Source organism: Baia soyae (assembly GCF_004341445.1).
Classification (GTDB): Bacteria; Bacillota; Bacilli; order Thermoactinomycetales; family Thermoactinomycetaceae; genus Baia; species Baia soyae.
Map to the genome: position 1 here is coordinate 1 of NZ_SLXV01000004.1, position 111,402 is coordinate 111,402.

A 111,402-nucleotide genomic window follows, 5' to 3' on the forward strand; every position below is an offset into this window, starting at 1 on the left:
CACAAACGCTTGAAGATAAAACTAAAGGGCATGAGCCCGGTTCAATACCGAACGCATACCCTGCGGGTTGCTTAAAACTTCGTGTCTAACTTTTTAGGTTCACTTCAAAGATGAAAAAACCTTTGATCCTTGGCTTTTTAATTAGGGACTAATGACGTTCCCATTGCTTATGGTGAATTACTTTCTTCTTTACCCGATCCGTTTGAAATTGCTTGGGGTCTGTTACCACATTTACTTGAATCTCATCCAGAATTCCATTTCGAATCATGATTCCGATCTCGGGAATTTGATCTTGTATATCAACTTGAATTTGTTTCCGAATAAAGTCCGTGATATATGGACTATCAATCCAAACCAACAGTTTATTATGATCTACCTGGATCCAAATAGTAGCCTTGTCCAGATATCGAAATGCGGCCTCCTCTATATCGTAGAAACTGATTTTCTCACCGTGCTTCCATTCTGTACCAACTCTCTTTACAAGCGATTTAAAACTAGGAACCATTTTCCCTGCTACATGGATCGGTTTAAAACCACGAACCACATCATAGGTAACAAAACGAACAGCAGGGAATGTTTTTCTGGAAAAGGATGTAAGCGCTAGAATCCGCTCATCTTCCCTCAGTAAGTCCTCATCCAATCCCAATTCCTCTGCTCTTATCCCTTCAGGTACTAAGCCTTCTACAAAAAGATAACACCCATGCTCATGCGAATAATAGGCAATAGTTCCTATTTCGATAGACCCATATGTATCCATAATCTCTTTTCGATCTATACGTAAACGAGATGCCACTTTATTCTGCCACTGAGCACTGGCCACTTCCCCAACTAATATCACCTTTTGTATCCCAAATTGCTCCGGATGATCTGTAGCCGACAGAACACTTTCTAAAATAGACGGCATTGTGTAGAGACAATCTGGCCGAAATTGCTTTAGTAGTTTTACATGATCTTGCACAGGTAAGTGATACGGAATATCCTCACAGATTAATCCTACACTCTTAAAAACCTCCATTGCCGTATTCGCCGCATGCCCTGTGCCCATATCGGACATAGCTGTTCGAATGGGTTTGTCTTGGAGAAACCGAGCGTATATATGTACTTTTTTATCCAAATACTCTTGATCATCTTCCTTTGAATAGACAATTTTCTTCCTTTTTCTCGAACTGGTCCCAGAAGTTTGATAGATCTTCCAAGCTGGATTAAAGTCTTGATGATAATAATGTTTTTCGAGTATTTCTCTCGTAATCAAAGGCAATCTCAATAAATCATCAGGTTCCATTGAGGATAGGTAATCCCTATACCATGGAAAATAAGTAATCATTTCATTTATTTTTGTCTGTAATCTCTCTTTTTCGATCATCATAACCACTCGCTTTCTATGAAATTTCGTTTAAATCATTATATGAATTTGTGTCAGGGCGAATTCCTTCTGCCGTGAACAATTCTGAACTTGTACATATATTGGAGCAAAGGAGTGAGGTTCATTGAAAAGATATTCATTTCGTTTGTCTAGCAAATGGACTAAGACACTAGCTTTATCAAAAAGCACCCATCTTAAAGCTAATATTCCGACAACCGGAATGTGGAGTAAAGAGAATCTCCAAGACTTTTTAACAACATATCAAATGGTTTATATAAAACCTGACTTAGGCTCACAAGGAAGAGGAATTTTTCGAGCTAGCATCAAAGAAGGGAAATATGAAGTACGCTATGAGAAGAGTACTAGAATTTTTGCAAATTTCAATCCATTATATAAGTTTATAAACAAGTATACAGGTAAGGAAAAATATTTAATTCAACAAGGGATTAACATGCTAACCCATAAAAAATCTTCTTTTGATTTTCGAATTATGGTTCAACATAATCCCAGCAAGCAATGGGAAGTAACTGGTATAGCCGGACGAGTAGGGAATAAAAAATTGGTCGTAACCAATGGAAGTAAAGGAGCTACTATTAAGCCGATCGAAACCCTTCTAGCACCTTATGTTCCTGCTGCCAAATTACCAACATATATTCGTCAATTAGAAACATTTAGTGTATCTATCGGAACACATCTACAAAAAGTGTACCCTAGTATTCGAGAAATCGGACTTGATATCGCACTCGACTCCGATCTCAAACCATGGATCTTGGAATTTAACACAAGCCCCGGCCTCCATCCTTTTGCAAGATTACCTGATAAACGAGCGCTTTATAAAATGATCCGCTATGGAAAAACCTACGGTCGTAACAAGTATCTATATTAAAAAGGCCACCTCTTTTCAAAGGTGGCACAATCGTTTGTTTCAAGTCTAATGGGGAGGCGATACCTCAGGCGGCCTGCCCATTTACTTATTTTGTGCTAAAAGTGCGTCCAAGATAAGGGAAACATCCTTCTTAGCATCTTTATTGATCCAATCCGGATTTTTAGATACCAACTCTACTATTTTACCAACCGAAACAAGCCCATTTGCTTTATAGAGAGTTCCTAAAATCCAATTCCCTTTTGTAAATTCCTCATGTGCGAGGGTGAAATATTTTTTCGCTTGATCCGCATGTTGTAAAATAGGTTTTTCCAGCTTAGGGTTGATCCACTTGCTGTTTTTTACATAATCACATAGAAAATCTACATCCACTTTTGCCACTGGAATCGTAACAACTTGAGCTTTCTCCATATTTCCTACTGAGTCAATGGAGCGAAATGACAATGGTTGTGATTGCTCACCGTTCAAAGATATGGGAGCTGAATACTCCTCCCAGTTTTCCTTTCCTTCAAAACGGTACTCTACTTTCTTCACTGCCGTATCGTCCGTTGCTTGTAAGGTAAGAGTCGCTTTATTCAAATATGTCCCTGTTGATAGCTTCGTTCCCTCTACGGAATAAGTCGTAACAGGAGGCTTTACGTCAGAAGGCTCGCCTGGTAGCGGTTCTACAGGTACTCGATTAATCGTAACAGTCTTTGAGGTTACAGCCGCTTTATCGAGACGAAGACGTAGAGTAGCCGATCCTGTTGTAGCTGGCTTTATTTTCATCGTAAGATCGATTTTCGCTTTTCCTGTTGCATCCGCCTTTATATCAAATGGAGCACTATACCCATAAGAATCTGGCCACGTACCATCTACTTTTTTCAACATCGCTACTTGGGAACCACCTGCTTGATAAATCCCTAGATCTAAACCAGATAACGTCTGACCAGGTGTTAAGTGATCTACCGTAACTCTCAGCCCAAATTCTTCACCATCAGGGAGAACGGATTGATGAGTAAGGGTATAAACCGGCTGAACTGGAGCTGCTTCTGAGGAACCATACGATCCTGGTTTAAAAGTACTAGGATCCCACCATTTATAACCTGCCTCAGGTGCTGCCCAAGGTTCTGCTTGAGGTTCAGTCGAAGCCGCTGGTTCTTCCATTGGCAAGGTTGGAGTTGGCTGATCTAACTGAAGCCCCTCAACCTGATCGAAACTAGTATATTTTTCTTTTTTAGCTAACCAATTAACCGTGTTCACTAATAATTTCGCATCATCTTGTTCTTTAAAACCATCATAAGTGGTCTTCTTTTTTCCTGTTTCCTCACGAAGATATTTAGGAGTAATATCCTCAACTGGGGAAGAATCACCGATGAAAGCGGCTTTTCCTTGTCCTTTTTTCGCCACCGCCATATAAGGGCCTTCTGCTACTCCACCACCCATATAGACTCCCTGGTCAACTGCGGGCGCCCATTTAACATTCGTAGTTGGTAGATATACAAGACCTTTCGCTTTTTTAGGGTCGGTAATCATTAACGTAGATCCAGCATGCATCGCTACATTTGAAACACCTGATGTAATCCCAAAGCTCTGCTCAGGAGCTACAACATGGTTTGCGGTTACATCTCCAATTGCATTATATCGGAAGCGGATACCAAACTGCTCGTTAAGCCAGTCAGTACTTGTCACATCCTTCATCGCTTCCGAATTTTTCTCCTCGTCACTCATCCCCTTTGTTGGATTTCCATATGCTCCACGTCGATAGCCGTTCATTACCTCAGAACCATCCCAGCGGTTTTTATTACGGTCTGCATTGTAGTGATCCCCAATGAAGAAAATACTGCCACCTTGCTCTACATATTGTTTCATAGCAGCTTGTTCAGTTTGTTTATATGGGATATTTGCTTCACCAATAACCAGCACATCATATCCCTTTAGATCGTTAAGTGTAATCGGAGTTTTCTTTCGCAGTTCTTTTACATAGAAGCCATCATTAGCAAGTCCATTTGCAAAATCAGAAAAACCACCATCCATTACCCAGTCAGCCGCACCAGCAGTTTGTCCATGGGTATTATCAAACAATACCTTTTTTCCAGCATTCCCATTTACAACCTTTGGATTGATAAATGGAGCTGGATCCGTTGGTCCCTCTGCGTAAACAGATGTTTCATTCCAAAAATAGAGCGGGACAGATACTGTCACGATTGCAAACGAAAGAACAAGCTTTGACGATTTCCGCAACAAGCTTAGCATAGTACTCCTCCTAAAATTAAAAAAATTATGATTACACATTCCCCTTAGATCGAAACAAACAATCCCATCATAACATGAAATCATCTATATAACACGCAATTGTCAATAATTTTATACTTTGTATATCTAAAATTTACACTTTATAAACTAACTAGTACACTCATAGCAAAAACCCCTCTATCGTCATGAGCCAACGGAGGGGTTTTTGCATTTCATTAAAGTGCTTCTGTAGCATATTTGATTTCTTGTTCAAGATTCTTCATATGGTATTCCGTGGTCTGCTCATCCCAATTTAATTGTTCTTTCATGTATTGTAAGACAAGCTCTTTCCATTCTCTAACCCATGCGATATCAAATAATAAACTACCTGTTCGACGAATAAAGAAGTCAACTGGAGTCGCTACCATTTCGTATGCCATTCCGTACGCAAGCGCCCCATATACTTCTGAAGAAAGATTATATTTCTTTGCCTCTTGATCGCCTTTAGTTATCATTTCATAAACTTGATCGATATTACTACCATAGCGGTTAGCTAGACGTGATGCTGCATCTCTAGACAAACCTAATTGAACGCCTAGCTCTATTTTTCCTTCGATAAATGCTTTATAGCCGTTAGAACCTCCTAGATCCCCACCAGAAAGAACCATTTTCTCTGTATGACAACCTTTAAAGCTTCTTCCTTCTTCTTGTTCAAGCTCAGAACCAACTAAATCAACCACTCGTTCAGCCATTTTACGATATCCAGTCAGCTTCCCACCCGCAATCGTAATCAATCCTGATTCGGAATGGAAGATCTCATCTTTTCGAGAAATTTCAGATGGAGATTTCCCTTCTTCATGAATGAGAGGTCTGACTCCCGCCCAACTTGATTCCACATCTTCTGCTGTCAAATCAACGGAAGGGAACATATGATTCGTTGCAGCAATAATGTAGTCACGGTCTTCTTTCGTCATCCTAGGATGCGTAAGATCTGCATGGAAATCAGTGTCTGTTGTTCCGATATAGGTTTTACCATCACGTGGAATCGCAAAAACCATACGTTTATCATGAGTATCAAAATAAACTGCTTGGCCGAGTGGGAATCTCTTTTGATCTACCACAATGTGTACACCTTTGGTCCAATGTAGATATTTTCCTTTTTTAGAACCATCTTGTTCACGCAGTTCATCCACCCATGGACCTGTAGCGTTTACAATCTTTTTAGCATAGATATCAAACTTCTTATTCGTGAGTAGGTCAATCGCTTTTACACCGACTAACTTTCCATTGTCATAAATAAGACCTTCTGCTTTGACATAGTTAAATGCTCTTGCACCATATTCAGATGCTTTTTTCATTACTTCTAACGTAAGCCTTGAATCATCCGTGCGATATTCTACATAATATCCAGAACCCTTTAGATTTCCCTCACGAAGAAGCGGTTCTTTCTCGCGAGTTTGATCTAGATTTAACATCTTACGACGTTCATTTCTCTTTACACCCGCTAATAAATCGTAAATCCAAATCCCAATCGAACTGGCTAACTTACCGTAGGTTCCACCTTTTACGATCGGTAAAAGCATCCATTCAGGCTTCGTAACATGGGGTGCGTTTTCATATACAATCGCACGTTCTGTACCTGTCTCTGCAACAATTCCAAATTCCAATTGTTTCAGATAACGTAGTCCCCCATGAACCAACTTTGTGGAACGGCTTGATGTTCCTGCAGCAAAATCTTGCATTTCAATTAAAACGGTGTTTAATCCACGTGATTGAGCATCCAGCGCAATCCCGGCACCTGTAATTCCACCACCAATTACTAATAAATCGACCTTCTCTGAGGATACCTCTTGTAACTCTTTTGCACGCTCATTAACAGAAAAAACGGTATTCATCCTCATTGCCTCCCTTTTTCTCAAAGGAAAAACCACATTACCCTAACACAATGTGTCAGGGTGATGTGGTTGATCTCCTCGTCTCATCCATTTATTAACTTGTTCAATTCGTTACGAAATTATTTAAATGTACGGGTAGAACTTACTGCTTTTACCCAACCATTATACAGCGTCTCGCGAGTTTTGTCATCCATATCGGACTCATAATCACGATCAACATTCCAGTTTTCAGCGATTTCTTGCTTGTCTTTCCAGAATCCAACCGCAATCCCAGCAAGATAAGCAGCACCTAGTGCAGTTGTTTCTAGAACAACAGGTCGCTCAACTGGTACACCTAGGATATCACTTTGGAACTGCATCAAGAAGTTATTAGCTGTTGCTCCACCATCTACACGTAGTTTTTTGAGCTCAATAGAAGAATCTGCTTCCATGGATGCTAATACATCTTTGGTTTGATAAGCAAGTGATTCGAGAGTTGCTCTTACTAAATGAGATTGATTGGTGCCTCTTGTTAGACCGAAGATCGCACCTCTTGCATCACTATCCCAGTACGGAGTTCCGAGACCTACGAAAGCTGGTACCACGTATACACCATCTGTAGAATCTACACGTGAGGCAAGCTCTTCTGTGTCACCTGCTGATTTGATCAATTGTAGTCCATCGCGAAGCCATTGGATCGCAGAACCTGCCACGAAGATACTACCTTCTAATGCATATTCTACTTTGCCATCAATGCCCCATGCGATGGTTGTCAATAGGCCATGTTGAGAGCGAACTGCTTGCTCCCCTGTGTTCATTAACATGAAACATCCAGTTCCGTAAGTGTTTTTCGCCATTCCTGGTTCAAAACAAGCTTGTCCGAATAGAGCGGCCTGCTGATCCCCAGCAATCCCTGCAATCGCGATCTCTTCGCCAAAGAACAAGGATTTCTCAGTCACTGTATATACTTCAGATGAAGAACGAACTTCTGGGAGCATGGACTTCGGAACGGTTAGGATTTCAAGTAATTCATCATCCCACTGTAAATCATAGATATTGTACATAAGTGTACGTGAAGCGTTTGTATAGTCTGTTACATGTGCCTTGCGACCTGATAATTTCCATACCAACCAAGTATCAATTGTTCCAAATAATAAGTCGCCGTTTTCTGCTTTTTCTCTCGCACCTTCTACATTGTCCAGAATCCATTTTACCTTGGTTCCAGAGAAGTAAGCGTCGATTAGCAAACCTGTTTTATTGCGGAATAACTCATCATGACCTTGTGCTTTTAATTCTTCGCAGATACCAGCAGTTTGTCTCGATTGCCATACAATCGCGTTATAAACTGGCTCTCCAGTATTCTTATCCCAAACAACTGCGGTTTCTCTTTGGTTTGTAATCCCAATTGCAGCCACTTCATGTGCGGAAACAGGATGCTTCGCTAGGACTTCGGAGATAACGCTTTGTACAGATCCCCAGATCTCCATCGCGTCGTGCTCAACCCAACCTGCCTGTGGAAAGATTTGTGTAAACTCCTTTTGTGCGCTACCTAAAATCTTACCTTGTTTATCAAATAAGATCGCTCTAGAGCTTGTAGTTCCTTGGTCAATGGATAACACATATTTCTTTTCCAATACAAACACCTCATTTATCTGTATGTTTAAGGGATGATTAGGCGTACTTTATCTATTACAGAATTGCACCATATACAACAGCTGCCAAGATTGCTCCGACAATCGGTCCAAGAACTGGGATCCATGCATATCCCCAATCGGAAGATCCTTTACCTGCGATGGGTAGAATTGCGTGAGCAATACGAGGTCCTAAATCACGCGCTGGATTGATTGCATATCCAGTTGTTCCACCGAGTGACATACCGATCGAAACGATTAAAAATGCTACTGCCATCGTTTGTAGTCCATCAGCAAATACTAGACCTTTTGCTCCAAATGCTAACAAGACGAAAACAAGAACGAATGTACCAATTGCTTCACTGATAAAGTTGGAAAACGGACTTCTAATAGCTGGGCCTGTAGAGAATACTGCTAATTTATCTGCAGGGCTTTGTGTTTCCTTCCAATGTGGAAGATAGTGCAACCATACAAGAGCGGCTCCTAAGAAAGCTCCGATCATTTGAGCAGCAATCATTGGGCCCACTTGTGCCCATGCTAGCTTTCCAGCTACGGCAAATCCAATTGTTAAAGCAGGATTTAGATAAGCTCCACTATAGTGACCTACCATATAAGCTGCCAGCATTACGGCAAATCCCCAACCAAACGTAATAACGATCCAGCCCGAGTTTTGGGCTTTTGATTTGTTCAGTACTACTCCCGCTACTACTCCGTTTCCTAAAAGGACTAGAAGCATGGTACCGATTAATTCTGCTACAAAAATAGACATATGAGATGCCTCCCTAGTATTTTGGTAGTGATGGGATGAATAAAAAAACAAATTATTTAAACATCAGAGCGAAAGAAAAAAGACCCACTAAAAAACCCTTCTCCCTTCTTCATTCAGAAGCAGAAGACTTTCCGTGACTCTCCTCATCTCATCACTACTACTATTAACTTGTGAAAACGATTTCATGGATTTATGATAAATGATTATGGTGCCTATGACAAGCCTTTATTTAGAATTTTATTTTCCAAAGTTTCTCACTTGACGTTGTCGCCGCCACAGCACCTGCTTGAATGGCTTGCTTCACTTCCTCTTCTGTCCGAATCAGTCCCCCTGCTAGTGCGGGTATACCTGTATGTTCCACAACTTCACGGATAATATGCGGCATAATTCCAGGTAAAACTTCCACAAAGTCAGGTTTAAATGATTCGAGTAATCGATAGCTTGTATTTAAAGCATGCGCATCTAACAGAAAAACTCGCTGAATCGCGATCAGTGATTTCTTTTTGGCCACACTTACAACAGGGGTTCGAGTTGAAATCAATCCCGCGGGTCGAACCGTTTGACAAAGAAATTCAGCAGCGTACTCATCACTACGCAACCCCTGTACTAGATCCACATGTAACAATACTTTTTTCTGATGTTGATTCGCTAAATTCATTAATGCCTGCAATTGAGCTACATGGCTATCCAGGAGAATAATATATTCAAAATTCGTCTTCATTAACCTCTCGAACTGCTTAATATTCTTGGCAGCAGGAAGGATTTTTTGGTTTTTAAAGTGGTGATTCATCATTTCCTCCGAAATTTATAGGTATATTACCAATTTCGCCTAGGTAATAGGATAAAATACCTCATTTCCATGCGAAATTGATTTTTCTTTTGTGTTTGCTCAGCAAACTAGTTTTAATATAATTTGTATAAAATGACCATTCATTTTCATGTTATCATATTTACATATAGGTAAAATTAGGTGATCATATAATGATCACTTTTCTAGGGAATAGAAAAGTGATTTGTACCTATTCATTATCCGATAAATAGGTTTCCTGAGAGGAATAGATATATAGATGGAAATAGGTCATAAATTAGACAACCGATATGAGCTGGTAGAACAGATTGGTGGCGGTGGAATGGCCACTGTATACAAAGCGATTGATTTAGTATTAGAGCGTTTTGTTGCCGTAAAAATCTTAAATCACTCGTTGTTAGATGATCAAGCATTTGTCAATCGCTTTGTTTTCGAAGCACGTGCCACCGCCAAACTCTCACATCCACATGTGGTTAAGGTGTTTGATGCTGGAGTAGACTATCAAAATTACTATATAGTAATGGAACTTGTGGAAGGGCAAACATTAAAACAATACATCACTCAGCATGGTCCTCTAGACGAAATGGAAGCTGTACATATTATGAGACAAATTTGCCTTGGACTTGCCCATGCCCATAATCAAGGAATCATCCATAGAGATATGAAACCCCAAAACATTATCTACTCTACTGAGGATGCTACCTATAAAGTGGCAGACTTCGGAATATCTCGTGTTATGCAAGAGACAAACTCCTTTACACAAACAGGAAAAGTAGTTGGCTCTGTTCATTATATGTCACCGGAGCAAATTACTGAGCAACCAGTCAGCTTTGCCACTGATCTATACTCATTAGGAGTTGTATTTTTCGAACTCCTAGCAGGGCGACCTCCTTACCGTGCTAAAGAAATGGTTATGGTTGCTCTCCAACATATTAATGACCCGGTCCCAGATCTCAAAAAATACAATGCTGTCATTTCTGATAGAAGCATCCAAGTTATCGAGAAATTACTTGATAAAAATCCAGACAACCGATATCAAAGCATAGGGGATCTACTAAATGAATTAGATGGCATATTGCCTACTGAGCATCGAAAACTACAAACTAAGAACCTTCGGTCTCAAAAAAAACAGAAGAAATACGATCGTAAGTGGTTTACATTTCTTCTTTTTCTGTTAGGAATCATCATGATTGGCATTATCGTGATAATTGGATACCCATCGTTCTCAAATCAAGCATCAACGCCAAACAAAACAGAACAACCATCCACTAATCATCCTGTGAACACAGGAGATCAAAAAATACCTAGGTGGAAAAAAGAAGAACCTAAGTATTTTATAAATGATGTATTCCTTAAGCACTCTGTAATAGGATCGAATGGGAATTATATTGTAAAATTAAAGATATCACAAAAACTTGTACAGCCAGCCATCCACTACAATGTATATGTAGTTGGAAAAACCACCTCCGAGATAATCATTACTCGGAAAAAAGTTCCTATTCAATTGAAACCAAACGAAAAGAGTACAGACATCGAATTTTCCGTCAATATACCCAAGTCTCAAATTCCTTCAGAGGGCATTTTTAAAATTGAGATTTTCTGGTTAGATGATAAAGGTGATTACCGTCGAGATCGAATCGAAAACTTGTTAGAAAAGTTTTAGAACCAAAAGCCAATTCATCGGAATTGGCTTTTGGTTCTACTAGTCTATAAAAGGAATAGACCAGTCAATTGGATTTATTTTGTTTTTTTGTAAAAATTGGTTGATATGAGAAAATGGCTTAGATCCAAAAAAGCCACCTCTCGCCGATAATGGACTTGGATGAACAGACTCTAAAATCAGATGGTGTTGCCCGGTAATAAGCTTTTTCTTCGTCTGAGCAGGCTTTCCCCATAATACAAACACAACGGGTTGTTCCCGCTCATTACATTTTTGGATAACAGCATCCGTAAATCGTTCCCAGCCCATCTTTTTATGTGCGAGTGGCGTGCTTTCTCTCACTGTCAAAATCGTATTCAATAACAGTACACCTTGCTGCGCCCACGACTGCAAGTACCCATGATTGGGGGCGGGAATGCCTAGATCTGATTCGAGTTCCTTATAAATATTTTTTAAAGAAGGAGGTGTTTTGATCCCTGGTTGAACCGAAAAGCTTAGACCATGAGCTTGTCCCGCACCGTGATATGGATCTTGACCTAGAATGACGACTTTGGTGTCAGCATATGAAGTAAGCCGGAAAGCGGAAAATAAATCTTCCTGCTTGGGGTATACGGTATGCGTTTTCCTTTCTTCCTCTACTTTCGAGAGTAATCCTGTAAATTCATCATTATGTACAATGCTTGTTAATACTTGATCCCAATCATTTTCGAAATACGCTTTCATTATGATCTCTCTCTTCTATATGTTGTCATATATTTAATAATAAATCGAACAAGTGTTTCTGTAAATAGAGAAGCTACATCCCATAAAAAAGATACAGCTTCTCGCATGTTATTATTTAGATGGACATGATTTTCCAATCACAGAATAAGGACAAGCAGCTTTATCTGCTAGGTATAGCACAGCAGCTTTATTACGAGTTGTTTCTTTAGCAATTGCCTCATCAGGAGGATAAAATCCTGGGAAAGAGCTTTTTGGGTACATTTCAAACGTAAAGGCAAATATCTTATGAGCCCCATAAGCCCAGTCTGTCATCTCACCATCTGCTATATACAGCTCGCTCGATTGTTGCGGAGTATAACCGTTTGTACCTGCCATTGCTTTTGCCATGGTTTCAAAAACATTGTGATCATCTTGCGTCATATCGCTTGGAACCTCATCGTACGTATAGCCGTATGGATACAGAATAAGCTCGCTATACGTATGGAACGTGATTAATGCCTTGATTTGTTGCTTCCCCCCGACTACTCTGCTATTGATAAAGTCGCGCATGGCCGCAGTCTCAGGAGCAGAAAATGCCGATGGCCCGCGATAAGTCTCACTTGACTTGGAGCTACTTGATCCCCCACAACAGCCCCATTTGTAACCATAGTTCCGATTTAAATCGGTTCCTACATAAGAACTACCTGAATTGGGTTGACGGTTTTTACGCCAGTAATTATATCTACCTGTGGCAATGTCATACTCTCCACCATCTGGATTGACGTTAAAGACAATGTAAATTTCGCGCCCATTTACAAGGTCGGTAATTTGCTTATTGCTTCCATATTCCTTCGTAAATAGGTCAAGTGTATACAATGCCATTTCAACTGTTAGATGTTCTCTTGCATGATGCAGGGAAGTATAAAGCACTTCTGGTTCATTCTCATCTGCTCTCACATTGTCGCTAATTTTTACCGCCCATAATTCTCTGCCTTGGTAGGAACGACCGATGCTAAACTTCTGAACGATATTTGGATAGGCGAGTACTGCAGCATCGATTTTGGCAACCATTTCATTATAATTATGGTAGCCTGAATCAGATGAAGGGAAATCCTCTGGATAGAAGTTTACTTCTTCTTTCACAGAAAATCCTTTTTGTTTGATGCTTTTTATCTCTTGAGGGGTTGCCACTACTTTTACAAAATCAGCACCCACCTCTTCAATCGCAACACCTGTAGAAGATATAGCTGTTCGTTGCTCCTTCGTTTTCACATTCATTACCTTATAAAACTTTGTCCCTAACTCATACGTAGTAGGGCTTTTACTTTGACTAAACCCAAGTACTGGAAAACAAGCAACGATCAACACAACAATGGAAACCAGAGAAAGCCATTTTTTGTTCATGCTATACACCCTCCTCATCATTTTGAGTAAAGCTGTTCATAACAGAAGACTTCTCCCTTCTTACCATATTCGACATAAAACAATAACAACCTTCTCAAAAATAAAAATAATCTGACAATTAGTGAAATTATTATTCTATATGGACAATAAAAAGAACAGCTCGATATAAAAGTGATCGGCTGTTCGTAGACAAGCTTTACGTTTAAGCAGAAAACTGCTCTTCCTCTGTTGAACCTGATAAAGCAGTAGTCGACGAGGTGCCTCCCGAAATAACCATGGAAACCTCATCAAAATAACCTGTTCCTACTTCACGTTGATGACGAGTTGCGGTGTAACCTAGTGGTTCTGCTGCAAATTCCTCTTCTTGTAATTCGGAGTAAGCCGCCATCCCCTGTTCGCTATATCCTTTTGCTAATTGGAACATGCTATGATTCAAGCTATGGAAGCCTGCAAGCGTAACAAACTGGAACTTATACCCTATCTTGCCAAGCTCCTCTTGGAATTTCGCAATCGTGGCATTATCTAATTTTTTCTTCCAGTTGAAGGAAGGAGAGCAATTGTAGGCTAGGAATTTCCCAGGGAATTTCGCGTGAATCGCCTCTGCAAACTGTCTAGCTTCTTCTATATTTGGCTCTGAAGTCTCACACCAGATCAGATCCGCATAAGGTGCATAGGCAAGCCCCCGGGCAATAGCCGTTTGTAAACCTGGACGAATTCGGAAGAATCCTTCAGAAGTACGTTCTCCCGTTAAGAAATCAGCATCACGCGGATCAATATCGCTGGTTAATAACTCTGCCGCATTTGCATCTGTACGTGCGATGATGAGAGTCGGTACACCCATAACATCTGCGGCTAAACGTGCAGATACTAAATTACGAACTGCATGTGCTGTTGGGATCAATACTTTGCCACCTAGATGACCACATTTCTTTTCAGATGCCAATTGATCTTCGAAATGAACACCTGCCGCACCCGCTTCGATCATGCCTTTCATTAACTCAAATACATTTAGCGGCCCACCAAAACCTGCTTCTGCATCCGCCACAATCGGTGCAAACCAATACCGCTCACTTTTTCCCTCTACATGCTCTACTTGATCAGCGCGTTGCAATGCTTGGTTGATGCGTTTGACAACGGACGGAACCGAGTTAGCTGGATACAAGCTTTGATCTGGATACATATGGCCAGATAAGTTTGCATCCGCCGCTACTTGCCATCCACTTAAATAGATCGCCTTTAAACCTGCTTTCACTTGTTGAACAGCCTGATTTCCAGTTAGCGCACCCAGTGCACGCACAAATGGATCTTGATGCATCAGATCCCATAAACGTTCAGCTCCCTTCTTCGCAAGCGTATGCTCGATTACTAGCGATCCACGAAGTTTCAGTACCTCTTCTGCTTGATATGGGCGCACAATTCCATTCCAACGAGGATTTAATTCCCACTCTTGTTTGAGTAATGTAAGTTGATCTTGAATCATGATCATCCACTCCCTTTTTATCATTAAGTTAAAATGTCATAAGCCGGTATCGTTAAGAACTCTTCAAACTCATCTTTAAGACTAAGCTTCGAAAACAACTTAGTTGCCTCTTGAAATCGCCCATTCATATATTTCTCTTCGCCTATTTCCGTTTTTAGCTTCAACAACTCTTCTTCGAGTAACATTTGAAATAAATCGGCCGTTATGTTGCGACCGTCTTCTAGTACTCCTTTGTTATGATGAATCCACTGCCAAACTTGTGCTCTCGAAATTTCAGCAGTTGCTACATCTTCCATCAAATGATTAAGCGCTACAGCTCCAAAGCCGCAGAGCCACGCCTCCAGATATTGAACACCCACTCGAATGTTCATGCGTAGTCCTTCTTCGGTGATTGTACCTTCAGGCACAGCAAGTAAATCACTAGCGGAAACCTCTACATCTGGTCGCTGTTTGGAGTATTGATTTGCAGCTGGCATCATTCGATCAAATACTTCCATCGCGATCGCAACTAAAGCTGGATGAGCTACCCATGTTCCATCATGTCCGTCAGATGCTTCCCTTTCTTTATCTGCTTTTACCTTATCCATCGCTTCTTGGTGTAACACTGGATCCCCCTTGACAGGTATCTGTGCCGCCATCCCGCCAATTGCAGGAGCATTTCTTCGATGACATGTTTTCACAGTTAATAAGGTATAAGCTCTCATAAAAGGAACCGTCATCGTAACTTGGGACCGGTCTGGTAAGATGACATGGGGTTGCTTGGATAACTTCTTAATGTAGCTAAAAATATAATCCCAACGGCCACAATTCAATCCAGCGGAATGCTCACGTAATTCATATAGAATTTCATCCATTTCAAATGCAGCTAAAATGGTTTCAATGAGCACTGTCGCTTTAATCGTACCTCGCGGAATTTCCATATAATCTTGAGCGAATAGAAAAACATCATTCCATAGCCTAGCTTCCAGATGGCTTTCTAGCTTGGGCAAGTAAAAATAAGAACCCTTACCACGTGCAAGCAATTCATGAGCGTTATGATAAAAATAAAGTCCAAAATCAAACAAGCTAGCAGGAATTGGCTTTCCATCCACAAGGAAATGCCTCTCATTAAGATGCCATCCTCGCGGCCGCACGAGTAAAACAGCAGGTTTTTCCTTCAATTTATACTCTCTGCCAACCTCATTTACAAAGTCAATCTGATGACGAATAGCATCTCGCAGGTTGATTTGTCCCTGTATGCAGTTCTCCCAATTAGGGGAATTCGAGTCTTCTAAATCAGCCATAAAGACCTTAGCTCCAGAATTAAGAGCATTGATCACCATCTTCCGATCACTAGCGGGCCCTGTAATCTCGACACGGCGATCTAATAGATCCTCAGGTAACGAAGCGATGGTCCAGTCACTTTCCCGAATTCGTTTGGTTTCAGATAGAAAATCAGGTAACTCTCCTTGATCCATTCTTTTCTGACGGTCGATTCTGTTATATATCAGTTCATCCCTACGTTTTGTGAAACACTGTGCTAACTCCACCAAAAATGAAATAGCATCTGGAGTTAAAATTTGATGTTCCATTTCACTACAATGTCCTAAAATCACTACTTCCTCTGGAATTACGAACTTTTGATCCAACAAATCCCCTCCTCTATCTAATAAATAAATTTACTGTTGTATAACAATATCTCACTTTTCATAATCTATACTAACACAGGTTTCTGTTATATAACAATATGTATTTTGAAAATTATTTGTTACCTTATTTTTGTAAAAATGTGCGATGACATAATGAAGGACAAGTCTTACAAAATAGTAAGATTTGATTAAGGTAAATCCATAGTACCCAGTTCTTTCTTTATTTACATTTATACATAGATGAAAGCAAGGAGAGGTTTCACATGAAAAAATGGACAAATATTGCAATAGCAGGATCGATTTTATCGAGTATCACACTTTCCACCATCCCATTGCATGCGGACGCAATGGAAAAGCCAAATCAAATAGACAGGCCCCAGTATCAGATTGACGCTAAGCTAGATCAGAAACAACATAGGATCCAAGCAAGTGAAACGGTGTCATTTAAAAATAAATACGGTCAAAATCTGAATGACTTGGTCTTCCATCTATACCCAGACTCCTATAACAAACTGGAAACCATGAGCAATATGCAAGCTAAGCCTAACACTCCAGAAATGCTTGCAGAGATAAAGAAGAAATACCCCAATGTTACAGAAAAGGATTTCTTAGGGGATATTGAAGTCAAAAGTGTTACCATTCAAGGGAAAAAAGTCTCATATACTCAAGAGAAACAAGCACTTAAGATCCAACTTGCTACCCCCCTACAGCCGCATCAACAAATCGATGTGAAAATTGATTTCACAGTTACGATTCCGTTTGGTTTTCAACGAATGAACCATAGAGATGGCTTCTACGCTCTTACCAAATGGTATCCGATTCTCTCTATGTATGATCCAAAAGTAAAGAAATGGGACGAAAATCCGTACCATCCAGATGGGGAATCTGATTACAGTGATTTCTCCGATTATAAAATGAAGCTTACGGTTCCGAAAGAGATGACCGTCGCAGCTACAGGAATCGAAAAGGAGACCATCCAGCAGAACGAAAAGATCGTTCAAGTAGACGCTCCCAATGTGAGAGAATTTGTTTTCTTTGCGAGCCCCCACTATACCAAGGAAACTCGAAAAATAGCAGGTACTACGGTAAATAGCTACTATGATAAACGAAATCCCCAGAGTAAAGAGATCTCATTAACTGGGCTCAAAAGTGTAGAAAAAGCAATTCCATTTTTCAATCAAAAGTTTGGACAGTACGACTATCCGGAATTTGACATTATGGAGACTCGTGTTATGGGGGCCGATATGGAGTACCCAACGATTATCCAAATGGGGGAGTATTCAAACGAAGGTGCAAACATGTCACTGGTTCATGAACTTGCTCATCAATGGTTTTATGGAATGATTGGAAATAATCCTTACCGCGATCCAGCCTTAGACGAGAGCTTTACTACATTTGCCGATATGTATTTTCATGAATATGATACGAAAGGAAAGTATGGATTTAAAACACATCTATCTTATAGTGAGAAGGCAATCAAAGGAATGTCTGGAGCTATCAATCGACCACTAGACCAATATCCTTCTAGCAGTGACTATAACGAATACGTGTATGGAAAAGGATATATTGCTTTAATCGATCTATACTATAAAGTCGGAGAGAAAAAGTTTGATCAAATCATGAAAACATACTTTGCTCAAAACAAATTTACCAACGCTACCTTTGCTAATTTCTTTGAGGCAGTCCATAAAATAGCAGGTAAAGAGGTCAAAGATTATATGGAAAAAGCATTTACGAAGCCTGGTTATCATCCTACACACCTAATCCAACCGAAAAAAGAGACGAAGAAGTAATGCAGGCTCCATGAGATATTGTATAAATAAAAGCCCATCCAAAAGTGATTCACCTACTTTTGGATGGGCTTATCAAATTTCCATACCATCAATCCTGCTCTATTTCCTCCAAAATGCAGAGTAGTCTGCCTTATCTACTATGTTAAACTCGATGATCTTCTCAATTAAGGCGTAGTCAATTGGGTCATCCCAACGAATTCGTACTAATTGCTTGGTGTGTTCATAGCCAGCACGTTTAATTTCATCGGAAAAACGATCGATTACTACCTTTTCCGGCGAAAAGGAAAAATGATGTTTAGCCACACTAAAACCAATAATAAATGTACCATGATCGGTAAACATAGGCTGTTTCCACGCAACTCTACGTACTAGATGGGGAAATGTTTCAGATACCCAAGTAAGCACTTCTTCTAATCGGGCCCGATTTTGTTGATTCTCAATTGTAGCTAGGTAATCTGCAAAAGTTTCCATTGTTTCCTCCTAAGTAGAACTATGTTGTTTAAGAAACATCTGGTTCTCTATCTTCTAATTTCTATCATAATGTTCGAAAATATGTATTATCAGGTCAAAAACCGAATTAATCCTGATTATCCAGTCGGATTATGATATGATTCTGTAGAATGTCTATAAAATAGGACAAAGCGAGGTGAGAACTTGCAAGCTGTCTATGAATCAACCAAACTTCCCATGGTAGAAGTATTTCAAACCGTGGAAGGAGAAGGGATGCGAGCGGGCTTTCCTACTGTTTTCGTCCGTGTATTCAACTGTAATTTGCGGTGCACTTGGTGTGATACACCCTATAGCTATGCACCTAGTACACCCGAATATCTTGCTACGATTTCAGAAATCCTAACACAAGTAAAGCAATATCCAGCGAAACACATTTGTCTGACCGGCGGAGAACCGCTTATGCATGGACAAAAGTCATTATTGCTTCTTCAAGCGCTAGCAGAGTTGGATCATATTGTTGACGTCCACATCGAGACCAATGGTGCGATCGATCTTACCCCTTTTCAAGAATGGCGGCAAATCCATCCACAAGGCCATAAGGTTCGATTCGTCATGGATTACAAATTACCTGCTAGTGGCGAATCTGAAAAAATGAATCTTCTTAATTTTGATCTCCTCCAAGCTGACGACGAAATCAAGTTTGTCATTGGGAATGAGGTGGATTTCCATTCAGCCCTGATCATCGCGAAGCAATATGTAAAGCAAGGCATCCCGATGTTTAGCCCTGTATGGGAATCAATGCCTCCACATCGTCTAGTTGAATTAATGCTAGAGCATCAACTAACTGACATCAAACTAAACCTACAAATTCATAAAGTCATCTGGGATCCAAACCAGCGTGGCGTATAACGTGGAGGCCTCTTATGAAGAAAAAAGCAGTAGTTGTGTTAAGCGGTGGTCTAGACAGTACCACTTGTATGGGGATTGCCGAGCATCGAGGATATGAATTATATCCGATTACCTTCTTCTACAATCAACTTCATCAACGTGAAGTGGAGCAAGCAAAATGTGTCGCCGCTCACTACGGAGTGAGTCAAAGCCATAAGATAGTTGATCTCTCTTATCTGGGGCAACTCGGGGGCAGTGCTTTAACTGACTCAACCATTCAAGTTCCCACAACAGGCGTTAATGAAGACGAAATTCCAGCCACTTATGTTCCCGCACGAAACTTGATTTTTTTGTCGATGGCTACTGCTTATGCGGAAGTAATCAGCGCTAAAAAAATATTCGTTGGAGTTAGTGCTGTAGACTATAGTGGATACCCCGACTGTAGACCTGAATTTATTCAATCGATGTCAGAGACAATCAATTTAGCTACTAAGATGGGCGTAACCTCTGGTTCGGAAGACCGTCTCTCCATAGAAGCCCCGCTTATTCATTTGAATAAAGGAGAAACCGTAAAATGGGGATTGGAATTAGAAGTTCCTTATCATCTTACTACCTCTTGTTATCAGGGTTCTGAAGAGGCTTGTGGGGTTTGTGATAGTTGTCTCCTTCGTTTAAAAGGCTTTACTGAAAACGATGCTACGGATCCGATTCCCTATGCACAGAAGTCTTGAGGTGAACGTATGCAAGGTAAATACACATTAACCAAACACTTTTGGATCTCTTGCGCACATAGTGTACCTGGCGCCGGCAAATGTGAAAGAATTCACGGTCATAACTACAAAGTTACTTTTTGTGTAGATGGAACCAAACTAGACGAAAGCCAAATGCTAATCGATTTTCGTCTAGTTAAACATGTAATCGAAAAAAAGTACGACCATCACCTACTAAATGACTTTCCAGAGTTTAATACCGAATTAGGTGGTGCTGCGCCTTCAACCGAAAAAGTTGCGGAAATCTTTTTCTATGCGATTGACCAGCTTTGTGAGCAAAAATCCAACCAACCAACCCTTCGCTGGGTAGAAGTACAAGAAACCAATGAAGCTTTTGTTCGCTTCGAACGAGCTTAAACTAACGCACTGAGATGAGGATAATATAATGGCTCAACATGATCTAGACTTACAATTACTTGGGCAAAAAACAAACTACCACTTTGAATACAACCCAGATGTATTGGAGTCATTTGATAATCGACACCCTGACACGGACTACTTTGTAAAATTCAATACTCCTGAGTTTACCAGCTTGTGTCCAATTACCAACCAACCTGACTTTGCCACACTCTACATTAGCTATGTACCAGATCAGAAACTGGTTGAAAGTAAATCACTGAAGCTCTATCTTTTTAGCTTCCGAAATCATGGTGACTTTCATGAAAACTGCATTGTGGTCATCATGAAAGATCTGATCAAGCTACTGGATCCAAAGTACATCGAGGTTTGGGGCAAGTTTCTACCTCGTGGTGGAGTCAGCATTGACCCATATGCAAACTACGGAAAGTCTGGTACTCGCTGGGAAGCAATTGCCGAGCAACGCCTTGCACAACATGACCTCTATCCTGAGACCATTACCAATCGGTAAAAACAAAAAAACCTAGTGATCTATGTGATCACTAGGTTTTTTTCAAGCTTGGATAATTCATCGTATTTGATCTCTTTCACTCTGTAAAATGGTTCTGCTTCCTGCTTTGAACTTAGTGCAATCGATATCATGCAATCTGGCTTGGGATGAAACGTATAAAAGTGATATTCACCATCAAACTCCCTATGATGAAGAAGAGGTACGGTAAATGATAACGGCTTCATGGAAAAGCCTTTACCCGCTGCCTTCATAACTGCCTCTTTCCGAGTCCAAAGCCAGTAAAAATGTTGAAGCCTAGTTTCAAGATCATTTGGCTTTTTAACAAATGCTTGTTCTTCTTCTTGAAACACGAGAGGCATTACTTCCAAGTGATCTTTGACTGTGTTTTCAACATCAATCCCAACTTCACCCGTTCGCGTAACAGCACATGCCACGAGACCGTCTGTATGGGTTAGGTTAAAATAGATCTGTTTCTTCTCTTGTAAGTTCGGAGTTAGATACAGCTTCCCATATTCGTTTTCTTGAAACCTTATATCAGCCGATTCTAACCCCAAATATTGACCTAGTACCCCTTTTAACAACATTCTTCCCAACAGGAACTCTTTCTTCTTATGGTCAACTAGATAAGAATAGAGTTTTTCTGCTTCTTTTTGATCTAAGATAGCTGTATACGGGCTCAACTCATCAGAATGCATAGCTGAAGGAATCTTAATCCAATAAATTTCTACGGTGTTTTTATTCATTCATTTTAATCCTTTGATTTTTGTATTCATTATATCAGCATCCGCCCTACATTCTCAAAGGATTGTTGAACCCTAGTTAAATAGCCTCTGGTTTGATCCCCATGAATTCCCGTAACTTACTCATATCCGTTAAATCCTGATTGCACTCCTGACTATCCAGACACATATAATTTCCGGATACCAATTCTTGACTTCGTTTCGTCGTTACCAGTCCAATCTGGCTTCCCATTCGACTCTGGTTACATAAACAGCAGAAGCTACTTTTATTTCCGGAAAGGGGCGTGTATCGACACGCAAGGCCATATAGTTCTCCCTCTTCATAGTAAACAAGGTAAAGAGACTGTGTTCCTACGTCCCGCCAACCTAAATAACCGAGAGTAGAATCATCCATGTTTTCAAAATCGGGTATATTCATCTTTTTTACTTTCGGAAACAGCTTTCGAACTTGGCTCGATGTAACCTTTGGAAACTTCTCTACGTAAGGGGATAGTAGCTTCATAAATTCATTTACTTCATCCTGTCCACGAAATCTGCTTACATTTCGAAATAAATCCTTAACCTCAGGATCCAAACGATGAATCACTTCCCCGATCTTTATTTCCACTGCCTCTTCAATCGCTCGCAATGTCCGAAAATCACCCACAAAGTAAACCGTTTGAATGAGATGATGTAACTGCTGACGAATGAAATTGCGTTCATAAGGTTTGAGTAATTCCATTTATGTATTCTCCCTCTCATTTATGAACTTCTAATTTTTAAAGATCTATACCTGAGCTTCTTCCTCCATGAGTTGCCCACCTATTGATAGAACCAGCAAACGTAATCCCTCACAATCACTGGTAGCCCGATGACTTGGAATGTATTCAATTTCTTTCTGCCCTAACGCCCTTGTTAAGGAAACAAAGCGTTCATCTCGGTGTAACTGCTTATACATTTTCATCACACACCGCGGATCGTAACTAATCAGTGGCAATTGATACTTCTTACAGGTTCTACGAATCATCATGATATCTGCATCAGAGGCATACATTAAAACGGTCTTCCCTTGAATAATGCTACCTACTTCCGGCCAAATTTCAGACCATCCAGGGGCATCTTGTACCATTTCATCTGTAATACCATGGATATCCGTCGTCCGCTTTGGAATCGGCTGAGAAGGTTTGACAAGTGATTCGAATAAAATCGTTCCCTCCGCGTCTGTGATACCGATCTCAATAATTTCGTCCTCCCGTCCACCCCCTGTAGACTCCGTATCCAGCACTAACCAATCTCGTTTTAGATACCATTTCCGAAATAATTGTTTGCTCTGTTCAAATTCCTTCTCCACTTCTTTACATTTTTTCTCATAACATAGTGGACAAAGATTTACTTCTTCCATCCGTGCACGTTTCTTACAGCGTTTACATCGTTGAATTTTTGGTTCGTTTTGTGTTTGATTTTGTTTCATATGAGTAAATTTCCCCTTGTGCACAATCCCAAACGAAATGTTTATCAGTTTATATGTATACTCTCTTACTACTATATCCTAACTGGCCTCATTCACACTATCAAATAATGAGACAAAAGGACTAATCTGTTAACTAAAAACTAGAATCATGACGAATCATAGAAGGATATGACTCTAGTGAACAGCCCTCATCTTAAAATGTCCACCCTTTACCTCATGAATATTACCAACGGCCAAAAAAGCTTGTGGGTCTATATCTTCTACAATTTCCTTTAGCTTTACTTCTTCGAGGCGCGTCACAACACAGAAGATTACCTTTTTGTACTCTCCCGTGTATCCACCTTCCCCGCTCAAGTAGGTAACCCCTCTTCCAAGGTGTTTCAAGATGCAATTGCCTAGCTTTTCCGGTTCTTCACTCATAATCCAAACGAGCTTGGTTTCATCAAATCCTGCGATTACAACGTCGAGGAGCTTAAATACGATGAAATAAGCAATAAAAGAATACATAGCACGCTCCCAACCAAATAAAAAGCCCGCACTTCCCAAGATAAACAAGTTAAAGAACAAAACAATTTGACCGACAGAGAAGGGAGACCTCTTATTAAAAAGGATGGCAAGAATCTCAGTTCCATCAAGAGATCCGCCATATCGAATGACTAACCCAACTCCAATCCCTACCATGATTCCACCAAATATAGATGCCAGTAGAGGGTCATTTGTGAGAGGAGGCAGCGAGTGAAGAGAATAGGTGCCGATCGACATAACTGCCACACCAAACATGGTGGAAAGCGCAAACGTTTTACCAATTTGCTTATACCCCAAGAAAAAGAATGGGAGATTTAGTACAAACAAAAGAATACCTAACTTCAGACCTGTTAAATAAGAGAGAATCATAGAAATACCAACAATCCCTCCATCAATTACCTGGTTGGGGAGTAAAAAAATTTCTAATCCGACGGCAACTAACATAGCTCCCAGTAAAATGACCAAAATACGTTTTAACAGATTTCTCTTTGTCAACTTATGATGACTTGTTTTTTCCAACTTAGGGGGTACTATTTCCAACTGATTTAACTCCTTTAAACATGTATCACTTATAAGATCTTTGGATAGTATCCCCTGTTATCTATTAGTTATGTTGTAAAAACAAATGAAACTTAAGAAAGCACACAACAGAGTAGTTGTCTCATATATGTAACTCTATGAATCTACAACAATAAAAGGCAGTAGACCTACATGTAGATCTACTGCCTTCTCTATTCTCACTATTTTATTAGGAAATGACACCTAACTCTTTTCCAACCTTTTCAAAAGCAGCCAGTGCTTGTTGAAGATCTTCTTTGGTCTGGCTAGCTGTTACAATCGTCCGTACACGGGCTTTCCCTTTTTGAACAGTCGGGAAAGCAATTCCTTGGGCATATACACCCTCTTCAAATAAGGCATCAGAAAACTTCATCGTGAGGGCATCATCACCAATAATAACGGGTGTAACAGGGGTTTCACTATGACCTGTATTAAAGCCTAGTCTAGAAAGTCCCTCTTTAAAGAAGCGGGCATTATCCCAAAGGCGTTCCATAATCTCAGGCTCTTCTAGCAACACATTAACTGCTTCCAAACAGGCAGCCGTTACTGCTGGTGGATGCGAAGTGCTAAATAAGAACGGGCGAGCACGTTGAATCAAATATTCACGTAATACTTTAGGCCCTGCTACATAACCTCCCAAGACACCGATCGCCTTCGATAAGGTACCAATTTGAATATGCACACGACCATTTAGATCAAAATGATCAACCGTACCACGACCATTACGGCCCAAGACACCACTCGCATGAGCATCATCTACCATGACAATCGCATTGTATTTCTCTGCAAGCTCCACGATTTGCGGGAGCGGGGCAATGTTGCCATCCATACTAAATACGCCATCCGTTACAATTAAGCGCATCCGTGCAGATTGCGTTTCTTGTAGCGCCTTCTCCAAATCTTCCATATCCACATGCTTATAAATTCGGCGTCCTGCTTTCGTAAGACGAATGCCATCGATAATGCTGGCATGGTTTAGCTCATCACTAATCACTACATCTTCAGCAGATAAAATCGTTGCCACAACCCCGACATTGGCGGTAAATCCAGATTGGAATACTAGAGCTGCTTCTGTATGTTTGAACTCAGCCAATTTACGCTCAAATTCCTCATGAAGAGAAAATGTCCCCGCAATGGTACGAACAGAACCTGTACCAGCACCAAATTTTTCAACCGCCTCAATCGCTGCCTTACGCAAACGCGGATGGGTCGTTAGACCTAAGTAGTTATTCGATGAAAGCTGAATGGCTTCTTTTCCACGAATCACAACCCGAGCACCTTGCTCTGATTCGATTTCCGTAAGCTGACGATACATGCCTGCATCTTTCCAGCTTTGAATTTCCTCTTCCAGATGTGCAAATGGGTTCATGCTTACACCTCTTCTGTTATCGTTTTATCTATTTCATTATAGAGAAAAAACAACTTTCCCACTACGTCCACTTTTCATTAGTTCAAATCCTTCTTCAAAATCATCTAAGGATAGGCGGTGTGTAACGAGTGGATTCAAGTCTACAGCTCCTGACTCTAAGAAAGAAGCAGTTTGTTGCCATGTCTCATACATGCGGCGTCCTGTGATCCCTTTGACTGTAATTCCTTTAAACACAATGTCATTGGTTATATCTAATTCAATCGGACGAGTCGGTAGGCTTAGGATGGAGATTCTCCCTCCTGGAGTTAGCATCTCAAATGCCTGTTTCATCGCAATCGGATGTCCAGACATCTCCAAAGCTACTTCTACACCCTCTCCTCGCGTAATGGCTTGGATCGCTTTTACTGGGTCTTCTTTATGAGAGCGAATGATATGTGTAGCTCCCATCTGTTCAGCAAGGTTCAAACGATATTCATTTACATCTAGCGCAATTACTTTAGAGGCACCAGCTGCTTTAGCAACCGCCGCCGCCATAATACCAATCGGACCACATCCTACTACAGCGACACTACGTCCAGCTACCTCTCCTGATAAGACCGTATGAACAGCATTTCCCATCGGTTCCATTAAGGATGCGATTTCAAATGGCAAGCTTGGATCATTCACCCATAAATTAGATGCCGGAAGGGCAACATATTTGGTAAAGCATCCATCTCTATCTACCCCGATGATTTGAGTGTTAAGGCAAACATGGTAATCATTCCGTCGACACGCTACACAATGACCACATACGATATGGGTTTCGGCAGAGACATGATCACCTACTTGCAAATTGGAAACGTTTTCACCAACCGCTACTACAACTCCACCCAATTCATGACCAAATACATAAGGTGGTTTAACCCGGCTCTGTGCCCATTCATCCCATGTATAAATATGAACATCTGTTCCACAGATACTGGAAGCTTTTACCTCAATTAATGCTTCATCTGGCCCAATGGTTGGGATTGGTACTTCACGTAATTGTGCCCCTTCATCTTGATGATGTTTAACCAGAGCGCGCATAGTTCCCTCCATGACGGACACTCCTTTCCTTTTCCTCGTTCGGTTATATATAAGATCATGAATCATTATAAATGATTTAAGGCCATAAGGGTAGTAGCAACATGTCCTTTTAGAGCGGACAAAACTCATTGATTGACCCAATCGGGGCCAGATTGATATAATGAATTTCGTTATTCGAAAGACGTTAATAGCTTCCTATATAACAAAACAAAAATACGTTGGAGGAATTACCTTGCAAGGGAAAAATAAACTGGTTCTTCTAGCCATGGCACTTGGTATCTTAATGGCGTCGCTAGATAACACGATCACCTCTGCTGCAATTAATGCCGTCATTGAGGATATTGGCGGTTTTGACCGAGTAAGCTGGGTGTTTACCGCTTATGTGCTCGCTTCCACCAGTACGATGTTAGTTTTTGGCAAAATGTCTGATATCTTTGGTCGGAAATTACTATACTTAATTGGAATTGGGCTGTTTCTCACTGGGTCTGTCCTATGTGGATTCTCCCAAAATATTGATCAGTTGATCTGGTCACGTGTCCTTCAAGGGATTGGTGCCGGGTCACTCATGCCCATTAGTTTTACCATTATCTTTTCATTGTTCACTGATCCAAAAGAAGCATCTAAGCTCACTGGTGTATTTGCTGGGATCTTCGGATTATCTTCTGTAGCAGGGCCACAGCTCGGAACATGGATCTCCTCTTCTTTGGATTGGCGTTGGTGTTTCTTTGTAAACGTGCCCGTTGGCATCCTAGCCTTTGTCATTCTACTGTTTGCTCTACAAGAATCTCGTTCTCAAGTACGACCTAAGATTGATTACTTCGGAACCGTCTTTATTATTATTACAACCGTTTCGTTTATGCTCGCAGTCGAGTGGGGTGGAAAAGAGTATGCATGGGGGTCTTGGCAGATTATTGGTTTATTTGCCCTCTCCATGATATTTGGAGTCGCCTTTATCATGACCGAGAAGAGGGTTGCCGAACCTATCTTGCCACTGCACCTCTTTAAAAACAAAGTAGTACGTGGAACCAGTCTCATGTGTCTGTGCCAAGGTGCCATTCTGTTTGCTGCAATTACGTATCTACCTATCTTTGCCGTGGCTGTACTCGGAAAAACAAACTCTAACAGCCTACTTACTCCTATGATGTTTTCCTTGATGGTTGGGGCGAGTGTAGCAGGTATCCTGCAAAGTAAGATCTCCTTCCGTACTTTAGCGACGATTTCGATGCTATCTGCTATTGGAATTAGCATTGCACTAACCATGCTATCCCATACTGCATCCTGGACCACTATCACCATTCTGATGATCATATTGGGTGCCTTTGCACTAGGACCATTGATGAGTACTGCTCAAAATGCTATCGCGGCCAATGTAGAGCCTCGCTATCTAGGTATCACGAGTTCTATTATCGGTTTCTGGCGTAATATCGGTGGGGTATTAGGTGCTTCCATCATGGCAACGATCGTAAATAATCAACTCCAACATAAAATACAAGATGGTGCAACTAAATTAGGCATCCCAGCAGATAAAGTGGATCAATTAGCAAATCCCGAAATTCTTATGCACGCTGGTGGGCAAGTCCCTCCACAAATTAAACAGTTTCTACGTGATGCGCTCGAACTTGCTATCAACCACGGCTTTTATCTCGCTGTCGTCTTCTCCGTCATCGGGTTAATAGCGGCAATTAGTGTTGGCAAAGGCAATTTCTTAGAAGCTCGCTTTAAAAACCAAAAGGAAGCGTCCATGGCTACGGCAACAAATAAGGACGAATAGTTTTATCATAACAAAAAGGTATTCTTTCCTCTTTCACAACTTAAGGAGGGTGAGAATACCTTTTTTATTTTATGTTCTTATTGATTGTAAGAGGATTTTTCATTTTTGTTTGTGTAGAAAACTAGTCTGATAATATAAAAATAATTTATAGACATTTATTTATGAAAATCCGATAAAAACAAGGATCCCGAAAAATTCGAGATCCTTGTTCGTCTATATAAGGAAGAAAAATGAGGACATAAGATCTTATGCGAATTCAGCCATGAGACGGTCAAATTGCTCTTCCGAGATGTTAAGATCTTGTTTTGCCAAACCTTCTTCTTTAAAGCCTTTAATCATTGCTTCATAAGGTAGACGTTCTTTGTTTTGATAAAGAATACCCGTTACCAAGCCATCATGCTCCATCAATGTTTGCATCGCTTGTCCTCGGTTAGCATTATCGTATCCTTCTAAGGTATCTAGGTTTACGATGTTCTGCTTAAACCATTCGTAGGTATTAATCTTGTTGTATGTTACACAAGGGCTGTACACGTTGATTAAGCTAAAGCCTTTATGCTTCAATCCTTCTTCAATCACGTGAGTAAGTTGCTTCAAGTCACTGGAGAATGATTGTGCTACAAAGCCAGCATTTAATGATAGTGCTAATTCCAATGGAGAAATCGCTTGTTCAATCGATCCTTGAGGCGTACTTTTCGTCTGGAATCCTTGTGCACTACGTGGAGAAGTTTGTCCTTTTGTCAAACCGTAGATTTGGTTATCCATTACGATATAAGTAACGTCTACATTACGACGGATCGCATGTACCGTATGACCCATACCGATGGCAAAACCATCACCATCTCCACCTGATGCTACGACTGTTAAGTCACGATTCGCCAATTTTAGACCTTGGGCAATTGGCAACGCACGACCATGTACTCCGTGTAAGCCGTACGCATTTACATAACCAGAGATTCGACCCGAACAGCCGATTCCGGAAACAATTGCTACCTCTTCTGGCTCCAGGCCTACATTAGCAAACGCGCGTTGCATAGCTGCGAGTACTGAGAAGTCCCCGCAACCTGGGCACCAGTTGGGTTTCACTTTGTTGCGGAAATCTTTAAATGTTGCCATGAACTAACAGCTCCTTACATGCGTTTGTAATTTCAGCTGGGTAAAATGGATTTCCATCATACTTACCATAGAATTCGATTTTCTCAGCCATTCCTACATTCATCTTAATTAAGGAGGTCAACTGACCTGTTGCATTGTTTTCAACGACAAGAACTTTTTTCGCGTTCTTCATTTGCTCTGCCAATAAATCAGTTGGGAAAGGCATTAACTGACGTACATGTGCTTGGTTTACTTTTAAACCATCTAATTCAAGACGTTCTCTCGCCTCAGCAATGCTACCTTTGGTTGAGTTAAAACCAATTACGAGAAGATCTGCTTCTTCGTGAGGTGCATCAACCGCTACTGGATTGGTGTAACCGATATCCTGGCTAAGTTTTCCTAAACGTTTATCCATCATGTTAATCCGGTTTTCAGCACTTTCAGAAGGACGACCTGTCTCGCTATGCTCAACACCTGTAACATGGTGAATACCATTTTTAGTACCTGGAAGCGTACGACGAGAAATTCCATCTTCTGTAAGCTCATAGCGCGGGAACAATTCTGAGTCGCCCAATTGCGGAAGATCTCCATCAAATGGAAGCAGTTTTCCACGGTCAATACTTACTCGATCGTAAGATAATGGATCAACTGTCTGCTTCCCTAGAGATACCGCTAGGTCCGTTAAGATAATAACCGGACATTGATACTTCTCAGCCATGTTAAATGCTTCAATCGTATCGTAGAAACACTCTTCAGCAGAGCTTGGAGCGATTACGATTTTAGGGATCTCTCCGTGAGTGCTATATAGCATAGAAAGCACATCGGATTGCTCTTGTTTCGTTGGTAGACCCGTACTTGGACCACCACGTTGGGTATCCACGATCACACATGGGGTTTCTGTCATACCAGCAAGTCCGATTGCTTCTGTCATCAAAGAAAGTCCAGGACCAGCAGAAGCTGTTAGCGCACGCACACCACCATAGTTAGCACCGATAGTCATGGTAATCGCTGCTAATTCATCTTCTGTCTGAACAACTGTTCCACCAAACTCAGGAAGTTTCCGAATCAGGTATTCCATAATTTCAGATGATGGAGTAATTGGGTATGCAGCCATCAAACGAGCACCAGCCGCAACAGCTCCAAATGCAATCGCATCGTTACCGATCATGTAAAGACGCTTTTGACCATCAGAAGTAGCTAATTCAAAATCAGGAAGGTCATCGATTGCAAGTTCTTTCACATAGTCACGGCCGCGTTCAATTGCTTCCATGTTTTTATCAACGACTTTTTGCCCTTTTTTCAAGAAGCGTCCTTCGATTACTTCACGGAACGCAGCAAGTGGCAATCCGAGTAGAGCTGTCGAAGCACCTACCGCCACCATATTTTTCATCTGAGCCATGCCAACTTCTTCAGCGATTTTCGTGAATGGTACCGCTAATAAGTGAGCTGTAATACCTTCAGGCAATGTAGGATCAAACTTTTCATCTGCCAAGATGACGCCGTTTTTGATTAACTCATGTGCATTAAGATCGATCGTTTCTTGGTCAAATGCAACCAAAATATCGAGGTCATCGGCGATCGAACCGATTGGATCGGTACTCATACGAAGCTTAGTATTCGAATGTCCACCTTTAATCCGAGAGGAAAAGTGGCGATACGCGTATAGATGATAACCTTGTCGGTTTAATGCAGTCGAAAGAATCTCACCGGCACTGTCAATCCCTTCACCTTGCTGTCCGCCCACTTTCCACGAAAGCTGCTTAATCATGAACTCATCTCCTTTAAACTCCCAAACAAAACGATTACAATATAATGTATATGTTAGATTCTAGATCGGCTCTTCACAAACGAAAAGATACAGTCCATTTTTTGTGGTGAGTCGTCTAACGCATTTTCATTTATCATTCTAGACCTGCCCACCTGAAAAAGCAACCGTTTCCCCTCTAAAATTGTTCACATTTTGTTTCATTGCACCAATAAACCACTAAAATTAATTCATATGCATGTATATTTATACAATATGTTATGAAAACGCTTTACTATAGAATACATAACTGCTTTTCCATGCCCATTTTTCTACTAAATCAGATGGATAATATTGCAGTAGCATGTGGATGAATGAAGTGTACTGCTTTGCCGTTTCCAAACCAGTCACTTTTTCCTCAATTCCATCAAAGTCAGAACCAAACATGATAGAATCCGCTCCTCCCAGCTCACAAATATGTTCAATATGTCGTATGACATGACTTATATTAGACTCGTTTGATGGTTGATGCACAAAGCATGGAACAAATGTCACACCAATCATACCGTCTTTCTGAATCAAGGCTCGAATTTGATCATCCTCTAAATTTCGGACATGCGGACATAAGGCGCGTGTATTGGAGTGACTAGCCATCACCGCCAAATCAGTATACTCCATCACATCCCAGAAACTTCGGATGGAGAGATGGGATACATCGCAAATCATCTTTAGCTTCCTCATTTCTTCCAAAACTTGGTGTCCAAATCGAGTAATCCCCCCGTTGCGTAATTCTTGCACTCCATCTGCCACTTCGTTTGCATAGTTCCACGTTAGACCCATGGAGCGCACTCCTAGACGATGAAATAAACGCAAATAAGCAATCTCCCCTTGAAGAGCGTCTGCACCTTCTAGAGATAAGATTGCCCCAATTGGAGCATGGTCGTCCTTTTCACGAGCCACTCGTAGACCATCCAACTCATTGCGATTGGTAATCAAAGCCATCTTCGATTGATCCTGGAGCACCTTATGATAAAAAATATCAATTTGCTGGGCCGCCGCTAAAAATTGCTGTCCTACAGGAATTCGCGGTGGGACAAAGACAGCAAAGTTTTGTATGAAACTGTTAGCGGAGCATAGGCCATGATACGAAACATCTAGTGTGGATTCTTCTTCATAGAAGTGATGTTCGTCTGGAGAATTCCACAATTTTAACAGCACGTCACAATGTCCATCTATCACCCACATATATGTTCCCCCGTAAAATCAATCTCAAATAAAAAATAAACCTGTCTATTATGATAAACAGGTTTTACCTAAAAGTTATATACAAAGTCTAGGTTTTAGCGAGGTTCTACAATTAATTTGATCGCCGTACGCTCTTCTCCATCGATTACAATGTCTGTAAATGCTGGAACGCATATGAGATCAATCCCACTAGGCGCCACAAATCCTCGTGCAATCGCAACAGCTTTCACTGCTTGATTAAGTGCACCCGCTCCAATAGCTTGCATTTCCGCTTGACCGCGTTCACGCAAAACCCCAGCGAGTGCGCCTGCTACAGAATTCGGGTTGGATTTTGCTGAAACTTTTAATACTTCCATGACTGTACCTCCTCGATGGTTATGAGTGAGTCCACTCCTAATATATTCGACTAAGTTTTAAAAATTCCTTCTTAAAAATGTAGATAGAAATGAAAAATCAGAAAGAATTTTATTCGAAAACTACCGAAGTCATTAATGAAACCACGGTGAGTCTTCGTCAATTCGAATCCTTTGAATTCGTCTAGCTTTTTTAGTCGAAGAGTCAAAATCAAGAAGAACAGCATTTAACTGAAACCTACCTCCAGCTACTTCGAAACGGACGGGCAACTGAGTGAGATAACGACGAATGACTAGCTCCCGATCCATTCCAATTATTCCATCATAAGGACCCACCATTCCCACATCTGTTAGATAAGCTGTGCCTTTAGGAAGGATTCGTTCATCTGCTGTTTGTACATGTGTATGCGTGCCAATCACCGCAGATGCCTTTCCATCTACAAACCAAGCAAAAGATTGTTTCTCAGAGGTAGTTTCAGCATGAAAATCAACCAAAATATAGTGTCCTGCCGATATTTGTTTGTACATTTTTTCAAAACTTTTCATCGGGCAATCCAAAGTAAGAGGAGACATAAAACTACGCCCCATCAGATTCATAACCGTCACTTTCCCTTTCGGAGTCGAAAGAGTAGTAAATCCTTTACCAGGTGTTCCTTCAGGGTAGTTGGCAGGTCGTACTAGGTGTTCTTCTTCTTCAATAAAATCAAAGATCTCAGACTGTCCCCACGTATGATTGCCTAGTGTTAAACAATGCACCCCTAATGATCGGAACTCTCGAACAATCTCTTTCGTAACCCCTCGCCCGTTATTCGCGGAATTCTCCGCATTTACAACGATCACATCCGGTTGATAAGCACTTTTTAACTTTGGTACGTACGTTTGGAGAGTTTGTCGACCAAGCCGGCCCACGATATCACCTATCATTAAAATTCTCATAAATTTAATATTTCCTCCAACCTCATCATAAAAATGAACTTAATAAAAAAAATAAAGCGGCGTTCCAGCCACTTTATTTTGCATACTCTACCGATCTTGTTTCGCGGATTACCGTCACCTTGATTTGTCCTGGATAGTCCAGTTGACTCTCAATCTGTTTCGTAATCTCACGTGCAAGACGACTTGCCTCTACATCATCCACTTCTTCTGGGCGAACAATAATACGGCATTCACGTCCTGCTTGAATAGCATACGATTTCTCGACACCTTCAAACGACTCACAGATCTCTTCTAGTTTCTCCAGTCGCTTGATATACGCTTCTAACGTCTCACGTCGTGCTCCTGGGCGAGCTGCCGATAGTGCATCAGCCGCACGTACTAACACAGCAATGACACTTTCTGCCTCACAATCACCATGATGGGAAGCAATACTATTGATTACGACTGGATGTTCACTGTACTTCTTGGCCAATTCTACACCAATTTCTACATGAGAACCTTCCACTTCGTGGTCAATTGCTTTCCCGATATCATGCAAAAGACCTGCACGTTTCGCCAAATGAATATCTTCACCTAGTTCGGCTGCTAGCAATCCACAGAGATGTGCCACTTCCATCGAATGTTTTAAGACATTTTGTCCATAACTTGTACGGAATTTCAATCGACCTACAATCTTGATCAAATCCGGGTGGATTCCATGAACACCTGTCTCAAAAGTAGCTTGCTCTCCGTATTCTCGAATGCGTTCATCCACATCACGGCGTGATTTCTCCACCATCTCTTCAATGCGAGCTGGATGGATTCGACCATCTGCTACGAGTTTTTCGAGTGCGACTCGAGCTACTTCACGACGAATTGGATCAAAGCCAGACAGAATAACCGCTTCTGGCGTATCATCAATAATGAGGTCAATACCAGTCAATGTTTCTAAAGTACGGATATTACGCCCTTCACGCCCAATGATTCGTCCCTTCATCTCATCGTTCGGTAGGGTAACCACAGAGACTGTTGTTTCCGCTACATGATCTGCGGCACAACGTTGGATACAGAGAGACAAGATATTACGCGCACGCTTATCTCCTTCTTCTAAAGCTTGTTGCTCCATATCCTTCACGATTTGAGCCGTTTCATGACGCATCTCGTTTTCTACTCTGGTTAGGATCAACTGTCTTGCTTCGTCTGTAGTCAAGTTCGAAATCCGTTCCATCTCACGAACTTGCTTTTGATACAGATCTTCGATTTGCTCCACTCGCGCTTCTAGTTGGCGTTCCTTATTCGCTTGAGCTTCCTCGCGACGTTCTACACCATGTTGCTTTCGTTCGAGCGTTTCTTCTTTTTGTTCAAGACGCCGTTCAAAACGTTGTAATTCGTTTCGCTGTTCACGAATTTCTTTTTCTACATCCATCCGAAGCTGATGGGCTTCATCACGTGCCTCAAAAATCTTTTCTTTTTTGGCTGCTTCCGCATTTTGATGTGCCTTTTCAATTATGGCCTGCGCTTCTTTCTCAGCACTTCCAATGCGAGCTTCCGCACTCACTTTCCGAATCCAGTAACCTACCCCAAATCCTGCCAATAGTGAGGCTAAAAGCAGAATGATGGTTTCCAATTGCATCCGCTTTCACCTCCTCTTTTCTTTTATTAAAAAACAAGACCGATTCATTTCGGTCCATTAAGCTTGTCCCTCTGTTGTTTGCTCTTTACCAAGTTAGGCTGAATATCCAGCAAATTGATCATTTCATATGCATCATCATAGGAACTTCTCAAACCAAGCACATCTCTTTCAAAGTCATCCCTCTGAAAAAAGATATAACTTGATTTTATTATTTATAAATTACCATTGTCAAGGAGAGGTAAGAAGGACTACCTCCGACTTCCCACCATTTAGGCGCACTTCATAGACTTGATCCGCAGATTCGGTCAAATCACTATTATGTGTAACAAGGATGATTTGTCTTCCGTATGTTTGCGAAATGAGCTGGAGAAATTGAACCATCGGGACAACATAGTCCTTACTTACATGTTTGCCAGGTTCGTCTAAAATTAACGGCCCCTCTACACGAGGTTGAATCGTTGTAATGAGTGCAATTCGCAAAGCAAGAGAAATTATATCAACAATTCCTCCCCCGCGTGAGTCTTGAGGTTTGTTTTTTACCTGCATTCCGTCCCAGTCGGTGACAACAAAAAACTCCGCGCTTGGATTTTTTCCAGCTTCCGACAATTCAATGATAAAAGAAAAGGCGGGACCAAATACCATTTGCAACGCCCTTGTTACCAGTAACTCTAGTTGTGCTTTTGCTTGTTGTCTCGCATAGTCAGAGGCTTTTTGAAATAGAATGCGAACTTGATCGAGTAATTCTTTTTCCTCTTGATAAAGTTGCCAATGTTTTTCCACTTCATGAAGCTGTTCTAAAAGAAGGTCCTGTTTCCCTTTCCTTTCAGACCACTCTGTTTCATATTGCCTTACTCTTTTCTCTAGAGCTTCTAGAGAGAGATCTATCTCCATCTAAGTCAGCCCCTTAGGCAGGAGATCGTTTACTTCCTGGATTCCTCTTTGAATCTCTCTCTCCAGACGGCCGATCTCTTCTTCAAGCTCTTCCGGTTTTACCCCTAACTGCTCTAACTCGTTTAACAACTCCGCCTCTTGCTTCTCTAGATTCTCTAATTTTCCCTCTGCCCGTGTTCTTTGCTCTCTAGCCGTTTCAATTCGGACCTTTAACTCTTTCATCTTATCTTCTAATTGTAGCATATACATCGCCTCCTAATTCGCCCATTAGATGTTCCAATACATCCCCATGAATCTGGGAACCACATGTTGGACACTTCTTATTTACTTGAAGCAACCTTACGTATTCTTCGGTTAAATGTTTAATCTCTTCTTCTTGGTCTGTACAATACTTTCGACCTTTCATCACCCGTTGATGGAGGTAAACGTATTTTGATCGTTGTTCACGATATAATTCCATTTGTTTTTTATGTGTTTCCAATTTAGGTAGTAAAATCCGACAAACTTGATCAATCGCCTCTGTTTTGGCTAAAACGGCTAGTTGCTGTTGTTTTTGAGAGTAAATAGATTGATAGATTTTCCATCTGTGGCCCAACTGAGCCTTTTTCTCACTTTCATGAATCATCTGCTGAAAACGCTCTGCGGCTTCTCTAAGGTTCTGATTCCTCTCTAAAACCTGTATCGTTTGTGCTTGCTCTGACTTTACATTCTCATAGCTATGGTATAGGCGGAAAAGTAGTTTGAATCGAATAGACAAATCCATAAGCTGGGCCAAACGTGTTTCCGCCTCTGGGGATTTCTCAAGATGAACCAGTTGTTGCTGGCACTGACGTTTTCCACTTTGATGATTCTTCCATCTGGTTAGTCTTTGTTGTAGTTGTATTTGCTGAAAAGCCATCATCTCTAACTCTGCTTTTTTCATCTCGGCTTGAGGGAGTTGTGATAACGATTCTAGCACTCCAGTCCAATACACTTGCTCCTGTTTCACTTCTATATAGAGGTGAGCTGTCTTTCGAAGTTGCCAGAGCCTATGCTTCAACTCTTTGATTCTAGCAATCTTCTGCTTACTCTCATCTAGTTGGCGACGTACATTACCTAAATCCTCATAGGGCTTCAACTGTTCCAGTAGGGATTCTTTGTTTCGCTCTGTTCTTCTTCCTTCCTCTAAAATCGCCTTTCGATCACTGTTAGCCTGTTTTAAAGCTACATCAATGATCTGCGCACCACTGATAAAGCCTAACATTTTTGCCTTAGTCCCAGGAGATTCAGATAGTAGGAAAGGCCCTTCTAATTGACTACCAAACTGAAGAAGAATCTCTTGCGCGGCATCTAATTTCACAGGTGTCATCTGATGAATTTCTGTGATTTCATGTGGAACTTCTGAACCAAACCCTTCAAAAATCATCTCTTGTTCATCCGGCTTGCGCAAGATATAGCGATTAATCGAGCCTGTACTGCGGATCCGTTCAATCTCTGTCCCGTCGTCCATCGTAAGGGTTACTTGACACTTGGTTGTTCCTGTACGAATATAATCAGCCCCACGAGGAACATTAAACAACACCCAACGCAGAGCCCGTAAAATAGCGCTCTTCCCATTATCAGATGCACCTACAAATACGTTTAAACCAGGAGAGAGTTGTACGACCGTATGCTCATGAGATTGAAAGTTATGGATCTCCAGCTTCCGAAATTGCTTCACGCGCCCTCTCCTCCCCGCATCTCTTTTGCCTTGCTAATTCTTCGTAAGGCATCTAATCTTACCTGTTCTTGAATTTGATCGTTCTCCGCAATCGTTTCAATAATCGTATCCACATTTAATGTCTTTAACTCCAACGCAGCGTCTACTTGTCTCGTGAATTCCGCCCAACGCTCTTCCTGATAACGTGCCTTTTCAATGTGACTCCGATCCAAGATCTCCTCGCCTAATTGCGCAGAAGTTAGCGGGATCACGGTAACATCCACACAGTCTGTTAGGGTAAGCAATACCACTTGAGGTGTTCGCCTCATCTCAGATAGATGATTATTTACCCGTGCAATCGCTCCTGGATTGAGCACATATCTTCCTTCCCGATGCTGGACCGGAAATCCTGCATGATAGTGCCCTGTCAAAACGACATCCACATCGCTGTCTAACTCCCATAATTGAGAAATCAAAGTATGACCCACGCTATCAGGCAACGGACGATCAACCAACATACTATGTACCATATGAATACAAAAATGAGCTTCCATCTCATTCTTAACAGCATAATCAAGGGCAATGTCGCGCTTATCTAAATCATAGTGGAAAGGCTGACCACTAAGTTGTACCACGATGCCATCTTTCTCTAGCTTGATACGATTTCCTTCGTGTACCAGTTGCAATGTACCAAACGCATCCAGCAATCCTAGCATCGTACGCGGGAGAGTAATCGGATTATGGGCATATACATCATGATTCCCTGCAATCGCATAGACCGGCACTCCAAAGCCACGAAACAAACTCGCAAAATCCCCTACCACTGCTGGCGATAGATTAGGATGATCAAATACATCCCCACCATGTAACACATAATCTACTTGATGCACATTGGCAAGTTCGATAATCTCTTCCATTTTTCTACGGATCGTGGATGGAAAATCATCCTTCCGACTTCGTGGTGAATTCCCACGAATGTGGGTATCCGTAAAATAGAGTATCTTCACAAACGATCCCCCTTTTCGTGCCGATGAATGGACCGAAAATGTTTTAAAATTGGGTAGACAATATCCGCTGAAAAACCACGTCTCATTAAGTATTGTCCGAGTTTCCGTTCTACTTTTGACCAAAGGTCGTCTTGAATACGAGAATAGCGCCTCTCGGCAAGGGTCATTGCCAGTTGGCGCTCTTCATCTTGTTCAATGTAGGATAATGCCTTGTCAATCCAATGATCCGCCACGCCTTTTTGCTTTAATTCTTGACGTAATCGAGTCGATCCTAGGCCCTTCAGCCTCTGCCGTTCCTCAACCCACGCCATAGCGTATTGCCCGTCATTGAGATAACCTTGCTGCACCAATTCCTCTGTGGTTACTTGGATATGCTCAAGAGAAAATCCTTTTTCTAAGAGGTGCTGGTGAACCTGGTAAACCGTACGTGGACGATAGCCTATATACTTAAAGGCGATTTGACGAGCACGATTCTGTTCCTCAGCAAGCAACCAGTGCTGGCAATCAGCCTCACCTACATCCATCCCTTTATGTAGTCGGAATTTGACTAACACATCCTCATGGATAGAGAGCGCAAACTCTCCATCCACATAAATGTGGTAACGTCTGCCCAATGCTGATTCCTTTTCGATCCGGGTGATATTCGAACTCACTTTCTTCACCCGCCCTTTTTTAATCTTCTTGGTCAAGACCTGCTGCTAAAGCTGCCGTAATAATCGGGTCAGAATCTGCTTGTTCTTTTGCTTTACGACCGCGAGGCTCACTTTTTTCCTCTACAGCTGGAGCTGGGACTTGTGCAAGTGGTAACTCATAATGGGTACGAATTCGATTTTCGATCTCAATAAACAATGCAGGATTCTCTTTCAAGAATAACTTTGCATTTTCACGACCTTGACCCAAACGCTCCCCTTCAAAGGAGTACCAAGCACCACTCTTATTCACAATATCCAATTCGGTAGCAATATCCAGTGCACTACCTTCACGAGAGATTCCTTCTCCGAACATAATATCTACTTCAGCTGTTTTAAATGGAGGAGCTACTTTGTTTTTTACTACTTTAATCTTCGTGCGATTCCCTACCATGTCCGTACCTTGCTTAATCGTTTCAGCACGACGAACTTCAAGCCGAACACTCGAGTAAAACTTTAACGCACGGCCACCTGGCGTTACCTCAGGGTTACCAAACATAACCCCTACTTTTTCACGAATCTGGTTAATAAAGATCGCGATGGTCTTTGATTTATTAATAGCTCCAGAAAGCTTCCGCAGTGCTTGTGACATCAAGCGAGCTTGAAGACCTACATGAGAGTCTCCCATCTCCCCTTCAATCTCTGCCTTAGGAACCAGTGCTGCTACAGAGTCGATTACGATCACATCGACAGCGCCACTACGAACGAGTGCTTCCGCAATTTCCAAAGCTTGTTCCCCTGTATCTGGTTGAGATAAAAGCATCTCAGAGATATTTACACCTAACTTTTGAGCGTAAACTGGATCTAGTGCATGTTCCGCATCAATAAATGCAGCTTGTCCACCCATTTTCTGTACTTCTGCAATCGCGTGCAAAGCAACCGTCGTCTTACCTGAAGATTCTGGTCCGTATACCTCAATAATTCTTCCGCGAGGGAATCCACCAATTCCCAGTGCAATATCTAATGCGAGAGCACCAGTAGAGGCCGTCTCCACTTGGAGAGTCGATTCCTCACCCATGCGCATAACGGAACCTTTTCCGAATTGTTTTTCAATTTGTCTAAGTGCGATTTCTAAAGCCTGACGACGATCTGACAATGCACCCACTCCTCTAGTCCATTTATGTACTAGTATTATCATACCTTGTTTTTCATTTACTGCCAATACCATTTTACGAACATCCATTCGTTTTTTGTTTTTGATTTGGCTATGGTACATTGTAAGAAGGAGAGAAACCGAACATCGTATGGGAGGCTATTACCTTGAATCAGGACGTAATGAAAGAAGCCATTTTAGATGAATTAGAAAATGTGCTCGACCCAGAGCTTCATATCGATATCGTAAATCTTGGGCTTATCTACAATCTGGAAATTGATGACAAGCAAAAAGTTACCGTCACGATGACACTAACCGCAATGGGATGCCCTCTCTCTGGCACTATCCACGGCATGGTCACCGAAGCAGTTATGAAAGTAAACAATGTCCAAGATGTGGAAGTAAATATCGTCTATGATCCTCCTTGGGACAAGAGTCGCATGTCCCGCTATGCCAAGATTGCTCTTGGAATTGCAGACTAGGCATTACGATTCATCGAAATTCCATATTCACCCATAAAAAAGAACCATCCTGTTGGATGGTTCTTTTTTATGCTTATCCTCTAGGTGGCGCTGTACGTGCTGTACGTTCAGAAGGAGGTGTACTCGTACGCGGACGAGCAGGTTCCATATTCACACGCGCACCGTTGATTTTAGATTGACGAAGTGCTTCATAGACAAATGGAGCTACATCTTCTGGCACTTCTACAAATGAGAAACGGTCATAGATATTAATTCGTCCAACCTGGCGCAAGGCAATTCCTGCATGATCAGCAATCGCTTGTGCCAACTCTTGTGGGCGCATATTTACATTACGTCCGACATTGATAAAGAACCGAACCATACCTGGCGACGCACCTGTTTCTCCAAAGTTATATCCTGCATCAGGGCCTTTAGAAAATCTTTCTGAGAAGGACAGATAAAGCGCAGCTGCAGCTACCTTTTCTGCGGAGTACTTCTCACTCAATTGTCCTAACATCTCTTCGAATAGGCTAAGATCTGTCTCAGCTTGGATTACTTCTCCGATTTGAGTCATCCATGTCTGCTGTTGCTTGGTAGCAATCTCTTCTAAAGTAGGAAGCTCTTTTGATTTCAAACGGTTACCTGTTTCCTCTTCAATCGTACGCAATTGCTTCATCTCGCGTGGAGTTACGAGAGTTAAAGCAACACCCGCACGACCAGCACGGCCCGTACGGCCAATTCGGTGTACATAACTCTCTACATCTTGCGGAATATCAAAGTTAATCACGTGTGTTACACTGCCCACGTCAATTCCACGTGCAGCTACATCGGTCGCAACAAGCAATTCAATCTCACTATTACGGAAAGCACTCATCACGCGATCCCGTTGGTATTGCTGGAGATCTCCATGTAGCCCGCCAGATAAATAGCCACGTGCCTGAAGTGCTTCTGCTAGCTCATCTACCCCTTTTTTCGTACGACAGAAGACAATTCCTAAATTTACTTCCTCACTATCTAAAATTCGACAAAGCGCGTCTATTTTATGATTCTCAAGTACCCGGTAGTATACTTGCTTGATCATAGGTACACTCACATCGCCTCGATTAATCGTAATATACCGTGGCTTGCGCATATACTTATTCGCTAACTGACGAATAGCTGGAGGCATCGTAGCTGAGAAAAGAAGAAGCTGGCGGTCTGTTGGTACAAAACGTAACACAGATTCAATGTCCTCGATGAAACCCATATCTAGCATTTCATCTGCTTCATCTAGTACGATCACCTCAATTGCGTCCACCTTTAGTGTTCCACGACGCAAATGATCTAGTAACCTTCCTGGAGTACCAATAACGACATGAACGCCTTGCTCCAATGCTTTTACTTGGCGTCCGATAGATTGTCCACCATAGATTGGGAGTGTTTTAATCCGACCTGGCCGACCAAGGCGCCGTAACTCTTCTGACACCTGAATCGCTAACTCCCGAGTAGGCGTGATAATAATGCTTTGCACTTGATTCACTTGGGTTTGAATTCGATCTAATATCGGAATCCCAAAAGCCGCAGTCTTACCTGTTCCTGTCTGTGCCTGACCAATCACATCTTCCCCGCGTAATACTGCTGGGATACATTCGATCTGAATCGGAGAAGGCTCTTCAAAACCAATATCATAAATTCCTTTTAAAATATCTGGCTGTAATCCAAATTCATCAAAACTCTTCGTCATGTTGTAAAATCACCCTTTTTTTAATCTCTGCCATAGATGGAATAGAGCATATTTTGCTGCTAGTAGCTGGACTCGTTTGCGTTGCCCTCTGATCATATGATGATGGACCTCAGTCTTGCCATTTTTCGCGGCAATCGCAATCCAAACCTCTCCAACAGGTTTTCCTTCCGCAGGCGTTGGCCCCGCAAGTCCTGTCACACTGATGGCAAGATCACTCTGGAATTGATCCCTGGTGTGCTCTGCCATCTCAGTCGCGGTTTCTCCACTAATCGCACCGTACTTTTGAAGCGTATCTACTGAAACGTTTGTCATACGCTCTTTAATTTTATTGGTATACGTAACGACACCACCAAGCACAGCTTGACTGGAGCCTGGTATGGTGGTTAGTAGATAAGTAAGGAAGCCGCCCGTACAACTCTCTGCTATCGATACGGTCTGCTTCCGTTCCTGCATAATAGATAGAACAACTTCTTCCAACGCCTCTTTTTTCTCACTAAAACAAAAATCTCCTACACGATGAAGGATTTCTTGTCGAATCAGTTCGATTCTTGCCTTCGCCTCTTTCGCTGAATCGGCTTCTACCGTAATTCGCAAAACAACTCCCGCTTCTTCAGCATATGTCGCGATAGATGGAGATGTTTCTGATTGGATCAAATCCTTCAGTTGATCTTCTAATAAAGATTCTCCAATTCCAAAAAATGAAAGAGGATGAGATACAATTATCCTTCGATTTGGGATAAGGGAAAGAATAAATTCACGAATCTGATCCTCAAACATGGGGCGCATTTCACCCGGAGGACCTGGCAAAAGGATATACGTAACTCCTTCAGACGTAACAGCAAGACCTGGAGCAGTACCTCTGGAGTTTAAAAAAGTAGTTCCATTCGGAAATGCATATGTTTGTTTCAAATTGTTCTGTGTCATGGGGATAGAGCGTCCAGCAAAAGCGGATTGCAATGCTTCAAGGGCCGCTGGATCTTGGATCAACTCAACATTCAAAAAATCTGCCAATGTTTCTTTTGTCAAATCGTCTAGTGTCGGACCCAGTCCACCACAAACGATTACTAACTCAGAACGAGACTGGGCAAGCTGAAATGTCTGGTAAAGTCGATCACGATCATCATCTACAGAAGTATGGAAATGAACCGGTATCCCCAACATGGCACATTCCTGTGATAGAAAGCCAGAGTGAGTATCTAAGGTATATCCCATTAACAACTCTGTTCCAACGGTAATGACTTCCGCCTTCATAAGCGAGTCTCCTCTTTACTGTTTCGAGTTCGAAGTGGTAAGTGAAACAAATTTCCTATTTTTATAGAAATAATCGACTCCTGATACAACCGTAATCATCACCGCCAGCCATTTGGCGATCAAGGCAAACGGAATAGCATACTCAGCAAACGGAATATTGTTTAACATCAGCGCCACGATTGCCACGATCTGAATGATGGTTTTCGCTTTCCCCAATGCGCTAGCAGCGATAACTTTCCCTTCCACTGCTCCAATCAAACGCAATCCTGTAACAGCAAACTCTCGACTAATAATGATAATAGCCATCCATGCCTCTAATCGATTCATCTCTACGAGTGAAATGAGTGCGGCTGTAATTAATAGCTTATCTGCTAGAGGATCAAGAAATTTCCCGAGATTGGTTACTATTTTATTCTTTCGAGCTATATAGCCGTCCAAACCATCTGTAACAGCCGCTAGAACAAATACCAATGTCGCAATCAATTCACTCACTGTTATCGTGACTTGACCAAATTGTATCGATCCAAGATCAAAACGAACAAGTAAAAAGATCATGACCACGGGAACAAGAAAAATACGTGCCATTGTTATCTTGTTGGCTACGTTCACTGTGATCTACCTCCTGGACAATCCATTAATTTGGTTCTTGGAGGAAATCCTCTCAATGATCCCTTGTGTGGAAGAAACGAACAGGATTGCGACTGAATTATACGCAGGTATGTATTTCATGTGTGATCAATTCTTCCAAATATGTAGTAGATAGCAGATAATCCTTCCGTAAGTATAAACTATGCAAAAGTAAGGTGTCAAAAGCTTACCAACAAAAAGCTCTTCTTTTACCGAATCTTTAATCAACTAAGAAAAATCGATATGATTGAGCGCTTTTCGTATTGGATGTATCAATTTGAATTCCATTTACTTTTAATTGAACTTGATCAGGATTTTCGATAGTTACATACAACTCTTTTTTATCTTCTATCTTTTCTACATTATTTGCTGAAAGTTTCCCCTCTTTTAGCGGTGTTCCTTTCGATGAACCGCGATACACCTTAAAAGAAGCACTACTCTTACTTGAAAGAGAAACCTCTACTTTGCCTACATTACCTAAGCGATATTGCTCACCAGAGTCTTTCCCTTCGGAATGAGGTTGCAATTCTATTTCCGGTCGACTCGGATTACTTTTACCGATTTCCATTTCAGTGGGGACAGGTGGAGACTTAGTCACTTGATTCGGTGAACCTCCTTTGAAGGCATAAAAACCAACTGGAATAGCCAAAGCCACAAGCGCTACACCCAACCATCCGAACCAAGGGACTGGCTTCTTTTTTATCTTTTGAGCATGTTTTTTTCTTCTACTTACGAACTGACTTGAGATTTGTTGTGATGATGACTTTTGCTCCATGTCTACCATAGCTCTGAAGATGTCCTCCCATCTACTCTCCATTCTGATGTCAGTATATCCTAGGAAAAACAAAAGAAAAAGCCTGTTAAAAGGCTTTTTCAGGAACATTTTTTAACCATCTTATTATTTTTTCACTAAAAATGTAAGGTCTTTAACTGGATTCACTTTATTAATGGATATATTTCCATTTGCCATAATCTCTACGTCATCTGGCTTGGTGATGGAAATGGTTAACTTATTCGCATCTCCAGAAAACGTATATAAAATCTCTGGGGCTTTCGGATATTTGGTACTCAAAACAAACCCAGGTTTAATATCTTTACCCCCTGCATCTTTTAGTACAATTTGTCCACTAGTAGAAGCGCCTTGTTTTAATTTGAAAGAGAGCTTCAGTTCATTCCCCTTCGAGACATGATACGTTCCAGCACCTGATTTTTCGATCTCAACAGGACCCGTTTCAGTTGAAGGCGGTGTATCAGGGGTCGATTCCTTTGCTTCACTTCCTGGTTTCGTTGTTTGTTCAGTAGTGGCTGGCTTAGAAGTATTTGTTTTCTTAGCATCATCTCCACCAGAAAAAGTATATATCAATACTCCAACAACTAGCACCAAGAGTCCAGCAGCTCCCGCAATCCAGTACCATTTCACAGGAAAATCAACTTTCCACTTAGACTTAGAACTACGACTCGTTTTCATCGCACTACGGCTCAATGTTTTGAGCGATTCTACATCTTGTGAGTAGCGTGAGTCTAGTTTTTCATCACGTGAAGAGCCAAATTTCTCACGACGTGTCATGATAGTATCGGAGAGCGGAACCAAACCTGTCTCCAACTCACGACCTACGTCCAATTTAGGATCGGTTTGATTTCTTGTGTCGAATCGAGCAGTACGTTCAAACCGAGGATCACGTTTCGTTTCTAGGCGAGAGCTCGATTCCATCTTTTTCGATCCAGATCCAGGCATGGTAGACGATAAATTCGTTGTCCCAAGCTTTTGATCTAATCCTTGGTCCTTTATCATCTCGAACGGTACCGTTTCCTGTCCTACTAGGCCTATCTTGGTAGTAGACGCAGAAGGAACCACTGTTGATGACGTTTGGGTGGTTTCCTCGGAACGAACCTTGTGATTCTTAGCGATCGTCATAGATTGTTCGCGTAAAGTACGACTAGGACGATTAACTCCTGAACTCTCTAGTGCCTTCATCCTTTGTGTTTGTGCTGGATTAAATGGTGGCATCGTCTGAGTTTTTCCAGGCTCGAACGATGGATTCGTAGCAGATAGACTCTGAGTTTGATCGATTGCACGCAGTTTCTGTGTTTGTGCAGTCCGATCTATTACCGGCTTGGTCTGTATTTGCGTGTTAGCACTAGGCTTCGCAATCGTAAGTGCTGTTTGAACTTTAATACGATTTGAACTTGCAGGCTTCTGGATTGTCGTCTGACTCAAGGAAAAATGACCCGTTTGCTGTCCTACAGCAGGCATAACAGCCGTATTTTGTTGAACTCCATACCGCACAGCCTGCTCTTCTTTTCGATAGTGACGCAAAATATGATGAGGTTCTACCTTGACTTGATTGGCATAAGAACGCAGATAGGTCCTCACATAAAAAGGGCTCGGTAGTTTATCAAAGTCACCATTTTCAATCGCTATAAGAAAAGGTTTTTGGATCTTTGTTTTTTCTTGTAATTGGTCGAGGGACAGTCCTATCGACTCCCGGGCCTGCCGAAGATAATGTCCAATCTCTTCAGACATCCCAGTCACCTCCCAAAAGGTTTACAAACAAATGCTATATACAAGAAGCTATTTTGTTCTTCAACCTGACTGTTTGTTATTTCAAAAAATACGCATAAATTTGATACAAGCATATCAAAATACGTATACTCTGTCAAAAAAGCTCTCTTGGCAAGAGCTTGAACGGTTTTAAGTCTTATGTATCTAAGAGCTCACTCGCAAATAAAGAACATAGAGAGCTGCAACCGCAAGAACAGCTGCCCAAAACAGTAAAAATTTCGTGTAAAACGTGAATTTCTTTTCTGATTTCCCTTTTCGCTCTCTCGAACGGGGTTCTAAACTCGGTACAAGCTCTTTTTCTTCTGTTGAGCGTTTTTGGCGATCGCTACGTGATAAGCTTTTCAAATTTTGTAAAGCCTGTAGCTCCTTAGAACGAGGACTTTGTTTCGTTGCAGGTTGCATAGAACGCTCTGATGGTACGACTGTCGGTAATTTACTCGATTGACTTAATCGCTCCGCTCTCTCTGGATCTCGGCGTCTCATCGGGCGATTAGGTGAAGTAGTAGTAACAGCCTGTTCTTGCTCCACCTCTTGCAAATGATTTTCAATACGTTTTACATCCCAGCGAACCGTATTCCCAAATGAACGAGTAGTAGCAAGCTCTTTCTCTGGTTGCCAGCGATTTTCGGCTACTGCTGTACTTTGCTCCGACATGCTAGATAAACGTTGATTACGGGGCCTTTCAGAAGCAACTGAGACACTTTGTCTTGCATTTTCTTTAGCAGATTGTGCCTGCCCCTGCCGCACTTGATGTAATATTTTATGTGGATCCAGACCTAGCGATAGCGCATATGTCCGAATATAAGACCTTACATATATGGAACCTGGCAACAGGTGGAATTGACCATTTTCAATTGCTGATAGATATTGCTTTTGAATTTTAGTATGGGCTTCTAATTCTTCTAAACTAATGCCAAGAGATTCACGAGTGCTTCTAAGCTGTTGTCCTACTCCCATTATGGTCACCTCCCTGAGCTAATTATTGGTTTCTCTTTAGGAAGCTTCTTTCCCTTCAGAACATCACTAAAACATGGAATGACGTTCGTCCATCAGATCGTATACAATCTCTTCATCAGGATGATTTCTAAGCTCAATCATATAGTTGAAATCTTCTAGTCGATACTCCGAGTTTCTAACAAAGATATCAGGGTGTTCAATCACCTTTGTCGTCTCCATCCGCATCACTTCTCGAAGCAAACAAACATGATCTTCTGAAAAACGGCGTGTAGAGACGATACCATCTATTATGTAAACATGGTCAGTCGAAAGTTCATTCGCGGCTAATTGTGTGCGAATCGTTTGTCGTAAGAGTGTTGAGGATAGAAAAGACCACCGTTTATTAGCACATACGCTAGATGCCACAATGGATTCTGTCTTTCCAACACGCGGCATTCCTCGAATTCCAATTAGCTGATGTCCTTTTTTCTTCATTTGTTCTGCGAGAAGATCTACTAAAATACCGATCTCATCTCGAATAAATCGGTATGTCTTAATATCGTCACTAGAGAGTTCAACATACTTTCCATGCCTCACTGCAAGACGATCGGTCACATTAGGCTTGCGTAAAGCAGTTACATGGATATGATCCATCCGATGTAAGATTTGGCTTAAAGCCTCTATTTTTTCAGGTTTACTTGTGCGCAGGATCAGACCACGACGATCATTGGTTACCCCGTTAATCGTCACAATATTAATCTTTAACATCCCGAGTAGTGACGCCAAATCCCCCAACAAACCAGGACGGTTTTTATTCTTGTGAATTTGATATTCAAGATACCATTCGTGATCTTCCATTTCACACCTCATTCTCTCATTCAGACACAAGTGTAAACGAATGTTTTTTACAGTATAGCACATACATCTTTCGGAACGAAGAAAGATTCGTGACTAATTCCTTACATAAAAGGCGTTGTCCGTTAAAAAATAAAATAAAACAAACCTCAATCGCAAGGCTTGTTTTATTAGTTAAGTATACAATTATTGTTTACCGTCACTTACCATTTTCACCATAAGCTCTGCTATCATTTTTTGTTCTTCTGGTCCCGCTACTTTCCATAAATCACGTAACAATAACTCTTGTTCGTTTTGAGGTTGAACATCCTTTGCTAGATAATCTCCTAACTCATAGGCGATATCTTGAATCGAATTTTCATCCATTCCTAAGCTTTTCGCTTGGCCTACACGTTCGGATAAAAATCCTTTCCACTCTTGAAAATCGTCTAGAACCGACATGTTAGATCACCTCCTACGGGAGTAATATAACCTAACATCTAAAAATTATGTATACCAACCGCCATTTATATGAATAACCTGACCTGTTATATATCTACTCTCAGGTTCACATAAATGACTAATAAGTCTGGCGACCTCTTCTGGCTTTCCTAACCGACCCATTGGGATTTCCTCTGCCAACTCCACTTGCTCCTCATCTACTAGTTGCGCGGATAATAATGGCGTCTCAATGGCTCCAGGAGCCACTGCATTCACCGTAATGTGGGAACGGGCTAGTTCTTTCGCGAGAGCCTTCGTTAGCCCTTGAATGGCTCCTTTGGCGGCTGAGTAGATAACCTCTCCAGCACCTCCCGCTTCTCCCCAAATCGAAGATAATAAAATGATACGTCCCTTCTTTTGTTGAATCATGTTTGGAACCGCAGATTGAATCATCTGCACCGCTCCTCGGACATGCGTATCCATCAACTCATCATACTGTTCCATGGTCACATCTTGCAGTAGCCCAACCTGAGTACCACCTGCAGCGTGGATTACGATAGTCGGTGCTCCCAATGCCCAACAAACTTGTTGATAGCAATTTCGCACCGATTCTGCTTGTTTTACATCCAATTGAAACCCTTCAGCCATACTTCCTGCTTCTCGGCACTTTCTTACAATTCCTTCTGCCCGCCCAAGTGAATGCTGATAACAAACCGCGACTTTAGCACCTAACTCAGCTGCACGAATCGCGATCGCACCGCCAATACCCCCACTAGCTCCTGATATCCAGATTACTTCTCCTTGTAATGTCTTCACACAACGCCACTCCTACTCCTACTCGTATAAAAAGCCGTGCCTGAAGAAGGCACGACCCCATTTTTTTAAACAGTAGGTTTCGTCGATTGCTCTAATGGACGTACAGTAGAGACCGCAAATCTCGCAAAATCAATATGCTCTCTCATTCGATTGTTTACATCCTTTAACGTAATCGATTCCAACGTTGGAATCATCTCGAATAGATCAGAGTCGTGAAAACGATAACTCGTAAATTGATTCGCAATCCACTCAACTGAGTTAAGTGAACGCAAAACACTTCCGATTTTCTTTTTCTTTACTAGCTCAAACTCCTCAGCAGAGATTCCCTTTGCTACTTTCTGAGGAAATAATTGTTCGATACGGGCTACAAGTTCATCTGGCTTCCTTGTATCTCCGCCCATCATCGTAAATCCATAACCCTGTTCAATCGAATAATCATGTCCAAATGAGTCATCAATCAACCCTTCCTCATACAGGCTTTGATATAGCTCGGAAGACGACCCTATTAAGGACTCCATAAACAACTGCGTGCATAGCTCCATCTTCAACATATTGTTTCCAGAGTTCGCTATAATAGCTGGTGCTTCTTTAAATCCAAAATAGCACTTAGAAGCATTTACACTTAGGCGCATTTCCTTTCTCTTCTCCGCAACTGCATTTGGTTCCTTATCAAAAAAGCGCTCGATCTCACCTTGTGGCTCAAATTTTTTCTGGGCTTGATTTTCTTTTACCAACTGAAAAATACGTTGTGGATCCACAGCTCCAATCACAAACAACAACATGTTGCTCGGATGATAGAAGGTGTTATAACAGGTGTAAAGTGTCTCTTTGGTAATTTTGGCGATGGATTCGACTGTACCCGCAATATCAATCTTTACAGGATGATTTTGATACATTGCCTCGATCAAACCAAAGTAGACTCTCCAATCCGCATTGTCATCATACATACGAATCTCTTGGCCAATAATCCCCTTTTCCTTCTCTACATTCTCATCTGTAAAATAAGGGCTTTGTACATAATTTAATAAAGTGGTGAGATTGTTTTCCACTTGATCCGTACAAGAGAATAGATACGAGGTACGCGTAAAACTGGTAAATGCATTTGCCGATGCACCTTGTCTGGAAAACGACTGAAATACATCCTCGCCAGATTCCTGTTCAAACATCTTATGTTCTAAGAAATGTGCAATTCCATCCGGGACATGTACCTTTTCTTTTCCGGGAACCTGAAACGTATTGTCAATGGAACCGTACTTGGTAGTAAAGGTAGCATACGTTTTAGCAAACCCCTGCTTAGGTAGTACATACACATCTAATCCATTGGGCAGTGTCTCATGATAAAGCGTCTCTTTTAGCTGTTTATATTCAATTTTTTTCATCAGCTTCTCCTCCTTGATCCCGTAAGAAGTAGATTGTGTCAAGCTGAATTTTTTGCGCTACTTTCTGCACATCCTCCTTCGATACTTGTGCAATCTCTTTTAGAATCTGTTCTAATGGGCGGTTCGTTCCACTTAGAACAGAGTGATAGTGTGACTGAACGATCTCATAGGCACGATCCTGTTGCTCACGGAATTGATTGGAAAGGGTCGCTTTTGTTTGCGCTAATTCTTGATCGCTAATTTGACCCTGACGCATTACTTCCATCTGTTCTTTAATGATGGTTACAGCCTTCTCAAAGTTTTGGATCTCGATTCCTGATTGAATATGCATAACTCCTTTATGACTTTCAAGCCGCGAAGAAGCATAGTAAGCTAGGCTCGCTTTTTCACGCACATTCATAAACAACTTAGAATGTGGAAAACCGCCGAGAATCCCATTATACATAAGCAAAGAAGGGTAATCGGAATCTTGCACTGTTATATGGGTTCGGCATCCCATATTTAGTTTTCCTTGATTTACAGGTAAATGCTCAATCACAGTGTTCACTTGTTGTACAGATACAGGTGCAGTTTGTGAGAGGCCCAATTGTTTTCGTTCGGAAGTAAACATCTCAGAAGGAAGATACTTCTGGAACAAGGAGATCACTCTTTGAATATCCACATCTCCTACACAATAAAGATCTAGTGGGCAATGGTACAGCAGTTCTTGATAGTATGTATAAAGATTATCTGCTTGAATTGCAGGAATATCCTCCACTCGTCCATTTATAAAAATGGCGTATGGCTCGTTCTTACACATCGCTTCAATGCTACGTTGTGCTGCATACTGGGCCTTCTCATCCACCAAGCCTTCAATTTGTTGCTTTAGGTTTCGTTTCTCCGCCTCTACATAGCTTTTCACAAATATATCTTGCTCTAAGGCTGGCTTCGTAATCACTTCACACAGCAGGCCCACTGCTTCTTCGAGCAACGGAGAGGCATCATGAAGATATTGTTCATTTGCGATATCTACTCCAAAGTGGAGGATTTGCCTTTCGCCACGCTTAAAAACATCTCCAAAGAGACCCGCGCCATATAGATCGTTTTGCTTCTTTTTTAGATCGAGCATCGTAGGATATTGCTCTGTTCCCCGAAGCAATACGTTTGAAAGGAGAGCTGTTTGAGTTACATACTTCGTTGATAGCTCTTGCTGAAACATCGCCACCAGCATCGTGGTTTTAAACTTTGTACTCGGACAGACATGTAGACGTACATTGCCTATTTGCCTCGTCTGAAATTGTCCAGATGACATGCTCCGCTCACCTCGTTTATTAGAAAATATTACCTAGTCTCCATTATAGACTAAAAAAAAAGAACATGGAATTGTAAGAGCTTACAACAAGGAAAATTCTCCTATGCTTAGTAAGTTTCCTACTTCCATGTTCTTTAGTCATATATTCACGATATGACAAGGTTCAAAAATTATTTAGAAGGAACGGTGATTTCACCTTTGATGATTTTTTGCTTAAACTCTTCTACTTGTTTCATTACCTCTGGAGAGATTTTTGAGTTTTTAGAAAGACCTACACCTTCATCCTTCAATCCAAAGTTCACTTCTGTACCTAGTTTTAAAGTACCTTCTTTGGCTTGCTTCGTGATCTCAAATACCGCTACGTCAACACGTTTGATCATCGAAGTAAGTGTATGTTCTGGTGCCAAACGGCTTTGGTCCATGTCTACACCAATCGCCCAATATTTGCCTGCTTCGCGGGATTTTACTTCGTCAAAAAGACCTTTCCCTACACCACCTGCTGCATGGTACACAATGTCTGCTCCGCCATCATACAAAGATTTTGCCAGAGAGCGACCCTTCGTTGCATCGGAAAATGATTCGGCATAAACAACTTTTACAGTTGCCTTCGGATTTGCTTGCTTCACGCCTGCAGTAAAACCTGCTTCAAACTTTTTAATCAGTGGAGACGACATTCCACCGATGAAACCAACTTGATTTGTCTTGGTAGTCTTCCCTGCTGCCACCCCTGCTAAGAAAGAACCTTCTTCATCTTTAAATGTTACCGCTACAACATTTGACGGGATTTTCCCACCTAAGTTGCTATCCACAATCGCAAATTTGCTATCTTTAAATTCCCCTGCTACATCTGGAATTGCTTTATCAAATTTGAAGCCTACACCCCAGATAAGATTTCGTTTGTCCTTGGCAAAACGAGTTAAGTTAGGAACATAATCATCATCTTTTTTAGATTCTTGTGCTTTCACATCCACTTTTATATCGTTCTTCGCTTTTTGAAGACCCATATTAGCAGATTGGTTAAAGGATTCATCATTTAAACCACCTGTATCCGTAACAAGACCAACAGAAAAGTCTCCTTTTGCTGTCTCCTTACTTTTATTACCTCCACAACCAACAGCTAACGTTGCTACTAGAGAAACAGCTACGAGTGAGCCTAACAAACGCTTCATTTGCATACAAATACCCCTTTACTAAAAGTGTTTGATTTTGTACTGCAGGGAGAATGGTGTTAGTAGTATGAACCAGAGACGAGCGGATATTTGTGATTTCGCTAGGAAATTAAATCCATTTTTTCCTCTGTGTTATGAACTAGACTAATGATTCCAATTAACCCCAAAGCTTATCACACGAGAACGCTTTCAACTCCAACTCTTATTTTTATACATAAATTACTTTATATCAACAAAAACTTTTGTTTCTGTGAAAAAATTTAATCACTAAACCTTAACGGCTTCCTCTTTCATACAATTTCCCAATCGCCGCTGGAGCATTGGCACGCCCTACAAATCCTGCTAACGCTAAGATGGTCAATACATATGGGAGCATAGTCAAGATTTCGGAAGGCACATATTCCGTTAATCCCCAAACTTGACCTGTTAAAGATAAAGCTACGGAAAAGCCGAAGAAAGCAGCGGCCCCTAGAACACCAAACGGCTTCCATTTACCAAAGATTAACGCTGCGATCGCGATAAAGCCTTGACCCGCAACGGTAGTTGCACTAAACTCACTCCCGATCGAAGTGGAAAGTGTCGCGCCACCAATAGCCGCTAATGCTCCGCTAATTAAGACAGCAACATAGCGCATTTTGACAACCGATACACCCGCTGTCTCAGTAGCATGTGGATGCTCCCCCACAGCACGTAGGCGCATACCAAATGGCGTACGGTATAACACGAAGTAACTAACAAAAACTAAGATTAACGCTATATAGGTAATCGGTGAAGTATTAAAAAGGGGATCACCTATGAGAGGGATATCTTTTAAAACCGGGATCGCCAAATCTGTAAATTTACTTTCTACAACAGGCGTTTGTCCCGCACCATCATAGAGGGCTTTTACTAGATATACGGCTAATCCTGCTGCTAAGAAGTTAATCGCAACTCCACTTACTGTTTGATCTGCATTAAATGTAACGGTAGCAACTGCATGAATCAGCGCCAGAAGAATACCCGCTACAATTCCTGCCAAGAGGCCGATCCACGGACTTCCTGTATTGATCGCAACGACTGCTGAGGTAAACGCACCGATTGTCATAAGGCCTTCTAAACCAATGTTAATAACACCCGAACGTTCTGAGAACAAACCACCTAACGCCGCTAAGATTAGGGGAGTTGAGTAAAGAATAGTGGTCTCTAAAAGGTTGGTCATTGTACTAAGCACTAGCTTTCTCCCCTTTCTTCTTACGGTTCTTTCTATTTCCTAATTGTTTTACAAAATTAGCTGCTACGAAGAGAATAATAGCTGCAAATACAATTCGAATCACTTCAAAAGGTACTTCTGCTACATACTGCATGTTGCTCCCACCATTAAATAATCCTCCAAACAACATGGATGAAAGCACCACACCAATTGGGGTATTGGCTCCTAAAAGTGCTACCGCAATCCCATCAAAACCAGTTCCTGGAAGAGATGGATTAATGGCTAGATACTCACTCGTCCCAAGTAGCTCAACCGCACCTGCAAGACCAGCGATTCCACCTGATATCATCATGGAAAGAATAATATTTCGCTTTACACTCATCCCCGCGTACTCGGAAGCATCCGGGTTCAAACCAACCGCACGTAACTCATACCCTAACTTGGTTCTGAAAAGCAATACATAGACAAAGATAGTCGTCAAAATAGCTAGAATAAGGCCTAGATGCACACGTGCTCCATCAAACATATCCGTTAAGAAATCAACACGAATGGATGCACTTGGATGAATTTTCTCGGTGGAATCACTATTATTGGAAAGAACTTTTCCGACCATGTAGTTACTTAAGAATAAAGCAATCCAGTTCATCATGATGCAGACAATCACTTCATGTACACCACGAATTGCTTTCAACAAACCTGGGATCAGCGCCCATATCGCACCAGCTAGTGCTCCTACTACTAATGCCACGATCGCATGCAACACAGGCGGCAACTCTAACTTCAATCCAACAAAAGCGGCTGCTAAACTACCAATGACTAACTGACCCTCTACGCCGATATTGAACATCCCTGTACGGAACGCTAGTGCTACAGCCAAACCGGCAAAGATGAGTGGAGTAATCGTACGCAGTGTTTCACCCATATCAGATGCAGAACCAAATACACTGCTAAATAATGCACCGTAAGCTGAAATCGGATCATATCCGGATAATAGCATCGCGATTGCCCCGACTAACATCCCCAAAATAATTGAAATGATGGATGAAAGAAGAGTCGAATTCCGATTTAATTTACCAATCATTGTGAAGCCCCTCCTTTCGCTTTGCTTCCTGCCATTAAGAGTCCAAGCTCTTCTTCTGTTGCCGTTCTTGGATCAACCCAACCCTGAATTTTTCCTTCATAGATCACGGCCACTCGGTCACTTACTTTAAGAACCTCTTCCAACTCGAGGGAAACAAGTAATACGGCATTGCCTGTATCGCGGTGTTGGATGAGACGTTTATGAATAAATTCGATAGCGCCCACATCCAACCCACGAGTAGGTTGTGCTGCAATCAGAAGGGACGGATTTCGGTCCACTTCACGTGCAATGATCGCTTTCTGTTGGTTACCACCTGAAAGCGCACGTGCTGGTGTATCTTTATCTGGGGTTCGCACATCAAACTCTTGAATCAGTTTATTCGCATAATCCCCTACTGCTTTGTAATTGATTCCAAAGCCATTTGAAAACGGTTTCTTATAATAGGACTGTAAAATTATATTTTCACTAACAGAAAAGTCTAGAACCAAACCGCGTTTATGTCGGTCCTCTGGAATATGGCCAAGGCCTGTCTCGGTAATTTTTCGAGGGGCCAATCCTGTGACATCTTTATTATTTAAAATGATTCTGCCTGATTTTGGTTTCATAAGACCACAAATCGCTTCAATCAGCTCGGATTGACCATTTCCGTCAACTCCAGCAATCCCTACAATTTCACCCGCCTTAATCTCCAGATCTAAACCGCGAACAGCGGGATTATTACGGTTATCATCCACTGCTAAGCTTTGAACCTTAAGAACAGGTTCCTGTGGGTTAGATGGTTGTTTATCCAGTTCAAATGAAACCTCACGACCTACCATGAGCGATGCTAACTCGTTTTCATTGGTTTCCGAAATATTAACTGTGTCAATCATCTTCCCGCGACGAATAACGGTACAACGATCACACGTACTCATAATTTCTTTTAGCTTATGAGTAATAAAGATGATCGTCTTACCTTCTTTTACGAGTTTCCGCATGATCTCAGTTAATTCTTCAATCTCTTGAGGAGTTAATACAGCTGTTGGTTCATCAAAAATAAGAATATCTGCTCCACGATACAGAGTCTTTAAAATTTCAACACGTTGCTGCATTCCTACACCAATATCTGCAACAACAGCTCGTGGGTCGACTTGAAGCCCATATTGATCTGATAAAGCTTGTACTTCACGTTCAGCCTTTTTGTAATCAATTCTCCCACCAGAAGCTCTTTCGTCACCAAGAATAATATTTTCGGTTACGGTAAACGGTTGCACTAACATAAAATGTTGATGGACCATACCAATCCCTAGTTTGTTTGCCATTGTTGGACCCGTGATCGCAACTTCTTTTTCTTTAATGAAAACCTTACCTTGCTCTGGTTGATAGAGACCAAATAGGATATTCATTAACGTTGACTTACCTGCACCGTTTTCACCTAGTAGAGCATGAATCTCACCCTTTTTTACAACTAGGTTTATGTTATCGTTTGCAGTAAACGAACCAAAGCATTTGGTAATGCCTCGCATTTCTACAACGTTCATCCGTGTCCCTCCCTTGCATTAGGATAAAAAAAGCCAGCGGCGTGGCGCTAGCTCACTTTTTTTAGTTTGCGTAATCGCTACCAAAAAATCAAGAGATTTTTTTATAGCTTATGAAAAAATAAGAGATTTTTTATATAATTTACGTATTGGAAATTTCTTGCATGCGTTCTTCTGTCACCAAAACCTCTCTCGGTTTACTACCTTCATAAGGACCTACAATTCCACGAGATTCCATCAAATCAATCAACCGTGCCGCCCGAGTATATCCTACTCGAAGCCGTCTCTGGAGCAATGACACCGAGGCTGTTTTCGCTTCAAGCACTAGTTGAACCGCTTGCGGATACATATCATCATCAATTAGTTCTCCACTCGAATTCTCTGGTACATCCGGAATCATCTCTTCGTTATAATGTGCTTCTTGTTGATTTTTAACAAAATTTACAACAGACTCTACTTCTTCATCTGTCACAAATGTGCCTTGGACACGGATCGGTTTAGGGGCTCCGATCGGCATGTACAACATATCTCCACGACCTAATAATTTTTCTGCGCCCCCCATGTCTAAAATAGTACGGGAATCGGCTTGTGAAGAAACGGTAAAAGCGATTCGAGAAGGAATATTGGCTTTAATAACGCCTGTAATTACATCCACAGAAGGACGCTGTGTAGCTAAAATCATATGGATTCCCGCCGCACGTGCCATCTGAGCAAGCCGACAAATGGCATCTTCGACATCTCCAGGCGCAACCATCATTAAATCTGCGAGCTCATCTACAATCACAACTATATACGGTAAAATAGGCATAACAGCCTCGTCACTTCGATCTCTTGCCAATTGATTATAACGCTCTAGATCGCGGGCACCATTTTTAGCGAACAATTCGTATCGCTTCTCCATCTCAGAAACCACTTTCTTCAGAGCAATGGCTGCCTTTCTCGGGTCTGTCACAACAGGTACAAGCAGATGAGGGATCCCATTGTATATATTGAGCTCCACCATCTTAGGATCAATCATCATCAGTTTTACTTCGTCCGGTCTTGCTTTGTACAAAAGACTTATAATAATTCCGTTTACACAGACACTCTTTCCCGCACCTGTTGCACCCGCAACTAACAAATGCGGCATCTGAGCTAGGTTCGCAATCACCGCTTCTCCTGATATATCCTTTCCAAGTCCAATTGATAGCTTACTTGGATTTTTTTGGAACCCAGGAGAATCGATTACATCTCGCAAGCCAACCATGGCTGTCTCTGAATTAGGTACCTCAATTCCAATCGCTGCTTTCCCGGGAATAGGAGCCTCGATTCGGATCGATTTTGCAGCCAATGCTAGTGCAATATCGTTGGACAAGCGGACGATTTGACTTACCTTCACCCCTACTTTGGGTTGAATCTCATATCGCGTTACCGCAGGCCCATGCTGAACATGGTTTACCTTTGCCTTTACTCCGAAATTTTCGAGCGTCTCCTCCAATTTGGATGCTTTTGATTTTAAGTAGTCTTCATCTAGCTTATCTCTTTTCTTTAAGGCTCTAAGGATGGTAAATGGCGGAATTTTATAATGATCCAAACGCTCTGTAGTATGAAATTTTACTACTACATCTTCTCCATCGGTTGAGCTTCTTTGCGGTTCAGGCTTCATCTCAGAAGTTGATTTTAAAGAAAGCGTCAATTGCTTTGGCTTTTTTACGAGTTCCCTCTCAGGTACCGGATCTGGTTCATAATAATAAGCAATAGTAGGTTCAGAGGAAGATGATGACGATGATTCCAATTCATCCTCAAACTCAGGATGGAGCTCTCTTTCAATCTCACGATTATGCGATTGCTTTTTTTGTTGGTTCGCTTTCCCATGTTTCACCAACATAGAGTTGACATTTTTTTTAATGCTGGCTCTGTGGCTTTGAAAAAGCATATACAGTTTCTGTAAAAATTGAATGTATGAGATTCCAAATACAAGAAGAATTCCTGCTAATAAAAATGCAGATAAAGCAATGACTGTGCCTACATCATCGAATAAAAAATGGAACATGCCATAAATAAGTCCACCGATCATCCCACCTCCTATGTCAGTAGGGAGTCTGGACGAGTATTCATTTATCAAGAGATTCCATGTAGTGTCCATAACAGAACCCGTTTTGCCTGTAGCTTGTATGTACTGAAACGTATTAAAATGCACAAAGCCCAGTGTACACAAAACAATCGTTAGGACCCCTGTCATCTTAGGTGTCCAACTTTGTGGCCATCTTCGTTTTATCATGATGTATAAAGCAAGTCCAATTGTTACGATCGGAATTAGAAAATCCCATGTTCCGACTAAGAAACGGGATAAATATGTTAGATTTCGTCCAATTGCTCCCAAAGTAGCTAAACTAATTACTGCAAGTGCGATCATGGCAATTCCATAGATTTCAAATAGCAGGTCATGTTTCACACGACTAGCTCGTTTCACGTCTTTTCGTTTTTTCTTCTTGGACATCTTATCCCCTTCTCCCGAATTCAAAGCAGTCTTCTGAACATTATACATTTATTTGCCATATTTTTGTAGATGTAAGTAAGGTAAAATCTTCAGTTTCCCAATGTACTGGCAGACAAAATAAGTTCAGAAGAACAGAGATGTGTTAGCATGTCCCAGGTCAATGTATCCTCGCAAGCTCAAATAGTGAGCTTGCGAGGATGTGGAAAGCAAGTCCACTTTTCTAGTTGATTGCTTTCACTTTACTCTAATAGTGGTTGTAATGTAAGCTCCGCGCCGGGTTGAAACTTGGGATTTAGATAATCTTGTGGATTCGGGCTTAGTAGGCGATTGATTTGGGCTTTTCCAGTGGGGAGGATTTCGATTACCATTTGAATCCCATCGATGGTACATTCTTGGAAGTGTGGCTGGTAAACTTGCTCGGCCTGATCGTTCCAATCGGATGGCAATATAGACCAGTGTGTCATTGGAGATATTCTCCTTTTTTCTCTTGGATCAAACGATCTAGCTCTTGCAAAGCACTCGAAATTCCACCTAATCGGTCGATAAGTCCCATCTCCACTGCATCTTTTGCGACTACATTGGTTCCGATATCACGTGCCAGTTCTCCTGTTCGAAACATTAAATCTCGCAACTTCTCTTCCGTAACTTTTGAATGGCTAGAAATAAAATGAATGACTCGATCTTGCATTCTTTCTAGATACTCAAATGTTTGCGGTACACCGATCACTAAGCCTGTCAATCGAACCGGATGAATCGTCATCGTGGCTGTCTCCGCGATAAAGGAGGTACAGGTGGAAACAGCTATAGGGACCCCAATGCTATGCCCTCCACCTAAGACAATCGAGACAGTTGGTTTACTCATCGTAGCAATCATCTCCGCAATGGCTAGGCCTGCTTCCACATCTCCCCCTACAGTATTTAAGATCAAAACAACCCCTTCGATCTTGGGATTCTGTTCAGCAGCTACAATTTGAGGAATTACATGTTCGTATTTCGTTGTCTTATTTTGCGGTGACATCACCATATGTCCTTCAATCTGTCCAATAATCTGAAGGCAAAATATATTAGACTCCAACTGAGGAACATTTGTTTGACCTAAAGATTGGAGTGTTTGAAGCATATTTTTCTTCTTTAGTTCATCGGCGATTGCTCGATCGGGCGCTGTTTCTGGTGATTCGGCATTTGGATTTAACTCTTCATTCATCTGATACATTTTCATTCTCCTTCTATCTGCGTCCTCACGGATCTTATCTTTATTCTCTAAGCTAATTTGCTTCTAATTTGCTATCTTATACCATCATGATTGTAAAAAATTACTATTTTATATATACTAATGAGTGAAAGATATATAGGAGAGGATGTCAGTTGGAATCTTTTGTTTATACCATTTTGGCGATCTTAGCGAGGGATAGTGGATCCAGCTTTGAGATTGCCAAGAAAATGGATTTGTGCTGGCAAACAAAGCATAATCAGATTTATCCGATTTTAGTGGAGCTAGAAGAGCGTGATTTGATATTTTGTACCACGATACCCCAATCTGGAAAACCTGATAAAAAGGTATTTTCGATTACGGAACAAGGAAAAGAAGCGCTTGCTAAGTGGGTACCCAATGTGTTTCAAGAGCCGATTATTCGTGACGGATTTCTCGCAAAAATCTATGCACAATGGTTATTAGATCCCGATACAATGGTGCAGTTATTAGAAGAACGGATGCAGTTTTTTCAACACAAAATCGGGGAGCATGAATCGGAAATTGCACAATTGGAAGCTGATGCAGGTGCTTCTCTCAAGGACCCTAGTAGCCCTCACTTCGGACGCTATATTCTCCTCATGCGCAAATTACAAATGGAACAAGATGAATCAGACTGGTGCGCCTGGGCACTCGCTTTCTATCAAAAAGAACCGATTATCCAATATGAATAATAAACAAAGCCCTACAGGCCTGTTCCAAGACAGTCTCTGTAGGGCTTTGTTTGTTATTCATATTACTTTACTTCGTAACTTGTTCGCCAGTCACTTTTTTATTAAACTCTTCCCAAGACTTGTTGAACTGTTCTGTACCTGCTGTTGCCTGGCTTGAAGAATTATTATACTTCTCTACTACATCATTTACAGATTTGTCGTCTTTACCTAATGACTTTAAATACTTACCGTTTGCCTCAATATATTGCTCTTGTAATGCACCCCTTTGAATATCTAGTTTAATAGATTTCTCAAAATCAGCAACAAATTGGTCTGCTAATTTCTTGATTTCAGTATCAGTAAATTTAGCAGCTAGCCCTTTTAACTTTGGAATGTCACTTTCAACTTTTTTAGTCGCTTCACTATATGCTTTTGCTTCCTTTAAAGCATTATCCAAATGTGGCTGAGCTTTTTTGATTACATCGGAAGTAATTTTACCTTTAATCATTTTCTCAAACTCAGATAATTGCTCATCAGATTTCGTGGATAGATCCTCGTTTTTGTTTGCTTTCTCAACAATCTTATGCATGTCATCGGCGATTGCCGTTGCATTCACCTGGTCTTTTACAAAAGAGCAACCTGTCGCAGCGGTTAGCAGAAATAGCGACGCAGTGAGTGCTAAAATCGGTTTTTTCAACATTACCATTCCTCTTTGTTATATGTAATATGGCGTCTATAATCATAATACATGGCTGTGAACTATGTAAATACCTTTTAGCCATGTATTATGAATTTTATTATAAAATATAACTACTAGATCATTTATCCACAATTATGCCTCCACTAACTATTTAGTAAGCTGGAGTCTCTGCTACTTTTGAGCAACAGACAAGCTACATAAATCATCCGAAAAAGTAGGACAAAATCCGGGATTCTGCTCACACATCTTCAGCGCAAAGTCAGGAACCTGCATACGAACGGCATTAAAGTAGTTTTTCAAGGCATGATTTCTACCTAGTGGGATCTCTAATGGAGTCGATTCTTTATTGCATTGAAACGAAATAGGAAATAGATGATGGACATGGGAATAAGAGATCGTCTCTTCTGTAAAGGGTGGGGGAATTTCAGAAACCGGGTTAAGAGGAATGTAATCATGAAGATTGGTGATGCGAATACTTTGAGGGACTAACGAATTATACGCGTCCGCGAACCTGGGATCACCGACTTTAGGAGAACCGCTATGAGAAACGCAGATTCGTGAATAAGGGCCATTTACTGTTAAATCTGGGGCAGCTAGAGTGGCTAAGGCAGCGCCTAAACTGTGACCTGTGAGAAAAATTGTCTTTTCACTGGTAGTAGTGACTAGGTTTGAAAGGGTAGAAAAAATCTGCTTCCTCAAAAGACCATAGAGATAGGTAAATCCTCTATGCGTTTTCCCTGCTCCCATAATCCAAGGAAAACGGGTTTGATATATGTCCATATCGATACTTAAATCAAATGGTTTAAGCGAAGTAGCTTTGAAAGCAATGACGATGCTATCATGATTCTCCATGATAAAACCAAAGCCCTCAGCTCCTAGAGAAGGAGGAGTGGCTAGCTTCTCCACCAGCTGATATCCATAACCACTAGGGATGACAAATTGTTCAGGACGATCCACATACTGTGTCTGATAACTACAAGCGATTAAAAACAGAGCGCGTTGGAGCATTGAGATCCTCCTCTACTGGGCGTTTATCTACCTATTTTATGCCCACTGGCCTAAAAAAGTTAATTTGAATTATGCAGACATAACAAAAAGCTGAGTCCTTGATTAATCAAAGGACCCAGCTTAAGTAAGTGTAGAGGTTTATACCTCCATGATAATTGGCAGGATCATCGGACGACGACGAGTACGTTCGAATAAAAATTTGCTTAGAGAATCTCGAATGTTGGTTTTCAAAGATGCCCATTCGCTTACTTGATCTTTCATACAGCGTTCCATCGTATTACGAACCACATGATTTGCTTCATCAAGAAGCTTCTCAGATTCCCGAACATAAACAAAACCACGTGAAATAATATCAGGTCCAGCAAGGATAGTACCGTGTTCTTTACTTAGGGTGACCACAACTACAAGAATACCATCCTGGGATAAAAGCTTCCGATCTCGTAACACAATGTTTCCAACATCACCAACGCCAAGTCCATCAATTAGAACTTTACCAGTTGGAATCTTCGGACCGTAACGGGCTCTCCCGTTTGCGATCTCGACTGTGTCTCCATTATCACAAATAAATACATTTTCAGGTCGTACGCCTACCGCTTCGGCAAGTTGGGCGTGAGCACGTAACATACGATACTCACCATGAATCGGAATAAAATATTTTGGTTTTAGTAGACTGAGCATTAGCTTCAAATCTTCTTGAGAACCGTGACCAGACACGTGTACGTGGGCAACTGCACTATATACTACATCAGCACCAATTCGGAACAACTGATCTATCGTTTTACCGATTGCGCGTTCGTTACCTGGGATTGGGGTAGCTGCAATCACTACTGTATCTCCAGGTAGGATCTCCACCTTACGATGAGATGAATTTGCCATACGCGTAAGTGCTGACATCGTTTCTCCTTGGCTTCCAGTAGAGATAACCGCTACTTTATGTCCAGGAAGTCGATTAATATCATCGGTATCAATAATTAGATCTTCTGGCATTTGAAGATATCCAAGCTCAGTAGCAATATTGATTACATTAATCATACTACGCCCTACAACGGCTAATTTTCTTCCGTAAAGTACACATGCATCCACTACTTGTTGAATACGATGAATGTTGGAAGCAAAAGTAGCAACAATCACGCGTTGTTTCGCATGTCGGAACGTTTCTTTTAAGCTTTCACCTACGGATTGCTCAGAACCTGTAAAACCAGGGCGTTCTGCATTTGTACTATCCGATAGAAGGCAAAGCACACCCTTCTTCCCAAGTTCAGCCATCCGGTGCAAGTCTGCATACTGGTCATTCACTGGAGTCATGTCAAACTTAAAGTCGCCTGTATGAACAACCGCTCCTTCTGGTGTATCAACACAAACCCCTACCGAATCTGGAATACTATGGTTTGTTTGGAAGAAAGTTGCTTTTAGTTGTCCAAGCGTCAGTTCCGAATTCACATGAATCACAGTGCGCTTAATATCATGAACATGAGCTTCACGTAGCTTGTGCTCAATTAACCCCATTGTTAATTGAGTAGCGTAAAGTGGTACTTTTAATTGCTTTAAGATATAAGGCAAGCCACCAATGTGATCTTCGTGTCCATGCGTAATAATAATTCCCCGTACTTTATCTTGGTTCTCAACAAGATAACTCACGTCTGGGATCACTACATCGATCCCCAGCATTTCTTCATCTGGGAACATAAGTCCAGCGTCGATTACGACAATATCATTCCCATATTGAATTGCGTACATATTTTTTCCGATTTCATCCATCCCACCGAGAGCAAAAATTAATAACTTATTGCCTCGTTGGTTCTTACTCAATTTTGTTACCTCCTAATAAACTTTCGTATCACCCTAAACCGCACAAATCACACTTGCTCTTATTATATACGATTCAAATTTAATGTTGCAAGTGAGAACCAAAAAAAGATACCTCTTGTATAGTCGTAAGAGGTATCTCCATTCTTAACTATGAAATGATTTTATCCAAACATCTGCCGCTCTTTTTTCCTCAGAGGTTAACGTTACAAGGGGTAAACGAACATCTTCACCCATAAGTTCCATACGTGATAAAGCATATTTTAAAGGTCCAGGGCTAGTCGCCGCGAAGAGTCCGTGGAATACGGGAGTTAATGTATGATGAATGGTTTGTGCTTTTTGATGGTTATCCGACAAAAATGCATCGATCATTTCTTTCATCTCGACGCCTACTACATGACTCGCGACACTAACCACTCCCACTCCTCCTATTGCTAAAACAGGGAGAGTTAAGGCATCATCACCACTATAAACGGCTACATCCTTCGGAACAAGACGAATCACGTCAGAAATCTGCGTGATGCTTCCACTCGCTTCCTTGATCGCCACTACATTCGGCAATGCTGCCAAACGTACGAGTATCTCTGTAGAAATATTTACGCTCGTGCGACCGGGAACGTTATAAATCATCAGAGGAAGTTTCGTCTCATCATGAATAGATGCAAAATGCTGATAGAGCCCTTCTTGAGAAGGACGGTTATAGTAAGGAGCTACCAACATCACTCCATCTACACCCATTTCCTCTGCTTGCTTCGTTAGAGCAATAGTATCTGCTGTGGAGTTACTTCCTGTTCCAGCGATCACTTTTACCCGCTTATTTACTTTTTCTAGCGTAAAGGAAAATAATCTGCATTTTTCTTCTTTTGTAAGAGTCGGAGATTCTGCTGTCGTACCCGAAACCACGATGGTATCTGTACCAGTCGCAATCAGATGCTCAATAAGTGCTTCTTGCTTATTCCAATTGATTTGTAAATTGGAATCGAAAGGGGTGCACATCGCCGTAATCATTCGTCCAAAATTCATACAATCTCCTCCTGCTTAATCATTAACACGATGCAATTCAAATTTACGATGCAGAGCTCGAACAGCACGGATCATATCTTCTCCTTGAACTAACACCCAAATCGTAGTATGGGAGTCTGCTGACTGCAGTACTTGAATATCTTCTTCCGTTAGCGCTTCTAAAATTTTTGCCATTACGCCAGGGACTCCTGTGATACCAGCCCCTACAGTAGAGACTTTTGCACAGTTTGGGCTTAGTTCTGGTTCTAGATCTAATTCACGTAAGATCTGTTCTGCTTTCCCTGCTAAAGCGTCGTGTACGGTGTATGCGACTCCACTCGGATTTACACTAATAAAATCGACACTAATCCCATGATCTGCCATCTCTTTAAATACTTTTAGTTGTAAGTCAAATTGCCCCTGCTTCGCCGCAATTTTGATTTGAGTCACATTGGCCATCTGTGTAATCCCTGTTATTAAGCGATCACTTAATTCACCCGCTAGACGATCCGCCTCAGGGCGACTCATCACCAACGTACCTGGATGGTCAGACATAGTTGAACGAACACGAATCGGAACATTGGTCTGCATAGCAATTTCAACTGCCCGTGGATGGACGACTTTCGCTCCCTGAAAAGCTAAGTTACACATTTCAGTATACGTTACCGTATGAAGTGGGATCGCATCCTCCACAATTCGTGGATCTGCCGTCAAAACACCTTCTACATCTGTGAAAATATCTATACAATCCGCATTAAGAGCCACTCCAAGCGCAGTTGCCGAAGTATCGCTTCCCCCACGCCCTAAGGTTGTGATCTCTCCCTCTTCGGTGATTCCTTGGAAACCAGCAACGATGACCACTTTTCCTCTTTGCAATTCTTGTGTGATTCGCTTTGGCTTTAAATCCACAATTTGTGCATTGGTAAAGTTGTCATTGGTGATAATTCCCGCTTGTCCACCAGTTAGTACAACATGATCAATTCCATTGAGATGTAGCATACTTGAAAAAACAGAAGAAGAAATCAATTCTCCGCAGTGAAGTAGCAAATCTAATTCTCTTGGTGCTAAACCAGCTCCATTATGATGGATCAACTCTAAAAATGTATCGGTTGCATATGGTTCACCTTTTCGTCCCATCGCAGAAAGCACAACGACAAGACTATATCCATCAGCAAGAGCGCTTTTGATATGATGCAATACTCGACCCCGCGTTTCAGACGTAGCAACGGAGGTACCCCCAAATTTTTGTACTAGAATTTTCATGATGATTAACCCCTTCTTACCAGCCCATCTTCCACAAGTGCTTCAGCGATTTGAATGGCATTGGTAGCTGCGCCTTTAAGTAAATTATCCGAGACGATCCACATATTAAGTCCTCTTTCATGTGTCAAGTCACGACGAATACGACCTACAAATGTTCGGGTATCCTCTGCACTCTGAAGTGGCATCGGGTACTCTTTCTCAGACAGATTATCTTGAACCACAATTCCATCCGCATTAGCTAACAACTCACGTACTTCTGTTAGATCAAAATCCTGTTGTAATTCAACATATACGGATTCACTATGCCCACGGAATACAGGAACTCGTACGCAAGTAGCGGTTACGCCAATGCGATCATCTGCAAAGATCTTTTTCGTTTCATTTACCATCTTCATCTCTTCATTGGTAAATCCGTTATCGAGGCCCACATCAATCTGTGGAATAACGTTAAAAGCGATTGGATAATGTAAGCTACCTTGAGGGAGAGCATTACATTCCATCACTTCACCTGACAGTACCGACTTTGATTGTTGTTGTAATTCTTCAATCGCTTCCCAACCAGCCCCAGATACGGATTGATAGGTAGATACGATGACTCGATCCATTCCATAGCGATCATAGAGCGGCTTTAACGCCACAACCATTTGAATGGTAGAACAGTTTGGATTCGCAATTAAACCATTATGTTTTTGTAAGGCATGGCGATTTACCTCTGGAACAACAAGAGGTACATCTGATGCCATGCGGAATGCACTTGTATTATCAATCACCACTGCTCCACGCTTTACAGCTTCTGGAGCCAAACGCTCACTAATACCTCCACCTGCACTGAAAAGCGCGATGTCGACTCCTTCAAACGCTTCGGGAGTTGCCTCTTGAATGGCAATTTCTTGCCCACGGAATGTGATAGTCTGTCCAGCAGAGCGTTTTGATGCTAGTGGACGTAGTTCTCCAACCGGAAAGTCTCTTTTTTCTAGAAACGCAATCATCTGAGTCCCTACTGCTCCCGTAGCTCCTACAACTGCAACTGTATAGGTTTGCTTTGACATGAATGTCCTCTCCATTCCTGCAAACAGTCAAATTAATTGCTGTTTGATCTCTATTTTGATAAAAAGGCTAGCCTCTCGAAAGTGCCAGCCCGCACACCAACCATCTATTTTATTTAACCAGTTACAAACTCCATAAACATCCTCTTCTATTATGACGGGAAATAGCGGTATTTTTCAACTATCAAAGGTTGCAATTGTCTTCCTTCTATCGCTTCTAGGACTGTATCAGGTATGAGTTCCATACGTGCTACCATCGATTTTGGCTTTTTCTCAGGTGCATCTTGACCAAATGGAACAAAGTAAATATCTTTTGCTACCAGAAGACGAGCTAGATTTTGTGCATTCAGCCCAAGAGCGTCATTGGTAGAGATCGCTAATACCACTGGACGGTGATTTCTCATCTGTGCTTTAGCAGCCATTAAAACAGGTCCATCAGTTAAAGCGTTAGCTAATCGGGCTAACGTATTTCCTGTACATGGTGCTACTACTAAACAGTCTAACATTTTCGAAGGCCCAATGGGTTCTGTTTCTTGAACGGTACTAAAAGGACGTTTTCCCGTAATCTCTTCAATCTTTGCTTTCCAATCTTCTGCTGTGCCAAAACGCGAATCTACGGTCGCAACTGTATGGGAAATAATCGGGACAACGTTGGCACCTAGCTCCGTAAGCCTTCTCATCTGTGGTAAAACTTCATCATGAGTACAATGGGAACCTGACAATGCGAATCCAACGGTTAATCCACTAAAGTTCATTGTAGATTCCCCTCCTCAGCTACATTCTCCACCATCAATTTCATCATCGTACGAGCGATGATTTTACCAGCTGTTTTAGGTGCAACAATCCCTGGTAAGCTAGGTGCTAGAATCGCTTTAATTCCGCGCTTTTTAGCATATTCAAAATCCACTCCACCCGGCTTTGAGGCCAAATCGATAATCACAACATCATAAGGAGAACGGCTTAAGACAGCAGCATCTAAAATCATAGCAGGTACCGTATTAAAGATAAAATCCGCATTCTCCACTTGTTCACCTAACTGTGATGTATAAAAAGGATTTAATCCCATCTCAAAGGCGCGGGCATAATCATCTGATTTACGTACCCCCACTTTCACATGGGCTCCAATTGCTTGAAGAACTCTGGCTAAAGATAATCCCACTCTCCCTAGTCCGATTACAATGGTTTGTGAATCATGAAGGGTAATATCGGCATTTTGAATGGCCATCATAAGAGCACCTTCCACCGTCGGAATCGAATTGTAGATCGCAACATCATCTCGCATCATTAATTCAAAATAGGTGACTTGATTGCTTTCACATAAGTTTTTTAAATATTTTTTTGCAAGTCCTGTAAAGAGAAGACAGTGACTTGGGAGCGACCCCATATGTTCTTCTGTTAAATAGAGCTCTTCCGAGGTAAATACACTACTGATTTTCCCTTGATCATCTGTTCCGATGATAGGAAGAACGAGAATATCCGCTTGGGCTAAGACATTTTTCGTTAGTCGGCGTTGGGTGGCTCCACTAAGTGGACTTTGCAAGTTATCAAAGCCAATTAGGCTCACTTTTGCATTCATTTGGATGCAGCTTTTGATGACTTCCAGTTGCCTGGCATCGCCACCGAGGAAGACGACATGCTTGCCAATCAGCATCGCTTCTAACTCCTTTCCCCAGGTAGGCTTTGGATCCTCCCTTTTTGGGCTATCTATTAGCATCATATGTATACACGCCCAACACGGTTACCTCTTTTTTAGGATCTTCTACCCGAATCGATAATGACCATCTCAGGCCCTACTTTTCGGATCATTCCCCATGCCACACGTACCTCATGACTTCGCTTTTTAAAGACCGAAGTGCCCCCCATTGGAATTAAAATACTTTCAATCTGTCCACTATTCGGGTCAATCACTAAATCAGCATGGGAAAACGAACCTAAACGCTCCCCACTTGTCAGATCGACACACTCTTTATTCGCCATCTCACTCCAGCGCATTTTCGACTCCCCTTTGCATTCGCTATCCATCACTTTTTTAGTTTATAAGATATATTGGTTTATCTTATGTGAGCAGACATAGGACAATGATCAATTTTTGAAAGATATAAATCCATTAAAAATACCCTCAACCAATGGTAAGGGTATTTGAACTAAGCTAGAGTATTCATTTGACCAGCTTCATTTTCTCACGTTGAATCTCATTAATAAGGAGATCTAACTTTTGGCTAACACTTAAAACTCGCGAGTCTTTCAGGTGAGCAGGGTTTCCATTGACCATTCGATGTAATTTGGAGCGAAGGATTTCAATCTCCGCTTCTAAACGTTTCATTCGCAGTGTACCCGTCAAGTGGACACCCTCTTTCTATTTCCCTGTATGTCCAAATCCACCTGTTCCTCTAGCTGTTTCTTCTAGTTGTTCTACCTCTATCAAATTTACAGATGCAACCTGTTGAAATACCAACTGCGCAACTCGATCCCCACGGTGAATTTCAAATGGCCCTTCACCTAAGTTGATGAGGATTACACCAATCTCGCCACGGTAATCTGCATCAATCGTCCCTGGCGTATTGAGAACCGTAATCCCATGCTTTAAAGCAAGTCCGCTCCTAGGGCGAACCTGCGCTTCTAAACCAATTGGCATCGCCATAGCGAGACCCGTCGGGATCAACTTTCGTTTTCCTGGTTCTAGGATAATGGTCTCCGAAAGAGCGGCCCGTAAATCGAAACCACTTGCGCCTTGAGACATCTGCTCCATTTTAGGAAGATCTTCATTTCCTGGTAAAATCATAATTTGTATGCGTTCCATATCCTTCTCCTAGCCTCGAAACGAATTAGGTACCTTGCCATCCGGTGAAATCATCGCCAATGACATAGGTGATGAGAGGGTGGTACGTGCCATCTCATTTAATTCATCGAGTGTTATACGTGTAACGAACTCCATAATTTCATCTAATGTGTAATGTCGTCCTAATAAAATTTCATTCCGACCCAGTCGACTCATACGATTACTGGTGCTTTCTAAGCCCAATACGATGCTACTCTTTAATTGGTCTTTTGCTTTTTTGAGCTCTGAATCGGTTATTCCATGTGCAACCACTTGATCCAAAGTATGGTGAACTACGTCCATAACTTCTTCTTCCTGACCCGGTGCAGTCCCTGCATATACAGCAAATAGCCCTGTTTCCTTATGTGCAGAATGATACGAGAAGACTGAGTAAGCAAGACCCCGCTCCTCACGAATCTCTTGAAATAACCGCGAGCTCATATTACCGCCTAAAATATTGTTTAATAAAATAAGCTGATATAAACGAGAATCCCCGATTGCAAGACCTGGTAAACCAATACAGAGATGTGTTTGCTCTGTTACTTTTTGCTTGATTTTTTGTTGCGCAGTAAAAACAGGTTGCTCCATAACAGACTGAGCCTGACTTCCCGAGTGATTTGCAAATTTCTCTTCGATCTGCTTTAAGAAATCCTCTGGCAAGTTCCCTGCAATGGAGACAATCAAATTATGTGGATGATAATGATCATTCATATAAGATAAAAGTTGATCTCGTGTATAAGATTGGATGTTTTCAACTGTACCAATAACAGGGAGACTGAGTGAATGATTACCCAGGGAAGCCTCTGCTAATAGGTCATGTACGAGATCATCTGGAGTATCTTCGACCATGCGAACCTCTTCGATAATCACTTTCTTCTCTTTTTCAATCTCTTCCGAACGAAACTGAGAATGAAAAAGCATATCGGTTAAGATGTCTAAAGCGGTTGGAAAATGCTCATCTAATACTTTTGCATAATAGCAAGTCATCTCTTTGGCTGTAAAAGCATTTACTTGTCCGCCAATTTCATCAAAGCTTTCCGCTAACTGGCGTGCAGTTCGAGTGGCCGTTCCTTTAAATAACATATGTTCGATAAAATGTGAGATCCCATTATTTTGGGGTGTTTCTCTTTCAGAACCCGCTCCCGTCCAAATCCCCAAAGCAATAGAGCGAACATGCGGAATAGACTCCGCCACAATCCTCACTCCATTGGGGAGAGTATGTTTTATGATCACTTTCATCCCCCTACTCTATCTATAAAGCGAGCCAGAAAACCTTGCCAACATCCCCACTATAGCAGAATTGGAAAGATCGCTCAATTAGTCGATTCGTTCTGGTGATAGAACTTTTCCGACGCTTGTCAGAACAAGCCCTTTTTTCTTTACTTCTTGAATAATACTAGGCAATGCAACCACCGTACGATCCGTTGGATGAGTTAATAGAAGCATTCCTGATTCCACTTTCTGCGTACGACTTACGATCTTCTCGGGCGATGAACTCTTTTTCCAATCGACCGTATCACACGTCCAGAGAATGGTTTTCATGTTAAACTTCTCTGCTGTCTCCACTACTTGTTGGTTAAAGTCACCTGCTGGTGGAGCGAACCATTTACTATGTATGTGTAAGGTTTGGTAGATTAAATCCTCTGTTCGGGTGATTTCTCTTTCCACGCGCTCTTTCGAAACTTGGCCCATTAATGGATGAGTATAGCCATGATTTCCTATCTCATGCCCCTTTTTCACTAATTCTTTTGCTACTTCTTGATTTTTATTTAACCAAGATCCATCTAAAAAAAAGGTGGCTTTAATCCCTTCTTTATCCAGAATGGCTAACATCTCTTTTAAATGCTCCGTACCCCAAGCCACATTAATCATTAGACCCACTGCTTTTTGCTCTGGATTCCCTCTATAAACAGGTACATTACCCAAATCAGACAAGCGCTTCTTAGGAGTCAGCTTTTTATATTTCCAGACAATCTCGCCATTATTCTTTTGTATAGAAGCTTTTAGTGAGGCCTGGATGTCTACCTCTTGTCCATCCAATTCAGGAATCGCTTTCCACACGGAGTCCACTTTGGCATCGATGGGTGCTTTGTAGTGTTTGGATACATCTTGCTTAATCTTTTGTAGGTAACGTTTTTCCTCATCTGTATATTGGGCGACGGAGAAAACGGAGTTACTTTTCACTTGCATAACGAACTGTTGGATTGATTCTGTTTGAACGATGGATATCGCGATAATAAAGGAAATAAAGATGGCTATTATTCGTTTGGAATCATTCACTTTAGGACACCTCCTATGCTTACACGGTATGCAGGAGTTGTCCATTTCAGCACGTTTTCCATATAAAAAAGAGACAGATCGCTCTGACTCTTTTACGAGTTTCCTATGAAGGAGTATCCGCTTTTTTCTTTTCTTCTTCTACCTTTAATAATACTTTTCGTGAGAGGTTTACACGTCCTTGATCGTCGATCTCTGTCACTTTCACTTCAATTTTATCGCCCACATTCGCGACATCTTGAACTTTCGCAACACGATTCACATCAAGTTGGCTAATGTGTACTAATCCTTCTTTTCCTTGGAATAGTTCCACAAAGGCTCCGTATTTCTCAACACGTTTGACAGTTCCTAGGTAAACCTGTCCTACTTCCACCGTACGTACTAGATCTTCAATGATTTGCTTCGCACGGTCGTTTGCTTTCGCATCTGGGGAAGCAATATAGATTCGCCCATCTTGCTCGATATCGATCTTAACACCTGTTTCTTCAATAATCTTATTGATTACTCTTCCACTAGGTCCGATCACATCGCGAATCTTATCAGGATGAATTCGCATCGTCATAATTTTAGGCGCGTATTGTGATAACTCTTCGCTTGGCTCTGAGATAGTTGCCTCCATGTTATCTAATAGAAGGAGACGTGCTGCCTTAGCTTGCTCAAGCGCGCGTTCTAAAATCTCCCGATTGATCCCTGAGATTTTGATATCCATTTGTAGGGCGGTCACACCATTGCGAGTACCAGCCACTTTAAAGTCCATATCACCCAGATGATCTTCCATACCTTGAATATCGGTTAAAACCGCTACTTTGTCCTCATCTTTAATCAAGCCCATCGCGATTCCTGCAACAGGAGCTTGAATCGGTACACCTGCATGCATCAGTGCCAAGGTAGAGGCACAAATACTCGCCTGGGAGCTAGAACCGTTGGACTCTAATACTTCCGACACACAGCGGATCGTGTAAGGGAAATCCTCTTCAGATGGGATAACAGGTTCTAGAGCGCGTGCACCTAATGCACCATGACCAATTTCACGACGTCCCGGAGCGCGGAGAGGACGTGCATCCCCTACACTATACGGTGGGAAATTGTAATGATGCATGAAGCGTTTAGACTCTTCTAAGTCTAGTCCATCTAAGATCTGAACATCACCCAGTGCACCGAGTGTACAGATGCTCAGTACCTGCGTCTGACCACGACGGAACAGACCCGATCCATGCGTACGAGGAAGAATTCCCGTCTCACTTACTAATGGGCGAATTTGCTCAGTCGTACGTCCATCAGGGCGTTTTCCTTCTTCCAAGATCAAACGACGTACTTCTTTTTTAACAAGTGAATCTAGAACGATATGGATGTCCTTACTAACAGCAACAAATTCTTCTTCCGAAAGCTCTGCTTGGAAAGCTTGAATCACTTCGCTTTTCACTGTATCGATCGCCTCTTGGCGGGCTTGCTTCTCGATCACTTGAACAGCAAGAGTCGTTTTAGAGAGAGCCATTTCTCTAATCCGGGCTTGTAATTCGGAATCCACCTCATATAAAGTGGCCTCCATTTTACTTTGGCCTACTTGAGCCACAACCTCTTCTTGGAACGCTACCAAGCGACTGATTTCTTCATGGCCAAACAGGATTGCTTCTAAGATCGTCTCTTCTGGGATCTGCTTGGATCCTGCTTCGACCATATTAATTCCATCTTTGGTACCTGCGACTACGAGGTGTAAGTCTGAGTTGTCCATCTGTTCAACAGTCGGATTTAGTACAAGTTCACCCTCTACTCGTCCTACAATCACACCCGCAATGGGACCTTCAAACGGAATATTTGAGATCGACAATGCTAAAGATGTACCAATCATCGCTGCAACTTCAGTGGAACAATCTTGATCTACTGACATCACCGTATTTACGATTTGGACATCGTGGCGAAAACCGTCTGGAAATAACGGACGGACAGGGCGGTCAATCAGACGACTAGCCAATACAGCTTTCTCGCTTGGGCGCCCTTCTCGCTTAATAAAGCCACCTGGGATTTTTCCCACTGCGTATAAGCGCTCTTCATAATTCACGGTCAAAGGAAAGAAATCTAAGTCCTTTGGCTCCTTGGATGCCACAACTGCGGTCATGACAACCGATTCTCCGTAACGAACAAGCACAGATGCATTCGCTAAGGTTGCATATTTGCCAATCTCAAAGGAAAGCTTCCTACCGGCAAGCTCCGTTTCAAAAACAACAGGTTGATGTTGCATATGCCTGTTAAATCCTCCTCTCGTCAACGAGACAACATTCCAATATTCTTCATTTAAACAGTATTTCCTTCTCGTACGTCATTTAATATAAATAACAAAAAGCGGGGTGAAAAACCCCGCTAATCGAAACTATCGACGTAAACCAAGTCTGCCGATCAACTCGCGGTAGCGAGCGACATCCTTGTTTTTAAGGTAAGTAAGCAAGTTACGACGATGACCTACCATTTTTAAAAGTCCACGACGGCTGTGGTGGTCTTTTTTATGGTCTTTTAAGTGACCGTTCAATTCATTGATGCGATAGGTCAACATAGCGATTTGCACTTCTGGAGATCCAGTATCGCTTTCGTGAGTTTTATACTCACTGATGATTTCACGTTTTTTATCCAAAGACAAGCTCATTAGCATGTCACCTCCTGTTTTATTACCGAAAACCCCTGTAACCCAGATTGTCGTCGAGGCAATCGAGCGATCCGAGCTAAGGTTGCATCAGTATACCTGAAGCATTATATCATAGAGAACCTTTGTTATACAAGGGAAGTCGAAGTATGTGTAGATAGCCACCCTACAGCCTGTTGCCTATCTAGTCGAATCTGATCCACTAATGCATCCATAGATGGGAACTTCTGCTCAGGACGAATATAGTGAAGGTATTCAATATCTAATACTTGATCATACAAGTCTCCTTGAAAATCAAGAAGATGGACTTCATATCGCTCTCTTGGTACTGGATCTGTAAAAGTTGGGCGAATCCCGATATTCATAATCCCATAACTTTGACTTTGCCCATGAAAAACACGAACAACATACACGCCACGATTCGGAGGAAAATAGGAATATAATTCTTGTAAATTAGCTGTTGGGAAGCCCATTAATCTCCCCCGCTTATCTCCGTGTATGACCGTACCTCTCGTTCGATATGGACGACCTAACATTTGATTAGCTAGCTCGACCTGTCCAGTGGTTAAAGCTTCTCGGATTCGCGTACTGCTGACTGGAACCTGATCAATTAGCACAGGCCCCACCTGCCTTGTCACAAACCGACCTTGCCCAAGTCGTTCTAAATCTTGAGGTGTTCCTGCTGCAAAACGGCCAAATCGGTAATTAAAGCCCGTTACAACCCCAACTACTCCCAGTGGAAGCAAAATCTCTTCCACAAATTGATCGGCAGAAAGCTTTGCAAACTCCTCATCAAATTTCATAATATAAGCGTGCTGAAGTCCGTGTTCCTCAAAGAGTTGCATTTTCTCGGGAAGAGGGGTCATAAAGCGCAAATTAGCTTCATTCCCTAGCACTTCACGAGGATGGGGGGAAAATGTCATCACAGCTGGCTTTGCTTGTAGCTCTTCTGCTAATCGGCTCGCTTCCGCTAATACAGCCTGATGTCCCAAATGAATTCCATCAAAGTAACCTAATGCCATCACAACTCGCCCGTTAATCACTTGTCGTATAGGGTACGTAATATGATTCCTTTGCATACTATTCCACATCCCGAAATACTTTTTCCGGCTTTGCTATGCCATCCTCCACCAACCGATAAATGGCACAAAATCGCCCTGCTTCTGTATACACTCTTATGAGTTCCGCATCACGTGTCACTAACTGGTCCACTCGAATCGGCTTGCCGTCTAGCACATCGCGTCCTTCTTGCTCGGATATCACTAAACTAGGAAAATGGGAGATCGCCTCTCCAATGGGAACCAGCGCATCATCCAGACGGCCCTTTGCTTGTAAATCTGCCACTTCTTCCAAAGTAAAGCAAGACTCCAAATGAAAAGAACCGCTCTCTATACGTGTTAAAGAGGTCATATGAGCGGGTGTATCCCAAGCTTTTCCGATATCTACGCACAAAGTTCGTACATATGTGCCTTTGGAACACAATACATCAAACTCGATTTCAGGATACTCTCCATTTTGAAAATCGATACAGGTTAACTCATAAATGGTCGCTTTACGTGGTTTACGTTCCACGACCTTCCCCTCACGCGCTAAATCATACAGACGCTTCCCTTGAACCCTTACAGCCGAGTACATAGGGGGAATCTGCTCAATCTCTCCTAAAAAAGAAGAAAATATTTGCTTGATTTCTTCTTTCACAAGAGAGCGATTGAAAGGCTTATCTTCGATAACCGTACCTGTCTGATCTTCTGTATCAGTCGCGATCCCCAACTTTAGTCTACCACGATAACGCTTTGGCAAATCCTGAATATATTCAACCACCCGTGTACCTTGGCCCAAACAAATAGGAAGCACGCCCTCCACTTCTGGATCGAGCGTGCCCGTATGTCCTACTCGTTTCTGACCAGCAATGCGACGGATGCGTCCCACCACATCATGAGAAGTCATCCCACGGGGTTTATAGATGGGAAGAACACCGTGCCAAGTCATACTGGCAAGCCTCCTAAACGCTCATAAATTGCGTGTAAAACTTGTTGCTCTACTGCTTCCATCGACTTCTCATCCATGGAGCACCCAGCAGCTCTAGCATGACCGCCGCCACCAAAACATTTTGCCACTTCTGCTACATCCACTAGCCCGCGAGAACGAAGGCTCACTTTAAAATGATCACTTTCTTCGCGAAATAGGATTCCAACATCTACCCCTTCAATGTTACGGGCGTAATTGACAATCTCTCCAATATCATCTGAAGTAGCATGTAATTCTTTAAAATCATCCTGAGTTAATACCATCCAAGCCACTTTTCCATTAAACGAAAGCGTCAATGTCGATAAAGCGACTTGGAGTAGTTGTAACTCCCTAAACGAAACCGTTTCTAACAGACGATCGGCTAGGTGGTGACCTTCGATTCCCATACTAACTAACTTAGCGGCTTGCATGAGAACTTTGGGAGAAGTATTCGAATACCGAAAACCACCTGTATCCGTCAGCAATCCGGTATAGAGAAATGTTGCCATCGTTCGATCAAGCGGAAGCGCTAACTCTTCCATCCAGTCCATTAGGATCTCCACAGTAGAAGACGCATTTGGCATCACAATATTTACTGCACCGTATAAATCATTGGTCGCATGATGATCAATATTGCAAATCTGTACGCCTTCTGAAAACAGATGACGTACCTTTCCAATACGTGCTTCATCCGCACAATCAAGGGCAAGTACATATTGAAATCGCCTTCCAATCTCTTCTGCTGGCTCAATCTGATCCGCGTCAGGGAGAAACAGATACCGATCAGGCACATGGGAATCATTGGCCAATGTAACGGTCTTCCCTAACGATTTACAGATCCAAGCTGCTGCTAAAGTGGAACCAATGGCATCACCATCTGGATGAAGGTGCCCTGTAATTAATACATGGTCCGTTGATTGGATGAAGCGAGTTGCATCTGAAAACGAATTCATCATGCATCTTGCTCCGGTGTCTTTACATCATTTAGCAATTTGGAAATATGAGCATGATGCTCCAGAGATTCGTCCATCACGAAGACTAACTCTGGAGTATGACGCATGTGGACACGACGGCCCACTTCAGAACGCAAGAATCCTTTTGCTTTTTCTAAACCATGCAGGGAATCTTGTTTTTGTTCCGCACTACCAAACACACTAATGTAAATTTTAGCGATGGATAAGTCTCCACTCATCTCAACATCTGTAATGGTAACAAATCCAATACGCGGGTCTTTCAATTCTTGTTGCACAATTAAACTTAACTCTTTCTTAATCTGTTCACCGACTCGGCTCACTCGGATGCGTGCCAAGATCAGCACCTCCTCCGTCTAGACAAATGTGATATCGGCATCGAAGAGATGCAGGGCTATTTCCGCTCCACTTCTTGGATCACGTAAATTTCGAGCTGGTCTCCTTCTTGGATATCATTATAATTTTCCAAGGTAATGCCACATTCATACCCTGTAGCCACTTCTTTTACGTCATCTTTAAAGCGTTTCAATGCATCCACCTTACCGTCGTGAACAATAATACCTTCACGAATTATGCGGACTTTGCCATCACGGACTACTTTACCTTCCAAGACGTAACAACCTGCAATCGTACCAACTTTAGACACTTTGAAGGTTTGACGTACTTCTACCAAGCCAAGAACTTTCTCTTCATACTCAGGGTCTAGCATTCCCTTCATAGCAGATTCGATTTCTTCTAGGGCTTTGTAGATGATTGTGTGGAGACGAACATCTACACTTTCCTTCTCGGCAGCAGTACGAGCATTGTTATCAGGACGTACGTTAAATCCAATGACGATCGCATTAGAAGCAGAAGCAAGAGTAATATCTGACTCTGTAATCGCTCCTACACCGACATGAATAATTTTTACCCGAACTCCCGCAACTTCAATCTTCTCTAAAGAGCCGCGCAATGCTTCAGCAGAACCTTGTACGTCTGCTTTGACAATGATATTGATTTCTTTAACTTCGCCTTCTTGGATTTGTTTAAATAGATCATCCAAGGTTACACGACTTCTAGATCCACGATCTTCTTCACGCTGTTTCATCTCACGGCGATCTGCAATTGCACGAGCTTTTCGCTCATCTTCAAACACCATAAATGGATCTCCAGCACTTGGCGCTTGAGGCAATCCTAAGATCTCAACTGGTGTAGAAGGAAGAGCTGTTTTTACTCGGCGACCACGATCATTTACCATCGCACGGATCTTACCGAAGTAGTTACCTACTACGACTGCATCCCCTACATGTAAGGTACCATTTTGTACAAGAATGGTTGCAACAGCACCACGTCCTTTATCTAACTCAGCCTCGATTACGACACCGCGAGCACGTTTATTCGGGTTCGCTTTATATTCTTGAACCTCTGATACTAAGAGAACCATTTCGAGCAATTCTTCAATACCTTCGCCCTTAATAGCAGCAACTGGTACGAAAATAGTATCTCCGCCCCATTCTTCAGGGACCAGTTCATATTCTGTCAACTGTTGCTTAATACGGTCTGGATTTGCATCTACCTTATCCATTTTGTTTACAGCAACAATAATCGGTACACCGGCAGCTTTCGCATGGTTGATCGCCTCAATTGTTTGTGGCATTACACCATCATCAGCCGCAACAACTAAGATTGTAATATCGGTAACTTGCGCTCCGCGGGCACGCATGCTCGTAAAGGCAGCATGGCCCGGAGTATCGAGGAACGTAATTTTTTTATTATTTACATCTACTTGATAAGCACCGATATGTTGAGTAATTCCACCTGCTTCTCCGGACGTTACATTGGAAGAACGAATCTTATCCAATAAGGTCGTTTTACCATGGTCTACATGTCCCATAATGGTAACAACTGGTGGGCGCTCTTCAAGGTTTGCATCCTCATCTGATTCTGTTACGTCTTCGAATAAAGACTCATCAATCTCTTCCTTGAAGGTAACTGGGATTTTAAACTCTTCCCCGATTACTGCCATGGTCTCTACATCGATTTCTTGGTTAATGGTAGCCATGATTCCTGATTTGATTAAGCTACGAATTACCTCAGAAGCCTCTTTACGAAGCAATCTAGCAAAATCTCCTACTGCAAGAGGTCCAGAAACCACGATTTCTTTTGGCAGTACAGGGGCGATCTTCTCCTTCGGAGCCTGTCTTCTACCCTTCTTACCAAATCCTTTACGTGGACCTGAACGAGGTCTAGAGTTCTTTTCATCCGAATCATAGGAACGGCTATGTTTTTTGGCTTGCTCCTTCTTCGATGCAAATGGACCACCTGCACCTGTAGTCGGACGAACATCAGGCGCTACAAAGGCAGCCGGACGTTGACTGTTTCCGCCTCCTGGACGTGAGCCGCGATCTCCTCCTGGACGTGGACCCCGGTCGCCTCCTGGACGTGGACCACGATCGCCTCCTGGACGTGGACCACGATCGCCTCCTGGACGTGGGCCGCGATCTCCGCTTGGACGTGGACCTCGGTCGCCTCCTGGACGTGGGCCGCGATCTCCGCTTGGACGTGGACCTCGGTCGCCTCCTGGACGTGGGCCGCGATCTCCGCTTGGACGTGGACCTCGGTCGCCTCCTGGACGTGGGCCGCGATCTCCGCTTGGACGTGGACCTCGGTCGCCTCCTGGACGTGGGCCGCGATCTCCGCTTGGACGTGGACCTCGGTCACCACTCGGACGTGGGCCGCGATCTCCGCTTGGACGTGGACCTCGGTCACCACTCGGACGTGGGCCGCGATCTCCGCTTGGACGTGGACCTCGGTCGCCACTCGGACGTGGGCCACGATCTCCGCTTGGGCGTGGACCTCGGTCGCCACTCGGACGTGGGCCGCGATCTCCGCTTGGGCGTTGGCTACTTTCACTATTGTTTCCTTCGGTGTGTTTTGGAGTTGTTGCCTCTCCCTGAGGCTTGCTCTCGCTTGGTTTTGCGTTTGCTTCCTCTTTTACTTTTTTGTTAAATTGCTCCACTTTTTGTATCATTCCTTCGTCCATCACGCTCATGTGATTATTAACTTTCGTGTTCATTCTCTCTAGAATCGTGAGAACTTCTTTACTACTCATATTTTGCGCTTTGGCGTATTCATACACACGCATCTTAGCCATCCCAGTCATCCCTTTTCAATTGATTCTTGAAGCATTCGGGCAAACCCTGGATCTGTAATTGCTATGACGACACGTTCTGGTTTGCCAATAGCAAGCCCCAACTCCTGTCTTGTACCAAATCGGAGCAGCGGAACTTGATAAGTACTACACTTATCTGTTATCTTCTTCTCTGAATTTTGGGCCGCGTCTTGCGAAAGAATCACAAGGCGCGCCTTTTTCGAACGTACTTCTCGCAGAACGAGATCTTCCCCTGATACTACTTTTCCAGCCCTCATCGCGAGTCCAAGGCGCTGAATAAATTTACTCATCGTGAATCACCGTCTTCGCGTACTCTCGTAACTGATCATACAAAACTGGATCAACTTGAACCTTCAAAGCTCTCTCGATTGCTTTTCGTTTTTGTGCTAAATCAATATAGTCTTCTTTCGCACAAAGGTATGCTCCTCGTCCTGACTTTTTACTTGTAGGGTCGATTAGCACTTCGTTATCGGGTGTACGAACGATGCGAATGAGACTTTTTTTAGGAAACATCTCTTGCGAAGCGATACATTTTCGTAAAGGGATTTTCTTTTGTTTCAAACCCTACCACCTCCCTTATTGAAGATCCATGGAGTGGCTCTTTATGATTCTTCAGTCGGTAAATCCGAATCTGAGTCTAAATCAGAACCTGCTTCTGATTCACTTTTTATATCAATTTTCCAGTTAGTCAGTTTCGCTGCCAAACGGGCATTTTGACCCTCTTTCCCGATAGCTAGTGACAATTGATGATCTGGAACGATCACACGTGCCATTTTTTCTTCTTCGTAGATCGTCACAGAGGTTACTTTGGAGGGGCTAAGAGCATTGGCAATCCATTCATCCATCTCTTCTGACCAACGAACGATATCAATTTTCTCACCTCGTAGCTCATTTACCACTGTTTGTACACGAACGCCTTTGTGACCAACACAAGCACCGACTGGATCCACATTCGTATCCCTCGAATAAACAGCAATTTTTGAACGGAGACCCGCCTCTCTAGCAACGGAACGAATTTCCACAATCCCTTCAAAAATCTCTGGTACTTCTAATTCAAACAAACGCTTCAACAACCCTGGATGTGTGCGTGATACAAAAATTTGCGGACCCTTTGTAGATTTCTCCACTTTGGTTACATAGGTCTTCACACGATCTCCATGTTTAAAGCGTTCGCCTGGCATTGTCTCATTATGTGGAAGAATCGCTTCCACTCTACCTAGATCGATATAGTAGTAACGATTATCAGTACGTTGAACAATGCCCGTCACAATATCATCTTCACGTTCAATAAAGTTTTGATAAATGATACTGCGTTCCGCTTCCCGAATCCGTTGTGTAACCACTTGCTTTGCTGTTTGAGCGGCAATCCGGCCGAAATCAGCAGGTGTTACCTCAATTTCAACGATATCCTCTAATTCAAAAGAAGGATTAATCTCTTTTGAAGCATCAAGAGAAATCTCAAGTCTTGGATCGAGAACATCTTCTACTACATTCTTTCTGGCAAATACACGAACTCTTCCTGACATCCTGTCTATATCTACTCGTACATTTTGAGCAGAGTGAAAGTTGCGTTTATATCCAGAAATCAGTGCTGCTTCTATCGCTTCGATCAAAATATCTTTACTAATTCCTTTTTCTTTCTCTAATTGACCGAGAGCCTCGATGAACTCAGCATTCATCGCCTTGGTTCCTCCCTTCGCGCTAAAACACAATGGCAAGTCTTGCTTTTGCCACTTTACTGCGCGGTATCTCAATTTCTTTTCCTTGAACGTCTACAGTTAAATAGTCAGTTGTTGCTTCTTTTAAAACACCTTCAAACGCCTTTGTTCCATCAATCGGTTCGTATGTACTAACATAAACATTCTTTCCAATCGATTTTTGATAGTCATTTTCTTTTTTCAAAGGACGTTCCGCTCCTGGAGAGGACACTTCCAATATATATTCTGCCCCTGGCACGGGATCGTGTTCATCAAGAAGAGCGCTCACACAACCACTCGCCCTGGCACAATCATCCAGATCGACTCTGCCTTCATCGTTTTTATCTATAAAAACTCGAAGAAAATAGTTAGATCCTTCCTTCTTGTACTCTACTTCAACTACCTCTAATTGAAGCTCTTCAAGTGCTGGTGTCACTAACTTCTCTACTGTCGCTACGACATGGCGGCTCAAAGCCAACCCTCCTTACGCTACTCACAGCCTACTTTTTACCCACTAGCAAACGTGAAAGAGTGGGTAAGCACCCACTCTTTCCTCATCAGCCGTATCATTCTAAGTATAGCCAAGATGATTATATCACAACCACAAAAAGGCACGCAATCACAATTATCTGACGAGATAGTAGCTCATCAAGGTTCTGGATGCACAGAAAAACCAAGTAAGGAGATCCATCTTTTCGGATCATGTACAAAGCTTCTACGCCGGCAATTTTTTATTCATATATTCATAGAATATAAGGAATCATACTATTTTTAGAGGAAGTTATACACTAGATCAACAAACCTTTTTTTTGACAAAGCCTCTTTTATGCATTAAAACCCACACCTTTTTATTCATATATTCATAGAATATGAAGATCACACTATTACTAGAATAAAAGGAATGATATTGGATATAAACATCATTTTTATAGCTTCGTGAATTAGGATTTTAAAACTAAAAAAGGAGCGGGATTAGTTGGCAACTTTAATATCCCATTTTTACAACGAAGAGTACTTGCTTCCATGGTGGCTACAGCATCATCTCCGATTATTCGAACATGGTATTCTAATCAATAATGGCTCTACAGACCGATCAGTGGAAATCATCCGTTCTCTGGCACCTCATTGGGAAATCGTTGATTCACCGTCGGGAAGTGTTTTTCATACACCACAGGTTGAGCAAGAAGTAATGGCGATTGAAGAAAGAGTACAAGGCTGGAAGGTAGTTTTAAATATAACAGAATTTTTTTGTTGTTATAAAATGGACTTAGATGAAATGATAAGAGATTTCGAAGCACAAGGCTCGGGGATGTACAAACTCGAAGGAATTATTATGGCTGATCCTCCTGCTTTTGCTTATCAAGAACCAGATTATAACCTTCCTTTAGTTTTACAAAGATATCACGGTTGTTTTTTTGAAGAATGTCCGTATGGGACAGTTGGTCATAGATTGAGATTTATGCATAAGCATCCTAATGGTTGGTATACCCCAGGTAGACACACATCAGCTCATCCAAGAATCGAATATCCTCTAGAAAAGGCTTTCCTCCTGTGGTATGGATGGAGCCCATGGAATGAAAATTTACGAAAACGCAGATTGCAAATTGGCCCAACTATGACGTGTAGAGGGCACGGAGGCGGTCATGGATGGAGCGCTGGCCAAATGGACATGGTGTACTCCATATTGTCTAATGTTACCACAGACCTTCGTACACGCCCCGAATTCCAAAAAATGTATGAGAGCTGGACCTTTTGATAATCAAGTTCTGATGCAAAAAGTGAGGTAAATGAAAAGATAGCTAGAAAGGCCTCTTAAACTAGGGATTCTAAGATACCAGATTGAGAGGTTTTTATAAGTTTTAATTCTTGCTGCATCTTCCAAGTTTAAGAGGCCTTTCCCATTTATTTTTATTGGAAAGGAGAAAAAACATGCAATCTAGTATTCCCATTGCGATTCTTGTATTTAATAATTTAACTTACTTGAGAAATACGTTGAACCAGTTGCAAAAATGGGTTCCAGCCAATGATGTATGGATCATGGATCATGGATCAACATATCCGCCTCTACTAGAGTTTTACCAATCAGAAAAGTGTTCTCAATACAAAGTCTTTAAAATTCCTAATACTGGTCCTCGACATATTTTCCAATCTAAGATTTTAGGTCTTCTGCCAAACTATTTTGCAGTTACTGATCCAGATCTCTCTCTGAATGAAAACATGCCAGCAGGATTTTTGCATATTTTAGCAGACTTAACAGATCACTTCAATGTATATAAGGCAGGATTAGCTCTTAGTATTGCACCTGAACCTGATTTTGATGAAACATTAACATTTCCACTTACGGGAGCTACCGTCAGGGAAGTGGAACAAGGTTATTGGAGTGATCATCTTCTTCTACCTCCATATCTTGAAGGAGTACCCATTTACAAAGCCGCTATCGATACAACGTTTGCTGTTTATAACAAGAAATTTGCTCGTAACGGTTTTTTTGATTCCATTAGAGTAGCAGGAATTTATACTTGTAAGCATTTGCCGTGGTATAAAACAAATATAGTACCAGAAGCAGAGGATGAATTTTATAGAATGAATACTAGGTGGTCAAGCTATAACCATAATCGAAGAAGAGGTTGAATTTTATAAAATGAATACTAGGTGGTCAAGCTTTTCCAATTAAATCAAGGGGAGTGTGGCTAATAGTGAGTACAAGGTCTGTTTCTAAAAGAACAGCACAATTCAACGTGATAGCCAGTCCACATAGCGAACTTGTATGGAATTTAATGGGTAGTAATGGTTGGGAAGAGCATACATTTAACATTCTAGACAGATTTTTAAGTGTGGACCACACCTATCTCGATATAGGCGCCTGGGTTGGACCCACAGCTTTATATGGAGCACACTTATCCAAACATGTATATGCTATCGAGCCTGATCAAGTTGCTTTTGCGGAATTCAAACAAAATCTAGATTTAAACCCCCTACTCTCTTCAAAGACAACTCCCATTAATGCCGCCCTATCTGGAAAATCAGAAACTATTAATTTATATAGTAATGGTGCCTTTGGTAATTCCATGTCTAGTATTATGCCAACGGGTTCAGATGATTCATATACAGTAGAAGGTATTACTATAAGTGATTTAATGAACAAGTACAATATCAATGATTTGAATTTTATAAAAATGGATGTCGAAGGAAGTGAATACTTCTTAGTTCCGGCCATGGAAGAATTTTTAGAGTCAGAAAAGCCAACTTTATACCTCTCTTTTCATCCTCCATTCCTTATAGGAAATCTTCATCGAGAATATCCGGATGTAAATGAAGCAAACAACAAATTTAACGAAATAAACAGAAATTTATTAGAAATTCTGCGAATGTATAAGTATATCTATGATGTTCATGGAAATTCTGTCAGTGAAGAAATTGTACTAAATGAGCGTCATCATAGAGAATTTGTCTTCTCGAATGAACCTTGGTAACTACAAGAAGCTCAAAACAATTTAACTTTATGATGTATTCGTATTGGTATTAGTATAAGGTAGTGGACACAACCAAAAAGACAGATACAATAAAACCTGAAAGGTTGTGGCCCCCGATGAGCAAACACCACCCAAGAATTTAAAGATACAATCGTTGAGCTTTATCACAATGGCAAATCTGGAGCAGAAATAACACGCGAATATGGTATTAGCAGAGCAACAATCTACAAGTGGGTAAACGATGCAAAAGAGATCTCAGTCGGTCAACAGTCCGTTACTTCTTTGGATGTAAAGCAGTTCCAGGCTCGCATTCGACAACTTGAAATGGAGAATGGTATTTTAAAAAAGGCTATGACCATATTCGCCAAGAGATAGGCCCCACAAAACTTGCTTATTTCGTGAAATCCCAAAATCGCTCCTACCCTCTTCGAACGGTTTGTGAAGTCTTAGGACTTCACAGGAGTAGCTATTATTTCTGTACATCTCCTCGTAAATCAGGACGGTTCCAATGTGAAAATAGGCAGCTTGAACGTGAGATCAAGCGCATTTACCATGCGCAAAAAGGGATCTACGGTGCTCCCAAAATATATGCAGAGTTGAAGCGAATGAATGCCTTGCCGTTCGTCTACAGTCTCAAGCGTATTCAACGTATCATGAGACGACTAGGACTCCGGTAGTACTAAAGAAATATCGACCTTTCAGGTCGGATCGAAAGGTCTATCAAGGTGGACAAGATCTATTAAAACGGGATTTCCATTCATCCAAGCGAAACGAGAAGTGGGTAAGTGATATCACTTACGTCCACACATCCCGCGATGGTTGGTGTTATCTTGCTTCTATTATGGATCTAGCAACCAATAAAATTGTCGGCTGGCATTTCAGTAAAACGATGGACAAAGAATGTGTATTGCAAGCTCTCGATCATGCCATAGCAACTCAGAAACCAGCTAAGGGATGCATCCTTCATTCTGACCGCGGAAGCCAATATACCAGCAACAAATATCGTCACACAGTAAATACGAATGGCTTTAAGCAATCCTTCTCAGCCAAAGGATGTCCCTATGATAATGCTCCTATTGAAAGCTTTCATGCTATCTTCAAAAAGGAATTTGTCTACTTAACCACCCTGCATTCTTACGAGGATGCTAAAATTAGAATTTTTCAATTTATTGAGGGCCGTTATAATCGAAATCGTATTCACAGTGGGATTGGTTACAAAACCCCACAACAAATGGAGGATTTCCTCCATTCACACATAGCAGTTTGATTGTCTATTATTTTCTGTCCACTAACTCGACATAGATCCAGTCTACAGTCTGAAGAGTGGGTAAGCACCCACTCTTTTCTCATCAATCGTATCATTAAAAAGCACGCAATCAACATTATCAGACAAGATAATAGCTCATCAATATCTCATCTGCATACGTTCCATCCTCATATTTCATCGCTCGTGGCCTTTCTCCTATGACTTTAAATCCTAATTTTTGATAAACGTGTTTCGCACGGTCATTGTGTTTTATAACAGTTAGTTGAATCTCTTCCATTTCATTCTCTTTTGCCCATTCAAATAATGCTTCTATTAATTTAGTTCCAACCTTTTGATTCCAGTACGATTTTCGAACCGCTATCCCCATCGTTCCAATATGACGAACACGAGAACGTCTCAGACGATTGCAATTTAGTGAACCGACAATCTCTCCTTCTATCTCAGCCACAAGTAATACGTTTCCACTTGCCTCAAAGCTTTTAATCCACTTTTCTTCTGAAGCTACATCTTCCACTTTCATCTCTTCTGGGGTTATGATGAGGTAAGGAGACTCTTCTGCTATATTTCTTCCATAATCTAATAATTTCTCTGCATCTGAAACTTGTGCCCTGCGAATAATTAATTCCATAAATAGACTCCTTTTATTCAAAAATAGGTAAATTTTATCTATTCTATCCTACAAATACATTCGGCACAAGCTAAAAAAACAGACTAAACAACATATTCATAAACATATGAAGTGCACTAGCCGCCCATACAGACTTAAATACTTCGCGAAATATCCCAAAAATAATTCCTGTAAAAAAGAGAGGGAAAAAGGAAGCTACATCCACATGATAGAGAGAGAAAAGAAGTGCTGTAAGGATAACCGAAAAAATTCTACCTACATAATGGGTAAACAACGTTTGTAAGTATCCGCGAAATAAAATTTCTTCTGCAATGGGTGCTAATAAACATACCGCTAAAAATGTCAAAGCCGCATTCGAACTTGCAGAAGAACTACTTACAGACGAAAATGCATTCATCGTAGCATCTGTGTTCATTTGATACGAATTTTTAATCGAGTTTTCACGGTCTGAATATTGATCAATTCCCAAATAGCTATTGATATAAATTCCTACGGATTGTACAACTTGTATCAATCCAAAAGCAAAAATGATTGCAAAGAATAGAAGTGTTTTTTTGATCGGGGCGTGGAACCCAATTAGTCTGAATCGCTTTCGGTTTAAGCAGAGCCCTACAATCACACAAGATGTGAAAAACAAGATCATCCGGGTATTATATATATTTTCTATAAGCCACGGCACATAAATCCAACTACAGAAAATAGCTAAATCCACCCACCTTAATCGATGAATCATTCGACGTTCTAGATAAAATCGCTCCGTGAATCCGAATATAACAAAGAGTGAAAATGTAAGGAAACCCAATATATAAAGCATGAGGCACAGCAAAGCCTCCAAATCATCTGGTGGTACTTCTCTAAATCTTAAAAGGTTCTCATCCGTATACGTTACCTCAATAAACAAAAAACGAATAAAAAGAGTGCTCCAAAAGCAAATCATCGTCATCCAAGCAAATACAGCTCTATATTTAGAGTCTTCGGGAGCATTTGTTAATTTCTGATATTGAGATTCTGTAATAAACACTACATCCAAGAAGTCTCCTCCCATCAAACAACAAAACTGTTACCAGGAAAACACGTCGTACATACAACTAACCGTGTTACCAAATATATGTAACGCGCTAGCTGCCCAAACGGAGTTAAATATCTCACGAACCAAACTTAAAATAATACCCATTAGAAAAAGAACCAAGAAGTAAGGAACATCAATATGGTAGAGTGAAAAAATAATAGATGTAATCAAGATGGACCAAACTTTTCCTACATGACGAGTGAATAGAGTCTGTAAGTATCCTCGAAATATGATTTCTTCGCCAATCGGTCCTACTAAGCAGATAGCTACCCAGCTGATGCAAAAAGATAGTAATGCACTAGCTATTTTGCCCTCATCCCCTATTTTACCTAGCAGTTGAAGGGATTCCGTAAGCCATTCCTCGCGTTCCGAATATGTATCAATTCCAAGTGCAGTCGTAACCTCAAATCCTAAACCATCCACAATGGGCATATACAAAAGCGAACCCAACACGATAAGAAGTAGTAATCTCTTTTGGACAGGAGCCTGAAAACCGATCACAGATAGTTGCTTGAAATGTAAGCAAATCCCAACTACTATACAAGCCGTAAAGAACAATAGAAAATTTAGAGGCACATACATTTCTATATACCAAGCAAGATAAATCCAACTACAAAAAACAGCAAAATCGATCCATCTTAACCGATGAGCGGTTTGTGATTCTAAATCAAATCTCTCTATGATTCCTAAGATAAAAAATAGTAAAAACGTGACCAAACCAATATTCATACCTATTCGAAAAATCTCAATATCATCGATATATATTGGCAAATGCGTAAATCTCCAAAGATGCTCTTTTGTATAAGTCACATCGATAAAAACAAAATCAATAAAAAGGAACATCCAAAGAATCATCATCGTGACCCAAGCAAAAACAGCCCGAAATCTCGAGATCTTCGGAGTGACCTTCAACGGTTCCGTAACGGAAACTGTATTCAACACGATTTTCCCCACCTGTAACGAGTTTATGATATTTAAATTGAAATAAAACCATATAATCCATCAAAATAAAAAAGCTAACAGGTTGATGAATGCCCTCAATCGTTAGCTTTTTTATTTTCACTATATCTTGTTACTTTTGATCTGCCTTTTCTAACCATTCAGGAACCAGATTTCGAATTTCTGAAAGCGATACTTCTTCACTATGTCCAGTACGGCGAGCTTTCATCTCCACCACACCGCATTCTGCTTTGGATCCCACAACTACGCGAACCGGAATCCCTAGTAAATCGGCATCCTTAAACTTTACACCAGCACGTTCGAAACGATCATCGAATAATACTTCGATTTTCATTGAGCGTAACTCTTGGTATAGCTTCTCCGCTGCTTCGCGTTGTGCCTCGTCTTTCATGTTGACTGCAATTAAATGCACATGGAAAGGAGCAATTGACACAGGCCAGACAATTCCATTTTCATCATGATGCTGCTCTACTACTGAGGCCATCGCCCGAGAAATCCCAATTCCATAGCAACCCATGATCACCGATTTCTCTTTGCCATTTTGATCAAGGAATTTAGCTTTCATAGCATCACTATATTTGGTACCTAGCTTAAAGATATGTCCGATCTCAATTCCTTTTACTAGTTTGATAACCCCTCCACAACGTGGGCAGGCATCTCCTTCTTGGATATTGCGAAGGTCTACATAGTGATCGACATCGAAGTCACGACCAGCTTGTACATGGAGAAGGTGCGTATCTTTTTCATTCGCTCCCACTACCATGTCTGAAAGCCCTTGAATGGCTTGATCTGCTAAAATCATTACCTTTTCCTGAAGAGAGACAGGTCCTACATAGCCAGGTGTTGTACCTGTAACTCGGCGCACGGTTGCTCCGTCTGCCAATCCAACCATCGTGGCATCGAGGAAGTTTTTGATCTTCACATCGTTCACTTCGTGGTCACCACGAACCAATACTAACACAGGCTTCTCATCCACCATAAAGAGTAAACTCTTCACAAGTTGACTTGGATTGATTTCGAGGAAGTCAGCCACTTCTTGAATGGAACCTTTTCCTGGCGTCGCTACCTTTTCGAAGGCCACTCCTTCTACTGAAGAGACTTGAAACTTACCCACTACTTCTGCCATCTCTATATTAGCCGAATAATCACAGGACTCACAGATCGCAACGTAGTCTTCACCCGCAGAAGATAACGCCATAAACTCATGTGTCCCTTTACCTCCAATAGCACCAGAATCCGCCTCTACAGCACGGAAGTCCATTCCAAGACGAGTAAAGATATTGGTGTAAGCACGATACATATCTTCATAGGTAGCATCAAGAGAGTCTCGGTCTGCGTGGAACGAATACGCATCTTTCATCAGAAACTCGCGACCACGAAGTAGGCCAGAACGAGGTCTGCGCTCATCACGAAACTTGGTTTGAATTTGATAAAGCGTAGCAGGAAGCTTTTTATAAGAATTAATCTCATTACGTACAATATCCGTAACCGTTTCTTCATGCGTAGGCCCTAAGATAAAGGAACGTTCATGGCGATCCTGCAATCTTACTAGGTCGGGACCATACGTTTCATAGCGGCCCGATTCCTCCCAAAGTTCAGCCGGATTCAAGGCAGGCATCAATAGCTCCTGTCCTCCAATCTCGTCCATCTCTTCACGTACAATTTGTTCCACTTTATTCAGTACACGTTTACCAAGAGGGAGATAATTATAAATACCGGCCGCTAATTGGCGAATAAAGCCAGCACGTAATAACAGCTGGTGGCTGATCATCTCAGCTTCTCCTACCGTACGCAGGGTAGGAATTAAGGCATGTTGTTGTCTCATGAAATTCCCCTCTATTTCTACTATTCTCTCGTTCAATCATACAAGGAGGGATGTGAGCATCTAGACCCACATCCCTAGGATTTTCGTCTATTTAAAGACTAATTTTACTATATCGTTGTAAGTCACGACAAGCATCAACATCATTAATAGCGCAAATCCCACAAAATGAACCATACTCTCGATATTTGGACTCACCGGGCGCCCTCGAAGTGCCTCGATTCCAATAAACAGAAGTCGACTACCATCTAGTGCTGGTATAGGCAGGAGGTTAAACAATCCAAGGTTTAAGCTAAGAATCGCCATCCATTTGATTACGATATCAACACCCTGTTGTGCGGCTTGTCCCGTAATCGTTCCCATCTGGATCGGGCCACCTAAGTTTTCCAGCGATAGTTGGAAGGTAAATAGTTTATAGAAACCATCTCCGATCACTTTGATCCAATCATATGTAAGAGTAAAACCACCACTTACTATTTCGCCAATCGTGGCAGGTCGTTTCCCCTTCTCGCTATTAAAATCGATGCCAACTTGATAAATCACATCTCCGCTTTGGGTTACTTTTTTCTCTGGCTGGAGTGGAATTTCTAACTGCTGACCACTCCGGTCGACAGTTAGTTTTACTTCACTTCCTTGCGACTCTAAAATTTGATATTTGAACATATCAAAAGTAGGAACATCTTTCCCATTAATCTTGGTAATAATGTCACCGGATTGGATGCCCGCAGTTGCACTTGGGCTACCTGTTACTGTTTTTTCAACATACAGTCTGTGTTCAACACCAGTGATTCCAATATAAATCGCAAATAAAACTACCGTCAAAATGATATTAAAAACAGGACCAGCTAAAATAGCTAATGCCTTTTGTCCAGCTGTTTTGGAGCCAAATTGACGATCCCAAGGTGCAATTTGTGTTTCACTTTTCTCATCAAAATGAAGAAACATCTTGGGATCAAGCTCATAACGAGCTTCGTTCCCCTCATCATTTTCGAGAACTACATATAGCTTACGCTCTAAATCAACCTCTACCACACGGCCTGCTACTATATTGCCTATGGAGTGATTTGGCTCATAGAGATACATATGATCCAATTTTCCCAGCTCATTTAAAGAGGCGTATACATGTGCTCCCGCTTTCACTTCAACTGTTTCTGGCTCTTCTCCAGCCATGCGGACATACCCACCCAGCGGTAAGAGACGAATGGAATATAGTGTCTCTCCTCTGCGCCAAGAAAAAATTTTGGAGCCGAAACCGATGGCGAATTCGCGAACTAATATTCCAGCGCGCTTCGCAAGAAGAAAATGCCCTAATTCATGAATAAACACTAATAAGCTGAGGACAGGGATAAACACAGCAACGTAATACAAAAAATTTCCCATCGTTTCACTCCTTATGTTCTAACCGAGAACAGGGATTATTTGACTCGCAGCAAATCTCCTAGCCCAACTATCTGCTTCTTCAATTTCCTCTAAAGTAGGATTTACACTACTTTGATGAGATTCGAGTGTAAGCTCTACTATTCGATCAATCGCTAGAAATGGAATTTCATTGCGTAAAAAACGAGCCACGGCAACCTCATTCGCTGCATTTAATACAGTAGGCATCGTTCCACCTGCTCGGCCCGCTTCAAAAGCAAGCCGCAAAGCAACATATCGATCGAAGTCCATCTCTCGAAAATCTAGTGTTGCAATCTTGGCCAAATCCAGCTTGGTCGTTTGAACGGGTAATCGATTTGGAAACGTAAGCGCATACTGGATTGGCACTTTCATATCAGGTGTACCTAATTGAGCCATGACAGCTCCATCTTGAAACTCAACCAATGAATGAATGATACTTTGCGGATGCAACAATACATCAATTTTGTCATAATCAAGCTCAAATAACCAGTGTGCTTCAATTACTTCAAGGCCTTTATTCATCATCGTCGCAGAATCAATCGTTATTTTAGCGCCCATCGCCCAGTTTGGATGTTTTAACGCATCCTCCACTGTGACATTCGCTAGTTCTGTCCGAGATCGGTCGCGGAATGAGCCTCCTGAAGCCGTGATGATAAGACGTTCTACATCAGACATACTCTCCCCATTTAAACACTGAAAAATAGCAGAATGTTCGCTATCAATGGGCAACAGAGGAACATTTGCTTTCTGGGCTTCTGTCGTTACAATGTGTCCAGCCGTTACAAGTGTTTCTTTATTAGCAAGACCGATCTTTTTCCCTGCTTGTATCGCGGCTAAGGTAGGGCGTAGTCCTTGACTACCAACCAAAGCAGATACCAAATAAGTTGCCTCTGGATGGGTAGCCACTTCAAGCAACCCTTCCTCTCCCCAGAGTACTTGTACATAGGGCCCTACTTCTGCTTGAACACGCTCCGCTGCCTCACGAGAAGCCATCGAAACGACTTTCGGATGAAATTCACGAATTTGCTTAATCATTAACTCTACATTTGATCCTGCTGAAAGAGAAATTACTTCAAACTCCTCACGTTGTCCACGTACTACTTCTAGTGTACTAGTCCCAATAGAGCCTGTAGAACCAAGTATTGCTAGTTTTTCTGACATACCACAGACCCCTCTTTCGTTATAAGACCTCGATCAATCGTAAGATAATGAAGGTGAAAATCAGACTATCAAATCGGTCAAATACTCCTCCATGCCCAGGTAATATATTGCCTGAGTCTTTCACACCCGTGGTTCTCTTAATAGCTGATTCAACCAAATCCCCAAACTGGCCAACGAAAGAAATAATAATACCTAATCCAATCAGAGTGGGAATTTGACCAAGATCATAGCACAAGCCGATTACTAGGGTTAACAAAGTACCGACCAAAACACCACCGAGAGAACCTTCAATCGTTTTATTCGGGCTGATGGCAGGCCACAATTTACGTTTACCAAATCGTTTTCCCACAAAATAGGCACCTGAATCACTTGCCCATGTAGTAAATAGAACCATCAACGTTAAGGCAAGTCCATTTTTTTGCCAAATCGTTTCGATCATAATGGCAAATCCATATCCAATATAAAGCGCACCTAACGATAGATACGCAATGTGATCAATCGTAACCTTATTCTTACTTAACACAATCAAAACAAAAAAGAGGACAATTCCTAGCAACCATAGATTAGGAAACGTTAAAATGGAAGGGACAGGAATTTTTAGAAAAACAGATACACTATTCCATAAGATAGACCAAACTAATAAAAGTCCTAATAGTACATGCGGGCCCTTCCACTGACCTAACTTCATCTGTCCAAATTCAAGAAAGCTAAGGGTAGCGAGTACTGCTAGTAGTCCCGAGTACCACGATGCTCCTAAGAATAATAGGGCAAGGTACGCACCCGCTCCTAAGACTCCTGTTATTACACGTTGTTTCATTGGCGTTCTCCTTGTTTGATCAAACTGCCCCGTAGCGCCGACTGCGGTTCTGGAAGTCATAGATTGCTTGATAGAAAGCTTCTTTGCCAAAATCAGGCCACAGTGCTTCCGTAAACCAAAGTTCACTATAAGCAATTTGCCATAATAAGAAGTTACTGATCCTCATCTCTCCGCTCGTACGTATCACGAGATCTGGATCTGGCAAGCCACGGGTAAGCAGATGCTGATTCACTACTTGTTCATCTATTTGCTCTTTATCAATATTGCCGTTTTGCACTTCATCTATAATCTCTCGAATCGCTTGAAGAATCTCGTCACGAGAACCATAATTAATAGCAAAATTTAATATAAGACCAGTATTGTCTTTCGTTTTCTCTTCAAACTCAACAAGGGCTTGGTAGGTAGACGTAGGAGTCTCTTCTTTCCCTCCTAGCATTTGAACACGAACATTGCGATCGATTAATTCTTGAAGATCAGACTTCAAAAACTCGATCGGCAACTTCATTAAATACTCGACCTCTTCTTTCGGACGTTTCCAGTTCTCAGTTGAAAAAGAGTAAAGAGTAATCGCCTCGATTCCAATCTCATCAGCAGAACGAATGATTTCACGTACCCTTTTCATTCCGGCCAAATGACCCGCTGTTCGAGGAAGTCCTCGTTTTTTAGCCCAACGACCATTACCGTCCATTATGAAACCAATGTGACGAGGAATCGGATTCTTACGAACTTCTTTTGTTAATTGCTCAAGGGTTAGTTCCCCTTTATTTTCAGCAGATCCCATCCAGCGCTTAATCGTTTCTAGCATATGTTCTCCTCCGCCGGCAAGCTCTTTTTCTCATCATCATAGCATAAAAACCCCCTCAGGGGACTGAAGGGGTAACACCCAGATCGATTAGATTTCGGTAACTTCTTTCTCTTTCGAAGCTACGACAGCGTCTGTTTCTTTGATAAAACGATCTGTCAATTTTTGAATGTCCTCTGAGCTACGACGAGCCGCGTCTTCTGGAACTTCACCATTTTTTTCTAGCTTTTTGACGTCATCATTTGCATCACGTCGCACATTACGAATCGCAACTTTGGTTTCTTCACCCATCTTACGAGCTAATTTCACCAATTCAGCACGACGCTCTTGAGTCAATGCAGGAATGTTGATGCGAATAATGTTTCCATCATTGTTTGGAGTAAGTCCAAGCTCCGATTTCAAGATAGAGCGCTCGATCTCAGCCAATGCGGTTTTATCCCATGGCTGAATAACCAAAGAGCGTGGATCTGGAACTGAGATGTTTGCTAATTGATTTAAAGGCGTCTCGCTACCGTAGTATTCTACGATAACTTTGTCTAAAATTGCTGGATTTGCACGTCCCGCTCGAAGTGTCATCAAATCTTTCTTAAGCACTTGAATCGCTTTATCCATTTTTTCTTCTGCTTGCTTTTGTACTTGATTCACCATTTATTAATTGCTCCCCTTTACAACCGTACCAATCATTTCACCCAGAATGACACGACGAATATTTCCTTCTTCAGAGAGATTAAACACGATTAATGGAATTTCATTTTCCATACACAAGGTAGACGCAGTTGAATCCATCACAGCGAGGCCTTGGTTCACGATATCTAGGTATGTAAGTGACTCATACTTAACCGCATCGGGGTGATAACGAGGATCTGCATTATATACACCATCCACATTATTTTTCGCCATTAGGATCATCTCTGCTTCGATTTCTGCCGCACGAAGCGCCGCATTCGTATCCGTAGAGAAGAACGGGTTACCCAATCCTGCTCCAAAGATCACCACGCGCCCTTTTTCTAAATGGCGAATCGCCCGACGACGAATATATGGCTCCGCTACTTGACGCATCTCAATAGCTGATTGGACCCGAGTTGGAAGTCCTTGAGCTTCAAGTGCATCTTGCAGTGCTAGTGAATTCATCACAGTTGCCAGCATCCCCATATAGTCAGCAGTTGCACGGTCCATGCCTGACTCGGCACCAGAGATTCCTCTCCAGATGTTTCCACCCCCAACTACAACCGCTACTTCTACTCCTAATTCTACCACTTCTTTGATTTGAGATGCGATAGACGAAAGCACTTTGGCATCTAAACCATATCCCTGCTCACCAGCAAGCGCTTCTCCACTTAACTTTAAAATTACCCGTCTGTATTTGGGAGTACTCATATGATGATGCCTCCATTCTCCTTGTGCTTGCAAAAAAAGGGAACACATTAGGTAAGTGTTCCCTATACATCTGTCATTAGCCTTTATTGACTTGAGACATAACTTCTTCTACGAAATTATCCTCGCGCTTTTCAAGACCTTCGCCAAGTTCATAACGAACAAAACGGCGAATCGAGATGTTTTCACCAATACGTGCAATTTGCTCTTTTACCATTTGCTCAATCGTTTTTTCGCCATCTTTTACAAACACTTGATCCATCAAGCAGATATCTTTAAAGTGTTTGGTTAGACGACCTTCTACCATTTTATCAACGATTGCCTCTGGCTTTCCCTCTTGAAGCGCTTGTTGGCGAAGGATTTGACGCTCTTTTTCTACTTCGTCACCAGGAACTTCATCACGACGTACATACTGTGGGTTCATCGCAGCGATTTGCATAGCAACATCTTTTACGAAGCTTTTGAACTCGTCCGTTTTTGCAACGAAGTCAGTTTCACAGTTTACTTCTACAAGCACACCAATGCGGCCGCCACCGTGGATGTAGGATTCTACTACACCTTCAGCTGCGATACGACCTGCTTTTTTATCAGCATTGGCAATTCCTTTTTCACGAAGATATTCCATTGCTTTTTCCATGTTACCTTCGGTTTCGTTTAATGCTTTCTTACAATCCATCATCCCTGCGCCTGTCTTTTCACGCAGTTCTTTTACCATAGCTGCTGTAATTGCCATGATGAATCGTCCTCCTTATGTATAGAAAATTTTTCTTTTCTTTTATGAAAAAGAGGAGGCAAGGACTAGCCAAGCCACCCCATTTTTTGATTCTCGATTACTCAGCTGCTACTGCGGCTACTTCTTCTGTACCTTGATCTTCGCCTTGACGCGCTTCGATGATCGCATCGGCGATTTTACCAGTGAACAAACGAACTGCACGAATCGCATCGTCGTTACCTGGGATAATGAAATCCACTTCATCTGGATCACAGTTAGTATCTACGATCGAAACGATTGGGATGTTCAATTTACGAGCTTCCGCAACTGCGATACGCTCTTTACGTGGATCAACGATGAAGATTGCATCTGGCAATTTCTTCATATGTTTGATTCCGCCGAGGAATTTTTCTAATTTCTCATGTTCTTTTTTCAGTAATACAACTTCTTTTTTAGGAAGTACTTCGAAAGTACCGTCTTCTTCCATGCGCTCTAACTCATGAAGACGGTCGATACGTTTACGGATTGTTCCGAAGTTAGTAAGAGTTCCACCCAACCAACGATGATTTACAAAGTATTGACCTGCACGAATCGCTTCTTCTTTTACCGCTTCTTGTGCTTGTTTTTTGGTACCTACGAAAAGTACAGTACCACCATTTGCTGCGATATCACGAACGCCAGCATATGCTTGTTCCATCATTTTAACGGTTTTTTGAAGATCGATGATGTAGATCCCGTTACGTTCTGTAAAGATAAATTTTGACATCTTCGGGTTCCAACGACGTGTTTGGTGACCGAAGTGTACACCTGCTTCGAGTAGTTGCTTCATTGATACTACTGCCATGTTTGTTTCCTCCTTGGTTTTTATACCTCCGCTGAAGATCAAAAGAGCCAGAAACCACTTAGGGCACCACTAACTCCTACTTCAACGTGTGTGTTTTTACACCAATGATGACTATACCACGAAGTGGGGGTTCTTGCAAGCTATGGTCCAGATAAAATAAGTTCCGAAGTGAATTAAAGGATATACTGAGATAAATCTCGATCCTCGGCAATCGATCCTAAGCGATCTTGTACATACTTGGGTGTGATGGAAATTTCTTCAAGATAAATATCGGGTGCTTCGAAAGAAAGCTCCTCGAGTAAACGCTCCAAGATGGTGTGCAAGCGTCTAGCACCAATGTTTTCGGTAGTAGAGTTCACATGTTGTGCTAGTTTTGCAATTTCATGAATTGCTTCATCGGTAAAACTAACGCGGATATTTTCTGTTTCTAGCAAGGCTGTGTACTGTTTGATCAAAGCATTTTTCGGCTCTGTCAGGATACAAACAAAGTCATCAGCAGTTAGATCTTTTAATTCTACCCGAATCGGAAAACGCCCCTGTAGCTCGGGAATGAGATCAGATGGCTTTGATACGTGGAAAGCGCCTGCCGCGATGAATAAAATATAATCCGTTTTAACTGGGCCATATTTGGTTTGTACGGTCGATCCTTCCACGATCGGGAGAATATCGCGTTGAACTCCTTCGCGGGAAACATCTGGGCCACGTTGATCTTTGCCAGCAACCTTATCAATCTCATCAAGAAAGATAATCCCTGATTGCTCCACACGATCCAACGCATCTTGAACCACTTGGTCCATATCAATCAACTTTTGACCTTCCTCTTGAGTCAGTACCTCTCTCGCCTCTTTTACCGAAAGACGACGCTTTTTCTTCTTCTTGGGCATGAATTGGCCTAACATTTCTTGCATATTCATCCCCATTTGATCGCCACCAGCACCTGCAAACATATCAAGCATTGGAGACATCTGTTCCTCTACCTGAATCTCAATCATCTGCTCTTCCAATTCTCCACGCTCAAGCTTTGCTTGTATATCACGACGCTTTTGGAGTACACGATTTTTTTCCGTAGAGTTAGTTTGAGAAGATTGCTCATTTTGGTTATTGCCAGAGAAGAACATCTCCAAAGGGTTTTTAAATCCAGCATCACTTTTCTTCTCTGGGACAAGCAGTTCTACAATCCGTTCATTGGCCAGTTGCCCTGCTCGCTCTTTTACCAGTTCAAGACGTTCGCCCTTCACCATGCGAATGCCCACTTCTACCAAGTCGCGGATCATGGATTCCACATCTCGACCCACATAGCCAACTTCAGTAAATTTAGTCGCTTCTAATTTTACAAAAGGGGCTCCTACCAACTTAGCAAGACGACGGGCAATCTCTGTTTTTCCTACACCAGTAGGACCCATCATTAAGATATTTTTTGGTACAATTTCATCTCGCATCTCTTCCGTTAGCAGGCTACGGCGATAGCGGTTACGCAAGGCAATTGCTACAGAACGTTTTGCTTCTGTCTGCCCGATGATGTGTTTATCTAGTTGTTCGACGATTTGCTTGGGAGTCCAGCTTTCTTTCTGGTTTCGTTCGGTCACTGACATCCACTACACCTCTTCCACGGTGATGTTGCTATTCGTAAAGACACAAACTTCACTGGCAATTGTTAGAGCTGCGTGAGCAATTTCTTTCGCATTCATATGAGTAGCATGACGCTTTAACGCACGACCAGCTGACAAGGCAAAGCTTCCACCCGAGCCTATTGCTAAAACATCATCATCTGGTTCGATCACTTCCCCATTACCAGAAACCAGTAATATTTGATCTTTATTTAGTACAATTAACATAGCCTCTAGATTACGTAACACCTTATCCATACGCCATTCTTTGGCCAATTCCACAGCAGCTCTGGCAATATTCCCATGAAACTCTTCTAGACGCCCTTCAAATTTTTCGAAGAGAGTAATCGCATCTGCTACGGAACCAGCAAAGCCTGCGAGTACTTTTCCTTTATAAAGATGACGAACTTTTTTAGCTCCATGTTTCATAATCATCTGATTACCAAATGTCACTTGTCCATCACCGGCAATGGCTGCTTCCCCATTATGACGAATGGCAAATATCGTCGTAGCATGAAATTGTTCCATGTTTTTTTACATCCTTTCGGATTCTCGATTCCCATAAAGCTTGTTTGTGGACTAGCTATTTATGATTCATTTACATTCGTAGCAAAAGCTCTAATCTCGTTTAACGCAATCTCTGCATACTTCTCAGCACGCTCTTTTTTAGAGCGGATTCTTTCGGGTAGCTCGGTAAATAAGCCAAAATTGGCATTCATCGGCTGGAAGTGTTTTGAATCGGCTGTGGTTATGTAGTGCGCTAGGCTACCGATGGCTGTAGTCGCAGGCGGAGTGAGTAACTCTTTTTCCTGTATCAGACGGGCCGCATTGATTCCAGCAAGTAGACCAGAAGCAGCTGACTCCACGTATCCCTCCACGCCTGTCATCTGCCCAGCAAAGAACAGATCTTCCCGATTTCGGAATTGATAGGTCGAATGTAGAACTTTTGGAGAGTTAATAAACGTGTTCCGATGCATAACTCCATATCGAACGATCTCTGCATTTTCCAATCCCGGTATCAGCTGGATCACTTCTTTTTGAGGCCCCCACTTTAAATGTGTTTGAAAGCCAACCAAATTAAAGAGAGTGCCTGCTGAATTATCTTGACGTAATTGGACTACTGCATAAGGACGTTTCCCTGTATGTGGATCATTTAATCCTACTGGTTTCATAGGACCAAATAGCAATGTTTTCCTGCCACGCTTCGCCATCACTTCAACAGGCATACAGCCTTCAAAGTAAATCTCCTTCTCAAACTCTTTTAAAGGAGCTACCTCCGCCTCCACTAAGGCATCGTAGAAACGATTAAACTCTTCTTCATTCATCGGACAATTGAGGTAGGCCGCCTCGCCTTTGTCGTAACGAGAAGCAAGAAAGACTTTATTCATATCGATACTTTCTTTCTCCACAATCGGAGCGGCTGCATCATAGAAGTATAGGTATTCTTCACCTGTAAGATTCTTTAACTGCTCCGAAAGCATTGCCGATGTAAGCGGACCCGTAGCGATCACTGTTGGACCTTCTGGAATAGACGTTACCTCTTCCTTGATCACTTCAATCATGGGATGCTCATGCAAGGTCCGCGTAATTTCTTCCGAGAAATTTTCTCTATCTACAGCTAAAGCGCCCCCTGCTGGTACGGCATGTTTGTCTGCCGCTTTCATAATGAGCGAGTTGAACTGACGCATTTCCTCTTTTAAAATACCTACCGCATTTGTTAATCCGGCTGCGCGTAGAGAGTTACTGCAAACTAACTCAGCAAACTGATCCCCGCGATGTACGGGAGTCCGTTTGACAGGACGCATCTCAATCAAACGAACAGGTACTCCCCGCTGAGCAATCTGCCATGCAGCCTCACTTCCTGCAAGACCTGCCCCTACTACTGTTACTTTCTGCATGGGTTTCTTTCTCCCTCCAAGATGTTTATTACTAGCCTGTGTCGTTATTCCCTAATTCTTCTCTTCTTCGTAATGGCATTCCGTACAAACTAGCATCGATTCTTTCTTTTTCTTCTTCTCAACCATCAAACCTTGGCATCTTGGGCAAGGACGGCTAACCGGACGATCCCACGAAACAAAATCACAATCAGGATATCGACTACAACCAAAGAACACACGAGATTTCTTACTCTTTCTCTCTACTACTTCCCCTTGTTTGCAAGTCGGACAAACAACTCCTGTTGATTTTAAAATGGGCTTCGCATTCCGGCAATCTGGGAATCCTGGGCAAGCCAAAAACTTACCGAATCGACCATGTTTGTAAACCATTAAGCGACCACATTTCTCACACTCTTCATCTGAGACCTCATCCTGCAACTCTACTTCTGCCATCTCCGATTCTGCGAATGTTAAACGCTCTCGAAACTTTTCATAGAATCGATCTAAAATGGCAACCCAGTCAATCTCGCCGTCTCCTACGAGGTCTAAATCTTGCTCCATATTAGCTGTAAACTCGATATTGAGAACCTCAGGGAAAAACTCGCTGATCATCTCAATGACAATCTCACCCAGCTCAGAAGGAACAAACTTCTTCTCCTCTAGTAAAACATAGCCACGCTTTTGAATCGTATCCAGCGTAGGCGCATACGTACTCGGTCGTCCAATTCCATTCTCTTCTAATGCTCGGACCAATCTAGCCTCTGTGTAACGTGGTGGTGGCTGTGTAAAATGTTGTTTCGGATCAATTTTCTTCTTCTTAACCACTTGACCCGGCTCAAGCGGCGGAATCACAACATCATCATCTTCTTTTTCTTTCTTCTTATCGTCCGTGCCCTCTATGTATACTTTCATAAATCCAGGAAACTTCACCTTAGAGCCCGTAGCACGGAATAAAGCATCTCCAGCTCGTAGGTCTGCGGTAATCACATCCATCACAGCAGAAGCCATCTGACTTGCGACAAAACGCTCCCAGATTAATTTATAAAGACGATATTGGTCGCGGGATAGAGAGCCTTTTAAATCGTCTGGAGTACGAAAAACCGATGACGGACGAATGGCTTCGTGTGCATCTTGTGCTCCTGATTTACTCTTCGTGACGCGTGGTGAACTTGGCAAGTAAGACGAGCCAAATTGATCCGTAATGTATTGCTTTGCTTCATCTTGCGCAGTGGGTGAAATCCGTGTTGAATCCGTGCGCATATACGTAATCAAGCCCACAGTCCCCTGCTTTTTACCCAGATCAATTCCTTCATACAACTGTTGGGCAATAGACATGGTCTTTTGAGCGCGAAAGTTACATTTGCGCGCAGCTTCTTGTTGCAAAGTACTTGTGATAAAAGGAAGGGAAGGATTCCGTTTTCGATCTGTCTTCTTTACTTCTTCCACAGTAAAGCGCTTTCCTTTTATGGAATCAAGTAATTCATTTACTTCTTGATCTGACTTTAGTTCCACTTTCTTTTTTCCATATCCATAAAACTTCGCTGCAAATGGTTCATCTTTCTCCGCCAACAGGTGTGCCGTTACGGTCCAATACTCTTCGGGTACAAAGGAACGAATCTCCTTTTCACGATCCAAAACCAATTTGACTGCTACCGACTGTACACGTCCAGCAGAAAGGCCCTTTCGAACTTTCTTCCACAAGAGCGGACTAATCCCGTACCCGACTAATCGATCTAACACTCGGCGAGCTTGTTGTGCATTCACCAGATCCATATTGATTTTTCTAGGTTTCTTAAATGCTTCTTTCACTGCTTGTTTGGTAATTTCATTAAATACCACTCGACATTCCTCATCCAAAGCAACTTTCAAGTAATGAGCGAGATGCCATGCAATCGCTTCTCCTTCACGATCCGGGTCAGCTGCGAGATAGATTTTTTTTACTTTTTTACTCGCATCACGAAGATCTTTCAGCAGATCTCCTTTTCCCCGAACGGTGATATATTTGGGTTCAAAATTATTTTCCACATCTACTCCCAATTGACTTTTTGGTAAATCCCGTACATGTCCCATGGAAGCTTTCACAATATAATTTTTACCCAGATATTTACTGATCGTCTTGGCTTTGGCAGGAGACTCTACAATTACTAATGAATCTGCCACCCTGCGTCCCCCTCTTTAGGTTATAAACCCTGTTTTCAAGCTCATAATTGTTACCATACCAGATGGTAAAAACAAAAAGCAACTTTTTTGACCTAGATTCGAATATATCGATTTCCCGGCAACTGCTGGATTAACTGTTTCATTTCCAACATGATGAGAGCAGGATGAACCTGTGAGATGGACAGGACTTGCCCCACTTCATCCATTAATCTTTGCAGAGAAATTGGCTCATTCGAAAGCTCTCGATAGAGTATTTTTTCATATTCAGTTAGTGATCGTAGCTGGTCCTTCTCTTTTTTTAGCCCAACAAGATTTCGCTCCATTGTAACAGCTGTTGCAAATTGCGCATACTCTTCCAACACATCTCCAATATGCCGAATGCATTTCGCACCTTGTTGAATGAGCTGGATCGTCCCTCCACTCTGCTCAGATGTAGCTGGTCCAGGAACCGCAAAGACCTCTCGGCCTTGCTCCATACTACATTCAGCTGTAATCAACGATCCACTACGCTCTGCGGCTTCTACCACAACCGTTCCCAAACTTAATCCACTAATAATCCGATTCCGTTGTGGGAATAGTCCGGGATTTGCTCCTGTACCAGGGGGTGATTCTGATAGGACCAAGCCCTTTTGGACGATCTTTTCATATAACCTGACATGATTTTTGGGATATACCACATCAATTCCGGTTCCTAGCACTGCAATCGTCTTCCCGCCAGACTCTAAGGTAGCATGATGAGCATCCCCATCAATTCCGGTAGCCATTCCACTTACTACTGTTAAGCCAGCTTGTACAAACTGCTCGGCCAATTGCTTTGTGATTTTTCTCCCATAGGGGGTCGGCTTCCGTGTCCCCACCATCGCAAAACAAGTCTCATTTGCTAATTGACGATCTCCTCGTAGATACAAAACCCAAGGAGGTTGCGGGATTTCGCGTAAGAGTTCGGGATAGTCAGCATCGTATACAGTCATAACTTCAATTCGTTTCATTCGCAGTTCTGCGATCACTCGCTTACTCCACTCTTGATTCCACGTTTGCTTAATACGCTGATATGTACTAGCTGGAACCCTCTGATCTTTTATCATATCCAAATACGGTATGACATCTTGATCAGGAGTCCAGCCGACTCGTACGAGTTTATCAATCAAGTGCCATCCTGCTCCCAAAATCCGGTGTAAACCGATTAGTCCACTAACATCCTTCATCTTTACACGTTCCCTTCATCCATTTCTATAAAAAAAGAAGACCTAGCTTGCTTAAGCAGGTCTTCTTAGAAAAGCAGATGTTATTTCTTTACGATGAAGTTATCTAAAATGCCTTTTCCTTCGAGAACCTTAACCAACGTTTCACCGATTACTGCCGGAGTAGGAGCGACCCCCACACCACAAGCTTCTAAAGTAGCGATTTTTTCAGCAGCTGTTCCTTTTCCGCCAGAGATAATCGCGCCCGCATGACCCATACGCTTTCCTTCTGGTGCAGTTTGTCCGCCAATGAATCCGACTACTGGTTTGGTCATATTTGCCTTGATCCATTCAGCAGCCTCTTCCTCAGCTGTTCCACCGATCTCACCAATCATGATAACCGCTTCGGTTTCTGGATCTGCATTGAATTCTTTCAACACATCGATGAAATCCGTTCCATTGATGGGGTCTCCACCGATTCCAACCGCTGTAGATTGTCCAATATTACGAGTAGTCAATTGGTGAACCGCTTCATAAGTCAACGTACCGGAACGGGATACGATTCCCACATTCCCTTTCAAATGAATGTAGCCTGGCATAATACCGATTTTACACTCATCTGGTGTGATAACGCCTGGACAGTTCGGACCGATCAGACGGGTTTTCTTCCCTTCCATGTAACGGCGAACCTTTACCATGTCGAGTACTGGAATTCCTTCTGTGATACATACGACCAAGTCAAGACCTGCATCTACCGCCTCCATAATCGCATCTGCGGCAAATGGAGCTGCTACGTAAATGGCTGATGCAGTTGCTCCTGTAGCTTTAACAGCTTCCTGTACAGTATTAAATACTGGGATGCCCTCTACCTCTGTTCCACCTTTACCAGGAGTTACGCCACCTACGATGTTCGTGCCATACTCAACCGCTTGTTTGGTATGGAATAAACCAGTTGCTCCTGTAATCCCTTGGGTAATGACCTTTGTATCTTTATTTACAAAAATACTCACGGAAATCCACCTTTCCTCTGCTACTTATCTATTAGGCTTGTGCTACGAGTTGAACGATTTTTTGAGCTCCGTCTGCCATGGAGTCAGCCGCTACGATCGGTAGACCCGAATCATTCAAGATTTTCTTACCAAGATCAACGTTGGTACCTTCCAAGCGAACAACAAGTGGAACACTTAGGTTTACTTGTTTCACTGCTTCCACAACACCCTCAGCGATTACATCACACTTCATAATTCCACCAAAGATATTGATAAAGATTCCTTTTACTTTTTCATCCGAAAGAATGATTTTAAAGGCCTCGGTAACCTTTTCTGCTGTAGCACCGCCACCTACATCGAGGAAGTTAGCTGGATCGCCACTATAATGTTTGATGATATCCATCGTCGCCATCGCTAAACCTGCGCCGTTTACCATGCAACCGATGTTTCCATCCAATGCAATGTAGCTCAAGTCGAATTTAGACGCTTCGATCTCTTTTGGATCTTCTTCGTTCAAATCACGAAGTTCTAGGATGTCTTTATGACGGTATAGTGCATTTGAATCAAAGTTTAATTTTGCATCAAGCGCCATTACTCTACCATCACTAGTCGTTACGAGAGGGTTAATTTCAGCAAGAGAGCAGTCGTTTGATACAAATGCTTCGTATAGGCCAAGCATAAATTTCGCTGCTTGATTTACTTTATCTTTTGGGATATTGATGTTATATGCTAAACGACGAGCTTGGAATGGTGACATCCCAACGGCAGGATCGATTACTTCTTTAAAGATCTTTTCTGGTGTCTTCTCAGCCACCTCTTCAATCTCCGTACCGCCTTCTTCAGAACCCATCATCACAACGGCATTGCTAGAGCGATCAATGACCACACCGATATAGTATTCCTTTTCGATCGGACAACCTTCTTCAATCAAGAGGCGTTTTATTTCTTTGCCTTCTGGTCCAGTTTGGTGAGTAACCAAAATTTTACCTAGCAATTCATTCGCATAAGCACGAACTTCATCAAGGCTACGAGCTAGCTTCACGCCACCTGCTTTTCCGCGTCCGCCTGCATGGATTTGTGCTTTTACAACCCAAAGCTTGCCACCTAATTTTTCAGCAGTTTCTACTGCTTCATCTGCATTAAATGCAACATGGCCATTTGGGACAATGGCTCCATATTTTTTTAGTAATTGCTTACCTTGGTACTCATGTACATTCATACCCGATCCCCCAGTCTAATCATTACAGCCAAACTGTTTAGATAACTTATTTATGTAGTTTCTCAAACAAACTGCGAACCGTACATCACTGGCTCTTTTGCCAGTATAGCTCATGCCGAAAGCGTTGCCAAGAGAATTCAGGGCATCTGGCCGATACCCTGAACCTGTAATTATTTCCTATCTCCAAAGCAATTGCATCACTGTAGCACCTATGAAAATGACGAAAAATAAACCACCTACAACAGAGGCGCTTATCATGAAATCATCAAAATCATACTCACTATTTTCAACTTCATAGTGGCTTTGATGAACTTGGGAACCCATATTGAATTACCTCCTTTCGCTCCGTCAAGACCATTGATAAGTATACCATGGTTTGTTACCCTCGAAAATGGGGAATGGCCAATTGAAAATCCCATCACGGTAATCTTAGTATAGGAGGTTCCACTTGAATATACACTTTCAAACTCGTGAACAGTATTTATTTATCCATCGAAATGTAAAACACTTACTCCTCTTATGGGAAAAAGACCACCGGAAGCATCTTTACCTCGTTATAAAAGAAGAAGGAGAAAATCTAACTCTTCTCGATCCAGGAGAAATGTACCAAGAACATGTCTTTGATGAAATACTTCCTATCTTTTTTCAAGTATTACATACCGAAACCGGAACCTTAGCTACCCTCTTAGGAGCCACTTTCCTCTATCACGATCAGTTAGTTGGTATGTACTACAATCCCTACGATCCTTCTGAAGACCTGTATTTTTTCTATATTCATGATCAACAAATCAACGAAATTCCAGATGAAGAGTATGCCCAAGTTACACAGACATTCACGCAAGAATTCCCTGATTATTGTAAATAAAGGAAAAAGGAGTGACCATATGACTACAGTCACTCCTTTCAGACCGCAGACAAAGTCTATTTTATAGACAAGGTTTGCGGTCTTTTTTGTCGAATTCTAATTATATAGAATCGACTACATGGAGGGATAGCTTT

Annotated in this window: 108 protein-coding genes and 1 pseudogene; 18 read left to right on the top strand and 91 right to left on the bottom strand. The window is 41.9% G+C overall.

Annotation, left to right across the window (positions count from 1 at the left end; all coding sequences use genetic code 11):
* Positions 1-75 (top strand): IS3 family transposase (locus EDD57_RS15085; protein ID WP_165873636.1); only part of this gene is annotated, 75 nt, incomplete at its 5' end.
* A 73-nt stretch (positions 76-148) separates the two neighbouring features.
* Here EDD57_RS15085 and EDD57_RS02025 read toward each other — a convergent pair.
* A complete protein-coding gene (locus EDD57_RS02025; protein WP_131847820.1) occupies positions 149-1,366 on the bottom strand; it encodes a phenylacetate--CoA ligase family protein in 1,218 nt (405 codons plus the stop codon).
* Positions 1,367-1,487: 121 nt separating this feature from the next.
* Between EDD57_RS02025 and EDD57_RS02030 the strand changes: the two genes are divergently transcribed.
* Positions 1,488-2,249, top strand: coding sequence for a YheC/YheD family protein (locus EDD57_RS02030; RefSeq protein ID WP_131847821.1), 762 nt, complete (start codon positions 1,488-1,490; stop codon positions 2,247-2,249).
* Between the two features lie 81 nt (positions 2,250-2,330).
* Here the strand turns inward: EDD57_RS02030 and EDD57_RS02035 are convergent, their stop codons facing one another.
* From EDD57_RS02035 to EDD57_RS02055, 5 genes are all read right to left on the bottom strand, one after another.
* The gene (locus tag EDD57_RS02035) at positions 2,331-4,481 is read right to left on the bottom strand and encodes an OmpL47-type beta-barrel domain-containing protein (protein ID WP_207896787.1); all 2,151 of its coding nucleotides are present in this window, start codon (positions 4,479-4,481) and stop codon (positions 2,331-2,333) included.
* A gap of 215 nt (positions 4,482-4,696) precedes the next feature.
* Positions 4,697-6,355: a glycerol-3-phosphate dehydrogenase/oxidase gene (locus tag EDD57_RS02040; protein ID WP_131847822.1), complete on the bottom strand. Its 1,659-nt coding sequence runs from the start codon at positions 6,353-6,355 to the stop codon at positions 4,697-4,699.
* A 119-nt stretch (positions 6,356-6,474) separates the two neighbouring features.
* On the bottom strand, positions 6,475-7,968 hold the full coding sequence (gene glpK / locus EDD57_RS02045; protein ID WP_131847823.1) for a glycerol kinase GlpK: 1,494 nt from the start codon (positions 7,966-7,968) through the stop codon (positions 6,475-6,477).
* 55 nt (positions 7,969-8,023) lie between these two features.
* Positions 8,024-8,734 (bottom strand): MIP/aquaporin family protein, encoded by a 711-nt coding sequence (locus tag EDD57_RS02050; RefSeq protein ID WP_131847824.1) that lies wholly within the window; start codon positions 8,732-8,734, stop codon positions 8,024-8,026.
* A 229-nt stretch (positions 8,735-8,963) separates the two neighbouring features.
* Positions 8,964-9,524: a glycerol-3-phosphate responsive antiterminator gene (locus EDD57_RS02055; RefSeq protein ID WP_279388928.1), complete on the bottom strand. Its 561-nt coding sequence runs from the start codon at positions 9,522-9,524 to the stop codon at positions 8,964-8,966.
* Between the two features lie 277 nt (positions 9,525-9,801).
* On the opposite strand from EDD57_RS02055, the gene EDD57_RS02060 reads away from it, so the two are divergent.
* Positions 9,802-11,205: a protein kinase domain-containing protein gene (locus EDD57_RS02060; protein WP_131847826.1), complete on the top strand. Its 1,404-nt coding sequence runs from the start codon at positions 9,802-9,804 to the stop codon at positions 11,203-11,205.
* 39 nt (positions 11,206-11,244) lie between these two features.
* Here EDD57_RS02060 and EDD57_RS02065 read toward each other — a convergent pair whose 3' ends face one another.
* The 4 genes from EDD57_RS02065 to aceB all read right to left on the bottom strand — a co-directional run bounded on the left by EDD57_RS02065 (position 11,245) and on the right by aceB (position 16,416).
* The gene (locus tag EDD57_RS02065) at positions 11,245-11,925 is read right to left on the bottom strand and encodes a uracil-DNA glycosylase (protein ID WP_131847827.1); all 681 of its coding nucleotides are present in this window, start codon (positions 11,923-11,925) and stop codon (positions 11,245-11,247) included.
* A gap of 111 nt (positions 11,926-12,036) precedes the next feature.
* Complete coding sequence (locus EDD57_RS02070; RefSeq protein WP_131847828.1) at positions 12,037-13,308, bottom strand: M14 family metallopeptidase; 1,272 nt, start codon at positions 13,306-13,308, stop codon at positions 12,037-12,039.
* Between the two features lie 202 nt (positions 13,309-13,510).
* On the bottom strand, positions 13,511-14,788 hold the full coding sequence (aceA, locus tag EDD57_RS02075) for an isocitrate lyase (protein WP_131847829.1): 1,278 nt from the start codon (positions 14,786-14,788) through the stop codon (positions 13,511-13,513).
* Between the two features lie 23 nt (positions 14,789-14,811).
* Positions 14,812-16,416: a malate synthase A gene (gene aceB, locus EDD57_RS02080; RefSeq protein WP_424205134.1), complete on the bottom strand. Its 1,605-nt coding sequence runs from the start codon at positions 16,414-16,416 to the stop codon at positions 14,812-14,814.
* 263 nt (positions 16,417-16,679) lie between these two features.
* On the opposite strand from aceB, the gene EDD57_RS02085 reads away from it, so the two are divergent.
* Entirely contained in the window at positions 16,680-18,209 is a 1,530-nt protein-coding gene (locus EDD57_RS02085) for a M1 family metallopeptidase (protein WP_131847830.1), read from the top strand.
* Between the two features lie 99 nt (positions 18,210-18,308).
* Here the strand turns inward: EDD57_RS02085 and EDD57_RS02090 are convergent, their stop codons facing one another.
* On the bottom strand, positions 18,309-18,680 hold the full coding sequence (locus EDD57_RS02090) for an iron chaperone (RefSeq protein ID WP_131847831.1): 372 nt from the start codon (positions 18,678-18,680) through the stop codon (positions 18,309-18,311).
* Between the two features lie 183 nt (positions 18,681-18,863).
* On the opposite strand from EDD57_RS02090, the gene EDD57_RS02095 reads away from it, so the two are divergent.
* Genes EDD57_RS02095 through queF form a run of 4 tightly spaced genes read left to right on the top strand, consistent with a single transcriptional unit; the run spans position 18,864 to position 21,185 of the window.
* The gene (locus EDD57_RS02095) at positions 18,864-19,568 is read left to right on the top strand and encodes a radical SAM protein (RefSeq protein WP_341539658.1); all 705 of its coding nucleotides are present in this window, start codon (positions 18,864-18,866) and stop codon (positions 19,566-19,568) included.
* 14 nt (positions 19,569-19,582) lie between these two features.
* Positions 19,583-20,278: a 7-cyano-7-deazaguanine synthase QueC gene (queC, locus tag EDD57_RS02100; protein WP_131847832.1), complete on the top strand. Its 696-nt coding sequence runs from the start codon at positions 19,583-19,585 to the stop codon at positions 20,276-20,278.
* 9 nt (positions 20,279-20,287) lie between these two features.
* Positions 20,288-20,674 carry a 6-pyruvoyl trahydropterin synthase family protein gene (locus EDD57_RS02105; protein WP_131847833.1) on the top strand — a complete coding sequence of 129 codons (387 nt, stop codon included), beginning with the start codon at positions 20,288-20,290 and terminating at the stop codon, positions 20,672-20,674.
* Positions 20,675-20,702: 28 nt separating this feature from the next.
* Positions 20,703-21,185 (top strand): preQ(1) synthase, encoded by a 483-nt coding sequence (gene queF, locus EDD57_RS02110; protein WP_131847834.1) that lies wholly within the window; start codon positions 20,703-20,705, stop codon positions 21,183-21,185.
* Between the two features lie 20 nt (positions 21,186-21,205).
* On the opposite strand, the gene EDD57_RS02115 is transcribed toward queF, so the two are convergent.
* From EDD57_RS02115 to tdh, 6 genes are all read right to left on the bottom strand, one after another.
* Positions 21,206-21,928 (bottom strand): 4'-phosphopantetheinyl transferase family protein, encoded by a 723-nt coding sequence (locus tag EDD57_RS02115; RefSeq protein ID WP_131847835.1) that lies wholly within the window; start codon positions 21,926-21,928, stop codon positions 21,206-21,208.
* A 76-nt stretch (positions 21,929-22,004) separates the two neighbouring features.
* Positions 22,005-22,646, bottom strand: a complete 642-nt coding sequence (locus EDD57_RS02120; protein ID WP_131847836.1) for a FusB/FusC family EF-G-binding protein — start codon at positions 22,644-22,646, stop codon at positions 22,005-22,007.
* A 45-nt stretch (positions 22,647-22,691) separates the two neighbouring features.
* The gene (locus EDD57_RS02125) at positions 22,692-23,375 is read right to left on the bottom strand and encodes a 3'-5' exonuclease (RefSeq protein WP_131847837.1); all 684 of its coding nucleotides are present in this window, start codon (positions 23,373-23,375) and stop codon (positions 22,692-22,694) included.
* A gap of 174 nt (positions 23,376-23,549) precedes the next feature.
* Positions 23,550-24,434, bottom strand: coding sequence for a YitT family protein (locus EDD57_RS02130; RefSeq protein ID WP_131847916.1), 885 nt, complete (start codon positions 24,432-24,434; stop codon positions 23,550-23,552).
* 214 nt (positions 24,435-24,648) lie between these two features.
* A complete protein-coding gene (locus EDD57_RS02135; RefSeq protein ID WP_131847838.1) occupies positions 24,649-25,827 on the bottom strand; it encodes a glycine C-acetyltransferase in 1,179 nt (392 codons plus the stop codon).
* 36 nt (positions 25,828-25,863) lie between these two features.
* Positions 25,864-26,904, bottom strand: coding sequence for an L-threonine 3-dehydrogenase (tdh, locus tag EDD57_RS02140; protein WP_131847839.1), 1,041 nt, complete (start codon positions 26,902-26,904; stop codon positions 25,864-25,866).
* Between the two features lie 220 nt (positions 26,905-27,124).
* On the opposite strand from tdh, the gene EDD57_RS02145 reads away from it, so the two are divergent.
* Positions 27,125-28,663 (top strand): DHA2 family efflux MFS transporter permease subunit, encoded by a 1,539-nt coding sequence (locus tag EDD57_RS02145; protein ID WP_243649410.1) that lies wholly within the window; start codon positions 27,125-27,127, stop codon positions 28,661-28,663.
* 246 nt (positions 28,664-28,909) lie between these two features.
* Here the strand turns inward: EDD57_RS02145 and EDD57_RS02150 are convergent, their stop codons facing one another.
* From EDD57_RS02150 to recA, 12 genes are all read right to left on the bottom strand, one after another.
* Positions 28,910-29,776 carry a 2-oxoacid:ferredoxin oxidoreductase subunit beta gene (locus tag EDD57_RS02150; RefSeq protein WP_131847841.1) on the bottom strand — a complete coding sequence of 289 codons (867 nt, stop codon included), beginning with the start codon at positions 29,774-29,776 and terminating at the stop codon, positions 28,910-28,912.
* The gene (locus EDD57_RS02155; protein WP_131847842.1) at positions 29,763-31,523 is read right to left on the bottom strand and encodes a 2-oxoacid:acceptor oxidoreductase subunit alpha; all 1,761 of its coding nucleotides are present in this window, start codon (positions 31,521-31,523) and stop codon (positions 29,763-29,765) included. Before EDD57_RS02155 ends, EDD57_RS02150 begins: the two co-directional genes overlap by 14 nt.
* A 255-nt stretch (positions 31,524-31,778) precedes the next feature.
* Positions 31,779-32,744 (bottom strand): dipeptidase, encoded by a 966-nt coding sequence (locus EDD57_RS02160; protein WP_131847843.1) that lies wholly within the window; start codon positions 32,742-32,744, stop codon positions 31,779-31,781.
* A gap of 95 nt (positions 32,745-32,839) precedes the next feature.
* Positions 32,840-33,100: a stage V sporulation protein S gene (locus EDD57_RS02165; protein ID WP_072332452.1), complete on the bottom strand. Its 261-nt coding sequence runs from the start codon at positions 33,098-33,100 to the stop codon at positions 32,840-32,842.
* Between the two features lie 132 nt (positions 33,101-33,232).
* A complete protein-coding gene (locus EDD57_RS02170) occupies positions 33,233-34,033 on the bottom strand; it encodes a TIGR00282 family metallophosphoesterase (protein WP_131847844.1) in 801 nt (266 codons plus the stop codon).
* Positions 34,034-34,106: 73 nt separating this feature from the next.
* Complete coding sequence (rny, locus tag EDD57_RS02175; protein ID WP_131847845.1) at positions 34,107-35,645, bottom strand: ribonuclease Y; 1,539 nt, start codon at positions 35,643-35,645, stop codon at positions 34,107-34,109.
* Positions 35,646-35,873: 228 nt separating this feature from the next.
* A complete protein-coding gene (locus EDD57_RS02180; RefSeq protein WP_131847846.1) occupies positions 35,874-36,536 on the bottom strand; it encodes an ATP-binding protein in 663 nt (220 codons plus the stop codon).
* Positions 36,537-36,779 (bottom strand): hypothetical protein, encoded by a 243-nt coding sequence (locus EDD57_RS02185; protein WP_131847847.1) that lies wholly within the window; start codon positions 36,777-36,779, stop codon positions 36,537-36,539.
* Positions 36,760-38,235 (bottom strand): AAA family ATPase, encoded by a 1,476-nt coding sequence (locus EDD57_RS02190; protein WP_131847848.1) that lies wholly within the window; start codon positions 38,233-38,235, stop codon positions 36,760-36,762. Before EDD57_RS02190 ends, EDD57_RS02185 begins: the two co-directional genes overlap by 20 nt.
* A complete protein-coding gene (locus tag EDD57_RS02195; RefSeq protein WP_131847849.1) occupies positions 38,232-39,221 on the bottom strand; it encodes a metallophosphoesterase family protein in 990 nt (329 codons plus the stop codon). Before EDD57_RS02195 ends, EDD57_RS02190 begins: the two co-directional genes overlap by 4 nt.
* The gene (locus tag EDD57_RS02200; RefSeq protein ID WP_131847850.1) at positions 39,218-39,910 is read right to left on the bottom strand and encodes a RecX family transcriptional regulator; all 693 of its coding nucleotides are present in this window, start codon (positions 39,908-39,910) and stop codon (positions 39,218-39,220) included. Before EDD57_RS02200 ends, EDD57_RS02195 begins: the two co-directional genes overlap by 4 nt.
* Entirely contained in the window at positions 39,894-41,006 is a 1,113-nt protein-coding gene (gene recA, locus EDD57_RS02205) for a recombinase RecA (RefSeq protein ID WP_131847851.1), read from the bottom strand. The genes EDD57_RS02200 and recA overlap by 17 nt, the downstream gene beginning before the upstream one ends.
* A 164-nt stretch (positions 41,007-41,170) precedes the next feature.
* On the opposite strand from recA, the gene EDD57_RS02210 reads away from it, so the two are divergent.
* Entirely contained in the window at positions 41,171-41,485 is a 315-nt protein-coding gene (locus EDD57_RS02210) for a metal-sulfur cluster assembly factor (RefSeq protein ID WP_243649411.1), read from the top strand.
* Between the two features lie 73 nt (positions 41,486-41,558).
* On the opposite strand, the gene EDD57_RS02215 is transcribed toward EDD57_RS02210, so the two are convergent.
* From EDD57_RS02215 to EDD57_RS02305, 18 genes are all read right to left on the bottom strand, one after another.
* On the bottom strand, positions 41,559-43,187 hold the full coding sequence (locus tag EDD57_RS02215; protein ID WP_131847852.1) for a DEAD/DEAH box helicase: 1,629 nt from the start codon (positions 43,185-43,187) through the stop codon (positions 41,559-41,561).
* Positions 43,188-43,196: 9 nt separating this feature from the next.
* On the bottom strand, positions 43,197-44,438 hold the full coding sequence (locus tag EDD57_RS02220; RefSeq protein ID WP_131847853.1) for a competence/damage-inducible protein A: 1,242 nt from the start codon (positions 44,436-44,438) through the stop codon (positions 43,197-43,199).
* Between the two features lie 15 nt (positions 44,439-44,453).
* A complete protein-coding gene (gene pgsA, locus EDD57_RS02225) occupies positions 44,454-45,047 on the bottom strand; it encodes a CDP-diacylglycerol--glycerol-3-phosphate 3-phosphatidyltransferase (protein WP_131847854.1) in 594 nt (197 codons plus the stop codon).
* A 238-nt stretch (positions 45,048-45,285) separates the two neighbouring features.
* Positions 45,286-45,882, bottom strand: coding sequence for a hypothetical protein (locus EDD57_RS02230; protein ID WP_131847855.1), 597 nt, complete (start codon positions 45,880-45,882; stop codon positions 45,286-45,288).
* Between the two features lie 81 nt (positions 45,883-45,963).
* Positions 45,964-47,589, bottom strand: a complete 1,626-nt coding sequence (locus tag EDD57_RS02235; protein ID WP_131847856.1) for a helix-turn-helix domain-containing protein — start codon at positions 47,587-47,589, stop codon at positions 45,964-45,966.
* Between the two features lie 183 nt (positions 47,590-47,772).
* A complete protein-coding gene (locus EDD57_RS02240) occupies positions 47,773-48,585 on the bottom strand; it encodes a helix-turn-helix domain-containing protein (RefSeq protein ID WP_131847857.1) in 813 nt (270 codons plus the stop codon).
* A gap of 66 nt (positions 48,586-48,651) precedes the next feature.
* Positions 48,652-49,422 (bottom strand): DUF3388 domain-containing protein, encoded by a 771-nt coding sequence (locus EDD57_RS02245; protein WP_131847858.1) that lies wholly within the window; start codon positions 49,420-49,422, stop codon positions 48,652-48,654.
* A gap of 183 nt (positions 49,423-49,605) precedes the next feature.
* Positions 49,606-49,860 carry a DUF3243 domain-containing protein gene (locus EDD57_RS02250; RefSeq protein WP_131847859.1) on the bottom strand — a complete coding sequence of 85 codons (255 nt, stop codon included), beginning with the start codon at positions 49,858-49,860 and terminating at the stop codon, positions 49,606-49,608.
* 45 nt (positions 49,861-49,905) lie between these two features.
* The gene (gene ymfI, locus EDD57_RS02255) at positions 49,906-50,655 is read right to left on the bottom strand and encodes an elongation factor P 5-aminopentanone reductase (RefSeq protein WP_131847860.1); all 750 of its coding nucleotides are present in this window, start codon (positions 50,653-50,655) and stop codon (positions 49,906-49,908) included.
* A 65-nt stretch (positions 50,656-50,720) separates the two neighbouring features.
* A complete protein-coding gene (gene yfmH / locus EDD57_RS02260; protein ID WP_131847861.1) occupies positions 50,721-52,034 on the bottom strand; it encodes an EF-P 5-aminopentanol modification-associated protein YfmH in 1,314 nt (437 codons plus the stop codon).
* Positions 52,021-53,325, bottom strand: a complete 1,305-nt coding sequence (gene yfmF / locus EDD57_RS02265; protein WP_131847862.1) for an EF-P 5-aminopentanol modification-associated protein YfmF — start codon at positions 53,323-53,325, stop codon at positions 52,021-52,023. Before yfmF ends, yfmH begins: the two co-directional genes overlap by 14 nt.
* Positions 53,326-53,495: 170 nt before the next feature.
* Positions 53,496-54,494 (bottom strand): BMP family ABC transporter substrate-binding protein, encoded by a 999-nt coding sequence (locus EDD57_RS02270; RefSeq protein ID WP_131847918.1) that lies wholly within the window; start codon positions 54,492-54,494, stop codon positions 53,496-53,498.
* 274 nt (positions 54,495-54,768) lie between these two features.
* Positions 54,769-55,692 (bottom strand): ABC transporter permease, encoded by a 924-nt coding sequence (locus EDD57_RS02280; RefSeq protein WP_131847920.1) that lies wholly within the window; start codon positions 55,690-55,692, stop codon positions 54,769-54,771.
* Between the two features lie 4 nt (positions 55,693-55,696).
* Positions 55,697-56,764 (bottom strand): ABC transporter permease, encoded by a 1,068-nt coding sequence (locus EDD57_RS02285; RefSeq protein ID WP_131847863.1) that lies wholly within the window; start codon positions 56,762-56,764, stop codon positions 55,697-55,699.
* Positions 56,761-58,284 (bottom strand): ABC transporter ATP-binding protein, encoded by a 1,524-nt coding sequence (locus tag EDD57_RS02290; RefSeq protein ID WP_131847864.1) that lies wholly within the window; start codon positions 58,282-58,284, stop codon positions 56,761-56,763. The genes EDD57_RS02285 and EDD57_RS02290 overlap by 4 nt, the downstream gene beginning before the upstream one ends.
* A gap of 139 nt (positions 58,285-58,423) precedes the next feature.
* Positions 58,424-60,760 carry an FtsK/SpoIIIE family DNA translocase gene (locus EDD57_RS02295; RefSeq protein WP_131847865.1) on the bottom strand — a complete coding sequence of 779 codons (2,337 nt, stop codon included), beginning with the start codon at positions 60,758-60,760 and terminating at the stop codon, positions 58,424-58,426.
* Positions 60,761-60,999: 239 nt separating this feature from the next.
* Positions 61,000-61,224, bottom strand: a complete 225-nt coding sequence (locus tag EDD57_RS02300) for a YlzJ-like family protein (protein WP_131847866.1) — start codon at positions 61,222-61,224, stop codon at positions 61,000-61,002.
* Positions 61,221-61,973, bottom strand: a complete 753-nt coding sequence (locus tag EDD57_RS02305; RefSeq protein ID WP_243649413.1) for a ClpP family protease — start codon at positions 61,971-61,973, stop codon at positions 61,221-61,223. The genes EDD57_RS02300 and EDD57_RS02305 overlap by 4 nt, the downstream gene beginning before the upstream one ends.
* A gap of 152 nt (positions 61,974-62,125) precedes the next feature.
* On the opposite strand from EDD57_RS02305, the gene EDD57_RS02310 reads away from it, so the two are divergent.
* Entirely contained in the window at positions 62,126-62,683 is a 558-nt protein-coding gene (locus EDD57_RS02310; protein WP_131847868.1) for a PadR family transcriptional regulator, read from the top strand.
* 67 nt (positions 62,684-62,750) lie between these two features.
* Here the strand turns inward: EDD57_RS02310 and EDD57_RS02315 are convergent, their stop codons facing one another.
* The 24 genes from EDD57_RS02315 to rimP all read right to left on the bottom strand — a co-directional run bounded on the left by EDD57_RS02315 (position 62,751) and on the right by rimP (position 85,515).
* Positions 62,751-63,362 (bottom strand): hypothetical protein, encoded by a 612-nt coding sequence (locus EDD57_RS02315; RefSeq protein WP_131847869.1) that lies wholly within the window; start codon positions 63,360-63,362, stop codon positions 62,751-62,753.
* Between the two features lie 171 nt (positions 63,363-63,533).
* A complete protein-coding gene (locus EDD57_RS02320) occupies positions 63,534-64,370 on the bottom strand; it encodes a lipase family protein (protein WP_131847870.1) in 837 nt (278 codons plus the stop codon).
* A 138-nt stretch (positions 64,371-64,508) separates the two neighbouring features.
* The gene (locus EDD57_RS02325) at positions 64,509-66,128 is read right to left on the bottom strand and encodes a ribonuclease J (protein WP_243649416.1); all 1,620 of its coding nucleotides are present in this window, start codon (positions 66,126-66,128) and stop codon (positions 64,509-64,511) included.
* 195 nt (positions 66,129-66,323) lie between these two features.
* A complete protein-coding gene (gene dapA, locus EDD57_RS02330) occupies positions 66,324-67,199 on the bottom strand; it encodes a 4-hydroxy-tetrahydrodipicolinate synthase (protein ID WP_131847872.1) in 876 nt (291 codons plus the stop codon).
* A gap of 15 nt (positions 67,200-67,214) precedes the next feature.
* On the bottom strand, positions 67,215-68,441 hold the full coding sequence (dapG, locus tag EDD57_RS02335) for an aspartate kinase (protein WP_131847873.1): 1,227 nt from the start codon (positions 68,439-68,441) through the stop codon (positions 67,215-67,217).
* A 5-nt stretch (positions 68,442-68,446) separates the two neighbouring features.
* Positions 68,447-69,490, bottom strand: a complete 1,044-nt coding sequence (locus EDD57_RS02340) for an aspartate-semialdehyde dehydrogenase (protein ID WP_131847874.1) — start codon at positions 69,488-69,490, stop codon at positions 68,447-68,449.
* A 149-nt stretch (positions 69,491-69,639) separates the two neighbouring features.
* Positions 69,640-70,242, bottom strand: a complete 603-nt coding sequence (locus EDD57_RS02345; RefSeq protein ID WP_131847875.1) for a dipicolinate synthase subunit B — start codon at positions 70,240-70,242, stop codon at positions 69,640-69,642.
* The gene (dpsA, locus tag EDD57_RS02350) at positions 70,239-71,138 is read right to left on the bottom strand and encodes a dipicolinate synthase subunit DpsA (protein WP_131847921.1); all 900 of its coding nucleotides are present in this window, start codon (positions 71,136-71,138) and stop codon (positions 70,239-70,241) included. The genes EDD57_RS02345 and dpsA overlap by 4 nt, the downstream gene beginning before the upstream one ends.
* Before the next feature lie 98 nt (positions 71,139-71,236).
* On the bottom strand, positions 71,237-71,479 hold the full coding sequence (locus tag EDD57_RS02355) for a YlmC/YmxH family sporulation protein (RefSeq protein WP_131847876.1): 243 nt from the start codon (positions 71,477-71,479) through the stop codon (positions 71,237-71,239).
* Positions 71,480-71,645: 166 nt separating this feature from the next.
* Entirely contained in the window at positions 71,646-71,828 is a 183-nt protein-coding gene (locus tag EDD57_RS02360) for an aspartyl-phosphate phosphatase Spo0E family protein (protein WP_131847877.1), read from the bottom strand.
* Between the two features lie 15 nt (positions 71,829-71,843).
* Entirely contained in the window at positions 71,844-72,287 is a 444-nt protein-coding gene (dut, locus tag EDD57_RS02365; RefSeq protein WP_131847878.1) for a dUTP diphosphatase, read from the bottom strand.
* 9 nt (positions 72,288-72,296) lie between these two features.
* Complete coding sequence (locus tag EDD57_RS02370) at positions 72,297-73,544, bottom strand: M16 family metallopeptidase (RefSeq protein WP_131847879.1); 1,248 nt, start codon at positions 73,542-73,544, stop codon at positions 72,297-72,299.
* A gap of 78 nt (positions 73,545-73,622) precedes the next feature.
* Positions 73,623-74,585, bottom strand: a complete 963-nt coding sequence (locus EDD57_RS02375) for a polysaccharide deacetylase family protein (protein ID WP_165873637.1) — start codon at positions 74,583-74,585, stop codon at positions 73,623-73,625.
* 103 nt (positions 74,586-74,688) lie between these two features.
* Positions 74,689-76,821 carry a polyribonucleotide nucleotidyltransferase gene (gene pnp, locus EDD57_RS02380; protein ID WP_131847881.1) on the bottom strand — a complete coding sequence of 711 codons (2,133 nt, stop codon included), beginning with the start codon at positions 76,819-76,821 and terminating at the stop codon, positions 74,689-74,691.
* Positions 76,822-76,950: 129 nt separating this feature from the next.
* A complete protein-coding gene (gene rpsO, locus EDD57_RS02385; protein ID WP_131847882.1) occupies positions 76,951-77,220 on the bottom strand; it encodes a 30S ribosomal protein S15 in 270 nt (89 codons plus the stop codon).
* A 125-nt stretch (positions 77,221-77,345) separates the two neighbouring features.
* Complete coding sequence (locus tag EDD57_RS02390; RefSeq protein WP_165873638.1) at positions 77,346-78,296, bottom strand: bifunctional riboflavin kinase/FAD synthetase; 951 nt, start codon at positions 78,294-78,296, stop codon at positions 77,346-77,348.
* 1 nt (position 78,297) lies between these two features.
* Entirely contained in the window at positions 78,298-79,206 is a 909-nt protein-coding gene (gene truB, locus EDD57_RS02395; RefSeq protein ID WP_131847884.1) for a tRNA pseudouridine(55) synthase TruB, read from the bottom strand.
* The gene (locus EDD57_RS02400; protein ID WP_131847885.1) at positions 79,203-80,180 is read right to left on the bottom strand and encodes a DHH family phosphoesterase; all 978 of its coding nucleotides are present in this window, start codon (positions 80,178-80,180) and stop codon (positions 79,203-79,205) included. The genes truB and EDD57_RS02400 overlap by 4 nt, the downstream gene beginning before the upstream one ends.
* On the bottom strand, positions 80,177-80,533 hold the full coding sequence (gene rbfA / locus EDD57_RS02405; protein WP_072332583.1) for a 30S ribosome-binding factor RbfA: 357 nt from the start codon (positions 80,531-80,533) through the stop codon (positions 80,177-80,179). The genes EDD57_RS02400 and rbfA overlap by 4 nt, the downstream gene beginning before the upstream one ends.
* A 56-nt stretch (positions 80,534-80,589) precedes the next feature.
* Positions 80,590-83,328, bottom strand: coding sequence for a translation initiation factor IF-2 (gene infB, locus EDD57_RS02410; protein ID WP_131847886.1), 2,739 nt, complete (start codon positions 83,326-83,328; stop codon positions 80,590-80,592).
* Positions 83,329-83,333: 5 nt separating this feature from the next.
* Entirely contained in the window at positions 83,334-83,636 is a 303-nt protein-coding gene (locus EDD57_RS02415; protein WP_131847887.1) for a YlxQ family RNA-binding protein, read from the bottom strand.
* Positions 83,629-83,907 (bottom strand): RNase P modulator RnpM, encoded by a 279-nt coding sequence (gene rnpM, locus EDD57_RS02420; protein WP_131847888.1) that lies wholly within the window; start codon positions 83,905-83,907, stop codon positions 83,629-83,631. Before rnpM ends, EDD57_RS02415 begins: the two co-directional genes overlap by 8 nt.
* Before the next feature lie 41 nt (positions 83,908-83,948).
* Positions 83,949-85,025 carry a transcription termination factor NusA gene (nusA, locus tag EDD57_RS02425; protein WP_131847889.1) on the bottom strand — a complete coding sequence of 359 codons (1,077 nt, stop codon included), beginning with the start codon at positions 85,023-85,025 and terminating at the stop codon, positions 83,949-83,951.
* 22 nt (positions 85,026-85,047) lie between these two features.
* On the bottom strand, positions 85,048-85,515 hold the full coding sequence (rimP, locus tag EDD57_RS02430; protein ID WP_131847890.1) for a ribosome maturation factor RimP: 468 nt from the start codon (positions 85,513-85,515) through the stop codon (positions 85,048-85,050).
* Between the two features lie 504 nt (positions 85,516-86,019).
* Here rimP and EDD57_RS02435 point away from each other — a divergent pair.
* The 6 genes and pseudogenes from EDD57_RS02435 (at position 86,020) to EDD57_RS02460 (ending at position 89,783) form a co-directional block, all read left to right on the top strand.
* A complete protein-coding gene (locus EDD57_RS02435; RefSeq protein WP_131847891.1) occupies positions 86,020-86,799 on the top strand; it encodes a glycosyltransferase family 2 protein in 780 nt (259 codons plus the stop codon).
* Positions 86,800-86,972: 173 nt separating this feature from the next.
* The gene (locus EDD57_RS02440) at positions 86,973-87,674 is read left to right on the top strand and encodes a hypothetical protein (RefSeq protein WP_131847892.1); all 702 of its coding nucleotides are present in this window, start codon (positions 86,973-86,975) and stop codon (positions 87,672-87,674) included.
* Between the two features lie 65 nt (positions 87,675-87,739).
* On the top strand, positions 87,740-88,516 hold the full coding sequence (locus tag EDD57_RS02445) for an FkbM family methyltransferase (RefSeq protein WP_243649414.1): 777 nt from the start codon (positions 87,740-87,742) through the stop codon (positions 88,514-88,516).
* A 141-nt stretch (positions 88,517-88,657) separates the two neighbouring features.
* Positions 88,658-88,891: pseudogene (locus EDD57_RS15090) on the top strand (transposase); the annotation flags it as partial.
* A gap of 23 nt (positions 88,892-88,914) precedes the next feature.
* On the top strand, positions 88,915-89,193 hold the full coding sequence (locus tag EDD57_RS15095; protein WP_165873639.1) for an IS3 family transposase: 279 nt from the start codon (positions 88,915-88,917) through the stop codon (positions 89,191-89,193).
* Positions 89,103-89,783, top strand: coding sequence for an IS3 family transposase (locus tag EDD57_RS02460; RefSeq protein ID WP_131847893.1), 681 nt, complete (start codon positions 89,103-89,105; stop codon positions 89,781-89,783). Before EDD57_RS15095 ends, EDD57_RS02460 begins: the two co-directional genes overlap by 91 nt.
* Positions 89,784-89,901: 118 nt before the next feature.
* On the opposite strand, the gene EDD57_RS02465 is transcribed toward EDD57_RS02460, so the two are convergent.
* From EDD57_RS02465 to EDD57_RS14295, 20 genes are all read right to left on the bottom strand, one after another.
* Positions 89,902-90,411 (bottom strand): GNAT family N-acetyltransferase, encoded by a 510-nt coding sequence (locus EDD57_RS02465; RefSeq protein ID WP_131847894.1) that lies wholly within the window; start codon positions 90,409-90,411, stop codon positions 89,902-89,904.
* 70 nt (positions 90,412-90,481) lie between these two features.
* Positions 90,482-91,432 (bottom strand): CPBP family intramembrane glutamic endopeptidase, encoded by a 951-nt coding sequence (locus EDD57_RS02470; protein ID WP_243649417.1) that lies wholly within the window; start codon positions 91,430-91,432, stop codon positions 90,482-90,484.
* Positions 91,433-91,471: 39 nt separating this feature from the next.
* Positions 91,472-92,422, bottom strand: coding sequence for a CPBP family intramembrane glutamic endopeptidase (locus EDD57_RS02475; protein ID WP_131847896.1), 951 nt, complete (start codon positions 92,420-92,422; stop codon positions 91,472-91,474).
* A 130-nt stretch (positions 92,423-92,552) separates the two neighbouring features.
* On the bottom strand, positions 92,553-94,265 hold the full coding sequence (locus tag EDD57_RS02480; RefSeq protein WP_131847897.1) for a proline--tRNA ligase: 1,713 nt from the start codon (positions 94,263-94,265) through the stop codon (positions 92,553-92,555).
* An 87-nt stretch (positions 94,266-94,352) separates the two neighbouring features.
* Positions 94,353-95,642 (bottom strand): RIP metalloprotease RseP, encoded by a 1,290-nt coding sequence (rseP, locus tag EDD57_RS02485; protein ID WP_131847898.1) that lies wholly within the window; start codon positions 95,640-95,642, stop codon positions 94,353-94,355.
* An 18-nt stretch (positions 95,643-95,660) separates the two neighbouring features.
* Positions 95,661-96,821, bottom strand: coding sequence for a 1-deoxy-D-xylulose-5-phosphate reductoisomerase (locus EDD57_RS02490; protein ID WP_131847899.1), 1,161 nt, complete (start codon positions 96,819-96,821; stop codon positions 95,661-95,663).
* Positions 96,822-96,840: 19 nt separating this feature from the next.
* Positions 96,841-97,638, bottom strand: a complete 798-nt coding sequence (locus EDD57_RS02495) for a phosphatidate cytidylyltransferase (protein WP_165873641.1) — start codon at positions 97,636-97,638, stop codon at positions 96,841-96,843.
* Between the two features lie 19 nt (positions 97,639-97,657).
* On the bottom strand, positions 97,658-98,443 hold the full coding sequence (locus EDD57_RS02500) for an isoprenyl transferase (RefSeq protein ID WP_131847901.1): 786 nt from the start codon (positions 98,441-98,443) through the stop codon (positions 97,658-97,660).
* An 87-nt stretch (positions 98,444-98,530) separates the two neighbouring features.
* Positions 98,531-99,088: a ribosome recycling factor gene (frr, locus tag EDD57_RS02505; protein ID WP_131847902.1), complete on the bottom strand. Its 558-nt coding sequence runs from the start codon at positions 99,086-99,088 to the stop codon at positions 98,531-98,533.
* A 3-nt stretch (positions 99,089-99,091) separates the two neighbouring features.
* Positions 99,092-99,817: a UMP kinase gene (gene pyrH / locus EDD57_RS02510; RefSeq protein WP_131847903.1), complete on the bottom strand. Its 726-nt coding sequence runs from the start codon at positions 99,815-99,817 to the stop codon at positions 99,092-99,094.
* A gap of 76 nt (positions 99,818-99,893) precedes the next feature.
* Positions 99,894-100,547: a translation elongation factor Ts gene (tsf, locus tag EDD57_RS02515; RefSeq protein WP_131847904.1), complete on the bottom strand. Its 654-nt coding sequence runs from the start codon at positions 100,545-100,547 to the stop codon at positions 99,894-99,896.
* Positions 100,548-100,644: 97 nt separating this feature from the next.
* Positions 100,645-101,370, bottom strand: coding sequence for a 30S ribosomal protein S2 (gene rpsB, locus EDD57_RS02520; protein WP_131847905.1), 726 nt, complete (start codon positions 101,368-101,370; stop codon positions 100,645-100,647).
* A gap of 173 nt (positions 101,371-101,543) precedes the next feature.
* Positions 101,544-102,962, bottom strand: coding sequence for an ATP-dependent protease ATPase subunit HslU (gene hslU, locus EDD57_RS02525; RefSeq protein WP_131847906.1), 1,419 nt, complete (start codon positions 102,960-102,962; stop codon positions 101,544-101,546).
* Between the two features lie 3 nt (positions 102,963-102,965).
* Positions 102,966-103,505 carry an ATP-dependent protease subunit HslV gene (hslV, locus tag EDD57_RS02530; RefSeq protein WP_131847907.1) on the bottom strand — a complete coding sequence of 180 codons (540 nt, stop codon included), beginning with the start codon at positions 103,503-103,505 and terminating at the stop codon, positions 102,966-102,968.
* Between the two features lie 59 nt (positions 103,506-103,564).
* A complete protein-coding gene (trmFO, locus tag EDD57_RS02535; protein ID WP_131847908.1) occupies positions 103,565-104,875 on the bottom strand; it encodes an FADH(2)-oxidizing methylenetetrahydrofolate--tRNA-(uracil(54)-C(5))-methyltransferase TrmFO in 1,311 nt (436 codons plus the stop codon).
* Positions 104,876-104,926: 51 nt separating this feature from the next.
* On the bottom strand, positions 104,927-107,014 hold the full coding sequence (gene topA, locus EDD57_RS02540) for a type I DNA topoisomerase (protein ID WP_131847909.1): 2,088 nt from the start codon (positions 107,012-107,014) through the stop codon (positions 104,927-104,929).
* A 92-nt stretch (positions 107,015-107,106) separates the two neighbouring features.
* Positions 107,107-108,219 carry a DNA-processing protein DprA gene (gene dprA / locus EDD57_RS02545; RefSeq protein ID WP_131847910.1) on the bottom strand — a complete coding sequence of 371 codons (1,113 nt, stop codon included), beginning with the start codon at positions 108,217-108,219 and terminating at the stop codon, positions 107,107-107,109.
* Positions 108,220-108,299: 80 nt separating this feature from the next.
* Positions 108,300-109,205, bottom strand: a complete 906-nt coding sequence (gene sucD / locus EDD57_RS02550) for a succinate--CoA ligase subunit alpha (protein WP_131847911.1) — start codon at positions 109,203-109,205, stop codon at positions 108,300-108,302.
* Positions 109,206-109,236: 31 nt separating this feature from the next.
* Entirely contained in the window at positions 109,237-110,403 is a 1,167-nt protein-coding gene (gene sucC / locus EDD57_RS02555) for an ADP-forming succinate--CoA ligase subunit beta (RefSeq protein ID WP_131847912.1), read from the bottom strand.
* Between the two features lie 177 nt (positions 110,404-110,580).
* Complete coding sequence (locus EDD57_RS14295) at positions 110,581-110,727, bottom strand: hypothetical protein (RefSeq protein ID WP_165873642.1); 147 nt, start codon at positions 110,725-110,727, stop codon at positions 110,581-110,583.
* 124 nt (positions 110,728-110,851) lie between these two features.
* Between EDD57_RS14295 and EDD57_RS02560 the strand changes: the two genes are divergently transcribed.
* Positions 110,852-111,268 carry a hypothetical protein gene (locus tag EDD57_RS02560; RefSeq protein WP_131847913.1) on the top strand — a complete coding sequence of 139 codons (417 nt, stop codon included), beginning with the start codon at positions 110,852-110,854 and terminating at the stop codon, positions 111,266-111,268.
* The last annotated feature ends 134 nt before the right edge of the window (positions 111,269-111,402 follow it).

Bases quoted from the DNA above. Each gene is read 5' to 3' on its own strand.
- EDD57_RS02025 (WP_131847820.1), bottom strand. From the start codon at position 1,366: ATGATGATCGAAAAAGAGAGATTACAGACAAAAATAAATGAAATGATT.
- EDD57_RS02035 (WP_207896787.1), bottom strand. From the start codon at position 4,481: ATGCTAAGCTTGTTGCGGAAATCGTCAAAGCTTGTTCTTTCGTTTGCA.
- EDD57_RS02040 (WP_131847822.1), bottom strand. From the start codon at position 6,355: ATGAATACCGTTTTTTCTGTTAATGAGCGTGCAAAAGAGTTACAAGAG.
- EDD57_RS02050 (WP_131847824.1), bottom strand. From the start codon at position 8,734: ATGTCTATTTTTGTAGCAGAATTAATCGGTACCATGCTTCTAGTCCTT.
- EDD57_RS02055 (WP_279388928.1), bottom strand. From the start codon at position 9,524: ATGAATCACCACTTTAAAAACCAAAAAATCCTTCCTGCTGCCAAGAAT.
- EDD57_RS02060 (WP_131847826.1), top strand. From the start codon at position 9,802: ATGGAAATAGGTCATAAATTAGACAACCGATATGAGCTGGTAGAACAG.
- EDD57_RS02065 (WP_131847827.1), bottom strand. From the start codon at position 11,925: ATGAAAGCGTATTTCGAAAATGATTGGGATCAAGTATTAACAAGCATT.
- EDD57_RS02070 (WP_131847828.1), bottom strand. From the start codon at position 13,308: ATGAACAAAAAATGGCTTTCTCTGGTTTCCATTGTTGTGTTGATCGTT.
- aceA (WP_131847829.1), bottom strand. From the start codon at position 14,788: ATGATTCAAGATCAACTTACATTACTCAAACAAGAGTGGGAATTAAAT.
- EDD57_RS02085 (WP_131847830.1), top strand. From the start codon at position 16,680: ATGAAAAAATGGACAAATATTGCAATAGCAGGATCGATTTTATCGAGT.
- EDD57_RS02090 (WP_131847831.1), bottom strand. From the start codon at position 18,680: ATGGAAACTTTTGCAGATTACCTAGCTACAATTGAGAATCAACAAAAT.
- queC (WP_131847832.1), top strand. From the start codon at position 19,583: ATGAAGAAAAAAGCAGTAGTTGTGTTAAGCGGTGGTCTAGACAGTACC.
- EDD57_RS02105 (WP_131847833.1), top strand. From the start codon at position 20,288: ATGCAAGGTAAATACACATTAACCAAACACTTTTGGATCTCTTGCGCA.
- queF (WP_131847834.1), top strand. From the start codon at position 20,703: ATGGCTCAACATGATCTAGACTTACAATTACTTGGGCAAAAAACAAAC.
- EDD57_RS02115 (WP_131847835.1), bottom strand. From the start codon at position 21,928: ATGAATAAAAACACCGTAGAAATTTATTGGATTAAGATTCCTTCAGCT.
- EDD57_RS02120 (WP_131847836.1), bottom strand. From the start codon at position 22,646: ATGGAATTACTCAAACCTTATGAACGCAATTTCATTCGTCAGCAGTTA.
- EDD57_RS02125 (WP_131847837.1), bottom strand. From the start codon at position 23,375: ATGAAACAAAATCAAACACAAAACGAACCAAAAATTCAACGATGTAAA.
- EDD57_RS02135 (WP_131847838.1), bottom strand. From the start codon at position 25,827: ATGAACCCATTTGCACATCTGGAAGAGGAAATTCAAAGCTGGAAAGAT.
- tdh (WP_131847839.1), bottom strand. From the start codon at position 26,904: ATGGAGGGAACTATGCGCGCTCTGGTTAAACATCATCAAGATGAAGGG.
- EDD57_RS02150 (WP_131847841.1), bottom strand. From the start codon at position 29,776: ATGGCAACATTTAAAGATTTCCGCAACAAAGTGAAACCCAACTGGTGC.
- EDD57_RS02155 (WP_131847842.1), bottom strand. From the start codon at position 31,523: ATGATTAAGCAGCTTTCGTGGAAAGTGGGCGGACAGCAAGGTGAAGGG.
- EDD57_RS02160 (WP_131847843.1), bottom strand. From the start codon at position 32,744: ATGTGGGTGATAGATGGACATTGTGACGTGCTGTTAAAATTGTGGAAT.
- EDD57_RS02165 (WP_072332452.1), bottom strand. From the start codon at position 33,100: ATGGAAGTATTAAAAGTTTCAGCAAAATCCAACCCGAATTCTGTAGCA.
- EDD57_RS02170 (WP_131847844.1), bottom strand. From the start codon at position 34,033: ATGAGAATTTTAATGATAGGTGATATCGTGGGCCGGCTTGGTCGACAA.
- rny (WP_131847845.1), bottom strand. From the start codon at position 35,645: ATGCAATTGGAAACCATCATTCTGCTTTTAGCCTCACTATTGGCAGGA.
- EDD57_RS02180 (WP_131847846.1), bottom strand. From the start codon at position 36,536: ATGGAGATAGATCTCTCTCTAGAAGCTCTAGAGAAAAGAGTAAGGCAA.
- EDD57_RS02185 (WP_131847847.1), bottom strand. From the start codon at position 36,779: ATGCTACAATTAGAAGATAAGATGAAAGAGTTAAAGGTCCGAATTGAA.
- EDD57_RS02215 (WP_131847852.1), bottom strand. From the start codon at position 43,187: ATGACGAAGAGTTTTGATGAATTTGGATTACAGCCAGATATTTTAAAA.
- EDD57_RS02220 (WP_131847853.1), bottom strand. From the start codon at position 44,438: ATGAAGGCGGAAGTCATTACCGTTGGAACAGAGTTGTTAATGGGATAT.
- EDD57_RS02230 (WP_131847855.1), bottom strand. From the start codon at position 45,882: ATGGAGAGTAGATGGGAGGACATCTTCAGAGCTATGGTAGACATGGAG.
- EDD57_RS02235 (WP_131847856.1), bottom strand. From the start codon at position 47,589: ATGTCTGAAGAGATTGGACATTATCTTCGGCAGGCCCGGGAGTCGATA.
- EDD57_RS02240 (WP_131847857.1), bottom strand. From the start codon at position 48,585: ATGGGAGTAGGACAACAGCTTAGAAGCACTCGTGAATCTCTTGGCATT.
- EDD57_RS02245 (WP_131847858.1), bottom strand. From the start codon at position 49,422: ATGGAAGATCACGAATGGTATCTTGAATATCAAATTCACAAGAATAAA.
- EDD57_RS02250 (WP_131847859.1), bottom strand. From the start codon at position 49,860: ATGTCGGTTCTAGACGATTTTCAAGAGTGGAAAGGATTTTTATCCGAA.
- yfmH (WP_131847861.1), bottom strand. From the start codon at position 52,034: ATGAAAAAAATTGAATATAAACAGCTAAAAGAGACGCTTTATCATGAG.
- yfmF (WP_131847862.1), bottom strand. From the start codon at position 53,325: ATGTCATCTGGACAATTTCAGACGAGGCAAATAGGCAATGTACGTCTA.
- EDD57_RS02270 (WP_131847918.1), bottom strand. From the start codon at position 54,494: ATGAAGCGTTTGTTAGGCTCACTCGTAGCTGTTTCTCTAGTAGCAACG.
- EDD57_RS02280 (WP_131847920.1), bottom strand. From the start codon at position 55,692: ATGACCAACCTTTTAGAGACCACTATTCTTTACTCAACTCCCCTAATC.
- EDD57_RS02285 (WP_131847863.1), bottom strand. From the start codon at position 56,764: ATGATTGGTAAATTAAATCGGAATTCGACTCTTCTTTCATCCATCATT.
- EDD57_RS02290 (WP_131847864.1), bottom strand. From the start codon at position 58,284: ATGAACGTTGTAGAAATGCGAGGCATTACCAAATGCTTTGGTTCGTTT.
- EDD57_RS02295 (WP_131847865.1), bottom strand. From the start codon at position 60,760: ATGTCCAAGAAGAAAAAACGAAAAGACGTGAAACGAGCTAGTCGTGTG.
- EDD57_RS02300 (WP_131847866.1), bottom strand. From the start codon at position 61,224: ATGACACACTGGTCTATATTGCCATCCGATTGGAACGATCAGGCCGAG.
- EDD57_RS02305 (WP_243649413.1), bottom strand. From the start codon at position 61,973: ATGTATCAGATGAATGAAGAGTTAAATCCAAATGCCGAATCACCAGAA.
- EDD57_RS02315 (WP_131847869.1), bottom strand. From the start codon at position 63,362: ATGTTGAAAAAACCGATTTTAGCACTCACTGCGTCGCTATTTCTGCTA.
- EDD57_RS02320 (WP_131847870.1), bottom strand. From the start codon at position 64,370: ATGCTCCAACGCGCTCTGTTTTTAATCGCTTGTAGTTATCAGACACAG.
- EDD57_RS02325 (WP_243649416.1), bottom strand. From the start codon at position 66,128: ATGGATGAAATCGGAAAAAATATGTACGCAATTCAATATGGGAATGAT.
- dapA (WP_131847872.1), bottom strand. From the start codon at position 67,199: ATGAATTTTGGACGAATGATTACGGCGATGTGCACCCCTTTCGATTCC.
- dapG (WP_131847873.1), bottom strand. From the start codon at position 68,441: ATGAAAATTCTAGTACAAAAATTTGGGGGTACCTCCGTTGCTACGTCT.
- EDD57_RS02340 (WP_131847874.1), bottom strand. From the start codon at position 69,490: ATGTCAAAGCAAACCTATACAGTTGCAGTTGTAGGAGCTACGGGAGCA.
- EDD57_RS02345 (WP_131847875.1), bottom strand. From the start codon at position 70,242: ATGAACTTTAGTGGATTAACCGTTGGATTCGCATTGTCAGGTTCCCAT.
- dpsA (WP_131847921.1), bottom strand. From the start codon at position 71,138: ATGCTGATTGGCAAGCATGTCGTCTTCCTCGGTGGCGATGCCAGGCAA.
- EDD57_RS02355 (WP_131847876.1), bottom strand. From the start codon at position 71,479: ATGCGCTGGAGTGAGATGGCGAATAAAGAGTGTGTCGATCTGACAAGT.
- dut (WP_131847878.1), bottom strand. From the start codon at position 72,287: ATGGAACGCATACAAATTATGATTTTACCAGGAAATGAAGATCTTCCT.
- EDD57_RS02370 (WP_131847879.1), bottom strand. From the start codon at position 73,544: ATGAAAGTGATCATAAAACATACTCTCCCCAATGGAGTGAGGATTGTG.
- pnp (WP_131847881.1), bottom strand. From the start codon at position 76,821: ATGCAACATCAACCTGTTGTTTTTGAAACGGAGCTTGCCGGTAGGAAG.
- rpsO (WP_131847882.1), bottom strand. From the start codon at position 77,220: ATGAGCTTGTCTTTGGATAAAAAACGTGAAATCATCAGTGAGTATAAA.
- EDD57_RS02390 (WP_165873638.1), bottom strand. From the start codon at position 78,296: ATGCAAAGGAATCATATTACGTACCCTATACGACAAGTGATTAACGGG.
- truB (WP_131847884.1), bottom strand. From the start codon at position 79,206: ATGACTTGGCACGGTGTTCTTCCCATCTATAAACCCCGTGGGATGACT.
- EDD57_RS02400 (WP_131847885.1), bottom strand. From the start codon at position 80,180: ATGATGAATTCGTTTTCAGATGCAACTCGCTTCATCCAATCAACGGAC.
- infB (WP_131847886.1), bottom strand. From the start codon at position 83,328: ATGGCTAAGATGCGTGTGTATGAATACGCCAAAGCGCAAAATATGAGT.
- EDD57_RS02415 (WP_131847887.1), bottom strand. From the start codon at position 83,636: ATGAGTAAATTTATTCAGCGCCTTGGACTCGCGATGAGGGCTGGAAAA.
- nusA (WP_131847889.1), bottom strand. From the start codon at position 85,025: ATGAATGCTGAGTTCATCGAGGCTCTCGGTCAATTAGAGAAAGAAAAA.
- EDD57_RS02440 (WP_131847892.1), top strand. From the start codon at position 86,973: ATGCAATCTAGTATTCCCATTGCGATTCTTGTATTTAATAATTTAACT.
- EDD57_RS02465 (WP_131847894.1), bottom strand. From the start codon at position 90,411: ATGGAATTAATTATTCGCAGGGCACAAGTTTCAGATGCAGAGAAATTA.
- EDD57_RS02480 (WP_131847897.1), bottom strand. From the start codon at position 94,265: ATGAGACAACAACATGCCTTAATTCCTACCCTGCGTACGGTAGGAGAA.
- rseP (WP_131847898.1), bottom strand. From the start codon at position 95,642: ATGGGAAATTTTTTGTATTACGTTGCTGTGTTTATCCCTGTCCTCAGC.
- EDD57_RS02490 (WP_131847899.1), bottom strand. From the start codon at position 96,821: ATGTCAGAAAAACTAGCAATACTTGGTTCTACAGGCTCTATTGGGACT.
- EDD57_RS02495 (WP_165873641.1), bottom strand. From the start codon at position 97,638: ATGAAACAACGTGTAATAACAGGAGTCTTAGGAGCGGGTGCGTACCTT.
- EDD57_RS02500 (WP_131847901.1), bottom strand. From the start codon at position 98,443: ATGCTAGAAACGATTAAGCGCTGGATGGGATCTGCTGAAAATAAAGGG.
- frr (WP_131847902.1), bottom strand. From the start codon at position 99,088: ATGGTGAATCAAGTACAAAAGCAAGCAGAAGAAAAAATGGATAAAGCG.
- pyrH (WP_131847903.1), bottom strand. From the start codon at position 99,817: ATGAGTACTCCCAAATACAGACGGGTAATTTTAAAGTTAAGTGGAGAA.
- tsf (WP_131847904.1), bottom strand. From the start codon at position 100,547: ATGGCAATTACAGCAGCTATGGTAAAAGAACTGCGTGAAAAGACAGGC.
- rpsB (WP_131847905.1), bottom strand. From the start codon at position 101,370: ATGGCAGTAGTATCAATGAAGCAACTACTCGAAGCAGGTGTACACTTC.
- hslU (WP_131847906.1), bottom strand. From the start codon at position 102,962: ATGTCAGTGACCGAACGAAACCAGAAAGAAAGCTGGACTCCCAAGCAA.
- hslV (WP_131847907.1), bottom strand. From the start codon at position 103,505: ATGGAACAATTTCATGCTACGACGATATTTGCCATTCGTCATAATGGG.
- trmFO (WP_131847908.1), bottom strand. From the start codon at position 104,875: ATGCAGAAAGTAACAGTAGTAGGGGCAGGTCTTGCAGGAAGTGAGGCT.
- dprA (WP_131847910.1), bottom strand. From the start codon at position 108,219: ATGAAGGATGTTAGTGGACTAATCGGTTTACACCGGATTTTGGGAGCA.
- sucC (WP_131847912.1), bottom strand. From the start codon at position 110,403: ATGAATGTACATGAGTACCAAGGTAAGCAATTACTAAAAAAATATGGA.
- EDD57_RS14295 (WP_165873642.1), bottom strand. From the start codon at position 110,727: ATGGGTTCCCAAGTTCATCAAAGCCACTATGAAGTTGAAAATAGTGAG.